Here is a 111595-nt window from a genome sequence, read left to right on the forward strand (position 1 = left end):
CGGGGTGGGGGGTGTCCGCCCGCAGCGGCCGGCGTCAAGAAACAGCACTGCCCATCAAGGCCCAACCGCCGGACCGAGGACGGACACCCCCCCCCCCCCCCCCCCCCCCCCCCCCCCCCCCCCCCGCTGCGGGGGGAAGCACCTGAGCGATCTGTTACGACGGGGGAATCGCGTCAGGCACTGCGGGGGGTGGCTGAAATAGTCCTTGGGGCCGGAGCCTCCGACTCCACCAGGCGGTGGTCGCGCTGATCGAGGTTCACGAAGATCATTCCGTACCGGATGGCGCACCGCACGGGCTGCGGCGCCCCCCGAGGCCGCCGCAGGCACCGGTACGCCCGCACGTCCTCCTCGTCGTCCCGCGTGACGACGACCGGCTCACCGAAGACGGTCACCATCAGCGAGTCACCGGGATGGGGGATCGCGGTGACCAGGTCGATGAAGTGCCAGCCGGAGCGGTAGGCGGTGGCCATCTCCCGGCGGAAGGACCGGTCGTCGGGTGGCGTGGTCATGCCGACCCCTGCCCGCCGCTGATCTTCTGCGCACTGGCCGGCCAGGAGCTGTCCCCGGCGAGCGTGACAGTCTGGGCCCGGGTCGGCCAGCTGCTGTCCGCCCGCGAGTCGCTCTTCACTTCCGAGAGGCCACTCAGGACTCCGACGGCCACAACGGTGGAGAAGGCGGCGACAAGAATCGAGCGAAGCATTCTGTTCCGCATAGTCGGCTTCGTCCTCACTTGAAGGTCCCCTCTTCCCCCGTCGAGTAAGACGATGGCTCATTCGGGCACTTCATGGCCACACGATCGGTGCATCATGTTCCTGCATGTTCAGGACCCTGGGGGGTGGAGATTTGGGAACGAATCAGACTAAAGCGACACATCCCCACTCGATGGCCGAGATGTGCGCGGAAGGCAGCCGTCTCTATGCGAACGCGCTGCGCACCGGGCGAATCGCACGCACGGAGGTGGAGCACGCCCCTTGCCTGATGGAGTTCACCCTCCTCTACCCCGACCCCGACGACGCGACCTGGCTGGTACCGGTTCCCGCCTCGGTGGCCCTGGCCCAGCGGCTCAATCCCATCGAGCGGGAGATCACCGAGCGCAGAAGGCTCTCGATCGAACTGGCCGAGGCCCTGCAGCCGTTCATGGACCTCAGCACCCAGGTGACGGGCAGCACGCACTCCATCACCGTGCTGGAGGGAGGCGAGCGGATCAATGCCGCCCTCAATCTGGCGACGGCCCAGTGCCGGACCGAGATGCTCACGGTGCAGCCGAGCAACCGCATCTCGGAACAGAGCCTTCTCCAAGGTCTGGAGCGGGACCGGCCCTTGATCGAACGCGGCGTGCGGATCCGGACCCTCTACCAGCACACCGTTCGGTACAACCCGGGCAAACTGGCCTATGTCGCCCAGCTCTCCGACGGCAAGGTGGAGTACCGGACCATCGACGAGCTGGTCGAGCGCCTCATCATCTGCGACGAGTCGGTCGCCTTCATCCCCACCCGGGACGACCAGCAGGTGGCCCTGGAGCTGCGCCACCCGGGCCTCATCCGCTACCTCATCAAGGTCTTCGAGTTCATGTGGAGCCGCGCGGTACCGCTGACCGAGCACGCCCCCTACGAGACGGCTCCCGACGGCATCACCGAGATCCAGCACTCCATCGCCAAGCTCCTCGTGGAAGGCCATGTCGACGAGGCCATAGCCCGCCGCCTCGGCATGAACGTGCGCACCTGCCGGGCCCACATCGCCAAGCTGGCCACCGCCCTGGGCAGCGGCAGCCGTGCCCAACTCGGCTACCTCATAGCACAGTCGGGGATCCTGGAGGCGGGCCACTCGCCGTCGGCGGGAGACGGCGCCCTGTGACGGAGGCGCACCCGCACCCGGTCACCCACCCGGTCTAGGGGCGGATCGCGAGCCGCGCTCGACCCGGAGGTCTCATCGGCCGGTCGGGGATTCCCGACCGGGAACACCGCTCGGCCCGGGCACCCGGGAGACCTCGGCGACGTCAGGCACGCTGACCGCCGCGGACTCGGTGGACGACGCGCGCGGCCCGTCCAGCCCCGCCTGCGCGATCCGCACCCCGAGCTGCGTACGGCTTGCCGCCCCCAGCGTCTCCGACAGCCGCGCGATGTGCGCCCGGCACGTCCGCACGCTTATCCCCAGCCGTTCCGCGATCACCGCGTCCTGATGCCCCTCGGCGAGCAGCGCGGCGATGGACTGTTCGCGGTGCGAGATGCCCTCGATGCCGGTGTCGGGAAGGGGCGCGGTGAGGGGGATGGCCAGGCGCCAGAGCCGTTCGAACACCGTCACCAGGTAGTGCACCAGGCCCTGGTGCCGCAGCTCCAGCGCCATCGTGCGGTCGGCGTTCGCGGGGATGAAGGCCACCGTGCGGTCGAAGAGGATCAGCCGGTCGATCACCTCGTCCAGCGTGCGGGCCTCGACCGAATCACCCATCAGCTCGAGGTAGTTGAGCAGGCCCTGCCCGTGCCGGGCCACATGGGTGTACAGGTCGCGCATCCGTACGCCCCGGCCGCGCAGCGCCAGCGCGCGGTGCAGGCCCTCCGTCAGTTCGTGCTCGGGACGGATGCCGCCGGGCTGCACCGTGAGCACCTCGACGGTGCATGCCTCCGTCGCCGCGTCCAGGGCCGCCTGGATCCGGGAGGCGCCGTCCAGCACACGGATCGCCGCACCTTCCGCGCCGGACGCCGGCAACTGCTGCGGGCCCAGACCGGCGTACCACTCGAAGGCCGCCACCGCCGAGCCCACCCGCCGCTGACTCGCGCTGACCTCGTCGTACACCCCGCGCAGCAGCCGGGTCATGACCTCCTGCGGGGACGTCGGCACCAGCCAGTCCATGTCGTCCGGGTCCGGGTGCAGCAACGCGAGCTCCAGCAGGCAGGGCACCGGCTCCGCGTCCCGGCGGGGCACACGGCCGCGTCGCACGGCCCGGGAATACACCCGATCCGCGGCGTCGCACAGTCGGTCGGCACCGTGTGGGTGCTCCTCCGTCCCGTGCCCGGCCATCGCCCATCCACCCCCGGTTCTTGCCTCTTTCGCCGGCTCGCTCACTCCTGGAGCGCGGTGTGGACACCCCTGCCCGGCCAGCCCTGCCGGGACAGCCCTGCGAGGCGTGGCCATGGTCGAAGGCCACCGTGCGCAGCCCTTCGGCCTACGGTTCGCTCGCGCTTCCGCAGCGCAACTATGCGCGGACAGGCCGTGCTCCGCAACACGGCTCACGCCGTGAGGGCAGCCGGTTAGGACCGTTACGTCCCGCTATCTCCGGGCCTCCGTCAGCCGAGTTGCAACAACCTGATGGGGTGGTCCGCGCACCGCCGCCGCGCCGGCCGAGGGGCCTGACAGGAAACGTCACACACGCGAACGGCGCGCGGGGCGTGGGTGAGGGGAGCAGCGGGTGCGGCGAGGAGAGGACGAGCAACCGCACGCACTCGCAAAGGAACCGGGAGGCGCGCTACTTGTCGAGCCCGGCCTCCGCGCAGGCCGCCTTGTACTTGGCGGTGCAGATGTCGGACAGCTTGTAGATGCCGTCGGCGATGACGGTCTCCTCGATGTTCTTCTCGGTCAGCGCGACCACGGGGACCAGCAGGGCCGGGATGCCCTTGTCGGTCGGGCTGTCCACCTGGTCCTGGGTGAGGGAGTCGAACTGGATGTCCTTGCCCTGGACCTTGGCCACGGCCATCTGCGCGGCGCTCTCGGCCTCCTGCGGGTACGACTTGTACACGCTCATGTACTGCTCACCGGCGATGATCCGCTGGACCGCGTCGAGTTCGGCGTCCTGACCGGTGATGGGCGGCAGCTGGGTGACGCCCGCGGCCTTGAGGGCCTTGATGACACCGGCGGCCATGCCGTCGTTGGCGGAGTACACGCCCTTGAGGTTGTTGACGCCGACGGCCTCGATCGCCTGGGCCATGTTGGCCTGGGCGTTCTCCGGCTTCCAGTCCTTGGTGTCGTAGGTCTTGGCGATGTGCACCGCGCCCTTGAGCTCGGAGAGGGCGCCCGCCTTGAACTGCTTGGCGTTCGGGTCGGTGGGCGAGCCGTTCATCATGACGATCTTGTCGGACGAGTCGACGCCCGAGCCGCCCATGGCCTCGAGGAGGGAGCGGCCCTGCACCTCGCCCACGAGTTCGTTGTCGAAGGAGACGTACGCGTCGATGGGGCCCTCGGCCAGGCGGTCGTAGGCGATGACCGGGATGCCGGCGTCCTTGGCCTTCTGGACGCCCTCGGCGATGGCGTGCGAGTCGACGGCGTCCAGCAGGATCACATCGACCTGCTCCTCGATCAGCTTCTCCATCTGGCGGGCCTGCTTGGCCGCGTCCGCGTCGGCGTTCAGGTAGACGACCTGGCCCTGCTTGTCCGTGAGCTCCTGGACCTTGTTCCTGATGATCGGGTAGTCGAACTTGTCGTAGCGCGTGTTCGCCGTCTCCGGCAGCAGCAGGCCCACGGTGACGTCGTTGCCCTTGGTCGGGCTCGCCTCGCTGCTGTCCCCACTGACCCCCAGCGCCCCGCACGCGGTCAGCGAAAGGGTCATCGTGGACGCGGCGGCCACGACGGTGGCGATACGACGCGTGGGGCGCATGGAACGCATGTAGGAGCTCACTTCTGGTGCCATCGGGACACGGGCGCGCCAATGCGCCCAGATGACTGAAAAGCCAACGCTCCGACCGCCCCCAGCGTCAAGCGGAATGACTTAACGAGTGCGCAACACCACGCTCCGCTGCGCGTGTAAAGACATGACGGAACGTCTCCAAACACCCTTTACACCCCCTCCACGCAAGCTCGATCAACCATCACACCAAGATCCATACTCGAGCAGAAGATCGAATGAACCCAGCCAGACGTGTTCAAGCGGCAGTTCTTCGCGAACACTACCTTTTCCGGCACTTCGGGGACCTGGGAAGATCATCGGTATGACCCCCGCCGATGCCCCCACCGATGCCTCCGCCGACACGCGCACCGACACCTCTGCCGAGTCCGTCGTCGAGGCCCCCGTCGAGGACAGCCTGTTCGGCCCGCTGACCGTCCGCCTGGACACCGGGCGCGGCCAAGTCGTCGTCGAGGGCGAGGCGATACCGCGGATCGTGGTGAGCCGCGCCCCCGGCACCGAGGCCGAGGACCACATCCCCGTCGGCACCCGGGACCGCCGCCTGCTCACCCTCACCGTCGACGGCGAGGAAGGGGCCGTACGCCCGGCGAAGGGGCGGCTGACCCGGCGGTCCTACCGGGTCGACGTCCGGCACTCGGGGCGCGTCTGGCGGCTCGTGCCCGACTCCGTGCCCGGCAGCCGGCTCCTGCGGGACGGACTGCGGCTCGGCGACCTCACCTCCGAGGGCGACGGCCGGATCCTCGCCGAGTGGCGGCAGGGCACCACGCCGGACGCCCTCGACGCGGCCCTCGGCTACGCCCTCGCCGCCGGGTTCGGAACCGGCGCACAGCCGATGTGGCTGCTGGCCACCGAGGCGATCAGCGAGCTGATCCCCTGACGCCGAGCGTCTTCTGGAGATACACGTCCTGGTGGCCCCCCGGAACGCCGTCCAGGCGCCCCGTCTCGCGGTACCCGAGGCGCTTGTAGAACTCGGGCGCCTGGAAGGAGTACGACGACACGAGGATCTCGGTGCAGCCACGCCGCCCGGCCTCCGCCTCGGCCTCCCGCATGAGCTTCGTGCCCCAGCCGGCGTGCCGCTGGTCCTCGCGCACCCACAGCATCTCGATGCCGCACAGGCTGCCCCAGCACCATCCGGTGAGCCCGCCGGCGAGTTCGCCGGTCTCGTCGGTGGCCCGGACCGAGAACTCGACGGGCCGGCCGGCTCCGGTGGCACGGGCGTTGAAGGCGGTCAACTCCTGGTCGAGCCGCTCGGAAAGCTCCTCGTCCTCCCCGCCGGTCGTCAGTGAGGGCCGGCGGGTCGACGCATGCTCCACGGTCATGTCGGCACTATCGCACCGACTCCCGGCTCACCGCCGTGCATTAAAGGGCCATGCAGCGAAGGCCGTGCATCAAAGGCCGTGCATCAAAGGCCGTGCATCAAAAGGCCGTGCATCAAAAGGCCGTGCATCAAAAGGCCGGAGCCCGGAGGTTCGCACCGAACCTCCGGGCTCCATCGCTCAGGCGGGACCTGGGCCCCGGGACCTGGACTCGCCTAGTCCTTGGCCTTCTTGGGTCGCCACACCACCAGCGCGCTGGTCTGCTGCACCTCCTGGTACGGCACCAGGTCACGGCGGTACGACGCGTGCACCGCCGCCTCGCGCTGCTGCATCGCCGCCGCCGCGCCGTCCAGCGCCGCCTGCATCTCGGCGACCCGGGACTGGAGCGCGGCGACCTGGTTCTCCAGTTCGATGATGCGCTTGATGCCTGCCAGGTTGATGCCCTCGTCCTGCGACAACTGCTGGACGGTGCGCAGCAGTTCGATGTCCCGGGCCGAGTAACGGCGCCCCCGGCCCGCGGTGCGGTCCGGGGACACGAGGCCCAGACGGTCGTACTGGCGAAGGGTCTGCGGGTGCAGGCCGGACAGCTGGGCCGCCACCGAGATGACGTAGACCGGGGTCTCCTCGGTCAGTTCATACGGGTTGCGTCGACGACCGTCCATCTGACTCATGCTCCCTTCGCGGCCTGGAACAGCTCCGCCCGCGGGTCCTCGCCCGCGGTCGCCTCGCGATACGCCTCGAGCGCGTCACGAGCCTTCCCCGAAAGGTCCGTCGGGACACTCACCTCGACGGTGACCAACAGGTCGCCGCGGGTGCCGTCCTTGCGGACCGCGCCCTTGCCCCGCGCCCGCATGGTGCGGCCGTTGGGCGTGCCGGGCGGCAGCTTCAGCGTGACCGGCGGTCCGCCCAGGGTGGGGACCCTGACCTCGCCGCCGAGGGCCGCCTCCGTGAAGGTCACGGGGACGGTCACCGTGAGGTTGTCGCCCTTGCGGCCGAACACCGGGTGCTCCCCGACGTGCACGGTGACATACAGGTCGCCGGCCTGTCCGCCGCGCTCACCGGGCGCGCCCTTGCCGCGCAGCCGGATGCGCTGGCCGTCGGACACCCCGGCCGGGATGCGGACCTGCATGGTCCGGGACGACTTCGCACGACCGCTGCCCTTGCACTCCGTGCAGGGGTGCTCGGCGATCAGACCGCGCCCCTTGCAGTCCGGGCACGGGTCGGTCAGGGAGAACCCGCCGCCCGAGCCCCGCGCCACCTGGCCGGTGCCGACACAGGTCGGGCACACCCGCGGCGTGCCGTTCTTGTCGCCGGTGCCCGCGCAGGCCTTGCACGGGGACTGCGAGGACATGCGCAGCGGGACCGTCGCGCCCTCGATCGCCTCGGTGAAGCTCAAGGTGACCTCGGTGTCGATGTCCTGGCCCCGGCGCGGCTGGGTACGGGTCGTGCCCGTGCCGCCCCGGTTGAACAGGCCCCCGAAGACGTCACCGAGTCCGCCGCCGAAGCCGCCGGCTCCCCCTTGGCCGCCCTGGGCGCCGCCTCCGAAGAGGTCGCCCAGGTCGAAGTTGAAGGAGCCGCCCGCGCCGCCCGGCCCCGGGCGGAAGCCGCCGTTGCCGAAGAGTGCGCGTGCCTCGTCGTACTCCTTGCGCTTCTTGGGGTCGCCGAGGATGTCGTTCGCCTCGGAGATCTCCTTGAAGCGCTCCTCGGCCTTGGCGTTGCCCTTGTTGGCGTCCGGGTGGTTCTCGCGGGCGAGCTTGCGGTACGCCTTCTTGATCTCGGCTTCGGTGGCGTCCTTGGGGACGCCGAGGACCTTGTAGTAGTCCTTCTCGATGAAGTCCTTGGTGCTCATCCTCGACGTCCCTCCTTCCCTGTCGAGTACGTCGGTTCGACGTCAGCCCTCGTCCGGGCCACCGCTCTCCTTGTCGTCGGCCGCCGTGCTCTCCTCGGACCCCTCGGCCTTGACGGTCTGCGCGCCCGGCTGGGGCTCGGCGACGGCCACCCGCGCGGGGCGGATGGTGCGCTCGCCGATGCGATACCCCGGCTGGAGAATCGCGACGCAGGTCGTCTCGGTGACGTCCGGCGCGTAGCTGTGCATCAGCGCCTCGTGGATCGTCGGGTCGAAGGGCTCGCCCTCCTTGCCGAACTGCTGGAGGCCCATCTTGGCCGCGACGGTCTCCAGCGACTCCGCGACGGACTTGAATCCGCCGACGAGTTCGCCGTGCTCCCGTGCGCGGCCGATGTCGTCGAGCACGGGCAGGAGTTCGGTAAGGAGGTTCGCGACGGCGATCTCCTTGACCGTGATCCGGTCCCGCTCCACGCGGCGGCGGTAGTTCTGGTACTCGGCCTGGAGCCGCTGGAGGTCCGCGGTGCGCTCACCGAGCGCCGTGCGCACCTGGTCCAGCTGGGCCACCAGGCCCGGGTCTGCTGCTCCGTCCCCGGCCGGGGCCGCCCCCTCGCTGTTCGACGAGGGTGCGGCCTTCGACTCGGCGTCGTCAGGGGTGGCGCCGGAGGGGACGTCGGGCTTCTCCTCGAAGCCCGGGGTCTCCTCCGTCATTACGCGGCACCGTCCTTGCGCTCGTCGTCCACGATCTCGGCGTCCACGACGTCGTCGTCGGCGGGCTTGCCACCCTGGGCGGCGCCCTCCGGACCACCCGCGGCCTGCGCGGCCTGGGCGTCGGCGTACATGGCCTGGCCGACCTTCTGGGAGACCGCGGCGACCTTCTCGGTGGCCGTGCGGATCTCGGCGGTGTCCTCGCCCTTGAGCGCGGTCTTCAGCTCCTCGACGGCGGACTCGACCTCGGTCTTGACCTCGGCGGGGACCTTGTCCTCGTTGTCCTTGAGGAACTTCTCCGTCTGGTAGACGAGCTGCTCGCCCTGGTTGCGGGACTCGGCGGCCTCGCGGCGGGCGTGGTCCTCCTCCGCGTACTTCTCGGCCTCTTCGCGCATCCGGTTGACCTCGTCCTTCGGCAGCGAGGAGCCACCGGTGACGGTCATCTTCTGCTCCTTGCCCGTGCCGAGGTCCTTCGCGGTCACGTGCATGATGCCGTTGGCGTCGATGTCGAAGGCGACCTCGATCTGCGGGACACCGCGCGGGGCCGGCGGCAGACCGGTCAGCTCGAACATCCCGAGCTTCTTGTTGTACGCCGCGATCTCGCGCTCGCCCTGGTAGACCTGGATCTGCACGGAGGGCTGGTTGTCCTCGGCGGTGGTGAAGATCTCCGAACGCTTCGTCGGGATCGTCGTGTTCCGCTCGATGAGCTTGGTCATGATGCCGCCCTTGGTCTCGATGCCGAGGGACAGCGGGGTCACGTCGAGGAGCAGGACGTCCTTGACCTCACCCTTGAGGACACCGGCCTGGAGGGCGGCGCCGATGGCGACGACCTCGTCCGGGTTGACGCCCTTGTTGGCGTCCTTGCCGCCGGTCAGCTCGCGCACGAGCTCGGCGACGGCGGGCATCCGGGTGGAGCCACCGACGAGGACGACGTGGTCGATCTCGTTGATGGAGACGCCGGCGTCCTTCATGACGTTGAAGAACGGGGTCTTGCAGCGCTCCAGGAGGTCCGCGGTCAGCTGCTGGAACTGAGCCCGGGTGAGCTTCTCGTCCAGGTGCAGCGGGCCCTCGGCGGAGGCGGTGATGTAGGGCAGGTTGATCGAGGTCTCGGTGGACGAGGACAGCTCGATCTTCGCCTTCTCGGCGGCCTCGCGCAGACGCTGCAGGGCCATCTTGTCCTTGCCCAGGTCCACGCCGTGGCCGGACTGGAACTGCTGGACCAGGTAGTCGACGACGCGCTGGTCCCAGTCGTCACCACCGAGGTGGTTGTCACCGTTGGTGGCCTTCACCTCGACGACGCCGTCGCCGATCTCCAGCAGGGACACGTCGAAGGTGCCGCCACCGAGGTCGAAGACGAGGATCGTCTGGTCGTCCTTGTCGAGGCCGTAGGCGAGCGCCGCCGCGGTGGGCTCGTTGACGATGCGCAGGACGTTCAGGCCGGCGATCTCGCCGGCCTCCTTCGTCGCCTGGCGCTCGGAGTCGTTGAAGTAGGCCGGGACGGTGATGACCGCGTCCGTGACCTTCTCGCCCAGGTAGGACTCGGCGTCCCGCTTGAGCTTCTGGAGGATGAACGCCGAGATCTGCTGCGGGTTGAACGGCTTGCCGTCCAACTCGATCTTCCAGTCGGTGCCCATGTGACGCTTCACCGAACGGATGGTCCGGTCCACGTTGGTCACCGCCTGGCGCTTGGCGACCTCGCCGACGAGCACCTCACCGTTCTTCGCGAAGGCGACGACGGACGGCGTGGTCCTGGCACCCTCGGCGTTGGTGATGACGGTGGGCTCGCCGCCCTCCAGAACGCTGACGACGGAGTTAGTCGTGCCCAGGTCGATGCCGACCGCACGTGCCATGGTTGATTCCTCCAGCTGACTTGAGTGGAACGGACTCAAGTGTGCATGACGGCCTCCGTGCGGTCAACAGAGCTGAGTCGACCTCACTCAAGTCTTATCCGTTCCTTACACGCAACTGGCTCCTGACCTGCGTGTTTGTCAGCCGGGTGGATGTCTCGACGGGTCCCCCCACAGGGGCTGAGGGTTGACGGCGGGGCCCGTACACCTTGATCCGGAGCGAGCCGAGTACGGCGACGAGAGCCCCCGCCCCCACCCAGTACACCCCCGACCGGGGCGCCCATCCCATGTGCACCAGAACACCGACGGCCACCCCGGAGAACGCCAGGATCCCCAGCAGGACGGTCGTCCCCTGCGGGGTGAGCCCGAGCCGGCGCAGGCGATGGCCGAGGTGGTCGGGGCCGCCGCGCAGCAACGGCCGTCCGGCCAGTCTGCGGGAGAGGACCACGAGGAGTACGTCGGCGGTGGCCAGCGCGGTGATCGCGTAGAGCACGCCGGCGCTCGTGACCGGGTGGTGCCCGGCCCGGGTCGTCACGGCCGAGGCCGCCAGCACGAACCCGATGAACAAGGACCCGCAGGAGCCGAGGCCGGTGCGCGCGGGGGGCCAGTTGTGCATGAGGAACCCGGTCAGCGCGGCGGCCAGGACGCTCAGCAGCACGGCGAGCTCGTCCATCATCTCGGCCGCCGCGCAGACCCCGACGCCGAAGGCGGTGACGACCCCGACGGTGCCGGCCAGCGCGTCCGCATGGTCGAGCGCCCTGAAGCCGACGGTCACGAGGACGATCCAGCCGATGGCCGGCAGCCCCAGCCAGAACCCCGTCTCGCCGTACGGCACCACGCAGGCCGCCGCCACGGCCGTACCGCCGACCAGGAACCGGGCCTTCACCCGCCGTACGTCGGCGACCAGCCCGAGCAGGGCCACCGCGCCCGCGACGATCAGCAGCCGTCTGATCTCGGGGCCCAGCGGGGCCACCCCCGCCCACTCCCAGCCGACGACGACCAGGCAGGTCGCGAGCGTGACGCCCGCTCCGCCGAGCAACGGCAGGGGCCGCTGCCGGCGACGGTCGACGATGCCGAGGCGCAGAGCGGGCAGCCGGAGGAGCGCCGCCAGAAAGGCGGCGAGGAGCAGGGCGCTCGTGGCGGCGGCAATCCCGTACAGCACGGCGCCAGGTTAGTGCGATATGCCCCAATTAGTGATGATTAACACGATCGGATCTTTAGGCAACCCTCAGCGATTCAGATCACCTCACACCTGGCTACAGTGCGACGGAAGATGGGGGTAGTCTCAAACGGACTGCATAAGTTACCGCTTAGTAATCTCGAAGATCCCTCTCGAACGCATCCTCTAGAAGACACCTCTAGAAGAACCCCTCGCAGGCCCGAGGAGCCCCGAAATGCAACTCGCCGCGATCATCGTGTCGCTGGTCCTGACCGTGGTCGGCGTCGCGCTGCTCGCACGCGCCATCGGCCAGTTCGTCCGGTACTTCCAGCTCGGCCAGCCGGTTCCGGCCGGCAGCCGGACCGACAACCCCTACGCCCGCAGTGTGACGCTGGTGCGGGAGTTCCTCGGCCACACCCGGATGAACCGGTGGGGCGTCGTCGGCATCGCCCACTGGTTCGTGGCGGTCGGCTTCCTGACGCTGCCGCCCACCCTGGCGCAGGCGTTCGGCCAGCTCTTCTCGGCGGACTGGACACTGCCGGTCATCGGCGGGTTCCTGCCGTTCGAGCTGTACATCGAATTCATCGGCGTGATGACGGTACTGGGCATCGCGGTGCTGATGGTCATCCGGCTGCTGAGCCTGCCGTCCCGTGCGGGCCGCAAGTCGCGCTTCGCCGGCTCCAAGTCCGGCCAGGCCTACTTCGTCGAGTACGTCATCCTCACCATCGGCCTCGCGATCTACGTGCTGCGCGGCCTGGAAGGCGCGATCCACCACGTCGAGCACTACGAGGCCGCGTACTTCGCCTCGTATCCGCTGGTGCTCGCCTTCAAGGGCCTGAGCCTGACGGCGCTTCAGAACCTGATCTACCTCACCGCGATGGTGAAGATCAGCACCTCGTTCATCTGGATGATCGTGGTGTCGCTGAACACCAACATGGGTGTGGCGTGGCACCGCTTCCTGGGCTTCCCGAACATCTGGTTCAAGCGCAACGCCACCGGTGAGACGGCGCTCGGCGCGCTCCAGCCGATGACCTCCGGCGGCAAGCCAATCGACTTCACCGACCCCGGTGACGACGACGTCTTCGGTGTCTCCCAGGTCGAGCAGTTCTCCTGGAAGGGCCTGCTGGACTTCTCCACCTGCACCGAGTGCGGGCGCTGCCAGTCGCAGTGCCCCGCCTGGAACACCGGCAAGCCCCTCTCCCCGAAGCTGCTGATCATGTCGCTGCGCGACCACGCGCACGCCAAGGCGCCGTATCTGCTGGCCGGCGGCGGCAAGACCATGGAGGGCGACGAGAAGGCGTCCGAGGAGCAGCTGAAGGACGTCCCGGCCGCCGCCCTCGCCGAGGCCGAGCGCCCGCTGATCGGCACGCTGGAGGAGAACGGCGTCATCGACCCGGACGTCCTGTGGTCCTGCACCACCTGTGGCGCCTGTGTCGAGCAGTGCCCGGTGGACATCGAGCACATCGACCACATCGTCGACATGCGCCGCTACCAGGTGATGATCGAGTCCGCGTTCCCGTCCGAGGCGGGCACGATGCTCAAGAACCTGGAGAAGAAGGGCAACCCCTGGGGTCTGGCGAAGAAGCAGCGCCTGGAGTGGCTGAAGGAAGTCGACTTCGAGGTGCCGGTCGTCGGCAAGGACATCGAGGACCTCACCGAGGTCGAGTACCTGTACTGGGTCGGCTGCGCCGGCGCCCTGGAGGACCGGGCGAAGAAGACCACCAAGGCCTTCGCCGAGCTGCTGCACATGGCGGGCGTGAAGTTCGCGATCATGGGCGGCGACGAGAAGTGCACCGGTGACTCCGCCCGCCGCCTCGGCAACGAGCCCCTCTTCCAGGAGCTCGGCATGGAGAACGTCATGGCCCTGAACATGGCGTTCGGCGAGGAGATGGACGACGAGGGCAACGTCACGCCCGAGTCGAAGAAGCCCAAGTCGGCGAAGAAGATCGTCGCCACCTGCCCGCACTGCCTCAACACGATCGGCAACGAGTACCCGCAGATCGGCGGCGACTACGAGGTCATCCACCACACCCAGCTGCTCCAGCACCTGGTGGACGAGGGCAAGCTGGTCCCGGTGACCCCGGTCGAGGGCATCATCACCTACCACGACCCCTGCTACCTGGGCCGGCACAACAAGATCTACACGCCGCCGCGCGAGATCATCGCCGCCGTCCCGGGCGTCCGCAACGAGGAGATGCACCGCCACAAGGAGCGCGGCTTCTGCTGCGGCGCCGGTGGTGCGCGGATGTGGATGGAGGAGCGGATCGGCAAGCGCATCAACAACGAGCGCGTCGACGAGGCCCTGTCCGTGAACCCGGACATCGTCTCCACCGCCTGCCCGTTCTGCCTGGTCATGCTCACGGACTCGGTGAACGGCAAGAAGAACGACGGCAAGGCCAAGGAGTCCATCCAGGTCGTCGACGTCGCCCAGCTGCTGCTGGAGTCCGTCAAGACCCCCGTCCCGGACGACGAGCCCCCGGCGGGCGAGGCCGAGGCGGAGAACGAGCCGGAGTCGGCACCGGTGAAGTGACCGGCCCCCGAGGCACAGCGCGACGCCCCCTGTCCCACATGGGACAGGGGGCGTCCTGGTGCGGCAGGCTGGAAGACAGGAACGGATCGAAAGGACCCATGGCGTGATCATCTTCGGCACCAAGGGCTACCTCTACCAGCTCGCGATACTGACACTGGTGTGCGGCCACTGCGGCAACCCCTCCGCCCACACGCTCCGCAAGCGCGTCACGAAGTTCACGCTCTTCTTCGTGCCGCTGTTCCCGGTCTCGACGAAGTACGCGACGCAGTGCACCTTCTGCGGCGCCGAGCAGAAGGTGACCGCCGAGCAGGCCGAACAGCTTCAGGCGCAGGGCGCGGCCGGCGGCGCCCAGGGCGGTCAGCAGCCGTACGGGCAGCCGCAGCAGCCGTACCGGTCCTGACCTCTCAGGACCGGGTCTGCTTGGACCCGTTCAGCGTGTCGGCGGCGTGCTTGGGGCCCGGCCGCGACGAGAACTGGCCGACCAGCTCGCGAAAGCAGATCAGGGCGGTGATCGGAGGAATTCCGACGATCACCATCGCGAGCAGGGAATGCGGTGACTGGCCGATACAAAGGGCCACTGCCGTGCCGGAGGAAACCAGCATGACGGCCCAGGAACGCTTGGCGGTCCTGCGTTGCACCGCCGCGCGCAGGATGGACAATCCCGCTAACATCCACGGCCCGTACACCGTGAGCGGCCACCATTGCGCCAGGTTCGGTGACACCACGAGCAGCGCGATGGCGCGGAGCTGATCGTACGAGTACGAGATGGACCAGGTCAGCATCGTCACCGCGCACACAGTGATGGCCGCGACCAGCACCGCCACGGTGATGACCTTCGGGTTGCCGGGCAGGATGTGCGGGCCCGTCTGGGGGCGCCGTCGGTTGACCGGCCGGCGGGGGCGGCGGTCGGCGTCCGACAGCCGAGGAGCGCTGTCGCGCAACGGCGGTGCGGGGTTCAGGTCGACGCCGTGCGTCGTGTTCAGCATCTGGGCCAGCTCCGCGTCCGGATCCCAGCCCTCCGACGTGATCGTCGGGTCGGGGACCTGCCAGAAGTGCTGAGTGTCGACCTGCTGGGTGAGCGGCTGTCCGTCCAGCGCGTCGTAATCGGACCTCATTTTCAGAACTTCTCCACTTCCCGCGATTCCCGGATATATTCACGCTCCATCCGACTGATGGTTCTCAGGAAGTCCTCAAGCAGATCCGAGCAGTGTGTGATGCTTTCCGCAGTGGTCTGATCAGCTGCCTGCCAGAGGCGGAGCGGGCCGTCCTCAGCCGCATATCTTTCCTGCCAAGTCACGTCCACCTAACGAGCACCGGACGGCGCAGGACATCTGGCATTCGGGGGAATATCCGTCAACGGTGATTATCTGGAATATCCAATGCCGGCACCTTCCTCATGAAATTCAGAATATGTATCGACCGTATCCCTGGGCATGCCTTTCCCTTGCGTGACCTGTGACCCGTGACCTGTGATGCGGGCATGGCGGGCGGCGGTCCTGACGGACGGCGACTCCTCAACGGCCGGACCGCGGCGGCTCGTTCACGGTCGGCTCATGTGCGGCGCACCCGGCGGGCCGTGGTGTCGGGCGCGGTGATGCGGGAAAGCGAGCAGGAGAAGGGCCCGCGTCCGTCAGGGGAGGGAAGCGGGCAGGCGTCGCGGTCGGCGGCGAGCGGTACCGTTGGGAAAGGTTCCTGCCAGGGCGGTGATGCGATGGAATCGCTGGTCTTCGACAGTGAGGACCTGGACGCGACGGAGGACTTCCTCAGTCGCGCCTACGCGCGCATGCGGATCGGCAGCAGTACTCCCGAGGCCAGCAGGGCCCGCATCCGCCGCGACACCCTGCCGTCGGTCAGCGTCGACGAGATCGACCTGAACTTCGACATGAGCTACTCGGTGACCCCGCTCGGGAAGATCTGTCTGTGCATGGTCCACGAGGGGACGATCCAGGACCATGTCTACCCGGGCGTCCGGGACAGTTTCGGCCCCGGCGACCTGGTGATGTTCGCGCCGCCCCACCTGTCGTACGCGGGGCGTGTCTGCTCGGCCCGCTACAACATCACGATGCTGGACCCCCAGCTGCTGGACCAGGTCGCCGCCACCGGCGCCGGGCATCCCCAGGAGCCGGTACGGCTGACCGGGCACCGTCCGCACTCCCCCGCCGCCGCCGAGCATCTGCGGCAGACCATCGTGTACTTGCGCGACCACGTCCTCGCCGAGCCCGCGGTGCGCGAGCGGCCCCTGATCGCATCGACCAGCAGTCAGATGCTGGCCGCAGCCGTCCTGGCCGCCTTCCCCAACACCGCGGACACCGACGACACCGCACAGGACCGCACCGACGCCCGCCCCAGCACCCTGCGCCGGGCCGTCGCCTACATCGACGACCACGCCGACCAGCCCCTCACGGTCGCCGACATCGCGGCCGCGGCCCATGTCACCGTGCGCGCCCTCCAGTACGCCTTCCGGCGCCACCTCGACACCACCCCGCTCGCCTATCTGCGCCGGGCGCGGCTCGCCCACGCCCACCGCGATCTCCAGGCCGCCCGGCCGACGGGCGAGGAGACGGTCGGGGACATCGCGGCACGCTGGGGCTTCGCCCACCCCGGCCGCTTCGCCTCCCTCTACCGCGACGCCTACGGCATCAGCCCGTCCAGCACCCTGCACGGCTGAGCTTCGGCGCGGCGGCCCCGGCGCGAGCGCGCCCGGCCCTCACCGGGCGGGCTTGCGTGCCGCGCGCCGGGGCGAGGTACGGCGCTCCAGCGCGGCGTCCAGGGCGCGGCGGATCTCCGGGGACAGCCACTCGCAGTTCGGCCACTGCACCAGGTGCTCGGCCACCTCGCGCAGCTTGGTGTTCGTGTGCTGGGAGATCTCTCTGAGGATCTCCCAGCCGTCCTCCGGCGGCACGCCGCCGTAGGCGAGCACGACACCGATGGCCTGGTCGACCACGGCATGCGAGACCACGGCGTGCCGCATCTGCGCCAGCTCTTCCTCCAGGGCGGCGACCCTCCTGACCTGATCCTCTTGCTCTGTCATGCCTCAGGCCCTGCTCTCAGGTCGGTCTCTCGGGTCGGTCTCTCAGGTCGAATGGTCGTGTCCCGTAACCGTCACCTGCCCGCGCCGCGCGGGCGCAGTGGCGTGAGAAACGAACAGTGCCGCCGACGCGGGCCAGAAAACGAACACGGACGGACGGCACGAGGCCCCGTACGAGCCGCCACGAGCCGCCGCGGGCCACGACCGGCCACCCACTGGCCGAAAAGCGCACCCGGGCGCACACCACCGGGCAGAGATCCCGGCACGGGACTGTCGCCCTCACTCGCACACGTGCATGATTGCCCAGTTGTTGTCGCTGGTGCTGACGAGGTGAGCGGTGCGCACGCGAAGAGCCGGGCTGGGTACGGCGGTCTTGAGCACCACCCTTCTGCTGGCGGCGGCCTGCGGCCCCACTCCCGACGACCACGCAGAGCCGGCCCGGCGCACCCCCGTCCGGATCGCCGACGTCCCCGCGCATCTCCCCGTCCCCCGGGGCGAGGGCAGCACAGCCGCGGACGACTTCAACGGCGACGGCCACCGGGATCTGGTCCTCAACGACCTGGTCAAGGCCCAGGCCCACGCCGACGACGCGGGCATCGGCATCGTCTACGGCAGCGAGCGCGGGCTCACACCGGGCGCCCGGCAGCTGCTCAGCCCGCGGCGGCAGGCCGCGCCGACCAAGGGCCGGCTGCCCGCCGTGTTCGACGCGGAGGCCGCCTGCGACCTGGACAAGGACGGCTTCACCGACCTCGTCGTGTCCACCGACCCGCCCTACGACGGTCAGGGCCGGCCGCCGGTCCCCCTCCAGCTCCTCTTCGGCTCCCCGGACGGCCTCACCGGCAAGGCGGTCAAGCTCGCCATCCCCGACGCCGCCCGCGCCGGCCAGGACTGGCCCGACCAGCCGGTGTGCGGTGACTTCGACGGCGACGGCGCACAGGACCTGGTGGTCCACGCCTCGGCCGGCCAACTGTCCTTCCTGCGCGGACCGTTCACCCGCAAGGGCAGCCCGAAGGCCGCGGGCGAGCCCGTCCGGGCGCCCGGCAACGCCCCCGTGGGCCCGGCCGCCGACGTCGACGACGACGGATACGACGACCTGGTGGTCCGTACGGCACAGGGTGCGGGCCGCGCGGCGGTGGTCCTCGGCGGCCCGGCGGGCCCCGCTCGCACCGGAGTCGTACTGCCCGCCGGCATCGACGTCGCGCTCGGCGCCTTCGGCAAGGGCGAGAACGAACTGGACGCGGCGGTCGGCACACTGGATGAAACGTCTCTGCGCTATGACCTTCCGGCCGCGCCCGGACGCGGGACCCTCGACAGCCCCGGCTCGATGCTCGACGCCGCCGACTTCGACGGCGACGGCCTGAGCGAACTCGTCTCCAGCGGCTCGCGGGTGCGGATCTTCCGCGGCCGTACGACAGGTCTCACCACGGCGGGCATGGTGACCGTCGCGCCGCCCGGGCCGGGCACGACGCGCGTGGTGACGGCCGGCGACTTCGACGGGGACGGGCGGGCCGAGCTGGTGGTGCGGGCTTACGTCGGCGAGACGAAGGACACGGTGGCCGTCCATCCCGGGACGAAGAAGGGGCTGTTGGCGGCGGAGCCGTCGGTGACGTTCTCCACGTCCGCGTTCCTGACGCCGTAGGAAGTCCTGGCGGGTCCTCGGCCGCCGTAGGGCCGCGTCCCCTCAGTCCCCGACCCGGGCGCCGATCGCCCGGGCGCGACGGCGGGCTTCGGGGCTGAGGCCCTTGCGGCGGGGGGAGGTTCGGTAGCTGTAGGCGGTGGGCTGAACGAGGCAGCTCATCGCGCGCGGGCCGGCCTTGGCCACGACGCAGGCGAAACGTGGGTCACCCGCGTACCACAGTTCCTCGTCGTAGTCCTTGAGGGCCTCGCGGGTCCACGACCTGAACAGTCCGGCGGCCAGCTTCAGCGACACCGCCTTCTCGGGGCTGTCGGGGTCGGGCAGCACGAGAACGCCCTTCCCCCTGTCGACCCGCACGGCCCCGGACTGCTGACGCCAGGGGTAGACGGCAAGGATCCGACGCATGCGCCACCCACTCGCCAGTCGGCCGAGGGCCAGGACCGTGACGTACATGAGCACGAACAGAACCAGCGTCATGGGAACGACCGCAGCCACCGGCAGAAGGAGCGTGACGTACAGCGCGCCCCACCACAGCGCCACGAGGCCGAGGGACCGGGCCAGTTGCCATGCCGTCCAGCGGAGGAACGCGGGTGGAGTCCCGGGTGTCTCCCAGGCCGGCGGCCCGTCGAAGCCGTGCTTGCCGGAGTTCGTGGTCATCTGCGTGTCCCGGGTCAGCCGAAGTCGGAGGCGATGTCGTTCGCGATGCCGTCGGCGGCGTCACCGCGGGCGGCGCGCTCGATCTCGGGCAGTGGATCGTGGAAGGACACCGTGTACGCGATGCCTTCCATCAGTTCGCGGTAGTGCTTTCGGGAACCCACGGCCGTGGTGCTCAGCGTCAGGACGCCCAGCTGTGTGCCCGAGGGATCCGGGACGTAGAGGTTGCACTGGTAGAGCTCCTGGCCGGGCACCCCCTCCAGGGCGGGCATGGTGATCAACGTGTCGGAGATCGACGCCGGACGTCCGCCCGGCAGCGTCAAGAGCCCCACGTTCCCGGAGGATTCCCGCGAGGCCGCCGCACGCACCGCCGTGACCTTGGCCGGAGCCCATCCGATGTCCCTGAGCCCCACGGTGAACACGGACGAGGCGGAGGAACCGTCGTCCGCGTGGTGCATGCCGAGCGAACAGGCGATGATGCCTTCGTTGCGCATCTGCTTGGCCATGAACCGGACGTCCCGCAGTGCACCCGTGTACCGGTCACGCTGGTCCTCAGGGGCGACGTCGATGACCAGCGCCAGCGCCTGTTCCAGGTGGACCTCCTGCTCGGAGCCCGGCTGGGGGGCGAGAGCGTCGATGGGGACGTCGACGAAGGAGTCCGGCAGCGCGTACCAGATCTTCGAGCTCGGGTCCCTGGCCGTGTCGTCGATGACCAGACGCATCGGCACTCCGGTGGCTTCCTGTGTCATCGCAACACCGTCGCGACGTTGCGGACGACCGCGAAAGCGCCGGGCCCGTCGAACAGACCCGCGCGGGCCGCGTCGACTCCGGTGGCCGTGTTCTTGCCGCCGTCGCTCTTCAAGGCGTCGATGTTCTCGGCAGCCAGCCCGTAGCCGGCGGTGACCACACCCGCCACCGGCGAGACGTAGTCCATGCCCGCTCTGACCGCCTGGCTGCCCCCCGCCGCCTTGGCCACAAGGTCTCCGACGGGGTTGAAGGAACCCGCGGACGCGATCCGGCCGGCCGCCTTGGCGGTGTCGTCGGCGAACCGGCCGAGGAACTGCCCGGCGCTCACCGCCTCGGACGCGAACCTCGTCGACTGGATCGCACCGTTGAGGCCACGGCTCACGGCGCCCACGCCCGGCACGGCGCCCAGGGCGTCACCGACGAGCCCCACGGAGTTCTCCCAGAAATCCGCGTCGAACTCCCCCTTGGTGAATCCGTCCGCGAGGGAAGCCCGCACCTTGGGGTCGGCGAGCCGGGAACCCATCGTCGCCAGGCTCAACGCCCCCGCCGCCAACAGCATCGCGATCCCGAAAGGCCCCGTGCACAGCAGCGCCAGCAGCCCCGCCACCGCCGCCAGCACGCTGAGGATGTTGGTGAGGTTGTCCCCGATCCAGCTGAGCGCCTTGCTCAGCCAGCCCGGCTCCTCGGGCGCCAGGTCCTTCGTGGCGTCCTTCAGCTTCTTCGCGAGCTCCCGCGCCTCGTCCTCGTGCGTGCCCTCCAGCTCGCGCGCCTTGCGCATCACTCCGTCCAGCGCGCCCTGCGCGTTGTTGACGGCGGTGACGGCGTCGTTGAGCCGGGTCTGGGCCGCGTTCAGCCGGGACTGGGCGGCCTGCAGCTCGGGGCCCTCCTGGAAGGTCTGCCCCGCGAGCTTCAGATCGGGATCCTGCTTGGCCGTCTCGTGCCGGGAGTTGGCCGCCTTGAGGTCGCCCTTGTGGTCGCCCGCCTCGACGTCGTACTTGTGCGCCAGTTCCCGGCGGCTGGTCAGCCCGCCGTGCCAGGCGCCGAGGTGCCCGGCGGCCTGGGTCAGCGACTTGTGGGCGTCCTTCATGTACTTCGGCAGATCGCCGTCGAGGGCCTCACGGAAGCCGACGGCCGCGTCGCCCTCCCAGAAGCTGGACTCGCCGAGCAGCTTGTCGATCTTCTCGTACGCCGTCTGCAACGCGCTCGCCGAGTTCACGAGCTGGGTGCGGAGCTTCTCGACCTCGCCGGGCTGTCCCGGTACGGGGTTCCAGCCCAGGTGGACGTAAGGGTTCTGTGCCACCGCAATCACTTCCCCGCCGCCGCGGCGCGCTTGAAGCTCTCCTCCAGGGAGGTCTCCACCTCGCGGTAGTTGTCCGTGTTCTTCTGGAGCCCCTCGGTGAGCTTGCCGATGCGCTCCTTGATCTGCTCGTTGCCGTACTTCCAGCGCTCCTGGAACGTGTCGCACGCCTCGTCGAGCTCCGACGTCCCGATCTGGTCGGCCCGCACGTGCTGCAGGGCGGTGCGCACCTGCTCGAGGGAGTCCTTGGCGCCGTTGAGGTCCTTGGTGAACGCGGCCAGCTGATCGATGTCGGTCTTGAAGTGGTCCCCCATGCAGGTCCTCCCCGTTCGCTCTCACGGTCGCATCGGCAAACACTCCGGCGGCCGAATGCGCCGAATCATGCCACGGGAAGGTGAGGGGACGGCGTCGGGGTCACGGAATCCACACGGACTTGCGGACCGAACCTGACCGCAAGTCCTCCTAACTTCCTTTCCATGACGCAGAAGCAGACGCAGCAGCAGACGCAGCAGACTCAGCAGCCGACGACTCAGATGCCGACGACTCAGAAGATCCTTGTCAGCGGCGCCACCGGCACGGTCGGCCGCCAGGTCGTCGCCGAGCTGCTCGCCCGCGGACATGAGGTCCGCGCCCTCACCCGGAACGCCCAGAAGGCCGCCTTCCCGGCCGGCGTCGAGGTCGTCGAGGGCGACCTCACCGAACCCGACAGCCTGATCCCGGCCCTGGAGGGCGTCACCGGCCTCCACCTGATCACCTTCGGCGGGGCCTACTTCGCGCCGCTGGAGACCGGCCCCCGCATCCTGGAGCTCGCGCGCGCGGCGGGCGTACGCCGGGTCACCGTGCTGCACGGCGGCGGGCCCACCGCGCTGGAGGACGCCGTACGCGCCGACGCCGGCGTGGAGTGGACCGTCGTCATGCCGGTCGAGTTCATGTCCAACGCCCTGGAGTGGGCGGAGGGCATCCTCTCCGCGGACGAGGTGCGTGAGCCGTTCGTCTCCCGGCTGAGCGCGATGGTGCACGAGGGCGACATCGGGGCCGTCGCCGCGGTCGCGCTCACCGAGGAGGGGCACGGGGGCCAGGAGTACATCGTCACCGGGCCCGAACTGCTCACCGTGGGCGACAAGGTGGCGGCGATCGCGGCAGCCCGCGGCCGGGCGATCTCGCTGGTCGAGCTGACCGAGGAACAGGCCGTCGCGCAGTGGCGGGCGGCGGGTCAGCCGGAGGACGTGATCGGCTTCCTGCTGGAGGCGTACGGGAACACTCCCGAGGTCGGCCGTACGGTCGTCGACACCGTGGAGAAGGTCACCGGCCACCCGGCCCGCACCTTCACCCAGTGGGCCACCGAGCACGCGGACGCCTTCACCCGCTGACGGATCCGCTGCCGGCGCCGGAACGAAAACAGACGAGGCAAGGAGCCGACAACAGAAAAGGCAAGGAGCCGACCGCTCCTCGCCACTCTCAACGTATAGCGCACGGGGGGCCTTGCGGCAAGGCCCCCCTGGTGCAGCAGAATCTCCCGCCTGAGCCAGAACATGCGGAAAGAAGTGATCCGCGAATTTCGCGCACCATGGGGGATGGAGAGCAATGATCGACGTGATCATCACCGGCGGCGGTCCGACCGGCCTGATGCTGGCGGCCGAGCTGCGGCTGCACGGTGTGCACGTGGTGGTGCTGGAGAAGGACGCGGAACCGACCAAGGTGGTACGGGCGCTGGGCCTGCACGCGCGCAGCATCGAAGTGCTGGACCAGCGTGGGCTGCTCGATCGGTTCCTCGAACACGGCACGCAGTACCGGGTCGGCGGCTTCTTCGCCGCGATCGACAAACCGTGGCCCGACCGGCTCGACACCGCCCACGCCTACACCCTCGGCATCCCCCAGACCGTCACCGACCGCCTGCTCGCCGAGCACGCCACCGAACTCGGCGCCGAGATCCGGCGCGGCTGCGCCGTGGTCGGGCTCGGCCAGGACGAGCAGGGGGTCACCGTCGAACTGGCCGACGGCACACGGCTGCGCTCGCGCTATCTCGTGGGCTGTGACGGCGGGCGCAGCACCGTCCGCAAGCTGCTCGGCGTCGGTTTCCCCGGCGAGCCCAGCACCGTCGAGACGCTGCTCGGCGAGATGCGGGTGGGCATGGAGCGGGCGGAGCTCATCGCCCGGACGACCGAAGTCCGCAAGACCCAGAAGCGGTTCGGCTTCATGCCGCTGGACGACGAGGTGTACCGCGTCGTCGTACCCGCCGACGGGGTGGCCGAGGACCGCACGGCCCCGCCCGGATTCGACGCGTTCAGGCGACAGCTGCGGGCGGTCGCCGGCACCGATTTCGGCGTGCACTCACCGCGCTGGCTGTCCCGCTTCGGCGACGCGACCCGGCAGGCCGAGCGCTACCGGGTCGGCCGGGTGCTGCTCGCCGGCGACGCGGCGCACATCCACCCGCCGACCGGCGGACAGGGGCTCAACCTCGGTATCCAGGACGCGTTCAACCTCGGCTGGAAGCTCGCCGCGACGGTCGCCGGCTGGGCACCGGACGGGCTGCTCGACAGCTACCAGCGCGAACGGCACGCGGTGGCCGCCGAGGTGCTGGACAACACCCGCGCGCAGATGGTCCTGATGTCCACCGAGCCCGGCCCTCGGGCGGTACGCCGGCTGGTGTCCGAGCTGATGGACTTCGACGAGGTGAACCGGCATCTGATCGAGAAGATCACCGCGATCGGCGTCCACTACGACTTCGGCGAGGGGCACGAGTTGCTCGGCCGGCGGCTGCGGGACGTGGAGTTGAAGAGGGGACGCCTCTACTCACTGCTGCACAACGGCCGCGGGCTGCTCCTCGACCAGACCGGCCGGCTCTCGGTGGCGGGCTGGTCGGACCGCGTCGACCATGTCATCGACATCAGCGAGGAGTTGGACGCCCCGGCGGTACTGCTACGACCGGACGGCCACGTGGCATGGGCCGGCGAACACCAGCAGGACCTGCTCACCCGTCTGCCGGAGTGGTTCGGCGGCGCGGTGCGCTGAGCGGGGGGTGTGGGAGCGGGGTGGCGGGGGAGCCGGGAGGAGCGGGGGGCGGGGGAGCCGGGGGCGGGGAGCCGGGGCGAGCGGGGAGCGGGAAGGGTGGTTGGGTCGCCGCCCCCGTATGGCTGAAAACAGCACCAACCACACATCCCCTCCCCCGCCTCGAACAATTACCGAACTCACGTACAACCCTTGCGCCCCACCGCGAGTCTCCTGATCGCCAACCGCCCGTGAACCCGAGGTCGATTCCCGGCCAGCACAGGCGGACCACGGCACCCAACGACTGCCGATGCCCCGCCAGGCATCCCGCATGCCGCAGGAGAATCCCGCATGCACCACGCGCACCCGCACAGGCACCCCCGCCTGCGCACCGCCCTCGCGACGGCCACCGCTGCCGCGCTGACGGGCGGTCTGCTCACGCTCTCCGCCGCCACGGCGACCGCCGCCGACTCCGCCCACGTGCCGCAGGCCGACTTCAACGGCGACGGCCGCGGTGACGTCGTCGCCTCCGCACACGCCGCCCATGTCAGCGGACGCCAGGGCGCCGGCCAGGTCGTCGTGCTCTACGGCACCGCCACCGGCGTATCGTCCGCGAAGCGCACGACGATCAGCCAGAACACCACCGGCTCCCCCGGCACCGCCGAGGCCGGCGACGGCTTCGGCGGCGAGACCGCGTACGCCGACTTCAACGGCGACGGCTACGACGACCTCGCCGTCGCCTCCCCGTGGGAGAAGGTCGGCACCGACACCAACGGCGGCGGCCTGGCCATCCTGTGGGGCTCCGCGAGCGGCCTCACCGGCAAGGGCGCCACCGTCACCGACCCGGCCCCCTCCTCGCACGACTACTGGGGCAAGGACCTCGCCGCCGGCGACTTCGACGGCGACGGCAAGGCCGACCTGGCCGTCGGCAGCTCCAGCAGCACGCTCCACGTCTTCAAGGGCGGCTTCAGCACCTCCGGCACCCCCGGTGGCCGCTACACGATCAAGCCGCCCATCGTGAACGGCTCCAACGACTTCCCGCACGGCCCGCTGAGCCTCACCGCCGGCGACGTCAACGGCGACAAGCGGACCGACCTGATCGTCGACGGGTACGAGACGCAGACCGACTACGGCTGGAACACCAACTACTACGTGCCCGGCACCCCGAGCGGCCTGAGCGCCGCCTCCGCCAAGGCCCTCAAGCCCGGCATCATCACCGCCGTGGGCGACATCAACGGCGACGGCTACGGCGACATCGTCAGCGGCGCCGGCTGGGACGCCACCATCCAGGACGGCACACCCGTCCCGGACGCCGCCAACGGCGGCAAGGTGCACATCACCTACGGCTCCGTCTCCGGGCCCGCCACCACCGCCGGCATCACCCAGAACAGCGGCAACGTCCCCGGCACCGCCGAGAAGGGCGACGGCTTCGGCTGGGACCTGGACCTCGGCGACATCAACGGCGACGGCTACCAGGACCTGGTCGTGGCCTCCCCGAACGAGGACATCGACGGCGTCGCCGACACCGGCCAGGTCACCGTCCTGTACGGCTCGGCGAGCGGCATCAGCACCACCACCGGCGTCCAGGGCTTCGCGCAGAGCACCGCGGGCGTCCCCGGCAACGACGAGAAGAACGACCTCTTCGGCGCCGACCTCAAGCTCGACGACGTCACCGGCGACGGCAAGGCCGACCTGGTCGTCGGCTCGTACGAGAACGCGGGCAACGGCGGACTGACCTACCTGCCCTCCAACGGCACGAAGATCACCACGTCCGGGTCGCGCACCGTCGCCCCGAGCTCCTCCGGCGTCTCGACGTCCGGTACTCCGCAGTTCGGCGCGGTCTTCGCGGACTGACCGGACGCGAGCGACCCACTCGACCGACCAGCGGGCCGTACGGCCGCGCCGCGCCCCCCTCGCGGCCGGACCCGGCCCGCACCCCCGGCCGGGCCCGTCCGTCCCCACGGGCCCGGCCCCTCCTCCCTGGAGCACCCGATCTTGCGCAAGCGCACCCTCCTCCTCGCCGCCGGTCTCACCACCGGCCTGCTCACCGCCCTGCCGTCGCAGCCCGCCTCCGCCGCCCCGCCCGGGCTGTCCGGTGACTTCAACGGCGACGGCTACCGCGATGCCGCGGTCGGCGCCTCCTGCGCCGACGTCGGCTCGGCATCCTGTGCCGGCGCGGTCGTCGTGCTGTACGGCTCGTCGTCCGGGCTGTCGGACACCCGGAAGGCGGTGATCACCCAGAACTCCCCCGGAGTGCCGGGCACGGCCGAGTCGAGTGACGTGTTCGGCGCGAGCCTCGCCGCCGCCGACCTGGACCGGGACGGCTACTCCGATCTCGTCGTCGGCGCGCCGAACGAGGCCATCGGCGACCGCGAGGGCGTCGGTTCCGGCACCATCCTGTGGGGCTCCAGGTCCGGGCTGTCCGGCGGCAAGGGGCTGCCCCAGCCCTCCACGCTGGAGACCTACTCCAACTTCTCCGGCGGCATCGCGGCCGGCGACTTCGACGGTGACGGCGACACGGACGTCACCCTCACCGGCCGCACCCACACCCGCCTGTACCAGGGCCCCTTCACCCGCGCCGCCGGCCCGCTGAGCCACCAGCGCGTCGGAGAACTCGGCACCACGTACCAGGTGTTCGCCGGCGACATGACCGGTGACGACGCGGCCGAGCGCGTCTACACCTCCGGCGTGGACGGCGACCCAGGCGGCCAGATCCTCTACTACCGCAAGACCGCCACGGGTACCGCCCTGACCGAACTGACCGGCGCGGACGGCTCCAACGGCTCGATCGCCGACATCGACGGCGACGGCTACGGCGACCTCGTCCTCGGCGACCCCGTCGACCCCGCCGCGCACAAGCCCGTCGGCCACAAGGGCGGCCAGATCGCCGTCTGGTACGGCGGCCCGAACGGCCCCGACCCCGCCCAGACGCCGACCGTCGTGCACCAGGACACCACCGGTGTACCCGGCTCCGGCGAGTCCGACGACGCCTTCGGCTCGGCTCTGAGCACCGGCGACATCAACCGCGACGGATACGCCGATGTCGTGGTCGGCGCCCCGGGCGAGGACCTCGGCTCGGCCGTGGAGGCGGGCTCGGTGACCGTACTGTTCGGCTCGGCGTCCGGGCTGACCACCAAGGGCGCCAAGTCCTACACCCAGAACACCGCCGGGGTGCCCGGCACCGCCGAGTCCTGGGATCGCCTCGGCACCGCGGTCGACCTCACCGATGTGACCAAGGACGGCAGGGCCGACCTCGCCATCGGCGTCGACGGCGAGAACACCACGGGCGGCCTCTGGACCCTGCGCGGCACCTCCACCGGCCTGACCACCGCCGGCGCCAAGGGGATGACCGCCGCCGCCGTCGCCCTGAAGTCCGGCCGCTATTTCGGCTCGGCGATCGCCCAGTGACCCGCCGTCGCCCCACGGGCACGGCACGGGTGCCCGTGCCGCGAGCGCCCCGTGCTCGCATCCGCCCCTCAACCCCTCACCGAAGAAACGGACTTACGGATCTCCTCATGCGCAAGCGCACTCTTCTGCTCGCGGCGACGCTCACCACGGGTCTGCTGACCGCCCTGCCCGCCGGCACCGCCTCCGCCGCCCCCTCGGGCCTGACCGGCGACTTCAACGGCGACGGCTACCGCGACGTCGCCATCTCCGCACCGATCGCCAAGGTCGCCGGGAAGACCGGCGCGGGCTATGTCGCCGTGGTCTACGGCACCGCGAGCGGCCTGAACACCGGCAAGCGGCAGATCATCAGCCAGGACACCACCGGGGTCCCCGGCGTGCCGGAGTCGTACGACTACTTCGGCGACCGTCTGACCACCGGCGACCTGGACGACGACGGCTACACGGACCTCGTCGTGGGCGTGCACGGCGAGCACATCGGCTCGACCGACGACTCGGGCGTGCTGACGGTGATCTGGGGCGGCTCGAGCGGTCTGAAGACCGCCACCGACATCAGCGCGCCGCTCCCGGAGAACCGCAACGAGCTGGGCTGGTCCGTCGCCACCGGCGACTTCGACGGCGACGGCGACACCGACCTGGCCGCCGCGAACATCGCGCACCCGGAGCTGAACGTCTTCCACGGCCCCATCTCCCGCACCGGCAAGGCGAGTTACGCCGAGTCCATCGCCACGTCCGCCGACACCGGCATCAACGCCGACAAGCTGGTCGCCGGCCGCGTCGACGGCGACGGCAGCACCGATCTCCTCGTCATGGGCCAGGAGGAGACCAGCTCCGGCGACTACCGCACCCGCAGCGTGCTCTACACCGGTGGGGCCGACGGACTGCGGCCCCGTGGCAAGGTCGCCGGCGGCTACGAGGCGGTGATCGCCGACGTGAACAAGGACGGCTTCGGCGACATCGTCACCGGCAACTTCATGGAGAAGTCGACGACCGAGCCCAACGGCGGCCCGGGCGGCGCGGTCACGGTGACCTACGGTGCCGACGGGGGCCTGTCGACCCGTACGCCGGTGCGGATCACCCAGGACACCGCGGGCGTCCCCGGCGCCGCCGAGAAGGGCGACGGCTTCGGCTGGAGCCTCTCGGCCGGCGACACGAACGGTGACGGATACGCGGACATCGCGGTCGGCATCGAGAACGAGGCGGTCGGCTCGGTCTACAAGGCGGGTTCGTTCGCGGTTCTGCGCGGTTCGGCGTCCGGCCTGACGGGCAGCGGCGCCAAGGTCTTCAGCCAGGACAGCTCCGGCGTCCCCGGTACGGCCGAGCGGCTGGACAACTTCGGCAGTGCGGTCCACCTCACGGACGTCGACGCCAACGGCCGCGCGGAGCTCGTCGTGAGCGCCGAGAGCGAGAACGGCGGCGCCGGCTCCGTCTGGCTGTTCAAGTCCACCGCTTCCGGCATCACCGCCACCGGCTCGAAGTCCTTCGGCGCGGCCACCGTGGGCGGGCCGGCGGGCGACGCCTACTTCGGCGACGTACTGGCGGGCTGACCGCCCGCATACCAGCGGGTAGGCCCAGAGGGCGGCGGCCGCTCCTCCCTCCGCACGACCGAACCCGGACCCACCACGGAGAACACCCCGCTCCACCCCCTAGGGGATGTCACAGCTCGGCAGCAAAGCCGGGCCCTTACCGCAGGGCCCGGCACGCGAGCCGTCCGGACCAGGTACGTTCGAAGACGTGGCTGGATTCAGGATCGGACGCGGCAGCCGGAACAACGGCACCCCGCAAACGCGACCGCAACAACCTCCGTACGGGCAGCAGGCACCCCAGGGGCCGTCGTACGGCTATCCCCCGCCGCCCCAGGGCGGCGCAGGCGGCTGGCCGCAGGCGAACGGCGGCGGTGGCCACGGCGGTTACGGCCCCGGCGGTCACTCGGGCCGTGGCGGTCACGGGGGCGGCCACGGCGAGCCGGAGTACTTCGGCGACGGCGGCTACCCGCCGCACGGCCCGGGCGGCGCCCCGGACCCCTACGCGGCGAACAACCCCGGTCACACCCAGGCGTTCTCGGTGGGCGAGGATCCCTACACCCAGGGCGACACCTACCGCGCGGGCGCGGCCCCGGCCGCCCCGGTGGGCCCCCGGCTGCACTGGAAGGACCTGCTGCGGGGCATCGTGCTCTCGCCCGGGCAGACGTTCCTCCAGATGCGGGACTACACGATGTGGGGCCCGGCCCTCGTCGTCACCTTCCTCTACGGCCTGCTCGCGGTCTTCGGCTTCGACGGCGCCCGCGAGGACGCGATCAACGCGACCCTCTCCAACGCGGTCCCGATCGTCCTCACGACCGCGGTCGCGATGGTCCTGTCGTCCTTCGTCCTGGGCGTGGTCACCCACACCCTGGCCCGTCAGCTCGGGGGCGACGGCGCCTGGCAGCCCACGGTCGGCCTGTCCATGCTGATCACGTCCCTCACGGACACCCCCCGCCTGATCTTCGCCATGTTCGCCGGCGGTGACGCGACCTTCGTCCAGGCGCTCGGCTGGGCGACCTGGGTGGCCGCGGGCGCCCTGCTCACGCTGATGGTCTCCAAGTCCCACGACCTCCCCTGGCCGAAGGCGCTGGGCGCGAGCGCGATCCAATTGATCGCCTTGCTGTCGATCGTGAAGCTGGGCACGTTCTAACGCGCTCCGGCCCCACCAACCCCGAAGAGGCCCCCGGCGGATCCCGCCGGGGGCCTCTTGCGGACTGCTCGGTACTGCTCAGGACTGCCTGCCAGGCACTCCTCGGGGACTACTGAACGTCGACGAAATCGCCGGTCGCGTTGACCGCCGGGGTCGTCGCCGAGCCCGCGAAGCTGTAGCGGAAGTAGCCGTCGGTGGAGGCGGTGACGGTCGTCTTGAGGTTGCCCGTCGAGTTGCTCTTGATCGTCTTCACCGTGGTGTAGGTGTTGCTGCCCTTCTTGCGGAACTGGAGCTTCACCGGCTGGTTGGTGTAGCCGTGGTACTGGTTGTCCTCCCAGTTGGCCCGGGAGAGCTTGCCGGTGACGGTGATGGTCTTGCCCTTCTTCACCGGCTCCGGCGAGGCATTGACCGTCAGCTTCGAGTAGCGCTGCACCTTGAATGTGGTGGCCGCGTCCCGGTGGATGTAGTCGTAGTCCTCGGCGGAGACCAGCGTGGACAGCCGCCAGGTGCCCGCCGCGCTGTTGTAGTCGACCCCGGTGCCGGTCTTCGGGTCGAAGAGCAGCGTGCCCGTGCAGGTCGACGTGGTGGTGCTGGCCTTGACGCAGGTGATCTCGCCCTCGTCGTACCAGATCTGCGCGTAGTTCGGTCCCGGCCCGTAGGCGCTGATGTACGTCGTCTCGACGATGCCCGAGTCGTCCGACGCGGTCACGGAGACCTTGACGGGCACGACGTTGGTGGTGCCGACCACGACCGGCTTGCCGCCGTTGACGACGACCTTGTCGATCGTGATGTTGCCCGAGCCGCCGTCTTCCGCCTGTGCGGCGCCGGCGCCGGCCGCGGTGGCCACCAGTGCCAGGCCGGTGCCGATCAGAGCGAGGCGCTTGGTTGCGCGCATGAACGTCCCCCCACGGAGTTCTTTGATGATCGATGATCAGAGGGAGCGTACGGCGTTGGCCAACGGTTCACCACATAGTTGTTTCAACGCCATGCGCGCAGGGCTGCCGCCCGCTTCAGAGCGCTTCCTTGTTCGGCCTGACCGCTTCTCCCGACCTGTGCACCGGCGGCAGGACGCTCCACGGGAAGTTGATCCACTCATCGGTGCGCTTCCAGACGTACTCGCACTTCACGAGGGACTGGGACTTCTCGTAGATCACCGCGGAGCGCACCTCGGCGACATGCTCCACACAGAAGTCGTGCACGAGCTTGAGCGTCTTGCCGGTGTCGGCGACGTCGTCGGCGATCAGCACCTTCTTGTCGGTGAAGTCGATCGCGTTGGGCACGGGAGCGAGCATGACCGGCATCTCGAGCGTGGTCCCCACACCCGTATAGAACTCGACGTTCACCAGATGCAGGTTCTTGCAGTCGAGGGCGTAGGCCAGCCCGCCGGCGACGAAGACCCCGCCGCGGGCGATGCTGAGCACGATGTCCGGCTCGTACCCGTCGTCGGCGATGGTCTGCGCGAGCTCACGGACGGCGACGCCGAACCGCTCGTACGTCAGGTTCTCCCGCACGCTCACACCTGGGTCCGATGGAAGTTGATGAAGGACCGGGAAGCGGTGGGCCCGCGCTGCCCCTGGTACCGAGACCCGTACCGCTCGCTCCCGTACGGGAACTCGGCGGGCGAGCTGAGCCGGAACATGCACAGCTGGCCGATCTTCATGCCGGGCCAGAGCTTGATGGGGAGCGTGGCGAGGTTGGACAGCTCAAGGGTGACGTGCCCGCTGAACCCCGGGTCGATGAATCCGGCGGTGGAGTGGGTGACCAGCCCGAGCCGCCCGAGGGAGCTCTTCCCCTCCAGCCGGGACGCAAGATCGTCCGGGAGGGAGATGACCTCGTAGGTGGAGGCGAGCACGAACTCCCCGGGATGCAGGATGAACGGCTCGTCCCCCTCCGGCTCCACCAGCCGGGTCAGATCCGCCTGCTCGATCGAGGGGTCGATGTGCGGGTACCGGTGGTTCTCGAACACCCGGAAGTAACGGTCCAGCCGTACGTCGATGCTCGACGGCTGCACCATGGATTCGTCGTAGGGATCGATCCGTACCCGCCCGGCGTCGATCTCGGCCCGGATGTCCTTGTCAGAGAGAAGCACGCCCCGAGGATACGCAAGGCGCGCGGAACGGCCACAATCCGCCTCCGCGCGCCCGCCACCACCGCGCACTACCGCTGCTCGGCTATCGCTTCTCCATCTGCACCGGCACCACACTGCGGAGCCGGGCACAGCGGGGACATCGGACGAGCCGTCCGGGACCGAGCCGCTCGGCCTGCTGCATCGGGAACGAAGCGGTACTGAACACGTGCCCATCGGCACAGCGGACGACGGTGCGCTCCATCAAGTCCAAGAGTCCCTTCCCCAAGAGCCGCGTCGGGCTACTCACCTGCCTGACGACGAAGCCCCACATTACGGGATCAAAGGGACGGCCCTCCAGGCGGCACTCCGACCCTGCCCGGACCCTCTCCCACCCCTCCACGGTACGCCCCAACTCCGGCGCCCCGCAGCCACATCCACCCCCTGAAACCCACTCAAGCCCCACGGCATCAGCGCCGGGGGCCAGTGATGAGGTACAGTGACGAGGCGATCGGACACCGCCTCCGGATACCCCGGATCGGGCGTCTTACGCGGGTGTAGTTTAATGGTAGAACATCAGCTTCCCAAGCTGAGAGCGCGAGTTCGATTCTCGTCACCCGCTCCATGATTAAGGCCCAGGTCAGAGACCCGGGCCTTTTTGCTGTCCGCTGTGATCAGCGGTCGCGTGCCAGATTCGTGCCAGAAGGCTTGTCAGGCTCCCTCTCCGCACGCGCTGTGGCACGAGCCTTCCGAACCGTCGCATCCAGCCCGGCGGCGACCTCCTCTTGCCGCTCGTCGTCGGAGTGCTGATAGATCAGCGCCGCCTTCTCCGAGGACTGGCCGGCGCGAACCATCGTGTCTTTGAGGGTGGCACCGGAGCGGGTGGAGAGGGTGTGCCCCGTGTGCCGGAGGTCGTAGAACCGGAAGCCCTCCGGCAGACCGACGATCTCACGCGCCTTCCGCCACTTCCGCCCGAAGGTGCTCCGCCGGAAGGGAGCGCCTTTCTCGCCGACGAAGAGCAGTCCATCGGCGCCCGACTCCGCGTAGCTCTCCAGGTGCCAGCGGAGCTCCCGACGGAGGAACGCGGGAAGAATCACAGTCCGGGTGCCCGCCTCAGATTTGGTGTCGCCCTGGACGCGTCGCCCGTTCATCCGCTCCGGCTCGGCGAGGCGGACACGGATACGAAGGGTGTCGAGGTCGACGTCCCGACGACGGAGGCCGGCCAGCTCTTCCGGCCGCATCGGACCGTAGGCGCCCAGGTAGACCATGAGCCGCCACCGCATCCCGACGGCGTTGGCGAGGGCGTCGACCTGGGCGACGGTGGCGATACGCCGCTCGGCCGCCTTCTCCTTACCGGCGCCCTTGATCCGGCACGGGTTGCGCGCGATCAGCTCGTCATCCACGGCGGTTTCCATGATGGCCTTCAGCAGCCGGTACGCCTTGGCCGTGATCGTCTTGGCGCCCGTGATCCGCAGCCGTTCAGCCCGCCACTCGCGGACGCGCGGTGCGGTGATCTCGTCCAAGTCCAACTCGGCGAGGGCGAACAGGTGCTTGTCGAGGAGGTAGCGATACAGGTCCTCGGACAGTGGGGCCAACTCCCGTTCCTCCACCCACTTATCGGCGTACGTGCGGAAGCTGACGGCACCGGCCTCCGGGTCACGCCACTCGCCACGACGGATCTCCGTCTGCTTCTCGGCAAGCCAGTCGTCCGCATCCGCCGTCGTCTCGAAGGTGACCGGGGCCGGACGCATCACGCCGTCAGGCCCCGGATAGCGCGCCTGGTACCGGCCGGAGGGAAGCCGTCTGATCGCCCCGAAGCGGCGCCGCCTACCTTTGCTGTTGGCCATCAGGCAGCCCTCCTGTGGGGCACCCGGGGCCGGGTCCGCCTGATCGGCTCGACAGTGCGAGAGGAGATGAACTCCGCGACCGCACTCTCGGGGATACGGACGTGGCGCCCCACCTTCACGTACCGGATGCGCCGCTCCTCGATCAGCCGCCGAGGGAAGCGGGCGCTCGTGCCAAGCAGCTCGGCGACCTGGTCGACGGACAAGTAGCGGTCGTTCATGTGGTGGGCTCTCCTTCCGTTCCGGGGGCGGGTTCGAGCGATGCGGCGAGCCAGGATTCGGTGTCCGAGAGGCCAGTGCCGGCGAAGACCCAGTGCGCGAGGACGTACGTCGTGCCCGTCTCGCGTTCGAGTGCTACGGCAGCGGCTTGCGTGCGGCGCCATTCGGCCCGGGCGTCGCGGAGGGCTCCGAGGGTGGTGGAGTAGCGGCGGGACTTGGTGGAAAAGTGGCCGCGGAAGCCGAGCATGTGAGCCCAGGCTCGAAGGCGGAGTTCTTCGAGTTCCTTGCGGGCGCCGAGGGTCCAGGCGGTTCGGATCATGCGGCGGGCGTGGTCGCTGATGTCGAGCTGCGCGAGTTCGGCGAGGAACTTCAGCGGGCGGTCGAGGGCACCGGTCGCGGTTTCGGCACCCTTGGTGGCGTACTTGGCGATGTACGCGGCGACGGCCCGTTCGGTGAGCTCCTGACCGTCGTTGAAGTCGGCGGATCGGATGGTCCGGACGTCGAGTTGGCGGCCGAAGGTGAAGGTATGGGTGCGGCCGTCGATGACGGGGCCGTCAACGCGGACTGCGGTTGCGGCGGCGCGGATGGCGTCGGTGAGGAGTTCGGGAGTTGCCCAGGCGGGCGGTGGGGTGTCGCCGCCTTCTGGGCCGTCGATGCGGATGACGGCGTGAAAGTGGACGGCGCCGCGTTTCTGGTACTCGGCGACTTTGGCGAAGGACACCCGGGCGTACTCCCGAAAAGCGCGTTGCGTGAGGCCGGCGCGCTTGGCGACTTCGCGGCGGAGGTACGTGGACAAGCGGCGCCAGAGTCCACCCGCGTGCGCGTTCCAGAGCACGGCGGCTTCGTAGTCGTAGGTGTCGGGGTCTAGCGGGTTGCCGAGTTCGGCGTCGTCCTGGTCGTGGAGGGTGCCGCAGCGGCAGGGGCGGATGGTTCGCGCTGGGCCGGTAGGGCGGTTGTGGACCGGGCCGAAGCCGGGGGCGGTGAAGGTGGCGAAGACGCGGGGATGGACGGCGACGCGTTCCGGGACGCCCTTGCCTCCGCGCAGGCCGGAGGTGATCAGGTGGAAGGTGTCGCGGCGGTAGACCTCCGCGCATGCTGCGCAGCGGGTTGTACGGCGGTTGTTGCAGCGGACCAGGAGGTGACCGGCCGGGAGGGTCGTCGAGTCGAGGTGGTTGAGGACGGTTCCGACTTCGCCGGTCCGGGTGTTCACGTCGTACTCGGTCCGGTGACCGTCGAGGCGGATCGGATGCGTGCAGCCGCCCAGGCCGGAGAGCTGACGCAGTAGAGCCGGCATGGTGCCGAGGGCGGCCAGTTCGCCGAGTTCCTGGAGCGGGGGCGAAGTCTCGCGGGTGAAGATGGTGGTTCTCCTTCTGGCTTCGGTCAGGAGGGACAGAGCCCCCGGGGCGGCGGATGCTTGGCGGTGTCAGTCCGCCCCGGGGGTCTGGTGGAGCCGGGACGTCAGCGGCGGTGCTGGTCGCGGAGCATCGAGCGCAGGACAACGGCGGCGACTGCCACCGAGACGGCCGCGACGGCGACGGCGGCCAGGAGCGCGGTGCCGTTCGGCGAAGTCCAGTTCCAGGAGGACGACACCGCCGACGAGGACGGCCGCGACCGCTCCAGTACTGACGGAGATCTGCGGAGCCGTGCGCTGCACGGGTGCCGGATCAACGGTGGTGTGGCTGTGCGCGGGCGGCGGGGTGGGGTTGGCGGGGTACTTGGGCAGGAACACAGCAAGCTCTCCTTGCCTACTCGTCTAGTCGTGTGAGCCGTTTATGACGTCCACGCCGGAGCGCGTGCCGGACTCGATGGCCGGGGCCATGAAGGTGTGCGAGAGCCAGAAGCCGAAGAGGGCGATCAGCACGACGATCCAGGTGCGGACGCCGAGGAACTTGACCGCTCCCCAGGCGAAGAAGCCGAGGATGACGACGAGCGGCAGGCTGACGGTCACGGGTCGCGGGTCCTTTCAGCGGACGGGGCAGCGGTGGGTGCCGGCGGCGAGTTCGGCGGCGGCGCGGCTGTCGTAGTCGGCGGAGAAGCCGCAGCGTGGTGCCGTGCAGGCGGCAGTGTGCTTCTCTCGGCCACGGCCGTCGTAGGAGGTGCCGACCTGTACGGGGCCGATGCGGGTGACGGAGCGGAAACGGCGGTTGGCGCTCATGGTTCTCCTCTCAGATCTGGGCGGCGATGGCGTCGGCCATCGGCGGAGGGACGCCGAGTCGGGCGCGGAGGGTTGGGGTGTCGATGGCCGTTCCGGTGCGGGTGTGGTGCTCGGCGGCGACTTTGCGGGCGTGCTCCACGAGGGCGGCCGGGACGGGGACGGCGGGCGGAAGAGCAGGGGCCGGGATCGGGTCCGGCTCGGCGGCCGTGGGTTCCGAGAGCTCCAGTGCAGGGGCGGGCGCCCCCTCTTGGTGCTCGGTGTCCTCGAACTGGTCCCGAGCCTCGGTCACTTGGCTGGCGGTGGGGTCGGCCTGCTCAGTCGGTGCCGAGTGAGCGAGGAGCGTGCCGCCGAGGAAGGCGACCGCGGGCCAGCCCGCAACAAGGATGCGCAGCCAGGCCGGCACGTGGTCCATGTCGAGCAACCCGGCCGTAGCGACGTTGGCGCCGAGGGAGGCGACGAGTGCGATGACGAACCAGCACCAGCCTGCGGCTTTCGCGTCTCCGTTCCGTAGTCGGCGCCAGGCGGCGACAAGCAGCAGGTCGACCGAGACCGGGTAGGCCCACGCCTTCCACCCGTCCTGTCCGGCCGCCGAGGCGACGTCGTGCAGGTGGGCGAAGGACAGGGCGGCAGCGATGACGGCTTGGATGAGCACCGCATCGATACGGGCCAGTTGGGCGCGCATGCTGCGGCTCCTTCCGGATTCAGGCATGGGAGGGGTAGGGACGTGGCGCGAGGCGGTCACGCCGACCGGTTGGGGAAGGGCAGGTCAGTCGGTCACCGGGCGCGGCTTCACGACCGGAGCCAGGGGCTCGACCAGCCGTACGGGCACGTTGGGCCGGAAGGGCTTGAGTGCAGGCATGTCGGGGACCAGGTGGGCCGATGCGTGGCAGGTCTTGGCGGCGTCGGCGAGGGGGAGGTAGGGCGTGCGGATGCGGGACCAGCCGCCGGAGGTGTCACCGGCGATGGCGAGGCCGGGCTGTTCGGGGGCGATGGCGCAGGCGGCGGAGACCGCTTCGGGGGCGATGTCGCCGAGTGCCATCTTGGCGGAGGCTTCGTCGTTGACGCGGTGGCAGACGCGGCCGGTCAACTGGGCCCGGAGCATGGTCGCTCCCTTGCCCAGCTCGGCGCCGAAGCGCTGCCCGCAGACCTCTAGATAGATGCCGGCCGCACGGCCGAGCTGGGCGAGGCGGATGAGCTGGGTGACCATCTCGTCCCGGCGTTCTTCTTCCTTCTTCGTTGCAACGAGGAAGAGTTCGGCCACCTCGTCCACGAGCAAGACGAGGGGCACTGGCCGCTCGTGCTCGGGGAGTCCCCAGATGTCGGAGGTGACTTCCTCGTCCGGAGTGGCCGGGGCGATGCCCTGCCGGGCCTTGATCAGGTCGTAGCGGTCCTCCATTTCCCTGATGTGCGCGGGCAGCAACTCTGCTGCCTGGTCAGGGTCGGTGGCGAGAGCCGACAGGCGTGGAGCGAAGGGTGCCAGCTCAACGCCCCGCTTGCAGTCGATACCAACCAGAGCAACGGGCTGCCGGGCGAGCCCGGCGACCAGATGCCGCAGGTACATCGACTTGCCGGACAGGGTGGCGCCGAGCGTGAGGCCGTGTGGGACGGTTCGGTAGTCGCGTACGAAGGGTGTGGCGTCCTCCCGCAGGGCCACCGGGGCCTTCAGGAAGTCGGCAGCGACCTTGCGCGGCATACGGACCTTGCGCAGCACGTCGAAGCCGACCAGCCGCAGCTCTACGACACCGGGCTTGATGGTGGTGACGTAGACGGCGTGAACTCCCCATGCGTGCCGCAGCCGTTCGGCGGAGGCGGCGACGTCGGCGGGTTCCTGCCCTGGTGCGAGTCGCAGGCGGAGCCGGAGCCCGGTCATGGTGGGGCGAATGATGCCGCGACGCGGCGGGACGGGACGGACCTCGCGGCGGGTGGTGGCCTTGACCGCCAGGACCCGGAGTCGAGAGGGCGCCACGGTCAGGCCGCAGGCTTCCATGACCGAGCCGTACGAGCTGAGCAGCCGAGCCGTGGACATCGGCAGGCCGACCGTCGACCAGTAGATCCCGGGGTGTTTGGCCCGGGCGTAGGCGGCCCCGCCGCCGAGCGCGGCGACAGGACCACCCACCTCCAGAAGCGTCGCTATGTCGGTCATCAGGCAGCGGCTCCCGTGGCGGCCGGGAAGGCGGCCGGAGTGACGGCGGCGGCGCGGTAAGCGATGCCGTGCCGCTGCTGCCCGTTGAACACGCTCTCCCACGGCCGGGCCACGAGCCCGGGCAGCGAGACCGGAGCTCCGAGCGTCAGCCCCTCGGACACCCCGCTCTCCGGAAGGGTCACCTTGATCAGGGACGACTCCCCCTCCTCGATGTAGACGACGCCGATCGTCATCAGCGCCTCGCCGCTCACGGTGTCCTTGGCGATCTCGCCGGTCTGCCGGTCGCGGACCTTGGGCTCGGGCGCCTCGGTCAGCAGGATCGTTGCGGCCGAGGTCTCCACACGGATGGTGCGCAAGATTTCTTCCCATCTACTCGTCTATACAAGATGCAGCCTTCGAACCCGATCTCCGGGAACGCCGACCACCTTGCCACACAACTTGCCCACTCGTCTATACGAGTATGCCTGTTGGGGTGTACGAGTTCGGGAGAACGGCCCCGCGCACCACCGCCGGTCAGGCCCTCACGTGGCCGGGAGCTGGTACGACAGGACGTACGCGTCCGCCGCCATGACCGTGTCGCAGACCTCGACAGCTCGCCCCTCGGTGTCGTACGCGGTGCGGATCAGGTGGATCACGGGCACGCCAGCGGCCAACCTGAGCGTCTTCACTTCGGCCGGCGAGGGCATCCGGGCTCGGATCTCCTCTTCGAAGTGGTCGAGGTGGTGGCCCAGCTCTTCGAGTCGGGCGTAGATGCCACCGGGGCCGGGGTTGGGTTCGGCGATCTGCGTGCCGCGAGCGATGTCGAGGGGCAGGTAGGAGGTGGCGAACTCGACCGGTCGCCCGTCGAGCAGGTACCGGCGCCGGCGGGCGAGCACACGCCGCACGGACCCCAGCCGGGTGGAGATGTCCTGGCTGGCCTTCTCTTCCTTGACCTCCAGGCTGTCGACCTGCGGGTGACTGCCGGCGGCGTCGGCCTCGACGATGAAGGCGGACTTGCCTTGCTCGCGGTGGCGCCGGGCGAACCGGTCGGAGGCGAGGCGTCGCACGGGCGGTCGTGGTCGCACGAAGACGCCCTTGCCGTGCTCGGCGTGGACCAGGCCCTCGCCCTGGAGGATGGAGAAGGAGTTTCGGACCGTCATACGGGAAACTCCGTAGTGGTCGACAAGCTCCGCCTCGGAGGGCAGCTTTTCGCCCTCCTTGAATCGCCCACGGTCGATGGCCTCGCGCAGCTGGTCGGCGATCTGCCGGAAGACCGCACGATCACTCGTGGGGTCCAGGTCGCCGAGGAGGCTCGGGAGAGACGTCACGTGTACTCCTTTAGGTATCTAGACGAGTGGGCGAGTGTTGTTGCTACGGTGGAGAGCCTAGCCAGCCGAGAGGGCCGAGGAACGTGAGCATGGACCGTCCGCACTCCGTGAGCGTTGCAGGAGTCGTCGTCGACGCCCAGGGCCGCGCCCTCTTGATCCAGCGCCGCGACAACGGCAAGTGGGAACCCCCGGGCGGAGTCCTCGAACGCGAGGAAACCATCCCCGAGGCCCTCCAGCGCGAAGTCCTCGAAGAGACCGGCATCAAGATCGCACTTCCCGCGACCCTCACCGGCGTCTACAAGAACATGACGGGCTTGATCGTCTCGCTGGTCTTCCGCTGCGAAGCTGCCGACGGCACGCCCTCCACTGGCGACGAGACCCGCGCACTGCGCTGGGCCACCCGCGAAGAAGTCACCGAACTCGCCGACGAGGCATACGCGATCCGCGTCCTGGACGCATTGGACGCGGCCGCCCCGCCGGCCATCCGCTCCCACGACGGCGTGAAACTCGTCTAGCCCGAACCCGCTGCACATGGCGGCCTACCAGCACGAAGGAACTTGTATGCACGAGTATACGAGCACTGCTCGGGTCTGGGGGCTCAGTTGCCCAGGATTTCCGGAAGAGGTCAGCAGAGCGCGGCGCTGGACGCGGGACATCCTGCGGGGGTCGCCGTTAGCGGAGGACGCCGAGCTGATCGTGAGCGAGCTCAGCGCGAACGCAATCCTCCACACCGCCAGCGGCCTCACGTCCGGCAGCTTCCACCTGGCCCTTGCCGTCTCCCCTCAGGTCATCGCTCTGTCGGTCACGGACGACGGCGGCACCGGCATGGCCCCGAAGGTCGAGCACCAGGACCAGGAGGCCGAGCACGGCCGGGGCCTGGGCATGGTGACGGCGATCGCTCACCGGGTTGTGGTCCATGACAGCGACGGCGGTCACACCGTCACCGCGGAGCTCTACAGGGATATCCGCCCGGGAGACCGCCCGTGCTGACAGCGACGACTGCGGACCTCTTATCGGCTGAGGACAGCTGGGGTGCCTACCGCTGCTGGGCAGCCGCCTACCCCCTGCACCAGACGAGCGCCATCCTGCTGGGATCCCACGGTGCAGCCAGCCCCCGCCTTGCACTGCGCTGGCTCCGCGAACGCACAGGCCACGTGACAGACCAGCTAGACGCCGCATACGCCCAACCAGGGCGCTACTGGCTGACGGACGAGGCAGAGCACGAGCGCGCCCTGACCTACCTCGCCACGGGCACGGCCTACCAACTCACGCTGTACGACGAGAACACCCGCTACGTGCTCATCGCCTACCCGCCGGGAGGCACCACGTGAACGACCTCCCCCGCGGCTACTGGTGCGAGTGCTGGACACAGAACCTCGATAGGGACCAACGGCCGGCGCTCCACGCTTCGTTCGACGCGTACTCAGCAGCGCAGGCAGACCGGTGGATAGCCGTCGCACTGCGCACCATCAGCCCAGCACTCGATGCGGCAGCGTCAGAGCAAGCGTGGCAGTGGCTGTATGAGGGCCGCGTCGAAACCAGACGGGCCCTGCTCCGCGCGGAACGCTGCTCAGTCATGGTGGACCAGGCTGGCACCCGTATCACCTGGACAGTGCGGCCGGTCACGTTCCTACCGCTCGCACACAGGGAGAACGTCGAACTTCCAACCTGCGCATACGACTTCAAGCCCCACGCGACCGACTGAGTTACAACTTTCTCTACTGGTTCAAGGCGGCTCGCTCCGCTCCCCGCGCGCGGCCCGGCCCCCGGCCGGGCCTGCGCTCCTGTCTCCGCCCCGCTCCAACCCGGCCGGCGCCCGCGCCGCGCTCAAAGCATGCAGCCGCCTGATGCCAGAGAAGGCGTACGTCGTGGCTGGGCGGTCGGCTCCACGGCTTTACGGAGCCACTTTGGCGCGAGCCTCGAAGATCATGGCCCCAACGTCGTGCTTTACCGGGCAGGTCCACAGACTGCCCGACGCGCCGGAAGCTTACGGGGCCATGATCACTCGCGCCAAAGCAGCGCCACCCCAAAGCCGCTACACCGACCTCAATGATCCGCCGCGCGGGCATGAACTCCCGTAGCCTACTCCGGTGCTCAGACTTCTCATCGACACATCCATATGGCTTGACATGGCTCGGCGGCGAGACGGACAGCAAACGATCGTCGCCATACGCGTTCTTAAGCATCAAGGGAAACTTGAATTGCTGGTGCCATCGCTCATCATCGACGAGTTCGAGAGAAACCGGCCAAGAGCGGAGAACGCCGCAACCCAAAGCGTTCGTGAACGATTTCGACTACTTAAGCAAGATCTCCAGGATTACGGAGATGAGGAGGCTCAGCGCTGGATAGCCGAGATAGCCCACCAGATCCCATATGTCGCAGAGGGCTCCCTCCAGAACTTCTCCGAGATATTCGAACTTCTCAAGAGCGGCCGGAAGCTGGAACCTGGACCCGCCGAAAACGAGGCCGCAGTGAAACGTGGTCTAGGAAAGAAGGCGCCACTCCACCTTAACAAGAACAGCGTCGCGGATGCTTTGCTCATCGAGCTTTACAGGTCAGCGATCAAGAACGACGATGAAACCGGCGACATATTCTGCTTTGCCACATCGAATCATGATGATTTCTCAATCCCGAAGGGCGACCATCGAAAACCCCATCCAGACCTAGTAGATATTTTTGACCAGGTCCGATCCCGATACGTATACGGCGTCGATGGTCTTAATTCTACGATGCTAACCCACTTCGGAGACGAGTTTGCAGAGCTAACTGAAGAGGTGGAGCTGGTTCAGGCCGAGACGCGGCCGCTTGCCGAAATCCTCAAGGCCGAGAATGAATACTTCGAAAAAGTCTGGTACGTACGGAAGCTCATCCTACGAGAGAATATTGAGGATGGCCGCCATGAACCGCTCAGCGTTGAACTAGAAGGGCAAATGAACGCTGCTATGCGTGATATTGAGCAACGATATAGCGAGGACGACATCGGCCCATGGGACGACTGGGGATGGGGCTTTGTCCATGGCAAGCTCTCTGCCCTGAGGTGGGTTCTCGGAGAAGAATGGGACTTCCTCGATACGTAAACTCGACGGCCGCCACACACATCAACGGCGGCGTCGCAGGCCCGCCATTCCGCCCAGTGTGCAGCGAACGCCACAGACCGGTCAAAACCTAGATGCGTTACGGATTTGACATCCGTCGATGCCCATCACCTTTGCCCTGATAGAGTTTTCGCATTTCAGAGACGAAGAGATCAAGTCGAACACGGTCCGCCGATTCCCGGTCACCCAAGCTATCAACGAAGTTCAGAAATCCCTGTGATGGACGCGTCGCCACGGCAGGCTTCAGGGTTTTGCGCCAAAGCTCAGTAGCCGACTTTCTGTTGCCCTGAGATCCCATGTTACGTCTCGATTCTGTCGGCCGCTATCAACGCGGCGAGCTGTGCCCAGTATACAGCAGCACCGACTACCTCCTTGGATTCAGTTTCACGCCAGGAAAAGTGTCGACTCCCCTCTATCGCCAGAACTCCTATAGCTTTTTCAGGAGCGGCCAGGACAGGGACAGCCAATACCCATCTGGGATGGGCTTCCGTCGGCGATTCCTCAAATGAAGAGATTACGGCTTGCCGCACTTCCATTGCCTGACTCACCGGACCCAGGAAGACATCGTCGGCTGGCACCTCTGGCCAACCTTCAGAGGTAGCCTCATGGATGGAAATCCTCCCCTTCTCACCATTTCTTAGATAAAGCCAAGATCTGACTTCATCGGACGCGACAGACAAATGCGCTGCTACATCCAGTGATGTTGCCTTGAGCATACTTTGAAGCGTGGCGATCTGGCCTTTTGCGAGCGTTTCCTCGGCAGGGCTCAGGGACAGTGCTTCGTATACCTGTGAGAGCGCCTTTTGATCTCTTCTGAGCAGGGACCTGCGGCGACCACCCCAAAGTATGCCGATTAGGGCCGCGCCAGCAGCTACCGAGAGGGCGGCACCTGAAAGTCCGAGCAGTATCTTACTTTCATCCTTGCCTGCCTCAGCTGAAAGAACGTAAGCAAGCGTAATAGCGAACGCGGCGACGCTCAATATCAACAGGAGGCCATCAACTTGACGTCTCATGACGGCGGCACCAGAAGAAGCGCGAACGCAAGGCACATGCTTCCAATAGTGCCAGGGATCAGTACTCCCAAAGTCAGGGGCTTAAGAACCCCGCCACCCTTTCGGCACGGCTTGCCAACCGCCCTTTCGTAACTCAATTCAACCAGCGCAAGGAGAAAAATAACCAGAACTGCGGCACCGATGGCAACTTGGCCGAATGTTTCCTCTGCTTGCTGCTGAGTATACTTTCCACCACTGGTTGCGTTGTCAATTGCGATGGCTCGCTCTATGAGAAGCGCCGGTATCGCCATTATTCCGGCGAGTGTTAGATCTGGCCCCAAAGCGAATATCTCCCAAGCCTTCTCACCTGATGAGCTATCGCGCATATTCCATCTGGCGACGACAGATACGATTGCTCCTACCGCAGGTATAATTACGCCTCTACATGTACCACTAGCTAGGAAAGCGTCCAGGCCCCCTCCCGCAAGATAATCCGCAGGGCTCATTCAGGCTCCTCGGGTAGGCTCCCGTCTCTGCTTCAGAGGAGTTCCATACCTTCACCGTAGGACGGTCCGGGCATCCGGGCACCTTGGAGCGTCCATGCTCGCGTTCTATTCGAGAGATATGCGATTCCGCTCAGGCATCGTCCGCCGGCCGGAGGCGAGTGTCTCGGCGGTGTGCCCGTCCTCGCCTGTGAGGAAGCAGCGGGTTCCGCAGGACGGCGGCCTTTGGCGCACCACGAGCGCACCAGATCGAGCGGGGAACTGCGGGGAACCACGGTGAAAGCAGCCGGGCCCGACGACGCCACACCTCGGCTGTTGGCCCAGGTCAGCGCCCAGATCGACCTCAAATGATCGCAGCTTCCCAAGCTACGGCACGTACACCGGCGAGGCTCCGCTCACGACTCTCATCAACCGATTGAGTCCCAAGGAAAGTCCTGTGGATCTAGGGTCCTGAGCATGGTGAATATGGCAGTTGAGGCAGGCGATGCCGCAACCTGGGCCAGCACGCTGGTCGCCGTGCTCGTAGCTGTGACGGCATGGTTGCAGAGCAGGAAGATGAAGGGCGAACAAGAAGAGCAGGCACGTGTGCAACGCGAGGCCACAGAGCTTGCGCATCGTCAGACCGAAGCCGCAGAACGTCGAGCCTTCGCAGTGGAGCAGATGCTAGAGCAGCTGATCGCGACGCACGGCCTGGAACCCGGCTCGCCGCCTCAACCAAGTCCGTCGTCGATTCAGTGGGCGCTGGAACGTCGAGGCGAGCATGTCTATCTGCTGCGCAACGTCGGAAGCGACACGGCTACTGGGGTGCGAGTTGATCCCTCCAACATGCCCTCCATCACATCCAACCTTCCCGAAGATGCAGTTGTGCGCCCCGGTGAATCCGTGGAGTTCCTCATGGCTGCTTCTCTGGCAACACCTCTGCCGGGCGAGATTTGGGTGTCATGGAGTCTTGGAGGCAACCCAGTGGCCGTCTCCGTCCCGAACTGATCCGCAATCCGCCAGTGGGGCCGAGGCGGGGACTCTTCTGCTTCCTAGGCCGTGCCAGACCGTGCCAGATCGTGCGGGGAGCCACGGGGAACACCGGAGAATCAGGCGACCGCCAACCAGACGCTGATGCCGCTCCGCCGCAGGTCAGCAGAGCTCCCGCACTTGGATCACCTTAGCTTCCCAAGCTGAGAGCGCGAGTTCGATTCTCGTCACCCGCTCCAACACGAACCCCCAGGTCAGAGACCCGGGGGGTTGTTTGTTGCCCAGACGCGTGGGCGCATCTCGTCCAGTCCGGCACTCTCATGCTCTGCCGCTCGCCGCCGGAGCGCCGATAGCTCGGCGGCGCTTCCCCGAGGGCTACGGGACGGATATACCGTGCGCTCTTGATCAGGACGGCCGTCCCGTGCCCCAAGTCTGCGTCAGCCCGTGGCAGATCGTTCTGCGGACTGTGCCCGTCGAGGTGCCGGGCGGTCCAGGTGGGCCACCACTGTGGCGTAGAACCGGTGCACGGCTTCATCGACACTGCGGATGAAGCCGGACTCGGCGTTGCCACGGCTGCTGCCCATGCCTTTGAAGAGAGACAGACGGAAACCGGCGATCTGTGTGCCGTTTTTCGGCAGCATGTCCGCCGGCTCCGGGCGCAGCCGTTCCAGTGTGCCCCGTGGGCCTCCTGCCTCGCCCTCCACCAGTGTCTCGACGTGGAGGTCGGCGGGAGCCTCCGCAAGGCGTCGGACGAGCTGTTTTGCCCAGGTCAGGGGATAGCCCTGCTCGGGCGCAGGAATCTCGATGGAGGTGCGGAGTTTGCCGGTACGAAGGTCTGCTGTGATCGCGAGAACGCCGGGTGTGCCCTCGATGCGCAGCTCGGCCTGGAGTCTCCCTTCGAGGCAGAGCTGGTCGGCAAGGCGGGTTCGGCGAGCCCCTGGATCGGTTCCGCGCTTCGCGCGCTGGACGGGCAGAACCTTGTGCCCGAGTTCGCCACCGAGTCTGAGACAGACCTGGCGGACGAGCCGCTCCCAGCTCTCCACCACCTCAAGGGCCCGTGGATCTCCCTGGCACAGGGTCTCGTCGTCGATTCCGTTGCGTACGGGGACCCAGGCGGCACCCATGTTCTGGAAGCCGTGACATCCGGAGTTCTCGTGCTGGAGGTAATGCAGCAGCTCCTGGAGCAGCCAGGCGTGGGCCATGTTGCCCACACCCTCGTGCCGGATCAACATCTGGGCCTGATGGGCTACTTCGGCCCAGGACAGGTGCCAGAGAGCCACCTTGTGCTTGCGCCGTCCGTCGATCCTGACATCGACCAACGGGCTGCCTTCCAACGCGACGTCGTTCGACAGGGTGATGACCGCCTCGTAGCCTCGGCGGGCGGCGATGTCCATGTACGCCTGCACCTGTTCGGCCTTGAGGGCGTTGCCGTTCGTCTTGGTCTCCACCAGCGCCGTCCATAGGTTGCCGGCGCGCTCGACGCGGATCACACCGTCAGGGCGTCGTGGGCTGTCGCCGTGCGGCAGTGAGACCTCGGTGAACGTCTCCATGCGGCCCGCGGGCGCTCCGAACGCGGCGGTGAGTCTCCGGCCGAACTCCGGGATCTGTGTCATCACCGACAACAGCACCGAGGTGGCCCGCATTTCTCGGTCCCGATCGCTCTTGAGCGCGGAGACCGGAAAGAGCCTGGCCTCCTTCCAGGACTTGTTCTCCGCCAAGGACTTCTTGGCGGCCTTGGGCAGAGTGACCTTCTTCCTGGCGGTGCGGGGCCGTGCAGGCCGCTTCTTCGGTTCGGCGTCTTCGTCGGGTTGCCGGGGCGCCGGGATGGCCTGCAGGGTCGCTTGCGGTTCGCGATGGGCGCCGGGCTTGGGGCCGGTCGTATCCGTCTGCGCTTCGCCGGCCGCGTCGTCCAGCGTCTCCTCGGCAGCCGCGTCGTCCTCGATGTCGACGCCGAAGTCCGTTGCCAGGCCCGCCAGTCCGGCGTCGTAACCCTGTCCGACGGCCCGTAGCTTCCACTCTCCGCCGCGGCGGTAGAGCTCACCGAAGATGAAGGCGCTCACCGGGCCGGCGTCCTCGATCACGAATCGGAGCAGACTCTCGCCGGAACCGTCGGCCAACGTCAGCTGCAGATCGTCCAGTTCGCCGAAGTGGGCTCCGCCGTACCGGCTCGCGGACACCACGATCCGATCGATGTCGTCCGGGATCGCGGTCAGATCGAAGCCGATCCGGTCCTTGTTGCCGCTCCCCGTGGGTGTCTTGCCCAGGAGCTGCACGCTCCCGTCCGAGGCGACCGGATTGTTGTAGAAGTAGAAGTCGGCGTCGCTTCGCACCTTGCCGTTTGCGTCCAGCAGCAGAACGGAGACATCCGCGTCGCCCTCACCCGTCGGGCTGGTCCAGTCCAGACTCACGATCACGGAGTCGACGCTTTCACTGAGGGCCGCCAGACCTACGTTGGCGCCCTTGATCAACTCGTACATAACCCCCACCCGTTCAGCGCACGCCGTACCTGGGTGGCCACCCCTCGTCCTCCGTCGGCCAACCCGGTGTGATGTGCCACACACTCAATGCACACGGCACTCTAGTGTCAGACGAGCACAGCCCGTGGGCGGTCCCGCCGGAAACTTCGGGGCGCAATACGGGCGCTCGACATGGCCTTCCATCGGCCATGGCCGGGACGGGACTACGGCTCAACCACCGCTCCTGTCGACTCGGCCCCATGTGCAGGCGCAGATATAATCGATGACACTGTTGATATCAATGGAGGTGCTGTCGATGAGCCGAACCGTGATCGACCTCGACGACCAGCTGGTCGCGGACGTGGCCAAGGCCCTCGGCACCAGCACCAAGAAGGAGACGGTGAACACCGCCCTGCGCGAGGTGCTGGAGAACCGGCGGCGAGCCCTGGCGCTCACCCGCCTACGGGCGTCGGCGGAAGAGGGTGCCTTCGACCTCGATCTCTTCGAGGACAAAGGAAACTACCGCCGGTGAACGCCGCGCAATACCTGATCGACACCAGCGCACTCGCCCGTATGCTGCGCGGCGACGCCGAGCAGTACGGATGGGACCAGGCGGCCGCCGCCGGGCTCATCGCCACCTGCCCCATCACCGAGTTGGAATTCTTCTACAGCGCGCGTTCCGCCGCCGACCGGGCACAAGGCATCGAAGACATGCGCCTGCTCTTCGGCTGGGTGCCGGTCGACGACCGCGCCTACGACCGCGCCTGGCGGGTCCAGGAGGTCCTCACCCAGCGCGGACAGCACCACAGTGCCGGAGCCGTCGATCTCGTGGTGGCTGCCACGGCCGAGTTGCAGGGACTGACGCTGCTGCACCGTGACCGGGACTTCGAATGCATCGCCGCCGTCACTGGTCAGGCGCTCCAGTGGTACGGCCCCGAAGCCGGAAAATGAACCAACGGCAAGCCTCGACCGTTTCGGAGGAAGCCGCGACCGTCGGCCTTGCAACGTAAAACGGGCTTCGCCCAGCTCTGTGCACGTGCGAAGGCGTTACCAACTGGACGTCCGACCAAGCCCCGCCAACACAACGACCGTCCGCGCACGCGCTCTGCCCACCAGTCTTCGCGCCACGTGCCCATAGCGCCCATAGCGTGCCCGTAAGAGCGGACAACCACGGTCAACAGCGGTGTGATCAGGCCGCACGCAATGGTGCCAGCACGACGAAGCAGCGCAATTCAGCGGCCATCCGGCCGCCCAAGCGCCGTCGCTTCCCAAGCTGAGAGCGCGAGTTCGATTCTCGTCACCCGCTCCACCACGAACCGGAGTTGCGCCAGGGTCCCCACCGCGTGGGCGCTGCCCCGCGTCAGGCAGGAAACAGTTTGAGGATGCGGGTGACCCGCCCCCAGCCGGCCACCAGCGTTGCGGCGGGAACCGCCGCCCCCAGGATCAGCCACGGGCGCCCGTCTGCTCCCACGCCCATCGACGGCAGAGCGTGCGCGGCGCCGGCTGCCGCAGCCATCGCCGCGAGGATCGCGATGGCGACGTGGGCCGACTCGCGCCAGGTGTTCCGGCCCATCTGGTGATAGTTCCAGATCAGCGTCGCGTCGTGGAACTGCTCGTCGGTGATCTGGCGCTGCTCGTGCTCCGCCACTGGCACCATCTGGCTTCGGATACGGCTTGGGCACCCGCACGGGAGGAGAAGCCTGGGAACTGCATGGGAATGCAGCGGTCGCGAGAGTGCGCGGCGGGTCCGGGGGTGACATACCTCCGTGAATTCGCGGACGAGTGCAACAGCTCGAAACTTCCGCGCTTGGCTTTACTGCGCTCCCGCGTGCTTCGAATACCCTCGAAAAAGCGATGCTGAATCGATCCGGCATTCCAAACGGAGGAACGGTGGCATGCCACCACGGCAGCAACGGCTATATATGTACGCGGCTGGCGTGTTCGGTGCAGGACGTCCGTCTCCACGAGGCCCCGGCCTGAGCCGCCCCGGCGTCCAGCGTTTCCGTCCCGGACAGTTCCGGACATCTGGAGTACCCGAAGATGAGCACTGACGTGGAGTCCGCGAAGAAGGCAGCCTACGAACGGGGAGAGGAACAGGGACGCGCTGATGCACTGGCCGGCCACCCGTACGCCGATCCGCCGCGCGACGGCACCCGTGGCGAGAAGGACCAGTACGCGAACGGCTACGACTGGGGTTACGAGCACGCCAAGGCCCAGAAGCTGAACATCGTGGTGTGGCAGGAGGGCGGAGTCGAGGACGCTCCCGGCGGCTTCGGTACCACCATCAACGTCTGTGTCCGTACGCCGAACTGGACCGAGACGGTCGACGCCGGCGAACAGGAACACGTCTTTACCGCCCCCACCGGATTCCGGTGGAACGGCACCGTCGGCGCGCAGTACAAGCGCATCAACGAGACCACCGGCGGAGACCTGCCGCGCGTCCGGCCCGAGCTCAGCAAGGACAAGCGCACGTTGACCTTCACCTACCACGTGCACCTGAACACCGGCGATGCGGACAAGGACCTGCTCGTCTACACCTGCGGCCTCGAAGCCGTCGACGGGGCCGAGGCCGGCCGTCACACCGACGGCATCGCCCAGATCGGCACCGCGCCCAAGGCCAAGCTCAAGGCCGAGGTCATCAAGGACGAGGACTGAGAGAGCAGGAGTCACACACCATGACCACCGTCGTCACGTCCGGCGTCTTCCCGACCACCACCCTGGATCCCTCCAAGGTCACCGGAGCGGGCACCGCGGACATCAGATGGGGCAGCAGCGACAGCCGGAGCGGATACCAGTTCCGCGGCTCCGCCGCCGACATCCAACTCGACGGCACCGAGTTCGTCGTCGGCACCTTCGTGCATCGCAACGTTCCCGTGGACGTCGAGCCTGAGGAGTTCGACGTCGATCTCACCGTCAACGTGGTGTTCCAGGACGGCAGCACGACCGATCTGCACTTCACGTTCCATCACGACGAGACACCCAACGACACGGGCAGCAGTCCTGCAGACGACGACCTGGTCGACCTCCGGAGCTTCGTCCACCCCCGGCCCGTCACGATCGCCGGAAAGCAGTACAAGGCGGTACTGGGCGGTTTCAGGCGCGACGGCCGGATCTTCCGGCAGTTCCGCAGCCCCGAGGGCGCGGTCAACTTCGCCGAGGTGCTGTGCATGTTCTCCTCCGATGAGCCCGACGTGATCATCTCCGACCTGCACTACCTGGGGACCGGCCCGAGCCAGCCCGACGAGTATGTGGAGATCCGCAACAAGGGCGGTGCACCACAGGACCTGACCGGCTGGGTCGTGGAGTGCAAGACCACGGGGCGTTCCTTCTCCTTCCCCTCCGGAACGGTCATCCAGTCCGGCGGACGCTACCGCGTCTACACCAACGAGACCCATCCGGAGTTCGGTGGATTCTCCTTCGGTTCCGCTCAGCAGGTCTGGCGTGACGAGGGCGGCATCGCCCGCCTGCGCCGCGGTGATTTCGTCGTGGACCAGTTCCCGTACCGCGACAAGGGTTTCAACAAGGCCGACACGCCGTAGCAGAGCCGTGCCGGTCCCCGGCTCCCGGCGGAGCCGAATCGGCGCCTGCCGGGCAGGTGATCGACCCGATGGAGGCACATGCCTCTCATTTGGTGATCTCTCACGTCGCGCTTTCGTCCGGTCAACGAGTTCTTGCCTGCGGTTCCATAGGCGCGAATTCGTCCATCGACCCACATTGCGCGCGAAGGTCCGAATCGATGGCGTTCGACTGATGACAGCCTCCGGCTGAAATCAGGGCGACAAGGATCGGATCTGCCCGTACTTCAGTGGAGGGCCTACCTCGCATTGGAGTTCTTCGATCGAGCGGTGTTCCCGCCGCTCGCACAGGAGGTACACCGCATGTCAGTAGCATTCAAAGTAATCAAGTTCACCGTGCCACAGACTTCGTGTTTGGAAGCGTTCGAGACGAAAGAGCCGGTCGAGTTCAGGCACAAGATTCGCGTGGACGAAAGGGACAACCGTATCGTCGATGTGGCGCTCCGGTCGTTCAAGTTCGAGGTTCTGTACAACGGAGCCGTGGAAGACTTCGAGATCGGCGGCCAGGAGATCAACCTGCGGTTCGAGGGAAACGGCCACGACTCGGGGCAGGTCGTGCTCAAGGCCAACCTGCGGCCGCACAAGAAGGTCGCAGCAGCCGACGCCAGCTGGCAGTTCAAGGGACAGGTCGAAGCGCTGGTCATCGCGGAGCTGGAACCCCTCAAGTGACCCCGGACGACAGCCCTCACACGTCTGACTCGGCGGGGCTGTCGTAGAGCGTCGCCACCCCGACATGGCGCCCTCGTCAGCTCGGCGAGGGCGCCCGTTGCGCTCCCGCGGGATTGCGCGTGTTGTCCGGGCGCCACCTGAATGTGCACGTCGGCCCCGTGCGATCCGGCTCGGTGACGACGACGCGTGGATCACGCCTCGGGCAACCGGGTGCCGAGGACGTTGCGTCAGTAGAAGGGGGGCTGAGCCACGCGTTCCCGGGCTTGCTGTCCGCCGGATCCCGCTCGGCCGTGCCCTGCGCCGAGGCGGCGTTCGCGGGCAGTGACGACGCCGGCAGCATCGCGGCGGCCGGCGCACCCCCAGGGTCCATACGCGTGGCTTCCCCCGTCGCAGCCGTGGCACCACGAGGCAGCGCGCCGGATACGGCCCGACAGAGGATTCCCTGCTCCTTACATCCCGGCCTTCCTCCACCGCGTGACCCGTCGGTGGCTCCGGCAGAGCCGGCAGAGCCACCGACGGGCCGGTTCGTCGGGTGGGCTCAGTCCTCGTTGGGGTCGAGGACGCGGCCCTTGAGCTTGATCGGGGCGGCGGCGCCCACCTTGAGCTCTCCGTCTGTGTAGCGGCCCGGGGTCGCGCCGTCGACGGCGGTGACCTGGGCGCCGTAGCCGAGGCACTCCTTGTTGGTGGACAGGTACGGGTTGTGGGTGAAGGTCAGAGTGCGGCCTCCGTCGCCGAGCGTGCCCTGGGTGGTCTCCAGGTTGCCTCTCGCCTGGAGCGTCTTGACGTCGTGGTAGGCCCAGGAGAGCCAGCCGGTGAACACGAAGCCGGTGGGTGCCTTCAGGGTGAAGGTGATGTCCCCGGGGTTCACCGGGTCGGAGACGGTGCTGAGGATGCCGAAGCTGAGGTGGGCGGGGACTCCGCCCGGCGCGTCCTCGACGATGCCCTGTTGGAGGATGTAGAGCTTGCTCTCGGAACCCGACTGGACGGGGGACTGGGTCTGCGTGGCCATGCGTATCCCTTCAGTGGATGGATGCGTCCGCGTGAGCGGATCCGCCGGTGGCGGGCTTGGGGACCGGACCCGGTCACGGCCACGGACCGTCGGGAGTGGGGACGGGGGTCATGAGCCGGGCGGTGGCGCGGGGTCGGTCGGTGCGTGGTCGGCCAGGAGCGGGCCGAGGACGGACAAGGCGCCCAGGGCGATGTCCTCGTAGAGGTAGAAGCCTGCTTCCAGCGGCGGCAGTTGCGTGCCGGTGGCGTCCGTGACGGGTTCCGGGTCGGTGGCGTAGCCGTCAGGGGCGGCGCGCGGTCCGAGCAGGTCGGTGATGTCCTGCGCGGCACCCAGGAGGGTGCTGCGGGCTGCGGTGGCCAGCAGGCGCAGGGGGAGGTCGAGGGCGGCGGTCGTACGCTGTCCGGGAACCAGCTTCGCCACCGTCGGTACCTCCTCGGTGGCCGCGGCGGCCATCAGCTGCATGGGGAGCGTGCAGGCGGCGACGATCCGCTCGGTGGGCATCAGGGGCGGGGGGTCTCCGTCGACCATGAGGTCTTCCCACTCCATCAGGTCGAAGAGGAACTGGCCGCCCTTGTACAGGGGCCAGGGCCGTACGGTGTCGAGCAGGAGGCGGGCGCGTTCGGGGGCGTCGCGGCGCAGGGCCACGCCGTGCCTGGCCAGGGTGCACAGGCACTGGCGCAGGCTGCTGTTGACGTGGCCGAGGAAGGCGAGGGCCCGGTGGTCCGTGGAGGTCAGCGGGCCCGTCTCGGTGGGGTCGGCCGGCGGGGGCGGGATGGTGGTCACAGTGGCCTTGAGGTGACGTAGTGGGCGATCTGCCGCAGGACGGCCTTGCCTTCGTTCTCGGGGATGAACCGGAGGTCTTCCTCGAAGCGGGCGATGCCTTCGACGGCGAGCCGGTCGGCGAGTTCGGTGGCGTATTCGATGGAGCCGTGTCGGCGCATGGCGGCGAGGAGTTCCTCGGCGTGCTGCTGGGTCTTGTCGGTACGGCGCTGCCGCAGGATGTCGAAGAGGCGGGGGCGCTCGTGGGCGTACGCGGTGCGGAAAAGGTGGATCAGCATCACCGTGCGCTTGCCTTCGAGCAGGTCGCCGAGGGGCTCCTTGCCGTACAGGGCCTCCTCGCCCACCAGGTTCAGGATGTCGTCCTGGATCTGGAAGGCGATGCCGATCAGGCGGAACGCCTCGTCGAAGCGGCTCAGCACGGCAGGGTCGGTGACGCCGGCGCAGACGGCACCGATGCGGCACGGACTGATACAGGTGTACCAACCGGTCTTCTTGGTGCTCATGACGAAGTAGGCGTTGTCGGTCTCGGGGACGACCTCGTGGCGGATCCAGCCCAGTTCCATGGCCTGCCCCTCGATGGACTCCCGGCACATGTGCACCGCCTCGTGGATGAGGCCGAGGGTGCGGACCAGACCGAGCGCTTCGAGGTTGGACAGGACGGCGTCGACGGCGAGCAGGTTCATCCCGTCGCCGACGTTGACGGCCAGGCCCAGGCCGTGTTCCTCGTGCATGGTGGGCAGACCGCGCCTGTGGGTGGACTCGTCGGCGATGTCGTCGTGGACGAGGAAGCCGTTGTGGAACAGTTCGAGGGCCGCGGCGGCGCGTACGGCGTCGTCGGGGCGCCCGCCGAAAGCGGCACAGGTGGCGATGGTCAGGGTGGGACGCAGGCCCTTGCCCTGGCGGGCGGGGTAGGAGCGCATGAGGTCGTACAGCTCGGCACGCGGTTCGCGGTCCGGCAGCAGCCGTTCGATCTCCTCGTTGGTACGGGCCCGGCACCGGAGCATGGTCTCCATCAGGTCCGCGTCCCGGACGGTGTCCTCCAGCGACCAGTCGGCGCTGCTGCGGCCGTCCCACAGCAGGCGCGGCGCGGTGACGGTGGTGTCGCCGATCAGCGCGGGCGGTGCGGGCGCGTCCTCTGGGGAGCGTCGGGCGAGGAAGTCCAGGGCCGTCCAGTCGACCGGGTCGGCGGCCGCTTCCCGGGCGGCGGGTGTCGCGCTGCCCCACAGTTGGGGGGCCTGTTCGCGGTAGGCCCCCCACAGTTCCTGCATGCTGCGCAGGCCCGCCGCGCGCTGGGACAGCAGGGTGAAGGCCCGCCAGACGGCGAGGGTGTCGTCGCGGGAGCCGCGGACGTCGAGGCTGTCGGGCAGGACCTGGTCGACAGGCCGGCGCTGGAGGTCGAACAGCAGGTTCATGGCCCGGTCGTCGAAGGCCACCTCGACGTCGGGGTCCGGGCAGCGGTGCCGGTCCACCACGATGCGACTGTGCCGTGCGGTGAGCATGGCGTGGCTGCCGTCGTTGAAGTGCAGGCCGAGCCGGATGCCGCGCAGGTGGCCGGCCGCGGCGGCGAGGATCGCCGGCGCCCGGTCGGACAGGGCGGCGACCGTCTCGTCCAGCAGCCGGGCCCCGGTGAACGCGGGGGCGGTCTCAGTCATGGGCACCTCCGGCGAACTCCACGATGCCCCCGGTGTGGAAGCCGATACGGCGTCCGCCGACCCGGCCCTCCACCGTGCACGGGCCGAGGGTCTCGTGCACGCTGAACGGGTGCAGGCTGGACTCGGAAGGATTGACGATCCGACCCGCCGTGTGCGAGCGGAAGTCCAGGACGAGACGGTCGTCGCCGAGTCGGGCGGTGATCAGCAGCCGGCCGGGCACCGCGGCCATCGGCGGGGTACCCAGCAGGCCCGCCAGCGGCGGCACCATCACGACCCGGTCGCGGTCCAGGGTGCCGCTCACCGCCACGCGCAGGTTGCGCCGCGGGAAGTGGCGGACCATGCGCCCGTCCCGCCACAGCATCACCGATCCGTTGGCCGCGTCCGCGGGGTACGCGGGCTGGATCAGGGTGAAGACGACGGCTGACGGCGGGGCCTGGTCGGCCGGGCCCGAGGGGTCGTTGACGAATCCGAACACCCAGCCGCCGAGTGTGGGCCAGGACCACCGGCCGCGTACCCGCTCGTGGTAGCCCAGCAGGTCCGTCTCCGTGTCCGTACCGTCGCCGTGCCGCAGGGTTCCGGCGCCCAGGACGCCGGGCTCCGACTGCCAGCGCAGATGCTCGTCGTCCCCGAACGGAGCGCACTGGGAGGTGCAGGGCCTGCTGGTCCGGGTCAGCCGTACGTCGACCGCGGGGGCCGCCGAACGGGCCGCCACCCGGAACGCGCCCGGTTCCCCGTGCGGGTGCGGTAACCGGAAGGCCGACCATGGCAGTTCGGGCTGTTCGGCGTTGAACTGCGACGCACTCCAGCCGTGCCCCTCCCCGTGGACGAGCAGGATCGCCATGTGCTGCCCCTCGGCCGCCGTGCCGGTGCCGCTGCGGCGACCGGTGGACGGGGCGCCCGGATGCGCGAAGACCGGACCGGTGGAGGAGCCCAGGACGGAGAGGTTCGCGATGAGCGCCTGTCGCCCACACCGCGACAGGAACGCGTAGTGCAGCCACTTGCGGTCGAGCGGGTGGGCGAGCGGGGCATACGGGAACGGGCCCGGCGGACCGAACCGTGGGAGGGCGGGCGTGGACACGTTTCGAACGCTAACTCAAGGTAGCCAATCACTTGCAACTCGTAACGATCGTGGGGGTGACCTGGAAGCACAGAAACGATTACCTCCGCAGTCAGTGTTTGAGCACGCAAAGAACCGCCCATGGCGGATGGTCTGCCATGGGCGGCTTCGAGTCTCGTGCGTAGTCCTCGTCAGTCCTCGTCAGTCCTCGTCGTCTCCGAGAACGCTCGCCTTGAGGCGCACTTCCGGCCGGCTCGCGATCACCGCCCGCCCGTCGGCGTACCGGCCCGGCTCGGCGTCGTGCAGGGCGCGGATGCCGAGCGTGTAGACCAGGGCCGCCGCCGGATGGCCGGGGGTGTTCAGGCGGGGCTCGTCCGTGACAACCAACGACCGGCCGCCGTCCCCGACCGTCCCCGTCGGGTTCCCGCCGGGGATGACCGTGCGATCCGCCCGGTAGTACGCGCAGGTCACCCGGCCGTCGAAGACGAAGCCCGTCGGAGCGGTGAAGTGGTGCTCCACCCGTCCGGGGGCCCAGGGGTCGGTGGAGGAGACCCGTACGTGGATCAGCTCGCTCTGTCCGCGCCGGATCTCCAGGCCGACCTCCTGTCGGACCAGCAGCCGGGCGGGCTGCGCGGACGGGGTGCCGTCGTCACCGGCCGGCGGGCCGGCGGCTCCTCGGTCAGGTTCCGGTCGCGGCTGCGGCTCGGGTGACCGCTCCCGCTCGGGTTCCCGGTCCCGGTCCGGCTCCGGTGCCGGTTTCTCGTCCCGTACCGGCCCGGTGCCTTCGAATCGAGCGGTGGTGAGAGGCACGGCCGCGATCCGGTGGTGGAAGTTGTCCGCCACGAGCAGGCGCCCCACCGGATCCACGGCGAGACCGCACGGGTAACACAGTGCGACGGGCACGACGGCATCGGGCGGGTCGACGGCCGCGGTGGCCTCACAGGCAGTCGGATCGGGTTGTCCCGCGAGGATACGGACCGCCCCGTCGGCCAGCCGCCACACGCGGTGTCCGGTCTGGTCGGCGACGTAGAGCACGCCCTCGCCGTCGAACGCCACCGCGCTCGGTGAGCCCCAGTCGGCCGTCGTGGCGCCGGCGGCTGTGTCCGGCGGACCGGCCAGTACCCGGAGTTTCCCGTCCGAGCCGAGCAGCAGTACCCGACTGCCCTCCGGGTCGGCGATGCACAGCCGGCCCGCCCCGTCGACCGCCAGGCCGGCGGGCAGGAACGCCTCGCCCGCGTCGGCCGTTCCGGAGCCACGGGCCCGCCCGGATGCCGCGACGACCGTGCTGACGACACCGTCGCCGTCGATCCTCCGCACACGCGGAATGCCGGCCTCCCCGACGTACAGCCGGCCCACCGCGTCGACGGCCACGGCGCACGGGGAATTCAGCCGAGCGCGGCAGGCTGGGCCGCCGTCGCCATCACCCTCGCCATCACCGCGCGAGCCGTCTCCCGCGACGGTGGCGATGACACCCGAGGGGTCGATCCGGCGGATCCGGTGGTTCATCTCGTCGGCGACGAACACGGTCCCGTCCGGGGCGACCGCCAGCGCGGACGGGAAGCCGAGGCGAGCACGTACCGCTTGGCCGCCGTCGCCGGCGAAACCCCGGAGCCCGTCCCCGGCGATCGTCGTCAGGGTGCCGGTGCCGTCGATGCGGCGGATCCGGTGGTTCGCGTGGTCGGCGACGAAGATCGCGTCGCCGACCAGGGCCACGTCCGCGGGGAAGGCCAACTGTCCGTCCGGCGCGGGCCCGCCGTCCCCGGCGAACCCTGCCGTGCCGTTGCCCGCCACGGTGCCCGGCAGGCCGTCTCCGTCCGGCGCATCCGGCGGACGCCGCAGCGCCGTAACCCTGGCCGTCACGCCACCACCCGGATCGGGCGCGGCCGGGCCTTGACGACACCCGGCACCTCACACGTCGCCGGCCTCGTTTGCCTCATCCACGTCTCCTTCCTCACCGTCATTGGCATTCCCCTGCATACCGGTCGGGGGGCGGATCGCAGGAGCAGCCACCACGTCGGCCACTCGCACGAGGGAGGAACCGTGTGAGACGGACAGCGAGGCAATCCGGACGGGAGGGAGTCCCGGGCGGGCGCCGACGGCTGTAACAGGGCGGGCAGATGTGCTCCACTCCGCCCCTGTGCGCCGTTTCTCGCCTCGACTGAACTCGAACAAGTGACGCCGAATCGATTCGGCATTCCAAACGAGGGAACGGCGGCATATCACCGGTCTGTCCAGGCTAACGATGGAACCGGATGAAAGTCCGGTGCGTGCCACGATGCCCGCGCGGACGCCCCGCTCGAAGCCACGGGCGGCGTCCCGCGTTCCGTCTCACGGGCGCAGCCTTCATGACGACCGCGATCGGTGAACGTGCGGCGCGCGGTGCCGTGCTCCGGCCGCCCCCTGCGGGCCCGGGCGACCCGCACCAGGACGCCTCCCTTTCCCTCGCACACTTCGATCACAGCCACAGGAGGACTCGGAGATGAGCACCGACGTGCAGACCCAGAAGGAAGCCTACAAACGGGGGGAGGAACAGGGGCGTGCCGATGCGCTCGCCGGGAAGCCCTACGCCGACCCGCCGCGCGACGGCTCGCGCGGGGAGCAGGACCAGTACGCGAACGGCTATGACTGGGGCTACGAACAGGGCCGGGCCAAGAAACTCGACCTCGTGGTGTGGCAGGAGGGCGGGGTCGAGGACGCTCTCGGTGGACTCGGCACCACCATCAACATCTGCGTCCGCACACCGAACTGGAGGGACACGGTCGACGCCGGCGAATGCAAGCACGTCTTCACCGCCCCCACCGGATTCCGCTGGAACGGCACGGTGGGCGCCCAGTACAAGCGCATGAATGAGACCACGGGCGGCAACCTTCCCCCCGTCCAGGCCACAGTCAGCGACGACGGGCGCACCCTGACCTTCACCTACCACGTACACCTGAACACCGGCAGCGAGGACAAGGACTGCATCGTCTACACCTGCGGCCTCGAAGCCGCCGACGGAGCCAGGACCGGCCGCCACACCGACGGCGTCGCCCAGATCGGTACCGCACCTCCGGCCAAGCTCAAGGCCGAGGTCATCGAGGACGAGGACTGAGAGAGCGGGAACCAGACACCATGACCACCGTCGTCACCTCCGGCGTATTCTCCTCCACCAACCCCGCCATCTCACCGGTCAACGGTGTGGGCACCGACTACATCCGGTGGGGCAGCGCCGGCAGCCAGAGCGGCTACCAGTTCCGCGGCGAGGCCGCGGACGTCCAGCTCGACGGCACCGAGTTCGTCGTCGGTACCTTCATCCACCGCAACAAGCCCACCAACGTCAGCCCGAGCCAGTTCGACGTCCAGCTGACCATCACCGTCATGTTCGAGGACGGCAGCACGACCGACCTCAACTTCAGCTTCCACCACAACGAGACGCCCAACAGCACCGGCACCAGCCCGGCGGACGACGACCTGGTCGACCTCCAGACCTTCGTCCACCCCCAGCCCGTCACGATCGACGGCAAGCAGTACCGGGCGGTGCTGAGCGGGTTCAAGCGCAACGGCCAGATCGTCCAGCAGTTCCGCAGCCCGGAAGGCGGCATCAACTTCGCCGACGTCGTGTGCATGTTCACGCTCGACGAGCCCGACGTGATCATCTCCGGCCTGCGCTATCAGGGCACGAGCACCGGCCAGGCAGACGAATACGTCGAGATCTTCAACAAGGGCGGCGGGCCGCAGGACCTGACCGGCTGGAAGGTGGAGGCCAAACCCACCGGCCGTTCGTTCCCCTTCCCACCGGGAACGGTCATCCAGCCCGGCCAGCGCTACCGCGTCTACACCAACGAGAACCACCCGGAGTACGGCGGATTCTCCTTCAGCTCCACCAACGAGGTCTGGCGGGACCAGGGCGGCATCGCCCGCCTGGTCGCGGACGACGGCTTCGTCGTCGACCAGTCCCCCTACCTGGACAAGGGGTTCAACAAGACCGGCACTCCGTGAGCCGGAACTCGTCGGCCCTTCGCTGACAGGTGAGGGGAACAACTCCTCACCTGTCGTGGCCGATGCCGGTACGCGGCAGATCATCTGCATGGACGGCGGTGACGTGTGCCCGCGCGATGACGCTGCTCAGCCGATCTGCACGTCAGAGTTGCCGAGCATCGAGGACACCGCTCTCCCCGCCGTCGGTCCACCCGTCCCGGCGCCGTGCCCACAGCGTGCCCCTGAGGGCGGACAACACCGGTCAGCAGCAGGGCGGACCCGCTCTCAGGGACCTCCCCCTCGGCTCCATAAGTGCAGGTCAGCAGCCATGATGCCTTCCAAGCGCCGTTGCTTCCCAAGCTGAGAGCCCCGGTGAGCGGCCCTGAAGATTCCGCCGGGTCGCATCGTGGCCCCGCCCATCGACAGGGCGGGGCCACAGCGCTACGGGGCTGGTTCGTAGGTCACGGTGGCGCCGGGGCAGGCGCCCGCGAGCTTGGTGAGTTCCTTCCGTTCGTCGGCGTCGGCGGTGAGCCCCCAGCGGAGCTTGGTCGCGGTCCACTCCGTGAGGTAGCGGCACAAGACGCCGTCGGCCGTCGGCAGCCATTGGGCCGGGTCCTGGTCGGCCTTGGTGCGGTTCGAGGCCGCGGTGACCGCGACGAGGGAGGTCACGGCGTCAAGGTCGTTGGCGTACGCCTCGCGCCGCTTCGCGGTCCACTGCGATGCTCCGGAGTCCCAGGCCTCGGCAAGCGGCACCATGTGGTCAACGTCCAGGGCGGAGGCGGAGGTTACCCACTTGGCGTCGTAGTACGACCACCAGCGCCCTCCGGACAGCTTGCAGCCCGGGAGGACATCAGGTCGGTCGACCGCCTCGTTGAGGAGCACCTCCGCGCGGGTGTTACAGCCGTCGGTGGGGTTGTTGCCTGTGTTCCAGTGCTTGAAGCTCGTGCGTTGGTAGCCGGCCCGCGCCTCCGCGGCGAGTGGGAGGGCGTGGATCGCGGCGGTCAGCGGGACCGTGTACGTCTCGGCGGCACGGCCGTGCGCGTGGGCTGAAGCGGGTGCCATCAGGGGCACGACGAGGAGGACGGCCGCCATCGCGGCTCGCCTGAGGTTCTTGATCACGCATCGCAGCGTTGACTGCGCGTACCTCGTTCGAGCGATCCGACTCGAACTAGCGAGCCAAACGGATGCCTCAGTTCACCGGACAGGCGCTCTATTGATCACCCATTCGAGGACGCCTGTGCGGGATGGCTCGCTGCTGCACGCGCGAGAGCATCGGCTCTCGAATCCGGCTGGGCCACCTCAGGGCGTACGAGCTCTGCCGTCGTCAGCGCCCAGCCGGCCCGGTCCCCGTCTCACTTTCCGTCTCATCCATCTGCGTTCGCGGCCGTACAGGCGCGGCCCAAGGCCGTCTCTTCACCGACGACGAGGCGCACCTGAACGCAGGTGAACGCCCCCCGAACGCTCAACCGCATCTGGGAGGAGCACGTTCTGAACCTCGAGAGTCGAGTGGTCGGGTGGGACTTGGCAGGTCATCGCCTTGCATCTGCGCGGGTTCAGATCCTGACTCAGGACGCCGGACTGCTGGCTGCCCTACGCGAAGTCAACGACGCCGGCCAAGCACTTGGGGCCTACTGGCGACGAGGCGACGTGGAAGAAGCTGAATATCAGTCCCGGCGAGACCGCTACCGCGCCGCGATGCACGAGTTCCTTGCGCAGAGCAGTCGGGTACTCGGCAGCCACCTGGACCGCCCCTGAGAAGCATGCACCGCACCACAACCGCACCAGATCGAGCGGGGAGCAACGGGGAACCACGTTGAACGCAGCCGAGCCCGAAGAAGCCACAGGCCAGACGTTCGACCAGGTCAGCGCCCGAACCAGCCCCAAATGCTCGCAGCTTCCCAAGCTGAGAGCGCGAGTTCGATTCTCGTCACCCGCTCCATGCCGGGTCTCACTTGGGCACGGCGTGCAGTTCGCGTATCAGCTGCGGGGTGAGCAGCTCGCCGGCACGGTCGGCGAGGACGGCCATCTCATAGCCGACGAGGCCGACGTCGCACCCTTCGGCGGCGAGGACGCCGAGACAGCTGCCGTCGCGGATGCGACCGACCATGAGGAAGCCCCCGAGCATTTCGATCATGACGAGCTTCATGCCGTGGAAGCCGTGTGCCGTCGCCGCGTTCTGGGCGAGGCTGGTGATGCCGGAGACGACGGCGGCGAGGTGGTCGGCGCGATCTCGGCCGAGGCAGTCCGAGGCGGCCATGAGCAAGCCGTCGGAGGAGACGGCGACGGCGTCGGTGACGCCGTCGGTGGTGCGCACGAACTCCGAGACGAGCCAGCCGAAACTCTGGACTGCGGTGGTCACGATGACGCTCCTTGGGGGGTTCTGGCTTCGGCGCGGGCGACACCTGCCCGGAAGCCGTTGAGCAGAGAGGACACGGTGGGCCTGGCGGGCCGGGGTGCGGCGGAGGGGCCCTCCACGGGGGCGAGCAGGCGCCCGGGGAGGGCAAGGAGGGCGGACAGGCCGCCGCCAGGAGTGTCGAAGAGGTGGACTCGAGTGCCTCCACCGAGGCGGTGGGCGAGTCGGCCGACGACGAGGTGGCCGAGGAACCGGGTGGGTCCGGCGAGGAGGGTCTCCTCGCCGGAGTCGGAGAGGAGGGCGCCCGCACGTTCCTTGTCGGCTTCGGACATGCCGACGCCGTGGTCGACGACGGCGAAGCAGTACGTGTCGTCCTCGGTGTCGTACCACCCGTGCACCTCGACCCGTTCGGTCGGTGGCGAGAAGTTCAGTCCGTTCTCGACGAGTTCGGCGAGGAGGTGGGCGACATCAGCGACGGCGTGCCCGCGCACCCGCACCGGCTCCACGGTCGCGATCAGGACCCGGCGGTACTGCTCCACCTCGGCGACGGCGGACTGGACGACCTCCAGGCCGTCGGCGGGTGCCGCCGTTGGCCTCGGAGGACTCTGCCCGGCCAGGACCAGCAGGCTTTCGGCGTTGCGCCGCATACGGGTGGCGAGGTGATCGAGTTCGAAGAGCTCGGCGAGAGCGTCCGGGTCGAGTTCCTGCTGTTCCAGGCGGGTGATGAGGCTGAGTTGGCGACGCACCAGGTTCTGGTTGCGGCGGCTGAGATTGGCGAGTGACTCGGTGGTGTTGCGGCGCAGGCTGGCCTGCTCGATGGCCAGACGGAGGGCGGTGTGTTCCACCTGGTGCAGGGACGCCGCGACCTCGGCTATCTCGGCCGCGCCGCCCAGCGGCTGTGCGTCGGGGTGGTCCGGCGCAGCCTCCGGCGGGAGGGGCTGCGCATGATCCTGCGGGGACTGCTGGATACGGGCGACAGCCTCGGGGAGCCGGTGCCGCGCCACGTCGTGGGCGGTCTCGGCGAGCGTGCGGAGGGGGCGCGTGAGGGACCGGGAGGCGAAGGCGGCGAGGGTCGCGAGGAGGGCGGCGATGAGCGTTCCCGCGACGAGATAGGCGGCGAGAGCCAGCTTGGCGTCGTGGCTGAGCCCGTCGGCGCGGTCCCGTACGTCGTCACCGACCGACTGCTGGACGGCGTACAGGTCGTCGACGAGTACGGTCATCGCGTCCCACCAGGTGCCGGCGCCGGCGCGCAGCGGGGAACCGTCGGCGGCGACTTCCGCCTGCTTCTCGTAGGCGGTCGCGCGTTCGGCGTCCTCGGTCGCGAAGGCCTTCTTCAGGGCCAGGCGCTGGGATGCGGTGGCGACCTGCCGGAAGCGGGCAAGCGCCGCAGCGCGAGTGGCGCGCACCTCGGTGAAGTCGATGTACGCGCGACCTTGGAAGGCGCCTTGCGCGAACACGCCGTTGAGGAGACCGCGTTCGAGGGCCACGGACTCCTTGGCCGCGGCCAGCTCCCTTAACGCGGCCAGTCCATCGCGCAGTTGACGGTCGGTGCCCACCCCGGTGTCCGCCACCGGGTCCACGGCGTTCAGGGCGTCGACTGCGCCGGTATAGAAGGTGAGAGTCGCGGCCGTGTCGGCGGTGCCTCTGTCGGCGGCGGCGCGAATGTCGGGCAGACGCCGCAAGTGCCGCTGGATGACGTCCTCGACAGCGCTTTCGCGGCGCATCCCGTGCAGCGCCGTGTCAACGCGCTTGCGGGTGACGGCGAGCGATGGGCGGAACTCCTCCTCGCCCCCCAACAGGCCATTGGTCAGGCCGCGTTCGCGTTGCAGCTGGTGCACCAACGCCTGGATGCGCAGGCTGAGGCGGACTTCGGCACGGGTCGTCCGGGCATCGCCGAGGGCTTCGGCGCGGCCGTGCACGGCGAGACCGGCCACCGCGAGCAGCAAGCAGATCGGGACCGTGATGACCACCGCCACGCGTCCCCTGATGCTGCGCCAGCCGGGCACCGACCGCCGACCGGGAGCCGGTCGGCCCCCGTGGCGGCGCACTGAACCGCCCTTGCCTAATCCGCCCTTGGCGATCGCGGCAAGCCTGCCGTGCAGTGGCCGTATCGGCGTCCACACCCTCATGTCACGAAGCTAGCCCAACCGCCGTCGCGGCCGGTTTCCCAGCTGTTAGACCGCGTGGCACATTCCGTTGCGCCGCTCTCACACGGCAGGGCAGGGAGATTGTGACCTCGGATCGGTCAAGGACAGGAGTGCGGTGTCGGCGGGAGCATGACCTGCGTGGCTCCTGGAGGACATCCTTGATCTGCGTGCGGCACCGGCCGGCCGACGATGTCGTCGCCTGCACGAAGTGAGGTGGCCCGATCGCGGGAGCAGCCATGCTTGTGATCAACGTCTGGGCAGCCTGGCACCGCCTCGGCAGGCCCCGGGCGCTGACCGCGTCGTCGTAGCGACGCCACGCGAATGCCCTTGCCCAGTACTGGCCTAGGGAAGCACCAACGCGGCCGATATGACAGTCCCCGACCGGTCCAGAAGTAACGGACCAGGCGGTTCTGACATCCACGGCTGACGTCAACGACGCCGGACGGGGACATGCATCGGCGACTCCGTCCGGCCGTCGCACCAGTCGACGGCCCGACGGAGCGGGCTCGGATCGAACTCCTGAAGCGGGTGTCAGCCACATCCCGAGCCGGAGGGTGCAAGCCCTGCATCAGACATGGGCGAGGTGGCGGGGAGTAGGGGTGGGCCAAGCACGGTCCACGAAGGGTGACCGGTGGACGCCGTCGAAGCAGCCCACGAGGATCCGGTTTGTGACGTCCTCGCAGGGCCGCCGCGACTTCACCGGCAGCGCAGTCATCCGGGCCATGGCCCGCCTCGGCTGCACCTGCCGCGTCCACCCCGACGTCGCACCGGTGCGTGTCCCCTCTCCCCTCCGGTCCGCGTCGGCAGCGCTCGGCGCCGCTGCCCTGGACGGATGAGGACGGGCGGCAAACCGCGATCAGGATCCCGGTGAGGGCCCTGCCGGCAGGTGTCGGCAGGTGCCGGCAGGGCCCTCACGGCTGCACCATCCATTGGTGCAGGTCACAGGCTATCTGTTCCCCCAGAGGGCTTAAATGTGTTCTTGCTGAGGTAGATATTGAGCTCCGGAACGGCTAGTCTTTATCTCGTTGACACCGGTCAAGCGAAGCCCGGCAGACACGAACTGGCGGGTTGCAGTACATGAAGTTCGCAGGTCAGTGCGATTCTGGAGTCCCGAAGCCAAGGTGTTCGCAGGACGGTGACGGGGTTGAGGACCGCACTGGGCGGCTCGCAGGTCGAGGGGGCCGCCAACAGCACCACCGAGCAGTACCGCAGTACCAGTTCACCGAGTTCGGAGAAAGGACGGAGGAGCAGACGCCATCAGGATCGCCCGGTCCGAGAAGCACTCGCCCCGGGTACCGCAAGACCCCGGATTGGAAGGTGGTCCCCGGTCACGCAGCCGCGATCCACGCACCCCCCTCTGCAGGGCTGGTAGCGGAAACAGAAGGTCGGCACAGCATTAGGGCCGACAGATGGTGTTGAATTTCCTTCGGGGCCCTGGTGCCGTACGGCACCAGGGCCCCTCGACGCGTTGCACTACGAGGTGACATGCCAGCAGATACCCCTCTCAGTGATCGTCTGGACGACGACGACTACCCCGCATACACGATGGGGCGGGCCGCCGAGATGCTCGGCGCCACCCCGGCCTTCCTCCGAGCTCTCGGTGAGGCTCGTCTGATCACGCCGCTGCGCTCGGAGGGCGGACACCGCCGGTACTCCCGCTACCAACTCCGGATCGCGGCGCGCGCCCGCGAGCTCGTCGACAGGGGCACTCCGATCGAGGCCGCTTGCCGCATCGTCATTCTTGAGGACCAGCTCGAGGAAGCTCAGCGCATCAACGCCGAGTACCGCCGCCGGGCCGGGCATGAAGCGCCCGACAATTCCGTTCCCGGTGCCAGCTGATCACGTGGAAACGAGCCGGTCGGCTCGAACACGTACTACGCCCGATCGACCAGGAGCGCCCGCACGGGAAGCGGGTCGTGCGCCGCGAGCCCATGTCCCGCGGCGGGGGACGGCGGTCACGCGCCTCCACGGTCGTCCACCTCTCGCCCGTGGTGCCCACAGCGTGCACGTCAGCGTCGTCCTCAAGTACGGGGCACCCCCTATGACCAGGGCACCGCGCCCTTGAGGGCATGACTAGCCTGCCGCCTGACCCCCCGCCGCCACGCGCCTCACCACCGCCAGCGCCTCGCGCACCGCACCCGGGATGTCCGTCACCGGGCCGTCAGGCGAGGGTTGTCTCCCTGGTCGCCGTCTCGCCGGAGGAGGTGACTGGGGTGCTGCCGGGCTGTGGCGTCCGGTACGCCAACGCCCCGAGCACCAGCGGATGGACCAGGTAACCGAAGCGGGTCGCGGGCATCAGGGTCACCGCGACGCTCAGACCGAGCGCGAGACGGGCGGCCGCCGCTCGTGCCGACCCCGGCGGTCGTGCCACCAGCGACACCGCGATGAGCAGCGCGCTCACCGCGAGAAGTGCGAGCGCGATCACCCTTCCGCCGGGGACGTACGTCGCGAGCAGATGGCCGGGCAGCGGGCTCGCGGCCGGGGAGGTGGTGTCGGTGAGGCCCAGCGGGAAGGCGATGACGTTCCGGTGGAAGCCGGAGGGGTCGGCGAGGGCGAAGGGCAGCACCGCCGCGGTTGCCGTGGACAGGGCCACGGCCGCGTACCGCAAGGCGGGTCGGCCACCCCGGCGTACCGCGATCAGTGCCAGCGCCACGGGCAGGGCGGGCCACGCCGTCCACTTGAGGGCGGCGGAGGCGCCGAGCACCAGCCCTGCGCGGCCCGGTCGTCCCTGCCCGGCGAGTACGACGCCGAGGCACATCAGTCCGGCGACGGGGAGGTCGATCCCGCCCACGGCGAGCGGTAGCGCGACCAGAGGGCAGGCGAGCAGCCAAGCCCGGTGCAGGCCGGCCGCGGCGAGGGCCGCCACGAACGCGCCGCCCAGCCACCAGCGCGGGTCACCGGGCAGCACACCGAAGAGCGCCATCCCGGGCAGGTAGGGGTTGAATTCGGCGACGGCGGTGGGGGCGGCGACGTACGGGCTGCCGGTCGTGAGCAGCAGTTGGCCCGACCGTTCGACGACCCTGACCTCCAGCTGCCCGAGCCCGGCCGTCACCAGCGACACGAGCGGCACCACGACGGCCCCCGCCACCGCGACCACCCGGGCGGCGGGGCGGGAGCGCGCGCCGCACGCCAGGACCGCCGCGACCGCGTAGCCCACCCCCGCCACCACCCCCCACACCCGGTGCGGCTCGAGATCCGAGGCAAGGGCGAGCCCCAGCGCGGCGACCGCGCAGCCGGCCCACCCGAGTCGCTCGTGACGTGCGTAGTGCCGGTGCCGGATGGGTCGCGCGTACTGGTCAAGGCTCTTCGTCATGTCCGTCGACGGTAGGAATCCACAAGTCGGAGGGCGTCAACCGGGACTCCGGACCTGTGACTCAACGCGTGGCATGACATCCGGCCGCAGGCTCAACCCGTACGGCGACGCGCGCGATCGCGTCGGCACGGACCATGGATGTATGCGTACGTCCCTGCAACAGCGGTTCCACGCCTGGATCGCGGCGCCCGCCTACCCCTGGGTCACCGGCGGCGCCCTGGCCGTCGGTGCCGCGGCGGAGCTGATCGCCTTTCCGGGATCCGTGACCACCACGATCGGGGTCCTCGTCTCCTCCGCCTCGCTGATGTGGCGGCGGTCCTTCCCGCCCGTCGCGGTGCTCACCGTCGCCGCGGGGCTGCTCGGGTTCGCCGGGGACGTCAACCTCTACGTCTCGATCACGGCGAGCGGGCTGATCGGCTGCTACACCCTGGGCCGCAACCGGGTGCTGCACCCCGCGGTGACCGTCGCGGGCGCCGCGCTCGGGGCCCTGTGCGTGAACCTGGTGCACATCAACACCTGGTCGCGGATGGACCTGCCGGTGCCCGCGCTCTGGGAGAAGGGTTCACTCAGTCTGTTCGCCGAGTCGTTCCTGCTGACCGTGGTCATCTTCGGGGCCGTGATGATGGGTGACGCCGTACGTTCCCGGGAGGAGACCCGCGAGGAACGGAACCTGGCCCAGGCTCAGTTGATCGCCATGGAGCGGCAGCAGGCCGCCGAGGCCGAGCGGGCCGCCATCGCCCGTGAGCTGCACGACATCGTCTCGCACTCGGTGTCGATGATCGCCGTGCAGGCCGAGAGCGCCACGTACACCACCCCCGGGCTCACCCCCGAGGCCCGCGAGGGCTTCCAGCAGATCGCCGCCACCGCCCGCTCCTCGATGTCCGAACTGCGCCGCCTCCTCGGTGTCCTGCGCACCCCGCAGGGCCAGGGGGACACCGCCCTCACCGCCCCGCAGCCGACCCTCGATCGTCTCGCCGAACTGGTGGAGCAGCACCGGGCGGTGGGCGGCGAGGCCGAGTTGAGGGTCACCGGGGAGCGGGTGGCGCTGCCCGCCACGTGGGAGCTGTCCGCCTACCGGATCGCCCAGGAGGCGCTGACCAACGCGCGCAAGCATGCGCCCGACGCCCGTACCGTCGTGGAGATCGACTACGGCGCCGACCAGCTGCTCACGCTGCGCATCCACGACGACGGCCCGGGCCCGGGTTCCGGTCCGGGTTCCGGTCCAGGCGCCGGCGCGGGCCACGGCCTGACCGGGATGCGTGAGCGGGCGGCGCTGGTCGGCGGTCGGCTCAGTGCGGGCGCGGGCCCGGACGGAGGCTTCCTGGTGGAGGCGGAGCTTCCGTGGGGGACGAGGTGACGGGCTTGGGCAAGGGGTCGGGTGTGATCAGGGCACTGGTCGCCGACGATCAGGCGGTCGTCCGCACCGGCTTTGTGAACCTCCTCAACACCCAGGAGGACATCGAGGTCGTGGGCGAGGCCGAGGACGGTGTGCAGGCGGTACGCGTCGCCGCCGAGACCCGGCCCGATCTCGCGCTCCTCGACATCCGGATGCCGTACAAGAACGGCATCGAGGCGGCTCGCGAGATTCTGGCCGGGCCCGGCACGACGAAGGTCCTGATGCTGACGACCTTCGGCCTCGACGAGTACGTGTATGACGCGCTCGCGGCCGGGGCGGGCGGCTTTCTGCTCAAGGACGCCACCTTTCCCGAACTGCTGCACGCGGTACGCGTGGTGGCGGCCGGGAACGCGCTGCTCTCGCCCGAGATCACCAAGCGGGTGATCGGCGAGTTCGTCCATGCGCGGACTTCGCGGCTGCCGGTTCACTCCGTCGGGGAGCTCACGGCGCGTGAGGCGGAGGTGCTCGTCCTGATCGCTCGGGGGCTGTCCAATGCGGAGATCGCGAGCCGGCTCACGATCACGGACCACACCGTGAAGACCCATATCAACCGGCTGTTCGCCAAGCTGGAGCTGCGGGATCGGGCGCAGGCCGTGATCGCGGCCTATGAGTTGGGGCTGGTGCGGGTGGGAGGCGCGGTCGGCTGAGGGATCAGTCGCGTCGAACGGCCTGTTGCGGTCGGTGCCGCCGGCTCCCCCGGCTTGATGGGTTTCCTCTTGATGGCCAGCCGGCTGTCCTCGCGTGACGCGCCCGGCCGTGGGGAGGGGCCGGGCGCGTCGGTGGCTCGTCGGGGCGTGAGGGGGGGAGCGTTCAGTTCACGCCGGGGAGCGGGTCAGCGGTGGTAGCCGCCGTGGTGGCGGTCGTGGCTGCCGTGGTGGCGGTCGTGGCCGCCGTGGTGGCGGTCGTGGCCGCCGTGGTGGCGGTCGTGGCCGCGGTGGTCACGGTCGTCGCCGCGGTGGTGGTCGTGGGCGCCGTGGCGGGTGTAGCCCCAGGACTCGCTGTCGATGAAGCGTCCGCGGTCGTTGCGGAGGGTGGCGGTGTCGGAGTGGTTGCCCCAGACGTACTGGCGGCGGTCCTGGTACAGGTCGCTGCGGCTGTCGCGGCCGATGCCGGTGTGGATGCGGACCGTGGCGCGGCCCGCCAGGCGGTAGTGCTCGAAGGTGTAGGTGTGGCCGTCCGCGTCCTCGAGGGTCCAGCCGTCGAGGTTGACGGTGTGGCGGGTGGTGTTGGTGATTTCCAGCCACTCCCGGTTCAGGGAGCGGTTGGAGCGGTCGTCGCGGCCGGGGGAGTCGTACTGGACGTCCGAGATCTTCACCTTCGGCCGCTCGGGACGGGCGTGGTCGGTGGCGGACGCCGGCAGCGCCGCCACCGAGACCAGAGCGCCGGCGGCGAGGGCGGCGGCTACGAGACGGCGGGTGCTGACGAAAGCGGAAGCGGTCAAGGGGTCTCCCATGGTGCGGACACCTGGTCGGTGCGGTGGGGTGGCGGCCGGTCGGCCACACGCACACCTTGTCCGTGTTGTGGAGGATTTGAGGAGAACAATCACCGCTGTTACTTGTTGTGCATATTTCTATGACTCTTGGATGCATCAGTCACTTATGTCTTCTACGGCTCGGTGGTGACGCACTCACAGGTCGCTGAGGCTTGCGGGAGTTGAGCTGCAACGGTTCGCCGGTCCGGGCGGGTCGCCGGTATGGGAGCGGGTCGTCACCCGAAAGTGAGTAACAGCATTTCGATTGCCCACGGCCTCCCAACTGCTGATCATGAGCAGTGGTCGAGCAAGGAGTACGGCGTGGGGATCATGCTTTTCCCGGGAGACAGCGAGGTGAACGGACCGGATGTCTCCTGGTCCTACACCGGCTTCCACATGTTCAGGCAATGGCTGGCGCGAGCTGAGGGGTTCGCTCTCGCGGAGATGGAGGGCTTCGGCGGAGACCGTTCGTGGAGCAGCGTCCCCACCGCGCTGGCACCGCTGCTCGACCACCCGGATGACGGCGGCCCCGGCCTCACGCCCACCCAGTGCGCTGCCATGCTGCCCCGGCTGGAAGCCCTCGTCGACCAGTGGCAGAACGACAGCGATCCCGTCCTCCGACGGCGAGTCGACGACACCCGCCAGCTGGTCGCCGTCATGAGGGACTGCCTGGACAAGGACGTCGAGCTCGTCTTCGGCTGAACACCCGCCCCGTCAGGGGAGGCGGGGCTGGGCGGCCCGGGCGGCCGGGGTGGCTTCGGCGGTGGTCTTCAGGTCGTGCAGCCATGCATCGAGGCCCGCGCCGAGAGCGGCTGTCGCGGTGGGTACGTCCGCTTCGACCTGGTCGCCGGTCCAGGTCTCCTCGGTGTGGACGCGCACGCCGCCCTTGACCTTGCGGAACGTCCACAGGTGGACGCCCTCGTCGATGCGCAGCCCCTCACCGATCGCGGGTCCGCTCCACAGGATGCAGTTGTGGCGCCGGAGTTCCTGGACGGTGGAGGTGATGGTGAGTGTGGTGGCGGGGGTCGTGGGGGTGGCGGGCGCGGGGGTCGTCCACCGGAACCGCGAACCCGCCTTCAGACGGCCGAGGTCGAGGCGTTCGGCGGTGGTGACCGGGGGCTGCCATGACGGCCAGCGTTCGACGTCGGTCTGGAGCTTCCAGACGGTGGCCAGGGGTGCCTTGATGACGATGTCGGACTCGTAGCGGATGAGGGCGTCGCTGTCGACGCCTCGCCCGCCGCACCGGGACGTACCGGCGTGGGATGCGGCCGGGTCGGCGGGCTTGGCGGGCTTGGCGGCCTGGGCCGTGGGGATGGTGCCCGCGAGGACGGCGGTGACGGCGAGCGCGAGCGTGACCGCGGCCTTGCGCGTGCCGCGTGCGTTCGACGGGTTGGACGGGTTCGACGGGTTCGACGGGTTCGACGGGACGGTGCTGAACATGGTGTTCCTCTCGTGTCGGCCTTCTGCTGATGCGCGTTGGTGTGAGGGGAGCGAGAGCGAGCCGCCCGGGGGTTGCTACGGGTTCAGCACGACCTTTCCGGCGACGGTCCCCGACTCGGCCAGCCGCAGGGCGTCGGCGGCACGGGAGAGCGGGAGTTGGGCGGCGATGCGGGCCGTGACCTCGCCGCGCTGGAGGGCGGCGAAGACCTGGCTGAGGTCGGTGCGCAGACGGGCGCGGAAGCGGTTCCTGGCCAGGGCCCGGCCGGCCCAGACGTTGAAGAAGTACGCGCGACGGCCGTTGGGGAGGGTGTTCCACAGCCACACCCGGCCGAGCAGCTTGAGGACCGGCCACTGCTTGGAGCCTTCGGCGTCGCGGGTGGCGGCGCTGCCGTAGGAGACGAGCGTGCCGCCGGGGGCGAGGAGGCGCCAGGAGTCGACGATGCCGCTCCCGCCCACGTGGTCGAAGACGGCGTCCACCCCACCGGGGGCGAGTGCGCGGATGCGGGCGGCGACGTCGGCGGCGCGGTAGTCGACGGGGGTGACAGCCTGGCTCCGCAGGGCGTCGTGGTGGCGCTCGGACGCCGTACCGATCACCCGCGCGCCCGCCGCCTGGGCGAGCTGGACCAGGACCGATCCGACGCCACCGTTCGCGCCGTGCACCACGACGGTGTGCCCCGCGCGGATACGGGCCTTGCGGTGCAGCATCTGCCAGGCGGTGATGCCGTTGACGACGAGGGTCTCCGCCTCGGCCGCACCGATCCCGTCCGGTACTGGGACCACGTCCGCCGCGTCGACGAGCACATGGCTGGCCCAGCCGCCCACCTTGACCAGCGCGGCGACCCGCGTGCCGACCAGGTCCGGCTCGACTCCCTCACCAGTCGCCAGCACCGTACCCACGAGGTCGTAGCCGGGGACGAACGGGAAGGGCGGCTGGTCGTAGTAGCGGCCTCGCCGCATCTGCTGCTCGGCGAAGGAGACGCCGGTCGCCTCCATCCGGATCACGACCTGGCCGGGACCCGCGGCGGGGATGTCCCCGTGCCGGATCTGCAGCCCCTCGGGCTCGACCTTGCCCGGCAGCACGACCTCGACGAGCCCTTCGGGTCCTTCGAATCCTGCGAGTCCTTCGGGTCCTGCGAGTCCTTTGGGTCCTGCGAGTCCTTCGGCGTTCATGGCGACCTCCGCACGTTACTGGGCTTCGCGTTCGTTAGAAGTTATAACCGCACGGATCCGAGAGTGTCAATAACTTCAGTGATAACCTCTAACAATGGTGAACTCGGAAGCGAAGACTCCGCGCGAGCGCTACCGCGCCCAGGTGCGGGCGGAGATCAAGCAACGCGCGTGGGAACAGATCGCGACGGCGGGCGCATCCGCGCTCTCCCTCAACGCGATCGCCAAGCAGATGGGCATGAGCGGACCCGCGCTCTACCGGTACTTCAGTGGCCGCGACGAGCTGATCACCGAGCTCGTCAGGGACGCGTACCGAAGCCTCGCCGACACCTTCCGTGCGACCGCGCGGGCCGGTGCCGACCTGGCCGCGCTCGCGCACGCCCTGCGGGAGTGGGCGCTGCGGGACCCCCAGCGCTACTTCCTCATCTACGGCACACCCGTCCCCGGCTATCACGCACCGGACGACACCACCGCTATCTCGTCCGAGATCATGGCCACCCTCCTGGACGCCTGTGCCGGGCTGCCCTCGGACGGCCCGGCGACACCGTTCGAGGCACACCTCGAAGGCCACCGGGACTGGGCGGCCGACCACCCCGCCCCACCCGCGGCCCTCCACCGGGCCCTGACCTTCTGGACCCGTCTGCACGGCGTCCTGTCCCTCGAACTCGCGGGCCAGTTCAGCGGCATGGACATCGACCCCGCACAACTCTTCGCCGCCGAACTGGACGAGCTGACGGGCACGCCGTCGAGCTGACTACGACCCAGCATCTGAGGCGCGGCGCTCGCGGTGTGGTCGGCTGTGGTTGCCGGTCGGTCGCTGCCGCTGTCCGCCGGCCGGTTCGCCTCGTCGCGCTCCCGGTTGTCCGTGAACTTCTCCGGAATTGTGCGTGATCGGTAACGGACGGATCCCGCGGGCCTTTTCGCTCGTCCTGCCAGGTGGTCGCAAGGCGGCCGAGGGCCGGGGCGGAACTGGGTGAAGGCGGGCGGACATGGCGCGGCACGGTGGGGGTCGGGGCTGGTACGGCAAGGTGGTCGGGGCGGCGCTCGGGGTGACGCTTGCCGCCGGTGCCGCGGCGTGGACCGCGCAGGCCGGGTCCCTGGGCGGTCCGTCGCCGAAGGCGACCGCGTCGGCCACGCCGGGCAGTGACGTCAAGCCGGTCGACGTGACCATCGCACACACTTCCGAGAAGGGGGCGCGCGGCGTCAACATCACCATCGACGACGGGCCGGACCCGGTGTGGACGCCCCAAATGCTGGACGTGCTGCGGGAGAACGGGGTCAAGGCGACGTTCTGCATGGTGGGGACGCAGGCGCAGGCCCATCCGGACCTGGTGAAGAAGGTCGTCGCGGCGGGGCACCGGCTGTGCGACCACTCGGTCGCGCACGACACCACCATGGACAGGAAGTCCGAGGCCTATCAGAAGCAGCAGATCCTCGACGCCGAGCGCATGATCACGGAAGCGTCCGGGGGCGTACGCCCGATGTATTACCGGGCGCCCGGCGGCGCGTTCACGCCCTACAGCCGCAAGCTGGCCGCCTCCCGTGGCATGCGCCCGCTGGGCTGGAACGTGGACTCCAAGGACTTCGAGCGTCCCGGCACGGACGCCATGGTCGCCACCGTCGAGCGGGAGCTGTCCAACGGGCCGACGATCCTCTTCCACGACGCCGGCGGCGACCGTTCCCAGACCGTCGAGGCCCTGCGCCGGATCCTCCCCTGGCTCAAGGAGCAGGGCTACTCCTGCGGTTTCCCGGTGCGATGAGCCCGGCGGGCCCGGCCCCTTCGCCGAGTGGCTGAAGCCGGTGCTCGGGGAGCCGTGCTCGGGAGCCGATGGGTTCCCGGCCGTCAAGTCCGGCGCCGTCATCGCCTCGCCTCCGCCACGGTGTGGACCGCGGTGCCGGCGAGGGCGAGGGCGGTCCGGGTGGCCGTTTCGGGGTGTCCGGCGGGAACAACATTCACGTTGCCACCTGCGTCGCCGTCCCTGTGGGGGGGCGGGGCGAAGAGCGCGATCGACTGGCAGGAGACCGGCAGCGTCCACGCGTACCGCGCCCCGAACACCGTCGCCTCGACGGCCGCCAGCCCCGTCCGCCCCGCGCTGTCCCGGACGACGTACGCCGTGGTGGCCTGGTCCTCGCGGTCGCCCACCGTCCGCCGCTCATTGCATGGGAATGCCCCGAGGGGGAACTCGGGCCTCACCCAACAGCAAGGAGCGTGCGGCCCGTTCGGTCCGTGCAACCGACAACAGGGAGTACCCCATGGCGAGTTACGGCAGTTCCTCGACGGCTTCCTCCGGATCGCGCACCAACGGCCTGGCGATCGCGAGCCTGTGCTGCGGCATCGTCGGACTGTTCATCCTGAACATCATCCTGGGACCGGTGGCCATCGTCCTCGGCGCCGTCGCCCGTCGCCAGGCAGGGGTCAGGAACGGCGCCAGCATGGCCAAGGCCGGCATCATCCTCGGCATCGTCGACGTGGTCCTGTGGCTCGTCCTGCTGATCGTCGCCGCCAACAACGGCGGGTTCAGCTGGTACGTGGGCGGCTGACGTCGTTCGCCCAGCTCCGGGGGGGGAAGACGACCGAGCGGCTGAATTCACCGGCCGGACCGCGTGTCCGGCCGGTGCGGCGGTCGGGGCGACGCACGCTGATCACTGCAAAAGTGATCAGTACAGAGCGATCTGTACAGAGCGATCCGTACGAGCGATCAGTACGAGCGATCAGTACAGAGTGATCAGCACCGCATCCCGCCTAGGAGGAATCGTGAAGCGTCGTGCCCTCGCCGCCGCGGCCGTCGCCATGGGCGTCGCCATGGTCGGTCTGCTGCTTTCCGCCGCCTCGGGAGGTCCCGGCGGCGTCGGGAGTGACGACTGGAACATCTTCCTCACCAATGTCTTCGTGTAGGGCGACCGGCCCTCACACCAATTCCGGCTGCGGCTCCGCTCGCTGCGCCGCCGCGATCTTCGGCTCCCACTGCTTGATGGTCCGCATATAGCCGTAGACCACCGACACCATCGCCAGAATGAGCAGCGGTCCGAAAAGCCACGGGTGGGCGGCCATTTCCAGCGGCAGATAGCGGTACGACAGCAGCAGCGCCGCGAAGACCATCGCCCCGTACACGACCAGCTGGACGCCCGCCCGGTCCCAGCCGCGGTCCATCGAGCGCAGGGCGGCCTCGATCGTGAAGACGAAGACCACGCCGGCGACGAGGTCCGCACCGTAGTGATAGCCGAACCCGAGCGTCGCGCCGAGCGTGGCGATCAGCCAGAACGTGCCGGCGAAGCGCAGCAGACGCGGTCCCTTGCGGGAGTGGATGAAGAGTGCGGTGGCCCACGCCGTGTGCAGGCTGGGCATGCAGTTGCGCGGGGTGATCCCGTCGTACGGCATCGACTGCGGGGTGCCGATCGGCGGCGGCACGTCCGGCCACAGGTGGGCCAGCGCCCAGGGCCCGCCGCCGGTGCCCATGGCGCCGTCGCCGTAGGTGAAGATCGGTCCGACGACCGGGAAGATCATGTAGATGCCCGGCCCGAGGAGGCCGATCACCAGGAACGTGCGCACCAGATGGTGGCGCGGGAAGCGGCGCTCGGCCGCCACATGGCGCAGCTGGTACAGGGCTATGACGACCGCGGCGACCGCGAGCTGTATGTAGACCCAGTCGAGGACATGGGCGCCGACCGGGCCCGTGGCCCTGACGATCCGGCCCACCAGCCACGACGGGTTGCCCAGGGCGTGGTCGGCGGTCGCCACGTACTGGTCGAGCACGGTCGGGCGGGTCTTGGCCGTGATGAGCAGCCAGGCGTCACCGGTCTTGCGGCCGGCCACCAGCAGCAGGCCCAGCCCGACGCCTTTGAGCAGCAGGACGCGCTCCCGTCCGGTGCGGCGCGTGAGCGCGATGACCGCACAGCCGACGATCACCCACAACGCGCCGTTGCCGAAGGGGTGTCCGTCGGTCGTCCGGACGTCGGCCGCCCAACGCACCACCACGAAGACGAGGTCGATACCGATCGCGGTGCCCAGCGCGATGACACGCTGCCGCCAGGTGAGGACCACCATCATCAGCGCCATACCGGCATACAGCAGGAAACCGGACTTAGGGGCGAATATCGCCTCTCGCGCCTGGTTGGTGATGGGCCCCGCGACGCCGTAGCCGCGCGTCGCGATCTCCAGCGCGATCAGGAATCCGAGACCACCCAGGGCAACCGCGGTCCACAGCAGCGCCCGTGGTCGACGCCACGCGGCGAACAGGGTTCTGACGCTTCTTCGCGAAAACGACCGCGATGCTCTGGATATCAATTAATCAGCCGATTTGTTAGGTATTTAGAACGATCGTCGTAGGGTCGGTCATGTTATCGAATGACGGCGGAGGGGTTTCGCCGGTCTTGCGAGGACATGAACCGGCACTCAGGGCGGGCCGGTTGGACTGACGCGAACGCGGCCCGGATGGTTGTCTGCATGGAAGCGGTGTGGGTAACCGCACTTCATGGGCGAGATCCTTGTCGGCACCTGCTCGTGGACCGACCGGGCGCTGGTGAACAGCGGTTGGTATCCGCCGGGGCGCAAGGACGCCGAGGGCCGGCTGCGGCACTATGCCGAGCGGTTCCCCGTCGTGGAGGTCGACGCGTCGTACTACGCGCTGCCCGGCGAGCGGAACAGCCGCCTGTGGGTGGAGCGGACACCGGACGGGTTCGTCTTCGACGTGAAAGCCTTCTCGCTGCTGACCGGGCACCCCACGCGCGGTGCGGTTATGCCGCGGGGGCTGCCGGCCGACGCCCGGGACCCCGGGGTCCTCGACGAGGTGTGGACGCGCTTCGCCGCCGGGATCGAGCCGCTGCGGCGAGCCGGCCGGCTCGGGTGCGTGCTGTTCCAGTTCCCCCCGTGGCTGCGTCCGGGGGCGGCGGCCGAGGCGATGCTGGCGGACTGCGCCCGGCGCACCCAAGGATGGCCGGTCGCAGTCGAGTTCCGGCATCCGGCGTGGTGGCGGGACGGCCGGGCGGACGCCACCCGCGCCTTCCTCGCCGACCACGGCATGGCGGCCGTCGCCGTCGACATGAACCAGACCCTCCCCGCGTCCCTGCCGCCCGTCACCCCCGTCACGTCCGAGCGGCTCTCCGTCGTCCGGTTCCACGGGCGCAGCGCGGCCTGGGGCACCGGCAGTAAGGAGGAGCGGTTCCGCTACGCGTACGACGGCGATGAGCTCGCCGAATGGCTGCCGCGCCTGCGCGCCCTCGCCGAACGGGTCGAACGGCTCCACGTGCTGTTCAACAACTGCTGCGGTGACGCCGCCGTACGGGCCGCGCAGAACATGGCCCGGCTGCTCGGGCTTCCCGCCGGGGCCCGGTCGGCGACGGCGGGCTGACCCGGCGCCCCGTCACTTCACGAAGCGGTACTTCAGGTGGGTGGCAGACGGCGTGGCGACCATCGCGAGCGGTTCGAGGTCGCGCCGTCCGAGGCCCGGGCCCTCGAAGAGCCGCAGCCCGTCGCCGAGGAGCGCGGGCACCACGTGCAGGTGCAGTTCGTCGATGAGGCCCTGCGCGAGGTACTGCCGCACGGTGCTCGCCCCGCCGGCGATGTCGACGTTGCGACGGCCCGCCACCGCCTTCGCCCGGTCGAGGGCGTCGTGGATGCCGTCGGTGACGAAGGTGAAGGTGGTGCCGCCCTCCTTGACCAGAGTCGGCCGGGGACGGTGGGTGAGGACGAAGACCGGGGTCCTGAAGGGCGGGTTGTCGCCCCAGAACTCCTCGCCGGTGTCGTACATCGTCCGGCCCATGACGACCGCCCCCGTGGCGTCGAACCACTCCCGCATCAGCTCGGAGTCGCGGTTCTCCTCCCCGCCGGTCATGCCCTGGCGCTCCCGCCAGCTCGCCAGGTTGTGGATCCACTCGAAGAGCGGCTCGGCGCCGTCTCCCGCCGGGTTGTCGATGGTCACGCCGGTGCCGGCGATGTAGCCGTCGAGCGAGATGGCCAGGTCGGCGGTCACGGTCACGAGGTGCTCCTGAGGTCGTGGCGAGCGCTGGTTGCGCCGCCGTCACTCTTACGTCGATCGGGGAGCGCCGTAATCGACATCCCCGCCGACACGACGGCCGAAAGCCGAGGGACCGCTAGGTGTGGGAGCCGGTGCCGGTGCCGGTGGCGGTGGCGGTGCCGGATTCGGATTCGGATTCGGATTCGGAGGCGGAGCCGGTACGGGCCGACTCGGGGGCCGGTGACTCCGCCGCGGTGGCGATGTTGCGGGCCATGCCGCCGAAGACCGCGGCGTGGAAGGGGGCCACGCCCCACCAGTACGCGTGTCCGGCCAGGCCGTGCGGATGGAACAGGGCCCGCTGCCGGTACACCGTGTGCCCGCGCGCGTCCTCGTCGACGGCCATCTCCAGCCAGGCCAGGCCCGGCAGCCGCATCTCGGCGCGCAGCCGCAGCAGCCGGCCCCGCTGGATCTCCTCCACCCGCCAGAAGTCCAGGCTGTCGCCGGTCCGCAGCCGGTTCGCGTCCCGGCGGCCTCTGCGCAGCCCCACCCCGCCGACCAGCGTGTCCAGCCATCCGCGCAGCGACCAGGCCAGCGGTGAGGAGTACCAGCCGTTCTCGCCGCCGATCGACTCGACCACCCGCCACAGCGCCTGCGGGGACGCCGCGACCGTGCGCTCGCGGTGATCCGTGTAGAGGCTGCCGCCCGCCCAGTCGGGGTCGGTGGGCAACGGGTCGCTGGGGGCGTACGGAGTCGCCGCCGAGGACCACCGGGTGGCCACGTCCGCGTCCTGGACGCGCCGCAGCGCCAGCCGGATCGCCCGGTCGAGGCCGACCGGTCCCTCGGGCGGGTCCGGTACGTACCGGACGATGTCCCGTTCGCCGCAGACCACTTCGTGCCGCAGCGACTCGACGAGCGGGCGGGCGAGGGCGCCCGGCACCGGGGTGATCAGCCCGACCCAGAGGCTGGACAGCCGGGGGGTGAGCAGCGGAACAGGGAGGATGACGCGCTTCGGCAGACCGGCGACTGCGGCGTACCGGCGCATCATGTCCTGGTAGGTGAGGATGTCCGGGCCGCCGATGTCGAAGGTGCGGTTCACGTCGGACGGCAGACGGGCGCACCCCACGAGGAGGCGGAGCACGTCGCGGACGGCGATCGGCTGGATGCGGGTGCGAACCCAGCTCGGGGTCACCATGGCGGGGAGCCGCTCGGTCAGATACCGCAGCATCTCGAACGAGGCCGAGCCGGAGCCGATGATCACCGCGGCTCGCAGTACGGCGGTGGGCACGCCCGAGGCGAGCAGGATGCGGCCCACTTCGGCGCGGGAGCGCAGATGGGGTGAGAGGTCGTGCTCGGCCACGCCGGCCGGGGTCAGCCCGCCGAGGTAGACGATCCGCCGCACCCCGGCGGCATGGGCCTGCTCACCGAAGATCCTCGCCGCACGCCGGTCGGTCGCCTCGAAGCCGCGCCCGGTGCCGAGTGCGTGCACCAGGTAGTACGCGACGTCCATGCCCTCCATCGCCGCGCGCACGGCCGCCTCGTCGGTCACGTCCCCGCGCTGGGCCTCCACCTGCTCGGCCCACGGGTGGTCCCGCAACTTGCCGGGCGAACGGGCCAGACAGCGCACGGAGTGTCCCGCGGCCAGCAGCTCCGGTACGAGCCGGCCGCCGAGGTATCCGGTGGCGCCGGTGACCAGACAGCGCAGCGGCCGGCCGTCGTCGCTCATACGGGTCCTCTCGGGGAGCTCTGCCGTCCTCTCCGAGCCCATGCTTGGCCCCGGGGGCGGGCACCGCAACCGCGCCGGGCGGTTGAGCGGGGCGGAGGACGGCTGTCGCGCACCGCGAGAGGGCCCACCGTGGCGGCATCCCCTCGGCCCGCCCGCCGACGGAAGGGTCAGCCGTGCAGTTCCCGGTAGGCGGCCACCGCGCCCGGGTGGAGGGGGACCGGGCCCGTGGAGATCAGGCTGCGGGCGTCGAGGAACTGGGTGCCGAGGGCCGTGGTGGGGACGAGACGGGTGGCTCGGCGGACCAGGACGCGGGTGAGGGCGGCGGCGATGGGCGGTGGCAGGTCGGGGCGGCACAGCAGGAGGTTGGCCACGCCGATGGTGGTGACCTCGGGCGTTCCCCGGTACGCCCCTGCCGGCACGGTCACCGCCTCCAGGCCGGCGCCCGCCGGTCCCGCCCCCGGCTGTCCGGCACCGGTGCGCAGTCGGGGCAGCAGGTCGGCCAGGGGCAGCAGGCGGATGCCGGGGCGGGTGTCCAGACCGGCCAGCACCGGCAGCGGGACGCCGCCCGCGACCAGCAGGGCGTCGATGGCTCCGGCGCGCATGGCCCGGGCCGCCTGCGGCATCAGCAGGTGGTGGACCCGGACGTCGGTGCCCGGGGTCAGGCCGGCCGCACGCAGCAGTTGGTCCCCGAGCACCGCCCCGCCGGACGCGGGCGCGCCCAGGGACACGGTGCGGCCCGCCAGGTCGGCGACGGTGCGCACAGTCGCGTCGGCGCGCACGGCAAGCTGTACGTAGTTCTCATAGACCCGGCCGATCGCGCGCAGCGGGACCCGGGGGCCGAACGGTGCGGTTCCGCCGTGCGCGGCCCACGCGATGTCGGCCAGGGACAGCGCCACGTCGGCCCCGCGGGCCTGGAGCAGCCGTACGTTGGCCACGCTGCCCTCGCTGTTGACCACCTCGCAGGACAACCGGGGGTAGGCCACGGTGACCTGCTCGGCGAGGAGCCGGCCGAAAGCGGCGTAGAACCCGTCGGGCTCACCGGTCGCGATCCGCAGCCTGCCCTGCGGCCCACGATCGGGCCGCCGTGCGTCGGCTGTCACGGCAGTGGCCAGCAGCCCGGTGCAGGCCGTGCCGAGGACGGCACGCAGCGCCGTACGACGGGAAGCGGGGCGGGAAGCGGGGTGGGCGCGGGGGGCGGTCATGGCGTGGCGCCGCCCGTCGGCAGTGCGACCCGCACCCGCAAGCCGTGTGGCTCGGTCGGGGTGAACGTGACGTGGCCGCCGCGGCCGGCCGTCAGGCGTTCGGCGATCGCCAGGCCGAGGCCGCTGCCGCGTACCGCGCTGTGGCGGTCCGAGCGCCAGAAGCGGGTGCCCGCCCGGGTGAGTTCGGCGGGCGCGAGACCCGGCCCGTCGTCCCGTACCTCGAAGACCGCGTCCGGGCCGTCGGTGTAGCAGCGTGTCTCGACGTGGGCGCCGGCCCCGGCGTACTTGATCGCGTTGTCCAGGAGGATGTCGGCCAGCTGGGCCAGCTCGCCGTCCGTGCAGGGCATGCGGACGGCGGGGCCGGGCACGAACTCCAGCCGGACACCGGCCTGTTCGGCCACCGGCTGCCACAGCTGGGCCTGGGCCGCCGCGACCGCGCTCGCGTCGCACCGCGCTCCCCGGACGTCCGTGACGGACAGCTCGCCGGCCCGGTGCTCGGCGTTCGCGAGGGCGAGCAGGTCGTCGAGGAGGTGCTCCATGCGTTCGAGTTCGGCGGTGACGCCGGTGTAGGTGCGGGTGGCGGAGTCGGGCAGGCGGGACTGGAGCGAGTCGATGCGCAGGCGCAGCGCGGCGAGCGGATTGCGCAGCTGGTGGGAGGTGTCGGCCACCAGGCGGCGCTGCTGTTCCAGGGCGGTGGTCACCGTGTCGGCCATGCGGTTGAAGCCGGTGGCCAGCTGGCGCAGCTCGGGTGGCCCGCCGGCCCGGGCGTGCTCGGCCGGAAGTCCCGCCGCGAGCGCGCCCACGGCACGGTCGAGTCGGTGCAGCGGGCGGACGACCCAGCGGGTGGCCCGGCGGGCCAGGAGCACGCAGGCCGCCGCCACCAGGCCCGCCCCGGCCAGGACCAGGGTCCAGCGCAGCGCGAGGTCGTCGGCGGCGGCCCGGACGGAGGCCCGCAGGACGACCGCGCCGGAGACCCGGGTGCCGGTGCCGACCGGGCGGGCGAGCAGTTTGTCGCCGCGGGACCAGGGGCGCAGCGTGCCGCCGGGGGAGACACGCTGGTTGCGCAGCGCCGCGTCGACGAGGCGGGCGACGGCCGGGTCGGCGGCGCGCATACCGCCGGTCTGCACCACGGGGGCGCGGCCGGCGTCGACGACCACGACCGGCTCACCGTAGAGCTCGGTGTAGCGGGTCACCTCGGCGGTCAGCGCGGCGGTGTCACCGCTCTCGGCGGCGTGGTCGGCGAGGCCCGCGAAACGGTCCAGGTCGGCGGTGCGCGCCGCGATCAGCTGCTGGGTGCGCTGGGACGCGGTGACGCCCAGCAGGGGTATGGCGAAGCCGGCCACCGCCAGCACGGCGAAGGCGAGGACGACCGTCAGGACCCGGGTACGCATGGCCCGCGTCAGCTGCCGAACCGGTAGCCGAAGCCCCGGATGGTGGTCAGCACCCCGGGGCGGCCGAGTTTGGCCCGCAGCTGGGTGAGGTGGACGTCGAGCGAGCGGGAGACGGCGAGGTAGGCGTCGCCCCACACCTCGTCCATCAGCTGCTGGCGGCTGACCGCGGTGCCGGGCCGCGCCGCCAGTACGGCGAGCACCGCGAACTCCTTGGTGGTCAGCCGCACCTCGGCGCCGCCGACCGTCACCCGGCGCGCGTCGAGGTCCACCTCGACATCGTCGGCGCGGACCGTGCGCGGCGCGGGTGCCGAGGCAGCGGCGGGCGAGGCGACGCGGCGGGTGACGGCTTCGATCCGGGCCAGCAGCTCGGCCAGCCGTACCGGCTTGACCAGGTAGTCGTCGGCGCCGAGGCGCAGCCCGCGCACCACCGAGCGCTCGTCGCCGCGCGCGGTGAGGACGACCACCGGCAGGGCGCTGACCGCGCGCAGCTTGCGCAGCACCTCCAGGCCGTCCAGGTCGGGCAGGCCCAGGTCGAGCAGGAGCAGGTCGGCCTGGCGGTGGCGGGCGGGGACGTCCTCGCCGCGCCGCACCCGGGTGGGCAGGTGACCGTGCTCGTACAGGGCCTCGGTCAGCGCACCGGCCACGCCGTCGTCGTCCTCGGCCAGCAGCACCCGCACGGTCGGCCTCCCTCCCGTCAGTTCCGGGCCCCGGTCGCCTCGCTCTCCAGGGGCGATCCGTCCGATGTCTCGCGCATCCGAATGTAGACGAGCAGCGAGACCAGCACGCAGGCGGTGACGTAGTAGAAGTACCAGCTCTCGTGCCCGGCGTTCTTGAACCACAGGGCGATGTATTCGGCGGTCCCGCCGAACAGGGCCACGGTCAGGGCATAGGGCAGCCCGACGCCCAGCGCCCGGATCGAGGTCGGGAACAGCTCGGCCTTCACCACGGCACTGATCGAGGTGTAGAGGGAGCTGACGGCGAGCGGCCCCACCATGAGCAGGAACGCGTACACGGGGTCGCTGGTGCGGGACAGCAGCGTGAGCGACGGTACGACCACCACGGCGCCCAGCGCACCGAACGCGATCAGCATCGGACGGCGGCCCACCCGATCGGAGAGCCGGCCCATGACCGGCTGGAGCACGACGAAGACGAGCAGCGCGAAGAAGTTGATCCAGGCCGCCGTCGGCTTGGCGATGCCGCTGGTGTTGACCATGAACTTCTGGAGATACGTCGTGTACGTGTAGAAGAACAGCGTGCCGCCCATGGTCAGCCCGACGACGACCAGGCACTGCCGGGGGTAGGACAGCAGCAGGCGCAGGCTGCCGCGGGCGGGCCCGTCGCCCTTACCGTCGCCGCCCTCGGCCGCGGCGCGCTCGAAGCTCTCCGACTCGTCCATGCCGCGCCGCAGCCACAGCACGACGATCGCCCCGGCCGCGCCGACCACGAACGCGATCCGCCAGCCCCACGCCTCCATCTGCGCCGCGCTGAGCATCTGCTGGAGGACGATCTGGAGGCCGAGCGCGGTCAGCTGGCCGGCGATCAGGGTGACGTACTGGAAGCTGGAGTAGTAGCCGCGGCGGCCCGGCGAGGCCACCTCCGACATATAGGTGGCCGAGGTGGAGTACTCACCGCCGACCGACAGGCCCTGGAGCAGCCGCGCGGTCACCAGCAGCACCGGCGCCGCGACCCCGATCGAACCGTACGACGGGGTCAGCGCGACGATCAGCGAGCCTGCCGCCATGAGCGTCACCGACAGGGTGAGCGCCGCGCGGCGCCCACGGCGGTCGGCGTAGCGGCCGAGCACCCAGCCGCCGATCGGCCGCATCAGGAAGCCGACGGCGAACACCGCCGCGGTGTTCAGCAGTTGGGCGGTCTGGTCGCCGGAGGGGAAGAAGACCGCGGCGAAGTAGACGCTGAACGCGGTGTACGCGTACCAGTCGTACCACTCGATCAGATTGCCGATCGATCCGCGCACGATATTGCCGGCGACCCTGCGTTCGTCGCGGCGCGGTGTGTGCGCGCGCTCGGTCGTGGTCTGTGTGGCCATCGAGAACTCCCTTGTCTGCGGCCCGGGAGCACACAGAGTCGACGCCGGAGCAGGGCCGCTCAACAGGGCGAACGAAGTCCTAACAGTCCCTTAGGACGTACGACGGGACGTACGCCGGGACGCCTGACCGGTCGTGGACCGGGATGCCTGTGCCGTGGTGCGGGCGTATCGTCCGGTTATGGAACCGCAGGGGTGGCTCGGGGGGTGAGGGCGTGCGGGACACCGCCCGTGCCACGGCCGGGTCGGGCTCGGGTCCGGAGTTGCTGGAGCCCGCCCTGTTGCAAGGCATGCGGGTCACCGGCGCGAACGTCGGCGCGGTGTACCTCCTGCCACCGGGTGAGCGGGTGCTGCGGCTGGCGTTGCTGAGCGGCGTCCCCTGGGAGATCGCGGCGCCGTGGGGGCGGGTCGCGCTGGGCGCCACGACTCCGGTGGCCGACGCCCTGCGCGAGAGCCGGACGGTGTGGCTCGGCAGCCAGGAGGAGCTGGCCCGCCGCTACCCGCAGCTGGCGCTCGTGCTGCCCCACCCCTTCACGCTGGCCGCCGCGGCGATCAGCACCGACGGCACGGTGTGGGGCGGGCTCGTCCTTCAGTGGCCCGGCTCGCACACCGATGAGCTGGCCCCGGGGGAACAGGACGCCATCGACGACCTGTGCAGCCGTCTCGGCGAGCTGCTGCGGATGGCCGCCGACAGCGGCCGGCCCGTGCTGCCGGGGCCCGAACCGCGTCTGGTGCCGCCGCCGGAGGTGCGGGCGGTGGCGCCCTCCGAGGCGCAGGCGGCGGTCGACTTCGCCGAGCGGCTGGACGGGGGCTGCTGCGCCCTCGGCCCGGACGGCCGGATCACCTTCGTCACCAGCACCGCCGCGGACCTCCTCGGCACCGGCGTACCCGACCTCCTGGGCGCCCGGCCCTGGGAGGCGCTGCCGTGGCTGAACGCCCCTGTCGCCCAGGACCGCTACCGGGCCGCGGTGTTCAGCCGCCGCCCGACGTCCTTCACGGCCGTGCGCCCACCGGACCGCCGGCTGTCCTTCCGCCTGAACCCAGACGCCTCCGGCATCAGTGTGCGCATCCTCCCCGTCGCCGACGCCCGCGGCCCCGGCCCTCCGGCGGAGCCGCATCCCGCGCCGGGCGACGCCACGAACCGGGCCGCCGCGCTGTACCACTTCATGCATCTGGCGGCGACGCTCACCGAGGCCGTCGGGGTGCGGGACGTCGTCGAACGGGTCGCCGACCAGGTGCCGCACGGCACCGGGGCCAAAGCCCTGGCCCTGATGACCGCGGAGGAGGGCCGGCTGCGGATCATCGGTCACCACGGCTACGACGCCGAGCTCATGAGCCGTTTCGACGCCGCGCCGCTGACCTCGGACACCCCGGCGGTGCACTGCCTGACGACCGGAGTCCCCAGCTTCTTCGCCACCTTCGCCGACCTCCAGCGCGCCCATCCGCCGGCCGTACTCCAGGACGACATGGCCGCCTGGGCCTTCCTGCCGCTGATCACCTCCGGCCGCCCGGTCGGCTCGCTCGTCCTCGCCTACGACCGGCCGCACCCCTTCGCCCCCGAGGAGCGCGCCCTTCTCACCTCCCTCGCCGGTCTGATCGCCCAGGCCCTGGACCGGGCCGGCCTCTACGACGCCAATCAGCGGCTCGCCCACAGCCTCCAGGCGGGCCTGCTGCCGCACGCCCTGCCGGAGGTGGCCGGACTCGAGGTCGCCGCCCGCTATCTCCCGGCCGGCCGCGGCATGGGCATCGGCGGCGACTTCTACGACCTGATCCGCCTCGACGGCACGACCGCCGCCGCGGCCATCGGCGACGTCCAGGGCCACAATGTGCAGGCCGCCGCCCTCATGGGCCAGGTGCGCACCGCGGTGCACGCCACCGCCGGCTCCCCTCCCGGGGAGGTCCTCGCCCGGACCAACCGCCTGCTCACCGATCTCGACCCCGGCCTGTTCACCAGTTGTCTCTACGCCCATCTGGACCTCGCCCGGCACAGCGCGTGCCTGGCCGGCGCGGGCCATCCGCCGCCGATCCTGCGGCACCCCGACGGACGCACCGAGGTGCTGCGTCCGCCGCCGGGTCTCCTGCTCGGCATCGACCCCGACGCCACCTACCCGGCCACCGAGATCGCCCTGCCGCCGGGCACCGTCCTGCTCCTGTACACCGACGGCCTGGTCGAGGTCCCCGGCGCCGACCTCGACGAGGTCACCGACGCCCTCGCCGAACGGTTCGCCCGGGCCGGTGGCCTGGAGGTGGAGGCCCTCGCCGACGCCCTGGTCCACGATGCCGAGCAGCACGCCCACCGCAGCGACGACATCGCGCTGCTCCTCGTGCGGGCGCGGTAGGGGCGGGCGACGGAACCCGCGGGCGGCGCCGCGAGCGGCCCCCCGGCGGGGTGCCGGCGGGTCAGCGGTCGACGTCCCGATGCCGCGGTGCCGACAGCTCGTCGAGCGCCTCGTCGAGGCTCTCGTCGGGTGCCAGCCGGGTCAGGGCCTCCTTCAGGCCGTCGCAGACCTTCTCGATCTCACGGATCGTACGGCCGCGCTCGGCGAGGATCGCCGAGAGCAGCAGGGCGGTCAGCGACATGGTGCCGTTGAACGCCTGGAGGATGACCATCTGGGCGAGCAGATCCTGATCGGCGAACGGGCCCGCTCCCGTGGCTCCCGCGTGGATGGCGATCACGGAGGCGATCAGCACGCACGAGGCGGCGCCGGGCAGCTGGAAACGGAACGCCGCCCAGATCACGAACGGGACGACCAGGAAGAGCAGGTTGATCGCGCTGTGTGTGGCCACGTACGCGGCGGCCGTCGTGCCGCAGACCAGGGCCACCGCCTCGGCCTGGCGCAGAACGGGCACGCCGCGCGGCCACCGGGCGTCGCGCGCGGCCAGCAGCAGCGGCGCGATGAGCAGGACACCCGTGGCGTCGCCCGTCCACCACACCGACCAGGTGGGCCAGAAGTCGTCGGCGGCGAGCGCATCGGAGGCCACGAGAGCGCTGGTGCCGATCGTCGCGCTGAGCACCATCCCGAGCAGGGCGCCGAGGAAGACCAGCGCCAGCGCGTCCTGGAGCCGGTCGAGCGCGGGACGGAATCCCACGCGCCGCAGGAGGAGACAGGCGCACACCGGTGCCAGCGTGTTGCCCGCCGTGATGGCGAGCACCGGGAGGATCGACGGGCCGAGGGTCACGTTCACCAGGAACGCGCCGAGCGCCACGGCCGGCCACCAGCGCAGCCCCCACAGCAGCAGTACGACGAAGGCGATGCCGGTGGGCGGCCAGAACGGCGTGACCTGCCCGCGCACCAGCTCCTGCTGGAGCCCGAGCCTGGCGCTGGCGTAGTAGGCGGCCACCACGACGACCAGCCGTGCCGCCTGAACGGCGTACGACCGCCGCCGTGCCCTGCGGGCCGCGTCCTCGCTTGCCGCTCCGGCCGGTGGCCGGGTCGGGGGCGGCGGCCCGCTGCCGGGGCCGGCCGGGCCCCGCATGCCGCTCACCTCCCGCCCGGCCGGTGCTCCTCGAGCCCTCCGTACCGAAGGACGAGGACCGCGGCGTCGTCGCTGTGACCGGTGGCGTCCGCCACCTTGATGATCCGGGCGGCCAGTTCCTCCGGGTCGGTGCCACAGGCGCCGCCCGCCAGCGCGGCGACCCGCTGGAGCCCCTCCTCGATCGGGTAGCTCGGCCCCTCCACCAGCCCGTCGGTGAGCAGCACGAACGCGCCCACCTCGGTCAGTGACCGCACGGTCGACGGGTAGGTCTCACCGGCCTGGATGCCCAGCGGCAGACCGCCCGCGTTGAGCACGATGTCGCGACGGCCGTCGGCGGTGGCCCAGACGGCGGGCACATGTCCGGCGCGGGCGTCGACGAGCTCCCCGGTGGCGGGGTCGTAGCGCAGAAAGGAGCAGGTCACGAAGAGGCCGGAGTTCATGGCGACGAGCAGGTCGTTGGTGCGTCGGAGCACTTCGGCCGGGTCCGTGGTGGCGGTCGCGACGGCCCGCAGACAGGTGCGCACCTGTCCCATGAGGGCCGCTGCCTCGACGTCGTGTCCCTGCACGTCCCCGATCGCGAAGCCCGCCGAGCCGTCCGGCATGAGGAAGCCGTCGTACCAGTCACCGCCGATGTCCAGCCCGGCCCGTGCGGGCGCGTACCGGCCCGCCGCCCGCAGCCGGGGCAGCACCGGCAGCTCGGCGGCGAGGACCTGCCGCTGAAGGGCGGCGGCGAGCTCCACCCGGGCCTGCTGGAACTTGATCCGGTCCAGGACCCGGCCGGTCAGGTCGCCGAGCGTCTGGAGGAGATCTCCGGAGCCTCCGGGCGAGGCGGGGCGACGGTGAGCCATGGCATCACACTCCGGGTTCCTGCGGAGTTGCGCCATTTATGACGATTTTTAGGTTACCCGCTCGGCCCGGTCCCACCGGCCGCCCTACCCGATCTCGACCACCCGGGCCCACGCGGGCGGCATGTCCGGCACGTACTCCGGATCGTCCTCGTCCCACGACCCGGCCGACCGCGTCCGCGGGAACAGGCCCACCACCGTCCGACAGGGCGGGCGCGAGCTCGGCCACGGGGTCTGACCGTCCGTGAGGGCGACGATCACATCGGGGCGGGGCCGGATGCGCAGCGCCCGGGCGAAGCCCGCCCGCAGATCCGTGCCGCCGCCCCCGGCCAGCGGTATGCCCTCGGCGCGGCACAGCCGGTGCACGCCCCCGGCCGCCGCGTCGCACGGCACCACGCTGACCAGGTCACGCCGCCCGCCCACGGCACGGGAGATCGCGGCGACCTCCAGCAGCGCGCTGCCCAGTTCGGCGTCGCTGACCGAGCCGGAGGTGTCGATGACGACACCGACATGGGGCGGCCTGCGCCGCAGGCTCGGCAGCACGACGCCGGGCACCGAGGTGGAGCGCCGCGAGGGGCGGCCGTAGGTGTAGTCGTCACCGGCACCGGGTCCGCCGGCCGCCGAGCGCACGGCGGCGCCCAGCAACTCCCGCCACGGCTGCGGCGGATGGAAGACCTCCTGCGCCCATCGGTGCCATCCCCGCGAGGCGCTGCCCGGGCGCCCGGTGATGCCCTGCGCCACCCTGAACCGGACCGCGTCCCGTTCCTGCGCGCTCAGGCCGTGCGCGCCGTCCCCTCCCAGGTCCCACTCCCGTTCCAGCCCGTCGGCCCCGCTGCCGCAGTCCAGCCAGGCGAGCTCCTGCATGCGCGGCCCGAGCCGGAACTGCCGCAGGTAGTCCTCCATCAGCTCGCCGTCCGACAGCAGCAGGTCCGCCGGTGTGACAGAGCCCTCGGGGCGGGCCAGCCCGTCGCCGTACACGTCGTCGTTGATCTCGCAGTCCGCCGCGATGTTCATCCGCAGCCGCTCCCCCGGGCCGGTCAGCCCGCGCTCACGTGCCACGCGGTCGCTGCGGCCATGGTGGTCGCGCAGCAGATGCGACACCTCGTGCACCCACACCGCGGCCAGCTCCTCCACCGGCGTCCGGTCCACGAACCCCGGCGAGACATAGCACCGCCAGTAGCGGTCGACGGCCATCGTGGGCACCCGCCGCGACTCCACTACGTGCAGGGCGAAGAGCGCCGTGGCCAGATAGGGCCGGACACGGGCCGCGTGGAGGCGGGCGGCGAAGAGCTTGCCGCGGTCCAGAGGCCGGGGTTCCGGCTTGGGTTCCGGCTGGGGTTGCGGCTGGGGTTCCGGCGGGCGCGCCGTTGCCTCGGTACTCATCGCCCCGCCTTCGCCGCGAGGGCCGCCGTCCGCTCCGCTGCCTGATCCGCCCGGCGGGACAGGCCCACCACGCCCGCCAGCCCCTCGATGGCCGCGGGCACGTCCCAGTCCTCCTGCCGCAGCGCGGCGAGGGTGGAGGCGGGGACCACGACCAGGTCCGGCGCCCCCGTCTCCACCGCCCGCACGAGCAGCGCCCACGCCGCGTCCCAGCGGGACTTCTCCGGGCGCGCCCGGACCGCCGCCACGACCCCGTCCAGCGCGGCCTGCCGCAGATCCCCCCGCTCGGGAAGCCGTGCGCCCGCCGGGTCGGCGAGCAGCAGCTCGGGGTCCGGCAGATCCATCCGGTCCACGCTCGCCAGCAGTTCCAGCCCCGGACCGTCCCCCACCGTGCCCCGCACCAGCAGCGAGAGCACCTCACGGGAGGAACCGGCGGCGTGCGCGAAGGCGATCAGCCGCTGCGTCATCTCCCAGCTCCGCGGGGACGGCCATGCCCCGCCCCGCCGTGTCTCGCTCTCGGGCAGCCGGTGCACCAGCCCCGGCCGTCCGGAGAGCAGCCCGCACACCGCGCGCCGGGCGAAGTCCACGGCCGGCGCCAGCCTGTCCGGGTCGAGCCGCGGCAGGGCGGCACGCGGCCAGGTCCCGCCGAGTCCGCGTACGACGACCTCGTGGTCGTGGGCCCACTGGAGGTGGACGAACCGGTTGGCCAGCGGCGCGCTCAGTTCCCAGCCGTCGGCCGCCGAGGACCGCGGGTTGGCCGCGGCCACGATCCGCACGCCCGCCGGCAGCCTCAGCGCACCGACCCTGCGCTCCAGCACGAGCCGCAGCAGCGCGGCCTGCACGGCCGGCGGCGCGGTGGACAGCTCGTCCAGGAAGAGCAGCCCCCGCCCGGCCTTCACCAGCCTTACGGCCCAGTCCGGCGGGGCCATCGGGACGCCCTGTTCGGCGGGGTCGTCACCGACGACGGGCAGCCCCGAGAAGTCGGACGGCTCGTGCACGCTCGCGATCACGGTGGTCAGCGGGAGGTCCAGCGCGTCGGCGAGCTGCGTCAGGGCGGCGGTCTTGCCGATCCCCGGCTCACCCCAGAGCAGCACCGGGAGATCGGCGGCGACGGCCAGCGTGAGGGCCTCCAGCTGGGCGTCGGGGCGCAGTTCGGTGGTGGTGTCGCCAAGGAGGGCCAAGAGGTCGGCGGCCACGTCGAGTTGGGAGGAAACTGGCATATGAGGTCACCTTGTGGGTCGTGGGGGACCGCGGTCCCCGGAAGAGAGGTCGGCGCAGAGAGGTCGGGCCGAGACTTCGGGCAGGGAGGTCGGCGCAGAGAGGTCCGGCCGGTCAGTGCCGGGCCGGTCAGTGCAACGTCGCGTGGCGCGGGCGAGCCCGGTCCGGACGGGGGCGGCCACGCTCAAGCTCGTCGTAGCGAAACCGCCCCGGTCCGGGGCCGGTCAGCCCGGCCCTGAACAGTCCGTAGGTGACGCGTTGCCGCGCGACCGCCTCCAGTTCGTCCCGCAGCGCCCCGTCCCGCAGCACCGCGTCCGGGCCCAGCAGTCCCTCCACGATGGCCAGCGCGCCGCGGATGTCGCCGTGCGAGAGGCGTTCGCGGACGTCGGGCAGACAGGCGGGACGGCGATGTGCCTCGTCGATGGCCTGGAGACAAGGGAGCGGTGTGCCGGTCAGGGCGGCCAGCAGTTCCTCCCGCCGGACCTCCGCGGGATCGTGGTCCAGCGGCGCGAGGACGCCGTCGACCAGCCCGATCCGGTGCACGGCCCCCCGGCACTCGACGAGGCACGGCTGCCCCGCCTCAGCCGTGGACCGGGACGGCGAGGGCTGCGAGACCGGCGAGGACCGCGAGGCCCGGTCCGGTACGAGGGCCTCGGCGACCAGCGGATGCAACCGGTCGGCGTCGATCGCACCGGCCCGGAGCAACTCCAGATCGGGCAGCACCCAGGTCGCCGCGTCGGGGAGCACCGGCAGCGCCCGGGCCCGGCCCTTGCCAGAAGACGTACGGGACTTGGCGACACCCCCGCCCCCCACCTCCAGCACCAGCCGATGCCGGCCGCCCAGCCGCACGAGCACGGCACCGGCGTCCCGCCCTTCGGCGCGCAGCAACATCCGCGCCTCGTCCGCCCACCGTCCGACGGCACAGCGACGCCCGTACGGCACGGTGGCGGACAGATCCGGATCCGGGCCGGGCGGGCCCTCGGGGTTCAGGTCGGGCAGGTCGGGGAGGTCACTGTGGCCAAGAAGCCCGCTCCCAGCCCGTATCCGCAGCTCACCGGCCCTGCGCGCATCCCACAGATGGCGATGCAGATCGAGCCGGAAGCGCCGGTTGGGCCTTGGATGCGGATACGGATACGGATACGGATGCGGATGCCGGCAGGCCCCGCCCCCGAGTCCACCGCCACCACCGCTCCCGCCCCGGGCCCCGCTCCACAGGGCAAGGCTGATCCGCTGCCCGGCATCGGCCCACGCCGGGGCGGTCCGCACCACGAGACACAGCGGGCGATCGCGCGCCCGCCCTCCGCCACCGCCACGGCCACCGCCACCACCCTCGCCACGGCCGTACTCGGCGAGCGCGAGGGTCAGTCCCGGTCGCAGCAGCCCGTCGGGCGCGATCCGCGGCATGTGCCAGCGCAGCAGGTCGGGGGCGAGCTTCCGCAGGTCGTCCCGCACCAGCCGGGCGGTCTCCCGGCCGTGGTCGCGGGCCACGGAACGCAGATCGAGATCGACGTCGAAGCCGGCGGCGGCACAGGCCCCCGCCCAGTCCCCGGTGAGCCGACGGGCGGCAGCGGTCTCGATCATGGAGGCCGGCACGGCGAACTCGCGCACGCGCGGCCAGAAGGAAAGTTCGGAGAGCCGGGAGTTCCCGTTCGCGTCCTGAGTGCCCATCAGCACTCACCTTGCGCGGACAGGACCCCCAATCCGGTGTTCGAGTCAGTCGTCATCACGGGCGAGCGTAACGCCGCCACCGTCCGAACCGCCAGGGAATTCCCCCGCTTTCACCGCCGTCCTCATCCCCGCCCTCATCGCCGGCCTGAGGCCCGGAGTCCACCCGCGCCCGGGCCCACCGAGGGTGCGGCGGTCCCGGTGTCCGTCGGCTCGGCGGTGGGGAGCGAGCCGCTCGGCGTCGGAGGTCCCTGGGTCCTGCCGCTGGTGGGTGTGGGGGAGTCGGACGGTTCCGGCGGCACCGTCGGGGTAGGGGTCCCGGCTTCGGTGGACGACATCGAGGGGGTGGGGGCCGGGGACGGTTCGGTGGGGGGCGTGCGGGTGCTCGTCGGGGCGGGGGCGGGGGCCAGCGGAGGCACCGGGGAGGCGGGGCCGTCCGGCCGCGCGAAGTACAGCGGTACGGCGACGAGGGCGGCGACCGCACAGGTCGCGCCCAGCCCCGCCGCCGTGCGCAGCAGCCGGCGCCGGGACGCCCTCCGGCGGATCGCCTCGTAGCGGCCGGGCGGTGCGGCGAGGTACTCGGTGGACGGGGCCCCCAGGATCACCGCCAGAGGGTCGTCGGCGGCGGACTCCACGCCCTCCTCGTCGCCGTCAAAGCGTGTGGTCAAGGCTTCTCCTCAGATGGACGCGGAGCAGTTCACGGGCCGCGTGGAGGTCGGCCTTGACGGTTCCTTCCTTGCGTCCGGTGAGCACGGACACCTCCCGGATCGGCATGTCGGCGTAGTAGTGGAGGAGGATCGGGACGCGCAGTCGTTCCGGCAGGGACTGCACGAGCAGCCGTACGGAGGGGTCCGCCTGTTCCGTGTGGGAGTTGACCGCGGCCTCCGTCGTGACCCGCCGCATCGCCTTGCGTTCGCGCTCCAGTTTGCGCCAGTGGTCCCGGACCAGGTTGGCCGCGGTGACGTAGAGGAAACCGCGCGGTTCCTCCACCCGGCTCCAGCGCGCCCACAGCCGGGTGAACGCCTCGGAGGCGATCTCGTGGGCCGTCTCGTCGTCGTCGACGAGCCGGCGGCACCAGCCGGCGAGGCGCGGATAGAGGGCGGCGAACAGCTCGGACGCTGCCGTGTCGCGGGTCCGTTTCAACGCTCTCCAGGTCGTGAGGAAGCCTGCACCAGAAGGGATGCCGGGCCGCCGGCGTACGTTCCGTGGCCCGGCACCGGATTCGTGCCGCGGAGCTTCAGGGGGAGGTGGAGCTCAGCTCGGCGAAGACGATCACGTTGTCGCGGTACTCGTCGCCCTCGCGCGGGCCCCCGCAGGTGATCAGCCGCAACTCCGGCCTGGCCACGTCCCCGTAGACGTCCTCGGCCGGGAAGTCCGCCTTGGCCACGGTCCGTACGGCGGTCACGGCGAACTCCGCCGCCGTGCCGTCCTCGCGGCCCACCACGATGCGGTCGCCCCGGCGCAGGCGGTCCAGCCGGCGGAACACCCCGTCCCCGTACGCGCCCACCGTGACATGGCCGAGGACGACGGACGGGCCGACCTGGCCCGGTGTCGGCGAGTGCCGGTACCAGCCGGCCCGGTCATGGGCCGTGATCGGCGGCACCTGCACGGTGTTGTCCGGCGCCAGCCCCAGCCGCAGGAACGGGGTGTCGACCGCGATCGCCGGGATCCGCAGGCGGATTGGGACCGAACGGCCCAGGGCCCGGGGCGGGTTCGCGGCGGTCGGGGGCGACGCGTCCTGCGCGGACGTCTGCGCTCCCCGCCGTCTGCGGGAACCCGCCCGCGTGTCCTGCTCCGTCGCCTCGCCCGCGCAGCCCACCAGCAGGGTGGCCAGCGTCGCCGTGCCGAACGCGCGCCTGGACAGCGGCGTCATCCCTCGTTGGCCCTCCGACGCCGGACGACGAACGTCGTGGCGCCCCCGGCGAGCAGAAGCGCAGCCGCTCCCCCGCCGGCCAGTCCGCCGCCGAAGCTGCCGGATCCCGAGTCGGACGCGGTCACGCCGGTGTCGGGCGCCCCGGACGGGACGCGGGAGACCTGGCCGTCGCCGGGCGCCCGGGTCGGTTCGGCGGACGGCGGCGCCGTCGGGGTGGGGGACGCGCTGTCGCCGGGCTCGGCGCTGGGCGTGGGGGTGGCGGAGGGGGCGCTGGTCGGCGCGCTGGGGGACGGGGTGGGCGAGCTGGGGGCCGGGGTCGGCGAGCTGGTCGTGGCGAAGGCGGGGGCGGCGCTCGCCAGCAGGGCGGTGCAGGTCAGTGCCACGGCACTGAGGACGGTACGGCGCATCGGGTGGCTCTCTTTCGTCGTTCGCCCGGTCTGCGGCGGGCTGGGTGACGGGTCGAGCGAAGAGACGACGCGGCTGCGGGGCCGGTTGTAAAGAGATGGCAAAGCCCGGCGGACCGTACGATGAGGCCGTGATCGCGCGTGCCCCGCAGCACCGTGCGCCGCGGCTTCCGATTCCGGGGCCGTGGCGCCTGCTTGTGCTGCTCGGGCTGCTCGCCGGGCTGTTCGGGATGCACGGCCTCGCGCCCGGTGGCGCCGTCGCCGTGTCCTCCCCTCACCCGCACGCGAGTGCCACAAGCGCCCCGGCGCCGCTGACGACCGACGAGTCCGTCTGCCACGGCGGCGCCATGGGCGGCGGTCATGCCCGGCACGCCGATCCGACCTGCGCCTCCGGTGCCGTCGGCGCCGGCCCGGTGCTGCCGGCCCTCGTGCCCGACCCGTCCGGGACGGCCGTGGCGGTCGCCCTCGACGGCCGGTTCGTGGCCGGGGCGCCGGAGGGCGGGCGCGCGCCTCCCTCGCTGGCCGAACTCCAGATCCTGCGCACGTAGGACAAGGCCGAGCCGTCCCCGTCACCGACGGGCGCACGGCACTCAGCCATGTCCGCGCCGCGACTCGACGCCGCGGCGATTCACGCACTTCGCAGGAGCTCTCAGCATGACCAGCACACGAACCCTGGTCCGTCGCGCCGCCCTGGCCGCGACGGCCGTCACCGCCACCCTCGCCCTCGCCGCCTGCGGTGGTGACGACGGCGGCAGCGGATCCGGCACCGCCGCCGGGAAGCCGACCTCGCCGACCGCCGGGACCGGCGCCCACAACGACCAGGACGTCGCCTTCGCGCAGGGCATGATCACGCACCACCGACAGGCCCTGGAGATGTCGGAGTCGGCCGCCGGCCGGGCCTCCTCGGCCAAGGTCGAGGACCTCGCCGCCCGCATCGAGCGGGCCCAGGGGCCGGAGATCGAGAAGATGTCGGGGTGGCTGAAGACCTGGGGCGAGGAGGTGCCCTCCGCGACCCCCGGCGCGGACCACTCCGGCGGGCACACCGGCGGTGGTTCCGGCGGTTCCGGCGGTACCGGTCATTCGGGCATGGCCGGAATGATGGACGCCGAGGACATGACTCGGCTGATGAAGGCATCCGGCAAGGACTTCGACACCCTGTTCCTCACCCTGATGATCGAACATCACGAGGGCGCCGTGGAGATGGCCACGACCGAGAAGGCCAAGGGCGCCTACGGCCCCGCGACCGAGCTGGCGGACGCCGTCATCACCGGCCAGACCGCCGAGATCCGGGAGATGAACAAGCTGCTGGGCAAGAGCAACGGCTGACACCCGCCGGACGGTGGGCCCGGTCCGCGCGAGCGCCCGGGCCCACCACCCCGCCGCGCAGTGCCCCGGAACGCGGGGCCGGTCGTCCTTGCGGGAGCTTATTCACCCGTTTCGGTGATAATTGGGGCATGAGTACGGCGACGTTTGTACTAGCGGCCACGTCGAGTGAAGTACTCAACGTGATCGCCGCCTTCGTGGGTGGCCTGTTCATCGCCGGCGCACTGGTCTGGGCCGTGCAGCTGGGCATGCGGGTCCGTGATCGCGAGCTGCCCCGGCCCAAGGCCGAGGAGCAGCCGCACCTTCCCGACACCGGTCCGGTCCATGAGGTCCGCGAGGTGCGGGAACCGGACGAGGTGCCGCACGCGACGGGCCGGGAGCGCCTCCTGCCGCACGAGCTGCACCACGCGGGCAGCAGGCGCAGCGAGGACCAGCATCGCAAACGCTGGCTTCCCGGCAAGAGCGGTTCCTTCGGCGGCGGCGGCATCGGGAACGCCTAGCCCGTAGCCCGTAGCCCGGCGATCAAGCGGAATCGGACGGCGTGCCGTCGGACCGGCGCGAGCCGAGCGCGCCGCCGTTCGACACGTCCGGGGCCATGGCGAGGGCCAGGATCACGAAGAAGTCGATGCCGACCATGATCACGGACCAGGCAGGCGTGTACGGCAGGAAGAGGAAGTGCAGCACCAGGCCCAGGGACGCCACGAAGATACCGGTGACCCGGGCCCACCAGGCGCCCTGGAGGATGCCGTAGCCGACCATCGCCACCACCGCGCCGAGGACGAGCAGCGTCCAGCCCCACCCGGTGAGGTTCATTTCGTAGACGTAGTCGCCGATACGGCCGTACACGTCGTCCTCGGCGATGGCCGAGATGCCCTGGAGGATGCCCAGCAGACCGTTCACCAGCATCAGCACACCGGCGAAGACGAGTCCGCCGGTGGCCCAGCCGGTGGCGGGGGCGGGCGTGGTGCTGGGCGTCGGGACCGGTCCGCCCTCGGCCCACGGGCGGTCGGTGTGGGCGGCGGACGATCCGGGAGCGCCGGAGGAACCGGGGGCTCCCGAGGAGCTGTGGGCCGCGTCGGTCGCATGCGGCGGCGGCTGCGACTGCGGCTGCTGCTGGCTCATGGCTGCCGTACCCCACTTCTCACGTGTCGTCTTCCGACCGTGTTCCGTGTCGTGTTCTGCGGTCGGTATCGGTCGGTACGACCATCTGTTCGCCCGGGGGCGGCCACCACGGGGGACGGGCCGATCGGGTGACGACCGGGGTGCGGGCTCGGCCGCCCGGACCTTCACTGAAGGAGCACCCCGTGCAGCCGGCTCCCGCCCCGGACCGGACCACACCGCACCCGCTGGGAGGCGTCATGCCCGGTCACCGAACGCGTCACCGGACGCGGTGGACGACGACCACGCTCCTCGCGACGACCGCCGTGGCCGCCGCGCTCCTGACCGCCTGCTCCGAGGAGGACACCCCGTCCTCGGTGGCCAGCAAGGCGGCGTCGGCCTTCGCCTCGGCGACCGCGGAGGCGGGCAGCAAACTGGACGACATCAAGGGCGGCGTCGACGCCAGGAGCGCGGTGCGGCTGGGCGATCCGACGACCGACGCCGACGGCCGGACGACCGTCGAGGTCACCGCACGGAACACGACCGACTCGACGAGGTCCTTCGCCACACAGGTCGACTTCCGGGACGAGGACGGCAATCTGCTGGACGCGGTCGTGGTGACCGTGGCCGACGTGGCGGCGGGCGAGTCGGGCACCGGCACCGCGCGCAGCACGCGTGATCTGGGCGGGGAGATCCGGGCGGAGGTGGCGCGGGCGGTGCGCTACTGAGGGTCTGCGGTGCACTGCTGAGGGGCTGCGGTGCGCTACTGATCCTGAGGGTCTAGTGAGTGCCGTCGGCGCCCGGGCTGCCCGGTCGAGGCCGCAGCGGGTCGCCTTCGCTGTCCGACACCGTGTCCGGCTGTGCCGTGCCGGAGCCCGCCACGATGATGTTGATCTGCTCGCTCGTCGCGCTGACGCCGTTCAGGGAGGCCGTCGCCTGGAGGCGGCCCGGGCCGGGTGTGAGGGCCAGGCCCGGTACGCAGGACCAGCTGCCGTCGGGCTCGGCGGTGGTCGCGCAGACCTCGTTCTCCGCCGCGTCGCGCACCGTCACCTGGGCGCCCGGATAGGCCGTCCCCGACGCCTGCGGTGAGGTGCCCAGCGGGACGCCCGAGTGGGGGCGGGACAGGGTCGGCGCGGGCAGCCCGACGGTCACGGTGCAGCTGCCCCGGCCCCGCACCGCGCCCTTCGCGTCCCTGAGGACCAGGGTGCAGTCGGGCAGCAGGGTGCCGGGCTCGGCGTCCGGGCTGACCGACAGGACGAAGGGGAAGGTACGGCCCTTCCACGCCTCCCCAGCTGCCGCGTCCCCGGCAGCCGCATCCTCGAACACCTCCTCCCCGACCGCCGCCTGCGCACCCGGCTCGCCCGCGGAACCGGACGCGTGCTCCCGTGCCGTGTCGGTCGCCCCCACGAAGGTGTACGTCGCGCTGCCCCCGCCGAGCGCCACCGAGGCCCGGTATCCGCGCGCGGCGAACGGCGCGCCCGTCACCCGTGTCTTCGCCGGCGCCGTCAGCGTCAGTGTGGAACCCGCCTTCAGCGCCGCCCCGTTGTAACCACCGACCTCGACGATGCCCTCCCGTCCGGGCTCGATGGTCGCCCCTGCCCACAACTCCCGCTCGACAGGCCGGGGTCCACCTACTCCGAGGCCGCCCCCGACGACCTCCCCGAGGCCGTCACCGACCGCCCCCACACCACGGGTGACCACCCCGAAGGCGCCCTCCCCGCCGTACGCCGTACCGGACAGCAGCAGCACGCCCGCCATGGCGAGCGACCCGAGCGTCGTCGTCTTCCAGGACCTGCTCATAGTCGGCAGAGCTCCTCACAGGCGGATCGGCAACAGCACTGACTGCGATTCTCACGGCCTCGCTCCGCGCCTGACGTGCGTTGTTCGGCCGTCCGGGACAGGACCGCGGCATGCACCACCCGTCCGGGCGCCGGGGGGGCGGCCGGCGAGGTCAGCCGCCCGCCCCGGGCTCCGGGTGCCGTACGGCGCGCTTGACGTCCTCCTCCACCTCGTTGCGCGAAGTGCCCTGCTCCTTCGCGTAGTCGGTCACCGCGCTCTGCACATCGCGGGCGAGGTCGCGCCAGGCCCGCCAGGCGGTCTCGTAGGTCTCGGTCTGGAGCTGGGTCCACGGTGTGTGGGCGGGCGGCCCGTAGCGCTCCCGTAGGTCCTCGACCCCGATGTGCGCCTGGTCAGCCGCCCGCTGCATCGCGACGAGCTCGTCGAAGGTGCGTGCCACGCGTCCGGATCCTCGGCCGGTCGGCCCGCCCCGTCCGCCGCGCCACGCGAACCCTCCTCGCCTCTCACTCAGACGGGTCGGCCCGTGCCGCCACCCGGACCCCGGGCCGGCCGCCCGCGCCGGCCTACGCCAGCCACACGGTCGTGTCCGGTGCCAGCCGTCCGTCCGCCAGTGGACCGCTGCCGAGCAGCACCTCCCCCGGCGGCAGCTCCACCGCCGCCCCGGACAGGTTCGTGACGCACCGCCAGCCGTCGGTGCGGGCGAAGTGCAGCACTCCGGGCGGGGCGTCCGGCGCCCAGTGGAGTTCCTCGCCCGCCAGCAGCTTGCGGCGCAGCCGCAGGGCGGTGCGGTAGAGCTCCAGGGTGGAGCCCTCGGTGCCGTCCTGCGCGTCCACGGCGTACGCCGCGAAGCTCGACGGCTGGGGCAGCCAGGACCCGCCGGTGCCGAAGCCGTACGAGGGTCCCGTCGTCGTCCACGGCAGCGGCACCCGGCAGCCGTCGCGCCCCTTGCGTACGCGTCCCGTCTGTTCCCAGATCGGGTCCTGGAGGACCTCGACAGGCAGGTCGGCGACCTCGGGCAGGCCGAGTTCCTCGCCCTGGTAGACGTACGACGATCCGGGCAGCGCCAGCATGAGGAGGGTCGCGGCGCGGGCGCGGCGCAGGCCCGCGGACTCGTCGACCGCCGGTGCGTGGCCGCCGGACAGCAGCCAGGCGTTGTCGTCGGTGTCGGGCGGGAGCATCAGTCGGGAGGTGTGGCGGACGACGTCGTGGTTGGAGAGGACCCAGGTGGCCGACGCTCCGGCGGAGCGGGCGGTGGCGAGCGACTCGGTGATGATCCGGCGCAGTTCGTCCGCGTTCCAGCTCGCTTGCAGATACTCGAAGTTGAACGCCTGGCCCAGTTCGTCCGGGCGGGCGTACAGGGCGCGGCGGGCGCTCGGGTTGACCCAGGCCTCGGCGACCGCCATGCGGGGCGGGCGGTAGGCGTCGAGGATCTTGCGCCAGTCGCGGTAGATCTCGTGGACCTCGTCGCGGTCGTAGAAGGGGTGGGTGCCGGGCGGGAAGTCCGGGAGGGCGTCCTCGCGGCTCAGCTCGGGAGTGCCGAGGTCGCGCAGCGGCTCGTCGAGGTCCTTGGCGAGCGCGTGCGCGACGTCGACCCGGAAGCCGTCCACGCCGCGGTCGGACCAGAAGCGCAGGGTGGTGCGGAAGTCGGCGCGGACCTCCTCGTTCCGCCAGTTCAGGTCCGGCTGCTGCGGGGTGAACAGATGCAGGTACCACTGTCCGTCGGGGACCCGGCGCCAGGCGCTGCCGCCGAAGACGGACTGCCAGTCGGTGGGCGGGAGTTCGCCGTGCGGGCCGCGGCCGGCCCGGAAGACATAGCGGTCACGGGCGGCCGAGCCCGGGCCGGAGCGCAGCGCCTCCTGGAACCAGACGTGCTGGTGGGAGGTGTGGTTGGGGACCAGGTCGACGATCACCTTCAGGCCGAGCCGGTGGGCCTCGGCGGCCATGGCGTCGAAGTCGTCGAGGGTGCCCAGCCGCGGGTCGACGTCGCGGTAGTCGGCGACGTCGTAGCCGCCGTCGGCGAGCTCGGAGGGGTAGAAGGGGCTCAGCCACAGGGCGTCCACGCCGAGGGCGGCGAGATGGTTCAGACGCTGGGTGAGGCCCTTGAGGTCACCGAGCCCGTCGCCGTCGCCGTCGGCGAAGCTGCGGGGGTAGACCTGGTAGATGACGGCTTGGCGCCACCAGTTCGGGTCCTTGGAGGAGAGGTCGGGTGTCGCGGGCGTGGTGGTGCGGACGGTCACACGGACTCCTCTGCGCCGGTGCGGGGTACGGGCGATATCGAGAACTCTGTCCATATCGCCCAAAACGTGAACCTCCGAGACCCGGAGCGGCCCCTCTTCCCCCGCCCGGGCCGATCAGCGGCCTTCCACCGTCGCCAGATACAGCTTCACGAAGCGGTCGACGTCCACGTCCAGGGCGACATCGACCATGTGCAGTTCACGGTGACCCAGGTGGATCTCGGACTCCCCGGGACGGGGACGGCGGTCGACGAGGGTCTGGCCGCGGGTCGGGCCGGGCGCCAGGGAGACCTCCACGGGCAACAGGCGGGTGGTGATGCCCGCCGGGTCCACGACCGCGCAGACCGCGCCCGCGTCACCGAGGCCACCGGCCTCGGGGTCGGCGGCGATCCCCGGCTCGGGCGGGCGGCGCGACAACAGGTCGACGGCGAGGTCGGGCGCGGCCGGACGGTGGGACAGCAGGTCGCCGGCGAGCCGGGCCCCGGGCTCCTCGCTCTCCCGCAGCCGCCGTACGTCCGCCCCCGGGACCACGACCCGCTGGAAGACGTCCAGGCCGTACATGGTGATCGGCACCCCGGCCGTGAGCAGGATCGCGGCGGCCTCCGGGTCGTGCCACACATTGAACTCCGCGACCGGTGTGGCGTTGCCGGTCGCCACCGCGCCGCCCATGAAGACGATCCGCTCGAGGTTGGCGGTGACCTCCGGGTGCGTGCGCAGCAACAGGGCGATGTTGGTGAGCGGCGCCGTCGGGATCAGCGTCACCGGGCGCGGCGAGGCGAGGATCTCGCGGCGCAGCAGCGTCACCGCGTCCACGTCGGCCGGGGCGCGGGTCGGGGCCGGCAGGCCGAGGTCGCCCATGCCGTCCTCGCCGTGCACATGCCGTGCCGACCGCGGGGCCTCGACCAGCGGGCGTCCGGCACCCCGGGCGACGGGGACGTCGGGGGCACCGGCCCGCTCCAGGACGGTCAGGGTGTTGCGTACGACGCCGTCCACGTCCGTGTTGCCGGCGACGCAGGTGACCGCGCGCAGGTCGAGCCCCGGATGGCGGGCGGCGAACAGCAGGGCCAGGGCGTCGTCGACGCCGGTGTCGCAGTCGATGATCACCGGGATGGGCTGACCGTTCGTCACGTCGAATCTCCTCTCACACGCGGCGGCCCGATTTTCCACGATTCACATCACCACCGCGAAGTCGTTCACTTACTCTCAGCTACATGGCTCACATCCGTGAACTCGATCCCAGCGCCTCCCCGTTGGACTACTTCGGTTACGAGCTGAGGAGAAAACGGGAGGAGGCAGGGCTCCGGCAGAAGGAGCTGGGCGACATCGTCTTCTGCACAGGCTCCCTGGTCGGACAGATCGAGACCGCGAAAAAGGTCCCACAACGGGACTTCGCCGAGCGACTGGACGCGGCGCTGGGGACGGACGGGATGTTCTCGCGGTTGGTGGGACTGGTGCTGCGGAGCCAGTTGCCTACGTGGTTTCAGCCGTTCGCCGACATGGAGGCGAACGCGACGTACATCTCCACCTACCAGTGCCAGTTGGTTTACGGGCTGCTTCAGACCAAGGCTTATGCCCGCGCCGTACTGGCAACGGGCCAACCGGACAAGCTCGACGAGCTGCTCGCCGCCCGCATGGAACGACAGCGCATCCTCAGGCGGGAGCAACCTCCCCTGACGTTGGTGGTCCTCGACGAGGCGGTGCTGCACCGCCCCATCGGCGGCCCGGACGTCATGCGGGACCAGCTCCATCACCTCTTACATCTCCAGGACGAACGCTGGATCCGCCTCCAGGTGCTGCCCTTCGAGGTGGGTGAGCACACCAGCCTGGACGGCTCGTTCACACTGCTCCGGTTCGAGGACGATCCGGACGTCATCTACACCGAGGACCTGATTTCAGGTCACATGACGGCCAATCCGGAGACTATCCGCGGAGCCGCCCTTCGTTACGCTGGCTTGCAGGGAGCCGCCCTCTCCGTGGAGGATTCGGCGGAACTGATCAAGGGCGTACTGGAGGAGCGTTATGGACAGCACACAGACGCGGGTCAACGCCCTTTGGCGTAAGTCCAGTTACAGCGGCAGCACGGGTGGCGAGTGCGTCGAATGCGCCCCCCTCGGTCCGGTCGCCTGGCGCAAGTCTTCGTACAGCGGAACCACGGGCGGCGAATGCGTCGAGGTAGCCGACCTCACCCCCTGCATAGCCGTTCGCGACTCCAAGAACCCCGACCACGGCACCCTCACCCTGTCGCCGAAGGCATACGCGACCTTCATCGACCACGTCCGCCGGTCCAACACCCCCTGACCCAGGGGCCGGACGGAAAAACGCGCCTTCCGGTTCTCCTCCCTACGTCTCTTTCATGTCCGTCGGGAGTCGTATCAAGTCCGCCCCGCAGAGGGATTCGCAGCACCCCGCAGTCACGAAATGGTCGTTCCGATTCGGTAGTTGATCGAAAGGAACGGCCATCGTGCGGATAGCACGCATCGCGCCCCTGCTTGCCGTGGGGGTCACGGCGACGCTGGTCCCGGTTCTCGCCCCGGCGCAGGCGTCCGCGGCGGAACCGCTGAAGAGATTCACGACCCAGAAGCCCGCGTGGCATCGTTGCGACGCGCAGATGCCGGCCTCCTTCCAGTGCGCGACGATCAAGGTTCCGCTCGACTACAGCCGCCCCGACGGCAAGACGATCAAGCTGGCGATCTCCCGCATGAAGACCTCCGTGCCCGGCAAGCGGCACGGCGCGCTCGTGTTCAACCCCGGTGGTCCTGGCGGGCCGGGCCTGGACATGCCGGTGATGATGAAGGAGATGATGCCGAAGAAGGTCCGGGAGCAGTACGACCTGATCGGGTTCGACCCCCGGGGCGTGGGCCAGAGCACCCCGCTCACCTGCGGCCTCACGAACGCGCAGCAGAACTCCGAACGCCCGTACAAGCCGGAGACGTTCGACAAGGACGTCAAGTGGGCCAAGAGCGTCGCCGACAAGTGCCGTGCCAAGAACGGCGACAAGCTGCCGTACTTCACGACCCGCAACACCGCCCGTGACATGGACGTCCTGCGGGCCGTACTGGGCGAGAAGAAGCTTTCCTACCTGGGCTACTCCTACGGCACCTACCTCGGTGCCGTCTACGCGCAGATGTTCCCGCAGCGCACCGACCGTTTCGTGCTGGACAGCGCCGTCGACCCGGAGCGGGTGTGGCGGGGCATGATCCAGGTGTGGGCGGAGGGGACCGAGCCGGCGTTCAAGCGGTGGACGCAGTGGACCGCGAAGCGGCACCGCACGTACAAGCTGGGCGCGACCCCGGCGAAGGTGAAGAAGACGTTCTGGGATCTGATAGCCAGGGCGGACCGCAAGCCGATCGAGGACGGTGACACGAAGCTCACCGGCACGGACATCCGTTCCTACTTGCGGGGCGAGTTCTTCAGCCCGCAGAGCGCGGCGGAGGCGTTCGTGGACCTGAAGAAGGCGGCCGACGGCCGTGCACGCACGGGCCGTTCCGCCGTCTCGGAGGACCGTCGGGAACCGCGCCGCTCCGCCACCTTCGCCGCGCAGCCGCCGGCCGACAACGGGTCCGCGTCGTTCTGGACCGTGGTCTGCGGTGACACCCCGGCCTGGTCGCACGACCCCGAGCAGTACCGGCGGGAGGCGGTCCGGGACAAGGCGCAGTACCCGCTGTACGGCGACTTCGGATCCAACATCACGCCCTGCGCCTTCTGGGGCAAGACGGCCGAGCCAGTCACCAAGGTCGACAACAAGGTCGGCACGCTGGTCGTCCAGAACCAGTGGGACTCCCAGACGCCCCTGGTCAGCGGCGAGGGTATGCACAGCGCCCTGAGGGGCTCGCGCATGGTGTACGTCAAGGGCGGCGAGGGCCACGGCGTCTACGCCGGGAACACGAAGTCCTGCGCGGACAAGGCCGTCAACGCCTACCTGAGCAACGGCAAGCTGCCGGCCCAGGACGTCACCTGCAAGCCGCTGGGCAGCCGCAGCGGCGCCCCGGCCGAGCCGGTCATCCCGACCCCGGAGCAGTCGCCGGGAGCGCCCCGCTTCTGACGCTCTCCCCTTGAACGCCTCCTGGAACCGCCCGGTGCCACATCACCGAGCGGTTCCAGGAGGCTTCGACGTTCGGCGCAATTAGCATGAGCCGCACCAGCGGCCCGCTCCACCGAACTCGGCGCCTGGAAGCTGGACACGAGCGGGCTGCCGCTCTACAGCCGCAAGGACATGATGTTGGCCCCCGAGGACGACGGAACCGACGGCGGCTGACCGGGCGAGCCGTGTCACCCGGACGGACCGGCGCGCTGGTGGCCGTACCCGCGTGATGGTGCCTTGAGAAGACGTACCCGATCTTGAGCGCGCCATGGCCCCCAGCGCAGGAGGTCCTCGATGCCCCGTCCCCCGGCCCGTGCCGTCGTCGCCTCGGCGCTCTCGGTGGGCGCCCTGCTGTCCGTGTCCGCCTGCTCCGCCCTCGGGCTGGACGAGGCGGCCAGGGCCGTCAGCGCCCCGGCCTCGTCCGCGGCCGGCGCGCCGAAGGTGCCCGCAGCCGATCCGACCCTCACCCAGTCCCAGGCCAGGGCCGCGCTCATCGGCGAGGCCGATCTCGGGGAACCGTGGGCGGCCACCGAGGGCTTCGCCACCTGGCGGGAGTCCATGCTCAAGGCGACCACCGAGTCGCCGGAGTGCGGCCGGCTCCTCGACAGCCTCTACACGGAGGAGCTCTTCGGCCCCGACGCCCGTACGCGCGCCTCGGTCGGCCTGGACGACGCGTGGGACGGGGCCCAGCTGCGCTACCAGGTCGTCGCGCACCGGCCGGCCGACGTGGACCGGACGCTGGCCTGGCTCGACGGACTGCCGGACGCGTGCGGACGCTTCACGGCCACCGCGGGCGGCGGGCCGATGACCGGGTGGGTCCGGGGGGTCGAGCTGCCCGAGGTCGGGGAGGCCCGGCAGGGGCTGCGCATCGTCCTCAGCGCCGTGTCCGAGTACGACGACGCGCCCACCCTCACGCTCGACGTCGCCGCCGTCCGGGTGGGCGACGACGCGATCGTCGTCACGACGGGCGGCCTCGGCGAGGTACCCGCCGATGCCACCCGGGCGGCCGTCGAAGTGGGTGCCCACCGGCTGGCGGAGGTGCGCAAGCGGGGGCGTGCCAGCATCTGAGCGGGCGCCCACCCGGGCCGCACGTCGGCCGGACACGGCGATGCCGACGACGCGGCGGTCAGACGATGCGGTCCACGGCCTCCTTGGCCTCCTTCAGGCCCGCCCCGGTGATCTCCCGGTAGGTCTTGATCGCCGGGATCTTCTTGCCCGACCGCGCCAGCGCCACGACCTCGTCCATCCTCGGGTCCTCCTCACGCAGCCCCAAGTGGTCGACGATCAGATCGAGTTTGCGCTCGACCCTGGCGAGGCGCCGGTCGGTACGGGAGATCCGGTTCTCCATGCCGAGCAACATCACGAACGCAACCGCCGCCAAAAACAAACCCGCTATGTCCATGACGGATGATCCTAGGGGGCCGCCGATCGCAGAAGGCGCCCGCTCTCAGCGGGCGACCGATCTTGAGAGGGGCTCCGCGGCTCGGCTCGGCTCGGCTCGGTTCGGACTACTCCGGTGTGAAACGCAAACGGTGGGCCACCACGTCCCGGGCCACGTCCAGAGCCGTGCGTCCATGGGCGAAGGCATGGGCGCGCAGACGGGCCAGTGCCTCGTCCGTGCCGACGCCCAGCTGGGCCATCATCATGCCGGTGGCCTGGTAGACCTGGTCCTGGTCGGCGGCGAGGCCGCTCAGCCAGCGCTCGTCCTCCGGGTCGCCCGCCTCCTCCATGCGCGGCAGCGCCATCAGCGCCGTCGTCATCATCCCGGCCACCAACCGCGCCGTGCGCAGCTCCCGCTCACTGAGCGCGCCGGGCGTGTCCCGGTAGAGATCCAGCGTGCCCACGCACACCGTCTCGTTGCCGAGCGGCATCGAGTACACCGCCCGGACCCCGGCGGCCGTGGCCTCCTGGGCGAAGACCGGCCAGCGCGAGACGTCCAGCCCTTCCGTCAGATCACACGCGAGCACGGGCGCACCGCTGAGGGCGGCGGACTGGCACGGGCAGTCGCCCAAGGTGGCCTGGATCTCCGTCAGACGGGCGGCCTGCGGGCTGCTCGCGCCCAGCTGTACGGGCATGCCGTCGCTGTGCAGCGACACGCTCGCGCCGTTCACGGGCAGCAGCTCCACGGCGACATCGCACAGCCGCGCCGGCACCTCGCCCGGACCCGCACCGCGTACGCCATCGGCGATTCGCTCGCCGTCGCCCTGCGCGGCACCACCTGCATCCCGCCGGGCGGGCACCGGCGGCTCCCGCCCCCGCTCATCGCATCGATCGTCTCTGGGCTGCACGGCAGCCTCCTCGTCCCGAGCGCGGCGTGCTCCGGTCCCAGACCCTTACGGCCCTGACCGCTCGTCCCGGACCACGCCCGACTACCCGTGACCGGCCCCGCAAAACCACGCGGCGGGCCGGAACCGGGGGCGGCCGGGGCCGCTACAGCGGGGGCTGGGCCGGGGCCGGGCCCAGGGTGGTCGTGCCGGGGGCCGTGCGGTGGCCGAGGCCGGTGCGGTACGCGTCCAGGGCCGCCTCGACCCGGCCGGTGCGGCGCAGCAGGTCACCGAGGAGACGGCACAGGTCGGCCAGGTCGCCGGCCGCACCCGCGCGTTCCAGCAGGCTCAGCGCGCGGACGTAGTGCTCCTCGGCGGCCTCGGTGTCGCGGGTGTCCTCGGCGATGATGCCGAGCAGGCGGTGGGCGGCGGCGGAGTGCAGCGCGCCGCGCTCGGGGCTGAAGTCGCTGAGCACCTCGTGCAGCAGGGCGGCGGCCTCGTCGGACTTGCCGCGCCGGTGCAGCACATCAGCGAGTTCTACGGCGACCTGGCTGGTGTAGAGGGCGGCGCGCTGGGCGGTGAGCATGGCGCGGGCCTCGCGCAGTTCGGCCTCGGCGCGCTCGAGGTCGCCGTTCTGGGCGTAGACGTAGCCGCGCATCCAGTGGCAGTTGGCGAGTTCGGTACGGATCTGGAGCTGTCGGTACAGCTCGGCGGCCTTGGCGAGGGAGGCGTCGGCCTCGGCGAGCCGCCCCTCGGCGAGGAGGGTGCGGGCGACGGACCGGTGCATCCGGGCCACCAGGGCCGGGTCGGCGGCCTGCGGGGCGAGCGCGAGGGCGTACTCGGCGGCCTGGGCGGCGCGGGCATGGGCGCCCATGTCCATGTACGGGCCGATGACGCTGGCGTAGAGCAGGAGCAGGGCGTCGGGGTCGTGCAGTCCGCCGCGGTTCAGCTCGTCGAGGGTGGACTCCAGCAGATAGACGGCGTAGCGCAGTTCGCCGGCGAGGTAGTGGGAGACCGCACGCCCGCGCAGGGCCGGCACCCGGGCGGGTAACGGGGCGTCGGCGAGGGCCTGCTCGGCCAGTTCGAAGTACCGTCGGGCCTCGGCCAGCTCGCCGGTGTCGATGCCGCACTCGCCGAGTCCGAGCAGCGCGACGGCCTCCGCCTCGCCGAGCTGATGTCCACGCGCCTCGGCGAGCAGCGCGGCGTACTGCTCGGCCGCCGCCTCGGCCGCTCCGGTGGCGAGTGCGCGCTGGGCCTCGGTGAGTCTGAGCCGCAGATCGGTGGCGAGGTGGGCCGGTCTCCCGGTGGCCAGCTCCTCGAAGGCGACGCCGAGCCGGTCGGCGAGATGCCGCAGCGCGTCGTCGGAGGGGCGCACCCGGCCGGCCTCCAGCGTGGAGACATAGGCGGGTGTGTAGGCCGGTTCGGCCAACTGCCGCTGGGTCAGC

The 111595-nt window shown here is 70.3% G+C and carries 112 protein-coding genes, 1 tRNA gene and 1 pseudogene (1 of these 114 cut by a window edge); 45 read left to right on the plus strand and 69 right to left on the minus strand.

Annotated elements, in window-relative coordinates:
• Window positions 1-173: 173 nt before the first annotated feature.
• Window positions 174-509, minus strand: coding sequence for a hypothetical protein (locus tag ACHBTE_RS08465; protein ID WP_394722891.1), 336 nt, complete (start codon window positions 507-509; stop codon window positions 174-176).
• A 373-nt stretch (window positions 510-882) separates the two neighbouring features.
• On the opposite strand from ACHBTE_RS08465, the gene ACHBTE_RS08470 reads away from it, so the two are divergent.
• A complete protein-coding gene (locus ACHBTE_RS08470) occupies window positions 883-1854 on the plus strand; it encodes a helix-turn-helix transcriptional regulator (protein WP_394722892.1) in 972 nt (323 codons plus the stop codon).
• Window positions 1855-1926: 72 nt separating this feature from the next.
• Here the strand turns inward: ACHBTE_RS08470 and ACHBTE_RS08475 are convergent, their stop codons facing one another.
• Window positions 1927-3015, minus strand: a complete 1089-nt coding sequence (locus ACHBTE_RS08475; RefSeq protein ID WP_394722893.1) for a LuxR C-terminal-related transcriptional regulator — start codon at window positions 3013-3015, stop codon at window positions 1927-1929.
• A gap of 445 nt (window positions 3016-3460) precedes the next feature.
• Window positions 3461-4585, minus strand: a complete 1125-nt coding sequence (locus ACHBTE_RS08480) for a sugar ABC transporter substrate-binding protein (RefSeq protein WP_394723267.1) — start codon at window positions 4583-4585, stop codon at window positions 3461-3463.
• Between the two features lie 331 nt (window positions 4586-4916).
• Here ACHBTE_RS08480 and ACHBTE_RS08485 point away from each other — a divergent pair, with 331 nt between their 5' ends.
• On the plus strand, window positions 4917-5489 hold the full coding sequence (locus ACHBTE_RS08485; protein WP_394722895.1) for a hypothetical protein: 573 nt from the start codon (window positions 4917-4919) through the stop codon (window positions 5487-5489).
• Here the strand turns inward: ACHBTE_RS08485 and ACHBTE_RS08490 are convergent.
• From ACHBTE_RS08490 to ACHBTE_RS08515, 6 genes are all read right to left on the minus strand, one after another.
• Window positions 5470-5931 (minus strand): GNAT family N-acetyltransferase, encoded by a 462-nt coding sequence (locus ACHBTE_RS08490; protein ID WP_394722896.1) that lies wholly within the window; start codon window positions 5929-5931, stop codon window positions 5470-5472. The two genes, ACHBTE_RS08485 and ACHBTE_RS08490, sit on opposite strands and share 20 nt — an antisense overlap.
• Before the next feature lie 212 nt (window positions 5932-6143).
• Window positions 6144-6590, minus strand: coding sequence for a heat shock protein transcriptional repressor HspR (locus tag ACHBTE_RS08495; RefSeq protein WP_394722897.1), 447 nt, complete (start codon window positions 6588-6590; stop codon window positions 6144-6146).
• Window positions 6591-6595: 5 nt separating this feature from the next.
• Window positions 6596-7777, minus strand: a complete 1182-nt coding sequence (gene dnaJ, locus ACHBTE_RS08500; RefSeq protein WP_394722898.1) for a molecular chaperone DnaJ — start codon at window positions 7775-7777, stop codon at window positions 6596-6598.
• Window positions 7778-7819: 42 nt separating this feature from the next.
• A complete protein-coding gene (gene grpE / locus ACHBTE_RS08505; protein WP_394722899.1) occupies window positions 7820-8482 on the minus strand; it encodes a nucleotide exchange factor GrpE in 663 nt (220 codons plus the stop codon).
• The gene (gene dnaK / locus ACHBTE_RS08510; RefSeq protein ID WP_394722900.1) at window positions 8482-10329 is read right to left on the minus strand and encodes a molecular chaperone DnaK; all 1848 of its coding nucleotides are present in this window, start codon (window positions 10327-10329) and stop codon (window positions 8482-8484) included. The genes grpE and dnaK overlap by 1 nt, the downstream gene beginning before the upstream one ends.
• Before the next feature lie 94 nt (window positions 10330-10423).
• Window positions 10424-11488: an MraY family glycosyltransferase gene (locus ACHBTE_RS08515; protein WP_394722902.1), complete on the minus strand. Its 1065-nt coding sequence runs from the start codon at window positions 11486-11488 to the stop codon at window positions 10424-10426.
• Between the two features lie 232 nt (window positions 11489-11720).
• On the opposite strand from ACHBTE_RS08515, the gene ACHBTE_RS08520 reads away from it, so the two are divergent.
• Together ACHBTE_RS08520 and ACHBTE_RS08525 are read left to right on the plus strand one after the other, a co-directional pair.
• Complete coding sequence (locus ACHBTE_RS08520) at window positions 11721-14015, plus strand: (Fe-S)-binding protein (protein ID WP_394722903.1); 2295 nt, start codon at window positions 11721-11723, stop codon at window positions 14013-14015.
• Between the two features lie 103 nt (window positions 14016-14118).
• The gene (locus ACHBTE_RS08525) at window positions 14119-14415 is read left to right on the plus strand and encodes a zinc-ribbon domain-containing protein (RefSeq protein WP_394722904.1); all 297 of its coding nucleotides are present in this window, start codon (window positions 14119-14121) and stop codon (window positions 14413-14415) included.
• Window positions 14416-14419: 4 nt separating this feature from the next.
• Here the strand turns inward: ACHBTE_RS08525 and ACHBTE_RS08530 are convergent, their stop codons facing one another.
• Entirely contained in the window at window positions 14420-15130 is a 711-nt protein-coding gene (locus tag ACHBTE_RS08530; protein WP_394722905.1) for a DUF2637 domain-containing protein, read from the minus strand.
• Window positions 15131-15726: 596 nt separating this feature from the next.
• Between ACHBTE_RS08530 and ACHBTE_RS08535 the strand changes: the two genes are divergently transcribed.
• Window positions 15727-16683, plus strand: coding sequence for a helix-turn-helix transcriptional regulator (locus ACHBTE_RS08535; protein WP_394722906.1), 957 nt, complete (start codon window positions 15727-15729; stop codon window positions 16681-16683).
• 39 nt (window positions 16684-16722) lie between these two features.
• Here the strand turns inward: ACHBTE_RS08535 and ACHBTE_RS08540 are convergent, their stop codons facing one another.
• Complete coding sequence (locus tag ACHBTE_RS08540; RefSeq protein ID WP_394722907.1) at window positions 16723-17046, minus strand: ANTAR domain-containing protein; 324 nt, start codon at window positions 17044-17046, stop codon at window positions 16723-16725.
• Between the two features lie 370 nt (window positions 17047-17416).
• Between ACHBTE_RS08540 and ACHBTE_RS08545 the strand changes: the two genes are divergently transcribed.
• Window positions 17417-18682 carry an FG-GAP repeat domain-containing protein gene (locus ACHBTE_RS08545; protein WP_394722908.1) on the plus strand — a complete coding sequence of 422 codons (1266 nt, stop codon included), beginning with the start codon at window positions 17417-17419 and terminating at the stop codon, window positions 18680-18682.
• Between the two features lie 42 nt (window positions 18683-18724).
• Here ACHBTE_RS08545 and ACHBTE_RS08550 read toward each other — a convergent pair whose 3' ends face one another.
• From ACHBTE_RS08550 to ACHBTE_RS08565, 4 genes are read right to left on the minus strand one after another with little or no spacing between them, the layout of a single operon-like run.
• Window positions 18725-19336, minus strand: a complete 612-nt coding sequence (locus tag ACHBTE_RS08550) for a hypothetical protein (protein WP_394722909.1) — start codon at window positions 19334-19336, stop codon at window positions 18725-18727.
• A 14-nt stretch (window positions 19337-19350) separates the two neighbouring features.
• Window positions 19351-20082 carry a hypothetical protein gene (locus ACHBTE_RS08555; protein ID WP_394722910.1) on the minus strand — a complete coding sequence of 244 codons (732 nt, stop codon included), beginning with the start codon at window positions 20080-20082 and terminating at the stop codon, window positions 19351-19353.
• Complete coding sequence (locus ACHBTE_RS08560) at window positions 20079-21380, minus strand: hypothetical protein (RefSeq protein WP_394722912.1); 1302 nt, start codon at window positions 21378-21380, stop codon at window positions 20079-20081. The genes ACHBTE_RS08555 and ACHBTE_RS08560 overlap by 4 nt, the downstream gene beginning before the upstream one ends.
• A 5-nt stretch (window positions 21381-21385) precedes the next feature.
• Window positions 21386-21691 carry a hypothetical protein gene (locus ACHBTE_RS08565; RefSeq protein ID WP_394722914.1) on the minus strand — a complete coding sequence of 102 codons (306 nt, stop codon included), beginning with the start codon at window positions 21689-21691 and terminating at the stop codon, window positions 21386-21388.
• A 219-nt stretch (window positions 21692-21910) separates the two neighbouring features.
• Here ACHBTE_RS08565 and ACHBTE_RS08570 point away from each other — a divergent pair, with 219 nt between their 5' ends.
• From ACHBTE_RS08570 to ACHBTE_RS08595, 6 genes are all read left to right on the plus strand, one after another.
• The gene (locus tag ACHBTE_RS08570) at window positions 21911-22747 is read left to right on the plus strand and encodes an SDR family oxidoreductase (protein WP_394723269.1); all 837 of its coding nucleotides are present in this window, start codon (window positions 21911-21913) and stop codon (window positions 22745-22747) included.
• Window positions 22748-22961: 214 nt separating this feature from the next.
• The gene (gene rox / locus ACHBTE_RS08575) at window positions 22962-24389 is read left to right on the plus strand and encodes a rifampin monooxygenase (protein WP_394722915.1); all 1428 of its coding nucleotides are present in this window, start codon (window positions 22962-22964) and stop codon (window positions 24387-24389) included.
• A 327-nt stretch (window positions 24390-24716) separates the two neighbouring features.
• Window positions 24717-26219, plus strand: a complete 1503-nt coding sequence (locus ACHBTE_RS08580; RefSeq protein ID WP_394722916.1) for an FG-GAP and VCBS repeat-containing protein — start codon at window positions 24717-24719, stop codon at window positions 26217-26219.
• Between the two features lie 141 nt (window positions 26220-26360).
• On the plus strand, window positions 26361-27773 hold the full coding sequence (locus tag ACHBTE_RS08585) for an FG-GAP repeat protein (protein WP_394722917.1): 1413 nt from the start codon (window positions 26361-26363) through the stop codon (window positions 27771-27773).
• Window positions 27774-27880: 107 nt separating this feature from the next.
• On the plus strand, window positions 27881-29317 hold the full coding sequence (locus tag ACHBTE_RS08590; RefSeq protein ID WP_394722918.1) for an FG-GAP-like repeat-containing protein: 1437 nt from the start codon (window positions 27881-27883) through the stop codon (window positions 29315-29317).
• A gap of 106 nt (window positions 29318-29423) precedes the next feature.
• On the plus strand, window positions 29424-30443 hold the full coding sequence (locus ACHBTE_RS08595; RefSeq protein ID WP_394722919.1) for a Yip1 family protein: 1020 nt from the start codon (window positions 29424-29426) through the stop codon (window positions 30441-30443).
• Between the two features lie 109 nt (window positions 30444-30552).
• Here the strand turns inward: ACHBTE_RS08595 and ACHBTE_RS08600 are convergent, their stop codons facing one another.
• The 3 genes from ACHBTE_RS08600 to dcd all read right to left on the minus strand — a co-directional run bounded on the left by ACHBTE_RS08600 (window position 30553) and on the right by dcd (window position 32532).
• On the minus strand, window positions 30553-31338 hold the full coding sequence (locus ACHBTE_RS08600; protein ID WP_394722920.1) for a calcium-binding protein: 786 nt from the start codon (window positions 31336-31338) through the stop codon (window positions 30553-30555).
• Between the two features lie 115 nt (window positions 31339-31453).
• On the minus strand, window positions 31454-31954 hold the full coding sequence (locus ACHBTE_RS08605) for a phosphoribosyltransferase (RefSeq protein ID WP_394722921.1): 501 nt from the start codon (window positions 31952-31954) through the stop codon (window positions 31454-31456).
• 2 nt (window positions 31955-31956) lie between these two features.
• Complete coding sequence (gene dcd / locus ACHBTE_RS08610) at window positions 31957-32532, minus strand: dCTP deaminase (protein WP_394722922.1); 576 nt, start codon at window positions 32530-32532, stop codon at window positions 31957-31959.
• Window positions 32533-33059: 527 nt separating this feature from the next.
• On the opposite strand from dcd, the gene ACHBTE_RS08615 reads away from it, so the two are divergent.
• A tRNA-Gly gene (locus ACHBTE_RS08615) sits at window positions 33060-33133 on the plus strand.
• Between the two features lie 49 nt (window positions 33134-33182).
• Here the strand turns inward: ACHBTE_RS08615 and ACHBTE_RS08620 are convergent.
• The 10 genes and pseudogenes from ACHBTE_RS08620 to ACHBTE_RS08665 form a co-directional block, all read right to left on the minus strand.
• On the minus strand, window positions 33183-34355 hold the full coding sequence (locus ACHBTE_RS08620) for a tyrosine-type recombinase/integrase (protein ID WP_394722923.1): 1173 nt from the start codon (window positions 34353-34355) through the stop codon (window positions 33183-33185).
• Entirely contained in the window at window positions 34355-34573 is a 219-nt protein-coding gene (locus ACHBTE_RS08625) for an excisionase family DNA-binding protein (RefSeq protein WP_381603594.1), read from the minus strand. The genes ACHBTE_RS08620 and ACHBTE_RS08625 overlap by 1 nt, the downstream gene beginning before the upstream one ends.
• Window positions 34570-35865, minus strand: coding sequence for a replication initiator (locus tag ACHBTE_RS08630; RefSeq protein ID WP_394722925.1), 1296 nt, complete (start codon window positions 35863-35865; stop codon window positions 34570-34572). Before ACHBTE_RS08630 ends, ACHBTE_RS08625 begins: the two co-directional genes overlap by 4 nt.
• 164 nt (window positions 35866-36029) lie before the next feature.
• Window positions 36030-36300 (minus strand): annotated as a pseudogene (locus tag ACHBTE_RS08635) (SpdD protein).
• A 24-nt stretch (window positions 36301-36324) separates the two neighbouring features.
• The gene (locus tag ACHBTE_RS08640) at window positions 36325-36519 is read right to left on the minus strand and encodes a hypothetical protein (protein ID WP_138054503.1); all 195 of its coding nucleotides are present in this window, start codon (window positions 36517-36519) and stop codon (window positions 36325-36327) included.
• A 15-nt stretch (window positions 36520-36534) separates the two neighbouring features.
• Complete coding sequence (locus ACHBTE_RS08645; RefSeq protein WP_394722926.1) at window positions 36535-36726, minus strand: mobile element transfer protein; 192 nt, start codon at window positions 36724-36726, stop codon at window positions 36535-36537.
• A gap of 10 nt (window positions 36727-36736) precedes the next feature.
• Window positions 36737-37408: a DUF2637 domain-containing protein gene (locus tag ACHBTE_RS08650; RefSeq protein WP_394722927.1), complete on the minus strand. Its 672-nt coding sequence runs from the start codon at window positions 37406-37408 to the stop codon at window positions 36737-36739.
• Window positions 37409-37492: 84 nt separating this feature from the next.
• Window positions 37493-38869: an FtsK/SpoIIIE domain-containing protein gene (locus ACHBTE_RS08655; RefSeq protein WP_394722929.1), complete on the minus strand. Its 1377-nt coding sequence runs from the start codon at window positions 38867-38869 to the stop codon at window positions 37493-37495.
• Window positions 38869-39225, minus strand: coding sequence for a hypothetical protein (locus ACHBTE_RS08660; RefSeq protein WP_394722930.1), 357 nt, complete (start codon window positions 39223-39225; stop codon window positions 38869-38871). The genes ACHBTE_RS08655 and ACHBTE_RS08660 overlap by 1 nt, the downstream gene beginning before the upstream one ends.
• Before the next feature lie 165 nt (window positions 39226-39390).
• Entirely contained in the window at window positions 39391-40176 is a 786-nt protein-coding gene (locus ACHBTE_RS08665; RefSeq protein WP_394722931.1) for a GntR family transcriptional regulator, read from the minus strand.
• Window positions 40177-40283: 107 nt separating this feature from the next.
• Here ACHBTE_RS08665 and ACHBTE_RS08670 point away from each other — a divergent pair, with 107 nt between their 5' ends.
• From ACHBTE_RS08670 to ACHBTE_RS08690, 5 genes are all read left to right on the plus strand, one after another.
• Entirely contained in the window at window positions 40284-40691 is a 408-nt protein-coding gene (locus ACHBTE_RS08670) for an NUDIX hydrolase (RefSeq protein ID WP_394722933.1), read from the plus strand.
• A gap of 46 nt (window positions 40692-40737) precedes the next feature.
• Complete coding sequence (locus ACHBTE_RS08675) at window positions 40738-41166, plus strand: ATP-binding protein (RefSeq protein WP_394722934.1); 429 nt, start codon at window positions 40738-40740, stop codon at window positions 41164-41166.
• Window positions 41167-41330: 164 nt separating this feature from the next.
• Complete coding sequence (locus tag ACHBTE_RS08680; protein WP_394722936.1) at window positions 41331-41507, plus strand: hypothetical protein; 177 nt, start codon at window positions 41331-41333, stop codon at window positions 41505-41507.
• Complete coding sequence (locus tag ACHBTE_RS08685) at window positions 41504-41881, plus strand: hypothetical protein (protein WP_394722937.1); 378 nt, start codon at window positions 41504-41506, stop codon at window positions 41879-41881. Before ACHBTE_RS08680 ends, ACHBTE_RS08685 begins: the two co-directional genes overlap by 4 nt.
• Window positions 41882-42266: 385 nt before the next feature.
• On the plus strand, window positions 42267-43253 hold the full coding sequence (locus ACHBTE_RS08690) for a PIN domain-containing protein (RefSeq protein WP_394722938.1): 987 nt from the start codon (window positions 42267-42269) through the stop codon (window positions 43251-43253).
• A gap of 317 nt (window positions 43254-43570) precedes the next feature.
• Here the strand turns inward: ACHBTE_RS08690 and ACHBTE_RS08695 are convergent, their stop codons facing one another.
• Both ACHBTE_RS08695 and ACHBTE_RS08700 read right to left on the minus strand, forming a co-directional pair.
• Window positions 43571-44284, minus strand: a complete 714-nt coding sequence (locus ACHBTE_RS08695) for a hypothetical protein (RefSeq protein WP_394722939.1) — start codon at window positions 44282-44284, stop codon at window positions 43571-43573.
• Window positions 44281-44769, minus strand: coding sequence for a hypothetical protein (locus ACHBTE_RS08700; RefSeq protein WP_394722940.1), 489 nt, complete (start codon window positions 44767-44769; stop codon window positions 44281-44283). The genes ACHBTE_RS08695 and ACHBTE_RS08700 overlap by 4 nt, the downstream gene beginning before the upstream one ends.
• Window positions 44770-45222: 453 nt before the next feature.
• On the opposite strand from ACHBTE_RS08700, the gene ACHBTE_RS08705 reads away from it, so the two are divergent.
• A complete protein-coding gene (locus tag ACHBTE_RS08705; protein ID WP_394722941.1) occupies window positions 45223-45753 on the plus strand; it encodes a hypothetical protein in 531 nt (176 codons plus the stop codon).
• A 419-nt stretch (window positions 45754-46172) separates the two neighbouring features.
• Here ACHBTE_RS08705 and ACHBTE_RS08710 read toward each other — a convergent pair whose 3' ends face one another.
• Complete coding sequence (locus ACHBTE_RS08710; protein ID WP_394722942.1) at window positions 46173-48212, minus strand: TerD family protein; 2040 nt, start codon at window positions 48210-48212, stop codon at window positions 46173-46175.
• Window positions 48213-48507: 295 nt separating this feature from the next.
• Between ACHBTE_RS08710 and ACHBTE_RS08715 the strand changes: the two genes are divergently transcribed.
• Together ACHBTE_RS08715 and ACHBTE_RS08720 are read left to right on the plus strand one after the other, a co-directional pair.
• Window positions 48508-48723, plus strand: coding sequence for a type II toxin-antitoxin system VapB family antitoxin (locus ACHBTE_RS08715; protein ID WP_020113663.1), 216 nt, complete (start codon window positions 48508-48510; stop codon window positions 48721-48723).
• On the plus strand, window positions 48720-49142 hold the full coding sequence (locus ACHBTE_RS08720; RefSeq protein ID WP_394722943.1) for a PIN domain nuclease: 423 nt from the start codon (window positions 48720-48722) through the stop codon (window positions 49140-49142). The genes ACHBTE_RS08715 and ACHBTE_RS08720 overlap by 4 nt, the downstream gene beginning before the upstream one ends.
• 409 nt (window positions 49143-49551) lie before the next feature.
• On the opposite strand, the gene ACHBTE_RS08725 is transcribed toward ACHBTE_RS08720, so the two are convergent.
• Window positions 49552-49839 carry a hypothetical protein gene (locus ACHBTE_RS08725; protein ID WP_394722944.1) on the minus strand — a complete coding sequence of 96 codons (288 nt, stop codon included), beginning with the start codon at window positions 49837-49839 and terminating at the stop codon, window positions 49552-49554.
• 392 nt (window positions 49840-50231) lie between these two features.
• On the opposite strand from ACHBTE_RS08725, the gene ACHBTE_RS08730 reads away from it, so the two are divergent.
• The 3 genes from ACHBTE_RS08730 to ACHBTE_RS08740 all read left to right on the plus strand — a co-directional run bounded on the left by ACHBTE_RS08730 (window position 50232) and on the right by ACHBTE_RS08740 (window position 52435).
• On the plus strand, window positions 50232-50846 hold the full coding sequence (locus ACHBTE_RS08730; protein ID WP_394722945.1) for a hypothetical protein: 615 nt from the start codon (window positions 50232-50234) through the stop codon (window positions 50844-50846).
• A 20-nt stretch (window positions 50847-50866) separates the two neighbouring features.
• Window positions 50867-51730 (plus strand): choice-of-anchor K domain-containing protein, encoded by an 864-nt coding sequence (locus ACHBTE_RS08735; protein WP_394722946.1) that lies wholly within the window; start codon window positions 50867-50869, stop codon window positions 51728-51730.
• A gap of 390 nt (window positions 51731-52120) precedes the next feature.
• Complete coding sequence (locus ACHBTE_RS08740; RefSeq protein WP_394722948.1) at window positions 52121-52435, plus strand: hypothetical protein; 315 nt, start codon at window positions 52121-52123, stop codon at window positions 52433-52435.
• Between the two features lie 538 nt (window positions 52436-52973).
• Here ACHBTE_RS08740 and ACHBTE_RS08745 read toward each other — a convergent pair.
• The 5 genes from ACHBTE_RS08745 to ACHBTE_RS08765 form a co-directional block, all read right to left on the minus strand.
• A complete protein-coding gene (locus tag ACHBTE_RS08745; protein WP_394722950.1) occupies window positions 52974-53444 on the minus strand; it encodes a hypothetical protein in 471 nt (156 codons plus the stop codon).
• A 108-nt stretch (window positions 53445-53552) separates the two neighbouring features.
• A complete protein-coding gene (locus tag ACHBTE_RS08750) occupies window positions 53553-54227 on the minus strand; it encodes a hypothetical protein (RefSeq protein ID WP_394722951.1) in 675 nt (224 codons plus the stop codon).
• Window positions 54224-55876 (minus strand): polyprenyl synthetase family protein, encoded by a 1653-nt coding sequence (locus tag ACHBTE_RS08755; protein WP_394722953.1) that lies wholly within the window; start codon window positions 55874-55876, stop codon window positions 54224-54226. Before ACHBTE_RS08755 ends, ACHBTE_RS08750 begins: the two co-directional genes overlap by 4 nt.
• Entirely contained in the window at window positions 55869-56954 is a 1086-nt protein-coding gene (locus ACHBTE_RS08760; protein ID WP_394722954.1) for a hypothetical protein, read from the minus strand. Before ACHBTE_RS08760 ends, ACHBTE_RS08755 begins: the two co-directional genes overlap by 8 nt.
• 180 nt (window positions 56955-57134) lie before the next feature.
• Window positions 57135-58793: a serine/threonine protein kinase gene (locus ACHBTE_RS08765; RefSeq protein ID WP_394722955.1), complete on the minus strand. Its 1659-nt coding sequence runs from the start codon at window positions 58791-58793 to the stop codon at window positions 57135-57137.
• A gap of 619 nt (window positions 58794-59412) precedes the next feature.
• Between ACHBTE_RS08765 and ACHBTE_RS08770 the strand changes: the two genes are divergently transcribed.
• Together ACHBTE_RS08770 and ACHBTE_RS08775 are read left to right on the plus strand one after the other, a co-directional pair.
• Window positions 59413-60024 carry a hypothetical protein gene (locus ACHBTE_RS08770; protein ID WP_394722956.1) on the plus strand — a complete coding sequence of 204 codons (612 nt, stop codon included), beginning with the start codon at window positions 59413-59415 and terminating at the stop codon, window positions 60022-60024.
• A gap of 20 nt (window positions 60025-60044) precedes the next feature.
• Window positions 60045-60911, plus strand: coding sequence for a choice-of-anchor K domain-containing protein (locus ACHBTE_RS08775; RefSeq protein ID WP_394722957.1), 867 nt, complete (start codon window positions 60045-60047; stop codon window positions 60909-60911).
• Window positions 60912-61331: 420 nt separating this feature from the next.
• Here ACHBTE_RS08775 and ACHBTE_RS08780 read toward each other — a convergent pair whose 3' ends face one another.
• The 3 genes from ACHBTE_RS08780 to ACHBTE_RS08790 form a co-directional block, all read right to left on the minus strand.
• Window positions 61332-62009: an HNH endonuclease family protein gene (locus ACHBTE_RS08780; protein WP_394722958.1), complete on the minus strand. Its 678-nt coding sequence runs from the start codon at window positions 62007-62009 to the stop codon at window positions 61332-61334.
• An 829-nt stretch (window positions 62010-62838) separates the two neighbouring features.
• Entirely contained in the window at window positions 62839-63249 is a 411-nt protein-coding gene (locus ACHBTE_RS08785) for a roadblock/LC7 domain-containing protein (RefSeq protein ID WP_394722959.1), read from the minus strand.
• Window positions 63246-65219 (minus strand): nitrate- and nitrite sensing domain-containing protein, encoded by a 1974-nt coding sequence (locus ACHBTE_RS08790; protein WP_394722961.1) that lies wholly within the window; start codon window positions 65217-65219, stop codon window positions 63246-63248. Before ACHBTE_RS08790 ends, ACHBTE_RS08785 begins: the two co-directional genes overlap by 4 nt.
• Window positions 65220-66058: 839 nt before the next feature.
• On the opposite strand from ACHBTE_RS08790, the gene ACHBTE_RS08795 reads away from it, so the two are divergent.
• Window positions 66059-66226, plus strand: a complete 168-nt coding sequence (locus tag ACHBTE_RS08795; protein ID WP_394722962.1) for a hypothetical protein — start codon at window positions 66059-66061, stop codon at window positions 66224-66226.
• 649 nt (window positions 66227-66875) lie between these two features.
• Window positions 66876-67229: a MerR family transcriptional regulator gene (locus tag ACHBTE_RS08800; RefSeq protein WP_394722963.1), complete on the plus strand. Its 354-nt coding sequence runs from the start codon at window positions 66876-66878 to the stop codon at window positions 67227-67229.
• 322 nt (window positions 67230-67551) lie between these two features.
• On the opposite strand, the gene ACHBTE_RS08805 is transcribed toward ACHBTE_RS08800, so the two are convergent.
• On the minus strand, window positions 67552-68703 hold the full coding sequence (locus ACHBTE_RS08805) for a glycosyltransferase 87 family protein (protein ID WP_394722964.1): 1152 nt from the start codon (window positions 68701-68703) through the stop codon (window positions 67552-67554).
• A 142-nt stretch (window positions 68704-68845) separates the two neighbouring features.
• On the opposite strand from ACHBTE_RS08805, the gene ACHBTE_RS08810 reads away from it, so the two are divergent.
• Window positions 68846-70060, plus strand: coding sequence for a sensor histidine kinase (locus ACHBTE_RS08810; protein WP_394722966.1), 1215 nt, complete (start codon window positions 68846-68848; stop codon window positions 70058-70060).
• 23 nt (window positions 70061-70083) lie between these two features.
• A complete protein-coding gene (locus ACHBTE_RS08815; protein ID WP_394722967.1) occupies window positions 70084-70746 on the plus strand; it encodes a response regulator in 663 nt (220 codons plus the stop codon).
• A 185-nt stretch (window positions 70747-70931) separates the two neighbouring features.
• Here ACHBTE_RS08815 and ACHBTE_RS08820 read toward each other — a convergent pair whose 3' ends face one another.
• Complete coding sequence (locus ACHBTE_RS08820; protein WP_394722968.1) at window positions 70932-71552, minus strand: lamin tail domain-containing protein; 621 nt, start codon at window positions 71550-71552, stop codon at window positions 70932-70934.
• Window positions 71553-71900: 348 nt separating this feature from the next.
• On the opposite strand from ACHBTE_RS08820, the gene ACHBTE_RS08825 reads away from it, so the two are divergent.
• Window positions 71901-72272: a hypothetical protein gene (locus ACHBTE_RS08825; protein WP_394723270.1), complete on the plus strand. Its 372-nt coding sequence runs from the start codon at window positions 71901-71903 to the stop codon at window positions 72270-72272.
• A gap of 12 nt (window positions 72273-72284) precedes the next feature.
• Here the strand turns inward: ACHBTE_RS08825 and ACHBTE_RS08830 are convergent, their stop codons facing one another.
• Both ACHBTE_RS08830 and ACHBTE_RS08835 read right to left on the minus strand, forming a co-directional pair.
• Window positions 72285-73010: an SRPBCC family protein gene (locus ACHBTE_RS08830; protein ID WP_394722969.1), complete on the minus strand. Its 726-nt coding sequence runs from the start codon at window positions 73008-73010 to the stop codon at window positions 72285-72287.
• A gap of 75 nt (window positions 73011-73085) precedes the next feature.
• A complete protein-coding gene (locus ACHBTE_RS08835) occupies window positions 73086-74180 on the minus strand; it encodes a medium chain dehydrogenase/reductase family protein (RefSeq protein WP_394722970.1) in 1095 nt (364 codons plus the stop codon).
• Window positions 74181-74274: 94 nt separating this feature from the next.
• On the opposite strand from ACHBTE_RS08835, the gene ACHBTE_RS08840 reads away from it, so the two are divergent.
• Together ACHBTE_RS08840 and ACHBTE_RS08845 are read left to right on the plus strand one after the other, a co-directional pair.
• On the plus strand, window positions 74275-74931 hold the full coding sequence (locus ACHBTE_RS08840; protein ID WP_394722971.1) for a TetR/AcrR family transcriptional regulator: 657 nt from the start codon (window positions 74275-74277) through the stop codon (window positions 74929-74931).
• A 235-nt stretch (window positions 74932-75166) separates the two neighbouring features.
• Complete coding sequence (locus tag ACHBTE_RS08845) at window positions 75167-75937, plus strand: polysaccharide deacetylase family protein (RefSeq protein ID WP_394722972.1); 771 nt, start codon at window positions 75167-75169, stop codon at window positions 75935-75937.
• A 98-nt stretch (window positions 75938-76035) separates the two neighbouring features.
• Here the strand turns inward: ACHBTE_RS08845 and ACHBTE_RS08850 are convergent, their stop codons facing one another.
• Window positions 76036-76320, minus strand: a complete 285-nt coding sequence (locus ACHBTE_RS08850; protein WP_394722973.1) for a hypothetical protein — start codon at window positions 76318-76320, stop codon at window positions 76036-76038.
• Between the two features lie 110 nt (window positions 76321-76430).
• Between ACHBTE_RS08850 and ACHBTE_RS08855 the strand changes: the two genes are divergently transcribed.
• On the plus strand, window positions 76431-76718 hold the full coding sequence (locus ACHBTE_RS08855) for a DUF4190 domain-containing protein (protein WP_394722974.1): 288 nt from the start codon (window positions 76431-76433) through the stop codon (window positions 76716-76718).
• A 214-nt stretch (window positions 76719-76932) separates the two neighbouring features.
• Window positions 76933-77073: a hypothetical protein gene (locus ACHBTE_RS08860; protein WP_394722975.1), complete on the plus strand. Its 141-nt coding sequence runs from the start codon at window positions 76933-76935 to the stop codon at window positions 77071-77073.
• Window positions 77074-77085: 12 nt separating this feature from the next.
• On the opposite strand, the gene ACHBTE_RS08865 is transcribed toward ACHBTE_RS08860, so the two are convergent.
• Window positions 77086-78384 (minus strand): phosphatase PAP2 family protein, encoded by a 1299-nt coding sequence (locus tag ACHBTE_RS08865; protein WP_394723271.1) that lies wholly within the window; start codon window positions 78382-78384, stop codon window positions 77086-77088.
• 265 nt (window positions 78385-78649) lie between these two features.
• On the opposite strand from ACHBTE_RS08865, the gene ACHBTE_RS08870 reads away from it, so the two are divergent.
• On the plus strand, window positions 78650-79525 hold the full coding sequence (locus tag ACHBTE_RS08870; RefSeq protein ID WP_394722976.1) for a DUF72 domain-containing protein: 876 nt from the start codon (window positions 78650-78652) through the stop codon (window positions 79523-79525).
• 12 nt (window positions 79526-79537) lie between these two features.
• Here ACHBTE_RS08870 and ACHBTE_RS08875 read toward each other — a convergent pair whose 3' ends face one another.
• From ACHBTE_RS08875 to ACHBTE_RS08900, 6 genes are all read right to left on the minus strand, one after another.
• On the minus strand, window positions 79538-80152 hold the full coding sequence (locus tag ACHBTE_RS08875) for a dihydrofolate reductase family protein (RefSeq protein WP_394722977.1): 615 nt from the start codon (window positions 80150-80152) through the stop codon (window positions 79538-79540).
• Window positions 80153-80267: 115 nt separating this feature from the next.
• Window positions 80268-81854, minus strand: coding sequence for an SDR family oxidoreductase (locus ACHBTE_RS08880; protein ID WP_394722978.1), 1587 nt, complete (start codon window positions 81852-81854; stop codon window positions 80268-80270).
• A gap of 167 nt (window positions 81855-82021) precedes the next feature.
• Complete coding sequence (locus ACHBTE_RS08885; RefSeq protein WP_394722980.1) at window positions 82022-83056, minus strand: TAXI family TRAP transporter solute-binding subunit; 1035 nt, start codon at window positions 83054-83056, stop codon at window positions 82022-82024.
• On the minus strand, window positions 83053-84447 hold the full coding sequence (locus ACHBTE_RS08890) for an ATP-binding protein (protein ID WP_394722981.1): 1395 nt from the start codon (window positions 84445-84447) through the stop codon (window positions 83053-83055). The genes ACHBTE_RS08885 and ACHBTE_RS08890 overlap by 4 nt, the downstream gene beginning before the upstream one ends.
• An 8-nt stretch (window positions 84448-84455) precedes the next feature.
• A complete protein-coding gene (locus ACHBTE_RS08895; protein WP_394722982.1) occupies window positions 84456-85124 on the minus strand; it encodes a response regulator transcription factor in 669 nt (222 codons plus the stop codon).
• A gap of 17 nt (window positions 85125-85141) precedes the next feature.
• The gene (locus ACHBTE_RS08900) at window positions 85142-86494 is read right to left on the minus strand and encodes an MFS transporter (protein WP_394722983.1); all 1353 of its coding nucleotides are present in this window, start codon (window positions 86492-86494) and stop codon (window positions 85142-85144) included.
• A gap of 212 nt (window positions 86495-86706) precedes the next feature.
• On the opposite strand from ACHBTE_RS08900, the gene ACHBTE_RS08905 reads away from it, so the two are divergent.
• Window positions 86707-88830 carry a SpoIIE family protein phosphatase gene (locus tag ACHBTE_RS08905; protein ID WP_394722985.1) on the plus strand — a complete coding sequence of 708 codons (2124 nt, stop codon included), beginning with the start codon at window positions 86707-86709 and terminating at the stop codon, window positions 88828-88830.
• Between the two features lie 61 nt (window positions 88831-88891).
• Here the strand turns inward: ACHBTE_RS08905 and ACHBTE_RS08910 are convergent, their stop codons facing one another.
• From ACHBTE_RS08910 to ACHBTE_RS08950, 9 genes are all read right to left on the minus strand, one after another.
• The gene (locus ACHBTE_RS08910) at window positions 88892-89968 is read right to left on the minus strand and encodes an MASE1 domain-containing protein (RefSeq protein ID WP_394722986.1); all 1077 of its coding nucleotides are present in this window, start codon (window positions 89966-89968) and stop codon (window positions 88892-88894) included.
• 5 nt (window positions 89969-89973) lie between these two features.
• The gene (locus ACHBTE_RS08915) at window positions 89974-90816 is read right to left on the minus strand and encodes a PP2C family protein-serine/threonine phosphatase (RefSeq protein ID WP_394722987.1); all 843 of its coding nucleotides are present in this window, start codon (window positions 90814-90816) and stop codon (window positions 89974-89976) included.
• Window positions 90817-90900: 84 nt separating this feature from the next.
• Entirely contained in the window at window positions 90901-92196 is a 1296-nt protein-coding gene (locus ACHBTE_RS08920) for a VWA-like domain-containing protein (RefSeq protein WP_394722988.1), read from the minus strand.
• The gene (locus tag ACHBTE_RS08925; RefSeq protein ID WP_394722989.1) at window positions 92193-93413 is read right to left on the minus strand and encodes an AAA family ATPase; all 1221 of its coding nucleotides are present in this window, start codon (window positions 93411-93413) and stop codon (window positions 92193-92195) included. Before ACHBTE_RS08925 ends, ACHBTE_RS08920 begins: the two co-directional genes overlap by 4 nt.
• 127 nt (window positions 93414-93540) lie before the next feature.
• Window positions 93541-95079, minus strand: coding sequence for a hypothetical protein (locus ACHBTE_RS08930; RefSeq protein ID WP_394722990.1), 1539 nt, complete (start codon window positions 95077-95079; stop codon window positions 93541-93543).
• Window positions 95080-95213: 134 nt separating this feature from the next.
• Window positions 95214-95744: a hypothetical protein gene (locus tag ACHBTE_RS08935; protein ID WP_394722991.1), complete on the minus strand. Its 531-nt coding sequence runs from the start codon at window positions 95742-95744 to the stop codon at window positions 95214-95216.
• Window positions 95728-96219: an RNA polymerase sigma factor gene (locus tag ACHBTE_RS08940; protein ID WP_394722992.1), complete on the minus strand. Its 492-nt coding sequence runs from the start codon at window positions 96217-96219 to the stop codon at window positions 95728-95730. The genes ACHBTE_RS08935 and ACHBTE_RS08940 overlap by 17 nt, the downstream gene beginning before the upstream one ends.
• A 94-nt stretch (window positions 96220-96313) precedes the next feature.
• On the minus strand, window positions 96314-96949 hold the full coding sequence (locus ACHBTE_RS08945; protein ID WP_394722993.1) for a class F sortase: 636 nt from the start codon (window positions 96947-96949) through the stop codon (window positions 96314-96316).
• Window positions 96946-97356 (minus strand): sortase-dependent protein, encoded by a 411-nt coding sequence (locus ACHBTE_RS08950; RefSeq protein WP_394722994.1) that lies wholly within the window; start codon window positions 97354-97356, stop codon window positions 96946-96948. Before ACHBTE_RS08950 ends, ACHBTE_RS08945 begins: the two co-directional genes overlap by 4 nt.
• 128 nt (window positions 97357-97484) lie before the next feature.
• Between ACHBTE_RS08950 and ACHBTE_RS08955 the strand changes: the two genes are divergently transcribed.
• The 3 genes from ACHBTE_RS08955 to ACHBTE_RS08965 all read left to right on the plus strand — a co-directional run bounded on the left by ACHBTE_RS08955 (window position 97485) and on the right by ACHBTE_RS08965 (window position 99176).
• Window positions 97485-97901: a DUF6153 family protein gene (locus ACHBTE_RS08955; protein WP_394722995.1), complete on the plus strand. Its 417-nt coding sequence runs from the start codon at window positions 97485-97487 to the stop codon at window positions 97899-97901.
• Between the two features lie 106 nt (window positions 97902-98007).
• Window positions 98008-98679, plus strand: a complete 672-nt coding sequence (locus ACHBTE_RS08960) for a DUF305 domain-containing protein (protein ID WP_394722996.1) — start codon at window positions 98008-98010, stop codon at window positions 98677-98679.
• A gap of 128 nt (window positions 98680-98807) precedes the next feature.
• Window positions 98808-99176 (plus strand): DUF6479 family protein, encoded by a 369-nt coding sequence (locus ACHBTE_RS08965; protein ID WP_394722997.1) that lies wholly within the window; start codon window positions 98808-98810, stop codon window positions 99174-99176.
• A gap of 22 nt (window positions 99177-99198) precedes the next feature.
• Here the strand turns inward: ACHBTE_RS08965 and ACHBTE_RS08970 are convergent, their stop codons facing one another.
• Window positions 99199-99798, minus strand: a complete 600-nt coding sequence (locus ACHBTE_RS08970) for a hypothetical protein (protein ID WP_394722998.1) — start codon at window positions 99796-99798, stop codon at window positions 99199-99201.
• Between the two features lie 236 nt (window positions 99799-100034).
• Here ACHBTE_RS08970 and ACHBTE_RS08975 point away from each other — a divergent pair, with 236 nt between their 5' ends.
• The gene (locus ACHBTE_RS08975) at window positions 100035-100502 is read left to right on the plus strand and encodes an FxLYD domain-containing protein (protein WP_394722999.1); all 468 of its coding nucleotides are present in this window, start codon (window positions 100035-100037) and stop codon (window positions 100500-100502) included.
• A gap of 52 nt (window positions 100503-100554) precedes the next feature.
• Here the strand turns inward: ACHBTE_RS08975 and ACHBTE_RS08980 are convergent, their stop codons facing one another.
• The 4 genes from ACHBTE_RS08980 to ACHBTE_RS08995 form a co-directional block, all read right to left on the minus strand.
• Window positions 100555-101574: a carboxypeptidase regulatory-like domain-containing protein gene (locus ACHBTE_RS08980; RefSeq protein ID WP_394723001.1), complete on the minus strand. Its 1020-nt coding sequence runs from the start codon at window positions 101572-101574 to the stop codon at window positions 100555-100557.
• A 151-nt stretch (window positions 101575-101725) separates the two neighbouring features.
• Window positions 101726-102010 (minus strand): hypothetical protein, encoded by a 285-nt coding sequence (locus tag ACHBTE_RS08985; RefSeq protein WP_394723003.1) that lies wholly within the window; start codon window positions 102008-102010, stop codon window positions 101726-101728.
• Window positions 102011-102134: 124 nt separating this feature from the next.
• Window positions 102135-103808, minus strand: a complete 1674-nt coding sequence (locus ACHBTE_RS08990) for a glycoside hydrolase family 13 protein (RefSeq protein ID WP_394723004.1) — start codon at window positions 103806-103808, stop codon at window positions 102135-102137.
• Window positions 103809-103922: 114 nt separating this feature from the next.
• Window positions 103923-104933 (minus strand): nucleoside hydrolase, encoded by a 1011-nt coding sequence (locus tag ACHBTE_RS08995; RefSeq protein WP_394723005.1) that lies wholly within the window; start codon window positions 104931-104933, stop codon window positions 103923-103925.
• An 83-nt stretch (window positions 104934-105016) separates the two neighbouring features.
• Here ACHBTE_RS08995 and ACHBTE_RS09000 point away from each other — a divergent pair, with 83 nt between their 5' ends.
• The 4 genes from ACHBTE_RS09000 (at window position 105017) to ACHBTE_RS09015 (ending at window position 108954) form a co-directional block, all read left to right on the plus strand.
• Window positions 105017-105865, plus strand: a complete 849-nt coding sequence (locus tag ACHBTE_RS09000) for a helix-turn-helix transcriptional regulator (protein ID WP_394723006.1) — start codon at window positions 105017-105019, stop codon at window positions 105863-105865.
• Window positions 105825-106103 carry a DUF397 domain-containing protein gene (locus tag ACHBTE_RS09005; protein WP_394723007.1) on the plus strand — a complete coding sequence of 93 codons (279 nt, stop codon included), beginning with the start codon at window positions 105825-105827 and terminating at the stop codon, window positions 106101-106103. Before ACHBTE_RS09000 ends, ACHBTE_RS09005 begins: the two co-directional genes overlap by 41 nt.
• 163 nt (window positions 106104-106266) lie before the next feature.
• On the plus strand, window positions 106267-107847 hold the full coding sequence (locus ACHBTE_RS09010; protein ID WP_394723008.1) for an alpha/beta hydrolase: 1581 nt from the start codon (window positions 106267-106269) through the stop codon (window positions 107845-107847).
• Window positions 107848-108180: 333 nt separating this feature from the next.
• Complete coding sequence (locus ACHBTE_RS09015; RefSeq protein WP_394723010.1) at window positions 108181-108954, plus strand: hypothetical protein; 774 nt, start codon at window positions 108181-108183, stop codon at window positions 108952-108954.
• Window positions 108955-109012: 58 nt separating this feature from the next.
• On the opposite strand, the gene ACHBTE_RS09020 is transcribed toward ACHBTE_RS09015, so the two are convergent.
• The 3 genes from ACHBTE_RS09020 to ACHBTE_RS09030 all read right to left on the minus strand — a co-directional run.
• A complete protein-coding gene (locus ACHBTE_RS09020) occupies window positions 109013-109288 on the minus strand; it encodes a ribosomal protein L7/L12 (RefSeq protein WP_394723011.1) in 276 nt (91 codons plus the stop codon).
• Between the two features lie 106 nt (window positions 109289-109394).
• A complete protein-coding gene (locus ACHBTE_RS09025) occupies window positions 109395-110174 on the minus strand; it encodes a GAF and ANTAR domain-containing protein (RefSeq protein WP_394723013.1) in 780 nt (259 codons plus the stop codon).
• Between the two features lie 142 nt (window positions 110175-110316).
• Window positions 110317-111595, minus strand: partial view of a tetratricopeptide repeat protein gene (locus ACHBTE_RS09030; RefSeq protein WP_394723014.1) — the 3' portion only. It continues 65 nt past the right edge of the window; the window shows 1279 of its 1344 coding nt (coding positions 66-1344); its start codon lies beyond the right edge, outside the window; its stop codon occupies window positions 110317-110319.

It is taken from the genome of Streptomyces sp. M41 (assembly GCF_043673425.1).
In the GTDB taxonomy this organism is placed as follows: Bacteria; Actinomycetota; Actinomycetes; order Streptomycetales; family Streptomycetaceae; genus Streptomyces.

Coding starts and splice junctions, on each gene's coding strand:
- ACHBTE_RS08465 (WP_394722891.1), bottom strand. CDS start 509: ATGACCACGCCACCCGACGACCGGTCCTTCCGCCGGGAGATGGCCACC.
- ACHBTE_RS08470 (WP_394722892.1), top strand. CDS start 883: ATGGCCGAGATGTGCGCGGAAGGCAGCCGTCTCTATGCGAACGCGCTG.
- ACHBTE_RS08475 (WP_394722893.1), bottom strand. CDS start 3,015: ATGGCCGGGCACGGGACGGAGGAGCACCCACACGGTGCCGACCGACTG.
- ACHBTE_RS08480 (WP_394723267.1), bottom strand. CDS start 4,585: ATGCGCCCCACGCGTCGTATCGCCACCGTCGTGGCCGCCGCGTCCACG.
- ACHBTE_RS08485 (WP_394722895.1), top strand. CDS start 4,917: ATGACCCCCGCCGATGCCCCCACCGATGCCTCCGCCGACACGCGCACC.
- ACHBTE_RS08490 (WP_394722896.1), bottom strand. CDS start 5,931: ATGACCGTGGAGCATGCGTCGACCCGCCGGCCCTCACTGACGACCGGC.
- ACHBTE_RS08495 (WP_394722897.1), bottom strand. CDS start 6,590: ATGGACGGTCGTCGACGCAACCCGTATGAACTGACCGAGGAGACCCCG.
- dnaJ (WP_394722898.1), bottom strand. CDS start 7,777: ATGAGCACCAAGGACTTCATCGAGAAGGACTACTACAAGGTCCTCGGC.
- grpE (WP_394722899.1), bottom strand. CDS start 8,482: ATGACGGAGGAGACCCCGGGCTTCGAGGAGAAGCCCGACGTCCCCTCC.
- dnaK (WP_394722900.1), bottom strand. CDS start 10,329: ATGGCACGTGCGGTCGGCATCGACCTGGGCACGACTAACTCCGTCGTC.
- ACHBTE_RS08520 (WP_394722903.1), top strand. CDS start 11,721: ATGCAACTCGCCGCGATCATCGTGTCGCTGGTCCTGACCGTGGTCGGC.
- ACHBTE_RS08530 (WP_394722905.1), bottom strand. CDS start 15,130: ATGAGGTCCGATTACGACGCGCTGGACGGACAGCCGCTCACCCAGCAG.
- ACHBTE_RS08535 (WP_394722906.1), top strand. CDS start 15,727: ATGGAATCGCTGGTCTTCGACAGTGAGGACCTGGACGCGACGGAGGAC.
- ACHBTE_RS08540 (WP_394722907.1), bottom strand. CDS start 17,046: ATGACAGAGCAAGAGGATCAGGTCAGGAGGGTCGCCGCCCTGGAGGAA.
- ACHBTE_RS08550 (WP_394722909.1), bottom strand. CDS start 19,336: ATGACCACGAACTCCGGCAAGCACGGCTTCGACGGGCCGCCGGCCTGG.
- ACHBTE_RS08555 (WP_394722910.1), bottom strand. CDS start 20,082: ATGACACAGGAAGCCACCGGAGTGCCGATGCGTCTGGTCATCGACGAC.
- ACHBTE_RS08565 (WP_394722914.1), bottom strand. CDS start 21,691: ATGGGGGACCACTTCAAGACCGACATCGATCAGCTGGCCGCGTTCACC.
- ACHBTE_RS08570 (WP_394723269.1), top strand. CDS start 21,911: ATGCCGACGACTCAGAAGATCCTTGTCAGCGGCGCCACCGGCACGGTC.
- rox (WP_394722915.1), top strand. CDS start 22,962: ATGATCGACGTGATCATCACCGGCGGCGGTCCGACCGGCCTGATGCTG.
- ACHBTE_RS08580 (WP_394722916.1), top strand. CDS start 24,717: ATGCACCACGCGCACCCGCACAGGCACCCCCGCCTGCGCACCGCCCTC.
- ACHBTE_RS08590 (WP_394722918.1), top strand. CDS start 27,881: ATGCGCAAGCGCACTCTTCTGCTCGCGGCGACGCTCACCACGGGTCTG.
- ACHBTE_RS08595 (WP_394722919.1), top strand. CDS start 29,424: ATGTCACAGCTCGGCAGCAAAGCCGGGCCCTTACCGCAGGGCCCGGCA.
- ACHBTE_RS08600 (WP_394722920.1), bottom strand. CDS start 31,338: ATGCGCGCAACCAAGCGCCTCGCTCTGATCGGCACCGGCCTGGCACTG.
- ACHBTE_RS08620 (WP_394722923.1), bottom strand. CDS start 34,355: ATGGCCAACAGCAAAGGTAGGCGGCGCCGCTTCGGGGCGATCAGACGG.
- ACHBTE_RS08625 (WP_381603594.1), bottom strand. CDS start 34,573: ATGAACGACCGCTACTTGTCCGTCGACCAGGTCGCCGAGCTGCTTGGC.
- ACHBTE_RS08630 (WP_394722925.1), bottom strand. CDS start 35,865: ATGCCGGCTCTACTGCGTCAGCTCTCCGGCCTGGGCGGCTGCACGCAT.
- ACHBTE_RS08645 (WP_394722926.1), bottom strand. CDS start 36,726: ATGAGCGCCAACCGCCGTTTCCGCTCCGTCACCCGCATCGGCCCCGTA.
- ACHBTE_RS08650 (WP_394722927.1), bottom strand. CDS start 37,408: ATGCGCGCCCAACTGGCCCGTATCGATGCGGTGCTCATCCAAGCCGTC.
- ACHBTE_RS08655 (WP_394722929.1), bottom strand. CDS start 38,869: ATGACCGACATAGCGACGCTTCTGGAGGTGGGTGGTCCTGTCGCCGCG.
- ACHBTE_RS08675 (WP_394722934.1), top strand. CDS start 40,738: ATGCACGAGTATACGAGCACTGCTCGGGTCTGGGGGCTCAGTTGCCCA.
- ACHBTE_RS08695 (WP_394722939.1), bottom strand. CDS start 44,284: ATGAGACGTCAAGTTGATGGCCTCCTGTTGATATTGAGCGTCGCCGCG.
- ACHBTE_RS08700 (WP_394722940.1), bottom strand. CDS start 44,769: ATGAGCCCTGCGGATTATCTTGCGGGAGGGGGCCTGGACGCTTTCCTA.
- ACHBTE_RS08705 (WP_394722941.1), top strand. CDS start 45,223: ATGGTGAATATGGCAGTTGAGGCAGGCGATGCCGCAACCTGGGCCAGC.
- ACHBTE_RS08710 (WP_394722942.1), bottom strand. CDS start 48,212: ATGTACGAGTTGATCAAGGGCGCCAACGTAGGTCTGGCGGCCCTCAGT.
- ACHBTE_RS08715 (WP_020113663.1), top strand. CDS start 48,508: ATGAGCCGAACCGTGATCGACCTCGACGACCAGCTGGTCGCGGACGTG.
- ACHBTE_RS08730 (WP_394722945.1), top strand. CDS start 50,232: ATGAGCACTGACGTGGAGTCCGCGAAGAAGGCAGCCTACGAACGGGGA.
- ACHBTE_RS08735 (WP_394722946.1), top strand. CDS start 50,867: ATGACCACCGTCGTCACGTCCGGCGTCTTCCCGACCACCACCCTGGAT.
- ACHBTE_RS08745 (WP_394722950.1), bottom strand. CDS start 53,444: ATGGCCACGCAGACCCAGTCCCCCGTCCAGTCGGGTTCCGAGAGCAAG.
- ACHBTE_RS08755 (WP_394722953.1), bottom strand. CDS start 55,876: ATGACTGAGACCGCCCCCGCGTTCACCGGGGCCCGGCTGCTGGACGAG.
- ACHBTE_RS08770 (WP_394722956.1), top strand. CDS start 59,413: ATGAGCACCGACGTGCAGACCCAGAAGGAAGCCTACAAACGGGGGGAG.
- ACHBTE_RS08775 (WP_394722957.1), top strand. CDS start 60,045: ATGACCACCGTCGTCACCTCCGGCGTATTCTCCTCCACCAACCCCGCC.
- ACHBTE_RS08800 (WP_394722963.1), top strand. CDS start 66,876: ATGCCAGCAGATACCCCTCTCAGTGATCGTCTGGACGACGACGACTAC.
- ACHBTE_RS08805 (WP_394722964.1), bottom strand. CDS start 68,703: ATGACGAAGAGCCTTGACCAGTACGCGCGACCCATCCGGCACCGGCAC.
- ACHBTE_RS08810 (WP_394722966.1), top strand. CDS start 68,846: ATGCGTACGTCCCTGCAACAGCGGTTCCACGCCTGGATCGCGGCGCCC.
- ACHBTE_RS08820 (WP_394722968.1), bottom strand. CDS start 71,552: ATGGGAGACCCCTTGACCGCTTCCGCTTTCGTCAGCACCCGCCGTCTC.
- ACHBTE_RS08825 (WP_394723270.1), top strand. CDS start 71,901: ATGCTTTTCCCGGGAGACAGCGAGGTGAACGGACCGGATGTCTCCTGG.
- ACHBTE_RS08830 (WP_394722969.1), bottom strand. CDS start 73,010: ATGTTCAGCACCGTCCCGTCGAACCCGTCGAACCCGTCGAACCCGTCC.
- ACHBTE_RS08835 (WP_394722970.1), bottom strand. CDS start 74,180: ATGAACGCCGAAGGACTCGCAGGACCCAAAGGACTCGCAGGACCCGAA.
- ACHBTE_RS08840 (WP_394722971.1), top strand. CDS start 74,275: ATGGTGAACTCGGAAGCGAAGACTCCGCGCGAGCGCTACCGCGCCCAG.
- ACHBTE_RS08845 (WP_394722972.1), top strand. CDS start 75,167: ATGGCGCGGCACGGTGGGGGTCGGGGCTGGTACGGCAAGGTGGTCGGG.
- ACHBTE_RS08855 (WP_394722974.1), top strand. CDS start 76,431: ATGGCGAGTTACGGCAGTTCCTCGACGGCTTCCTCCGGATCGCGCACC.
- ACHBTE_RS08870 (WP_394722976.1), top strand. CDS start 78,650: ATGGGCGAGATCCTTGTCGGCACCTGCTCGTGGACCGACCGGGCGCTG.
- ACHBTE_RS08880 (WP_394722978.1), bottom strand. CDS start 81,854: ATGAGCGACGACGGCCGGCCGCTGCGCTGTCTGGTCACCGGCGCCACC.
- ACHBTE_RS08885 (WP_394722980.1), bottom strand. CDS start 83,056: ATGACCGCCCCCCGCGCCCACCCCGCTTCCCGCCCCGCTTCCCGTCGT.
- ACHBTE_RS08890 (WP_394722981.1), bottom strand. CDS start 84,447: ATGCGTACCCGGGTCCTGACGGTCGTCCTCGCCTTCGCCGTGCTGGCG.
- ACHBTE_RS08900 (WP_394722983.1), bottom strand. CDS start 86,494: ATGGCCACACAGACCACGACCGAGCGCGCGCACACACCGCGCCGCGAC.
- ACHBTE_RS08910 (WP_394722986.1), bottom strand. CDS start 89,968: ATGCGGGGCCCGGCCGGCCCCGGCAGCGGGCCGCCGCCCCCGACCCGG.
- ACHBTE_RS08915 (WP_394722987.1), bottom strand. CDS start 90,816: ATGGCTCACCGTCGCCCCGCCTCGCCCGGAGGCTCCGGAGATCTCCTC.
- ACHBTE_RS08920 (WP_394722988.1), bottom strand. CDS start 92,196: ATGAGTACCGAGGCAACGGCGCGCCCGCCGGAACCCCAGCCGCAACCC.
- ACHBTE_RS08925 (WP_394722989.1), bottom strand. CDS start 93,413: ATGCCAGTTTCCTCCCAACTCGACGTGGCCGCCGACCTCTTGGCCCTC.
- ACHBTE_RS08930 (WP_394722990.1), bottom strand. CDS start 95,079: ATGGGCACTCAGGACGCGAACGGGAACTCCCGGCTCTCCGAACTTTCC.
- ACHBTE_RS08945 (WP_394722993.1), bottom strand. CDS start 96,949: ATGACGCCGCTGTCCAGGCGCGCGTTCGGCACGGCGACGCTGGCCACC.
- ACHBTE_RS08950 (WP_394722994.1), bottom strand. CDS start 97,356: ATGCGCCGTACCGTCCTCAGTGCCGTGGCACTGACCTGCACCGCCCTG.
- ACHBTE_RS08960 (WP_394722996.1), top strand. CDS start 98,008: ATGACCAGCACACGAACCCTGGTCCGTCGCGCCGCCCTGGCCGCGACG.
- ACHBTE_RS08965 (WP_394722997.1), top strand. CDS start 98,808: ATGAGTACGGCGACGTTTGTACTAGCGGCCACGTCGAGTGAAGTACTC.
- ACHBTE_RS08970 (WP_394722998.1), bottom strand. CDS start 99,798: ATGAGCCAGCAGCAGCCGCAGTCGCAGCCGCCGCCGCATGCGACCGAC.
- ACHBTE_RS08975 (WP_394722999.1), top strand. CDS start 100,035: ATGCCCGGTCACCGAACGCGTCACCGGACGCGGTGGACGACGACCACG.
- ACHBTE_RS08980 (WP_394723001.1), bottom strand. CDS start 101,574: ATGAGCAGGTCCTGGAAGACGACGACGCTCGGGTCGCTCGCCATGGCG.
- ACHBTE_RS09000 (WP_394723006.1), top strand. CDS start 105,017: ATGGCTCACATCCGTGAACTCGATCCCAGCGCCTCCCCGTTGGACTAC.
- ACHBTE_RS09005 (WP_394723007.1), top strand. CDS start 105,825: ATGGACAGCACACAGACGCGGGTCAACGCCCTTTGGCGTAAGTCCAGT.
- ACHBTE_RS09015 (WP_394723010.1), top strand. CDS start 108,181: ATGCCCCGTCCCCCGGCCCGTGCCGTCGTCGCCTCGGCGCTCTCGGTG.
- ACHBTE_RS09020 (WP_394723011.1), bottom strand. CDS start 109,288: ATGGACATAGCGGGTTTGTTTTTGGCGGCGGTTGCGTTCGTGATGTTG.